The sequence below is a fragment of the Pseudarthrobacter sp. CCNWLW207 genome (assembly GCF_037203945.1).
Taxonomy (GTDB): Bacteria; Actinomycetota; Actinomycetes; order Actinomycetales; family Micrococcaceae; genus Arthrobacter.
Window position 1 is genome coordinate 113,305 of the sequence record NZ_JBBCBS010000008.1, and the last position, 81,983, is coordinate 195,287.

Here is an 81,983-nt window from a genome sequence, read left to right on the forward strand (position 1 = left end):
ACTCGGAAGACCCGGCTGCCGTCCAGGAACAGCTTCGGCGACTTGTCCCGGATGCTGAAGTGGTAGGCGTGGCCGGCCACAACTGGGTGGACGATCCGCTGTCCGGTGAAACCTGGCCCATGCACGCCACCGGATTTCTGTCCCGGCATCTGCACGCCATGCAGGAGGCCCACGGCGCTGTCCTCTTCGCCGGATCAGACATCGCCAACGGGTGGGGCGGATTCATCGACGGCGCCATTGAGAGCGGCATGGAGGCGGCCCTCACCGCCGCCGCAATCCTGCGGGATCGTGAACCCCGGCCCGTGTAGCCCTGGGCGTCACTGCACTCACGCACAACAACTGATCGCTACAGGACAAGGCGCAGGCCGGCTCCGCTGCGATGCTGGATTCATCGGCGCCTGCCCCCTCGCGCAGCGTCCCTTCCCCAGAGCTCATGACCGTTAAGAAGGATCCAATGAGTATTTCGAATTCCGAGTCCCGGACCACTGAAGCCGCTCCGCGCACGGAGCACTCAACCGCCCTCCGCGCCGGCAGCATCGGCGTCATGGGCATCCTGTTCTTTGTCCTCTCCGCCCAGGCGCCCCTCACCGGGATCGTCGGCGCTTCGCCGCTCGCGGCCGCACTCGGCAATGGCGCCGGTGCCCCGGGTGCCTACCTGATTGTCGGCATTGTGATTGTGGTTTTCGCGGTCGGTTTCGTGGCGATGAGCCGCAAAATCCAGGCGAACGGCGCCTTCTACGCCTACGTCACCGCAGCCTTCGGGCGCAAGGTCGGTGCCGGTGCTGCATGGCTGGCGCTGCTGGCGTACAGCACGGTGCAGGCCGCCATGTACGGACTCTACGGCGCCGCCTTCTCCGGCCTGCTGGCGTCTGTGGGTGTCGGTATTCCCTGGTGGCTGCTGGCCCTCGTGACGATGGCCGGTGTCCAGGTGCTTGGTTCCCTGAACATCGAACTTGGCGCCCGGGTCCTGGCCCTCCTGGTGGGGCTGGAAGTGGCAGTCCTGCTGATGTTCGGCTTCACCGTCCTGTTCCGCGGCGGCGGTCCCGAAGGCCTCAGCCTGACAGCCTCCTTCTCGCCCGAGGCCATCGCCTCCGGCGCTCCAGGGGTGGCCATTATGTTCGCAGTGGCATCAATGTTCGGCTTCGAGTCCACGGCCATCTATTCCGCCGAGGCTAAGGACGCCCACAAGACGGTGGCCCGGGCAACGTACCTGTCCGTCGGCGTTATTGCCGTCTTCTTCTCCTTCATCTCCTGGATGCTGGTCAGCTACTACGGTCCGTCGCAGGTGGTCGACGCCGCCGGCGCTGCCCTGGAATCCGGCGACTCCACCGCCTTTGTGCTCACGCCCATGGTGGAGTTGTTCGGCCCCTGGGCAGGAATCACCACGGGCATCCTGCTGGTCACGTCCCTGCTGGCCGGGATCATCGCTTTCCACAATGGCATCAACCGCTACCTTCATTCGCTGGCGCTCCGCGGTTCGCTGCCCGCGATCGTTGCCCGGACCAACCGGCACCGCGCACCCGCCGCGGCCGCGTGGATCCAGACCACCACCGCCGTCGTACTCGTGGCGCCCTTCGCGCTGCTGGCGCTGGACCCGGTCCTGACCCTGTTCTCGTGGTTCAGCGGGCTGGCCGTCGCGGCACTCCTGGTGCTCTACATGCTCTGCTCCATCGCCGTCGTCGGCTTCTTCCGCCGCGAACGGGTCGACGGGCAGCTTTGGCAGACACTCCTGGCGCCGCTGCTGGCGTCCGTGTTGCTGGCGTGGGTCCTGTACCTCGTGCTCAGCAACTTCACGTCGCTGATCGGCGGGAGCGCAGAAACCGCTGTTGCCCTGCTGGTGGCGGTTCCGGTGGTGTTCGCGGCCGGTGTGCTGGTGGAAGCCCGCGTTGAGCGCCGCCGCGGTGCTGCCGCCCTCGGGCACCGGGTCGTTTGAGGCGCCGCCTCACATCAGCAGCAGCCTCCGGCGAGGACGGGGGAGCGCAAAGGCCCGGCGCGGAATCAATCCGCGCCGGGCCTCCGCGTGCTGTTCAGGCACTCTGTTCAGGCGCCGCGGCGCCAGTCGCTGGGGGAAACGCCGAAGGCATCGCGGAAAATGCGGCTGAAATGCGCTGCGTCGAGGAACCCCCAGCGGGCAGCAACAGTGCCCACGGACTTCCCGGCATGCAGCGGATCCCGCAGTTCGCGGCGCGTGCCGTCCAGCCTTTGGCTCCTGATCCAGCTGGCCACAGTGGTCCCCGACTCATGGAAGACATTGTGCAGGTGCCGCGTGGAGATGAAATGTGCCGCGGCAATGCTCGCCGGGGACAGCTGGGGATCCGACAGGTTGGCCTCGATGTATTCGCGTACCGACACGGCCAGGAGCGCCTGCGGCTTCATCCGGTCCGGCGCGATATCCATTTCGGCGTGCAGCATGGTGGACACGAGGTCCAGGGCGTTCGTGGCCAGCCGCGAGCCGCTGGGACCGCTCAGGACCTCAAGGTTCTCCGACAGCTGCCGGATGAACTGCCCCACGATCCCGCTCAGTCCGGTACTGCCGGCCATCCGGACTGCCGCGAGCTGGCCCACGTAATCCGTGGGCAGCGAGAGGGCATCACAAGGGAACATCACCACCATCATCCGCGCCTCGTCCTCGAAGGCGAGGGTGTACGGGCGGTTGGTGTCGTAGATGGCCAGGTCGCCTGGGCGGAGCAGGGCTTCGCGGTTGTCCTGGATCAGCAGTCCCGTGCCCTCCAACTGGAGGTTGAGCTTGAAGTAGCGTTCGCCGGCCTGCGCAATCAGGGCAGGCGTGCGGTGGACCTCGTGGGAGGTTGCCGAGACTTCGACGACGGACATCCGGTCCAGCACACGGGCGCGCATCTGCCCGCGGAACCCGTCAACGTCTGCTGTCCGGGCCGCGAGCGGCACGAAGGACTCTGCCACGAGGTGTTTCCAGTGGTCGAACGTCTCCGCAACGCTGGACGTGAGGTTCTGGCTGGCGGGCTGGACTGCTGCTGGCATGGATGTTCCTGACGACGGATGGCCGCAAACGTGGGTTCCCCGATGGCTGTGTCCTGGAACACAGTCCCATCAGGTTAACGCCGGAGACGGTCTTTTTTCAACAGTGGGCGAAAAAAGATTTCCTTTTATGGGGTGCCGGCGTCCAGTGACTGTCTAGTTGTTCTTGCCTCTTGCAGCGACGGTCCAGCGGTCAATCAGGACGCCGTTGCTGGTCACCGCGACGTCGTCCACCAGATTGATCGCCAGGCAGACGTGGTTGGGGACAATGCGCAGCCGCTCACCGAGGGGCGGGCGGGTCCCGCTTTCGGGCCACTCAACCGTGGCATGGTGCTCCGAAAGGGCGGTGATCCGGGCATCCGGATGGTCGATCAGGCGGCCGAAGCCGGTGGCCCAGGCCGGCCGGTCGCTCCCCAGGATCTTGGTGCCGGCGTCGATGATGAAACGCGCGGGGGCGTCCGGGGCAGTCACATGGTGGCTCACCACGGTGGCTGCGACCGTCAGCGCAATATCCTCCACGGCGCAGCGTCCGAGTTCCAGTTGCTGCGCGTCGCCGAAGACGTAGACGCCGGGGCGCACTTCGGTTGCCGCGGATCCCTCGGTCAGGAGCGCCGTAGGGGTGGAACCTCCACTGCGGCGAGTCGCTTCGAAGCCCGCCGCCGCCAGGGATGCCGCGGCCAAGCGCAGCGCCTCTTGTTCCTGCACGGCTGCCTCCGCCGGCATCCCGGGGGCATAGCTGTGGCCCGGGAACGTGAAAACCCCCGCAACCTGCAGCCCGGCCCGCGATGCGGCTTCTGCAACCGGGGCAGCGGCCTCCGGACTGACGCCGCTGCGATGGTGGCCGCTGTCGATTTCCACCAACACGCTGACGCTCCCGGCCGCTTCGCCGAGGCCGGCTCCCAGCATGGTTGCCCCCGCCGCGGAGTCCACTCCCACGGCGATGGTTGCCGTTGACGCCAGGCGCCGGAGCCGGTCGGCCTTTTGTGGCGAGATCCAGAGGGGGTAGGCGATGAAAATGTCGCCGACCCCTGCCGCGGCGAACACTTCCGCTTCGCCGATGGTTGCCACCGTCAGGCCTGCTGCTCCGGCGTCCAACTGGCGGGCGGCGATCTCGATGATCTTATGCGTCTTGGCGTGGGGGCGGAGGGCGAGGCCCTTCTCCCGGACAGCCGCTGCCATCCGGCCGATGTTCCTCTCGAGGATGTCGATGTCGATCATGATGTCTGGTGTGTCGATCTCAGGGGGAATGGTCATGGCAGAGCTCTCCTGGCTGGGGTCCGGGTTGTGCCGGGCGGGCTGGATTTGGGATGGGCGGATTTTGGCTGGGCTCAGCTATCCGGCCAGCAGGGCCAGATAGCCCTCAAGCTGATCGGCGAGCCCCGGATCGGCGCCGGGGGTGGTGGCCAGAGCTGCCCCGATCTGGGCGCCCAGCAGCATGTTCAGGAGCTGGCTCGCCAGCGTGGCGTCGTCGACGGCGGAGCGGACGTCCCCCGCATCACGCGCCTCCGCGAGGTACTGCCGGATGGCTGCAAGCCACTCCTCCATGGACTGCCGGTGGATCTCGGCTTTCTGCGGATCGTTGATCGCCTTCTGCCAGAACGGGATGACGATCCGCGCTTCATTGACCCGCTCGTCGTCCAGCGGGAGTACCTCCAGGCAGAATGCCCGCAGTGCCGGGAGTCCGGTTCTGCCTTCGGTCACTTCGGCGATGCGCTGGTTGGTCCTGTTGAAGACGTGCCCGAACGCGAACTCCAGGAGGGTGTCCTTCGTAGGGAAATACGGTTTGAGTGCCCCGTTGGCGAAGCCTGCCTCCAGGGCGATCTCCCGCATGGTGGCGCCTTCAATGCCCAGCCGGGCGATGATCCGCCACGTGGCATCCACCAGTTCCAGCCGGCGCTCGTCATGGTCAACAATCTTTGGCACGGCTGCCGCTCCCCGGAAATATTTCGCTCAGACTCTTGTGAGCCATCTTACGGACGCTTATTCTCTACAACTATAGAAAATAAAAATTCCGACCAGCCACGGTCCCGGACAAAGGTCACCCATGACACTTGCAACAGCTGACACAGCTACCCCGTACCGCCTGGCATCGGACGGCGAAATCACCGATGTCCAAGCCATCCTGCGGGCTGCCGGCCACCTAGGTCCGGAGAAGCGTATCGCCTACCTGGGCCTGCTGGATCCCGCCCGGGGGACTACCGCCGTCGCGAACCGCAACGCGGGGACGCACGACGGCGGTGCTGCCGCCGCCAGTACCGCCGCCGTCGGGAGCCCCACCGAGGACCGCAGGTTCCGGATCTTCATCCACGACATCACCGGCGGTGCGCCGACGGATGCGGTGGTCTCCGTGACCCGGCAGGAAGTGGTGTCCGCCGTCGAACTGGACACTGCCGTCACCGGCGAGCTTCCCGTCCTTGAAGAGGAATTCGAAGTGGTGGAGGCGCTATTGGCAACAGACGACCGCTGGTTGAAGGCTCTCTCAGAGCGGGGGCTCGACGTCAGCAAAGTCCGGGTTGCCCCGCTGTCGGCCGGTGTCTTCGAGTACCCGGAGGAGAAGGGCCGCCGCATCCTTCGTGGCCTGGCGTTTGTCCAGGACTTCCCGGAGGACAGTGCCTGGGCGCACCCCGTGGATGGACTCGTGGCGTATGTTGACGTGGTCAACAAGGAGGTCACCCGGGTGCTGGATCTCGGGGCCATGCCGGTGCCGACAGAGCACGGCAACTACACGGATCCCGAACTGACCGGCCCGCTCCGCACTACCCAAAAACCCATCAGCATCACCCAGCCCGAGGGTCCCAGTTTCACAGTCACCGGCGGCAACCATGTGGAATGGGAAAAGTGGAGCCTCGACGTCGGCTTCGACGTCCGCGAAGGCGTAGTGCTGCACAATATCGCGTTCCAGGACGGCGACCGGCTGAGGCCCATCATCAACCGGGCCTCTATTGCCGAGATGGTGGTTCCGTATGGCGATCCGTCGCCGATCCGGTCCTGGCAGAACTACTTCGACACCGGCGAATACCTAGTCGGCCAGTACGCCAACTCCCTGGAGCTCGGCTGCGACTGCCTCGGCGACATCACCTACCTCAGCCCCGTCATTTCCGACTCCTTCGGCAACCCGCGTGAGATCCGCAATGGCATCTGCATGCACGAGGAGGACTGGGGCATCCTGTCCAAGCACAGCGATCTCTGGACCGGGATCAACTACACCCGGCGCAACCGCCGCCTCGTGATCTCGTTCTTCACCACCATCGGCAACTACGATTACGGCTTCTACTGGTACCTGTACCTGGACGGCACCATCGAATTCGAAGCCAAGGCCACCGGGGTCGTCTTCACCAGCGCGTTCCCCGAGGGCGGCTCGGACAACATTTCCCAACTGGCCCCGGGCCTGGGTGCGCCCTTCCATCAGCATCTTTTCAGTGCGCGGCTGGACATGGCCATTGACGGCTTCACCAACCGCGTGGAAGAAGAAGACGTGGTCCGCCAGCCCCTGGGGGAGGGGAACGAGCGGGGCAACGCCTTCTCCCGCAAGCGGACGCTGCTCACCCGCGAATCGGAAGCGGTCCGTGAGGCCGACGCCCGGGCTGGCCGGACCTGGATCATTTCCAACCCCGAATCCCGCAACCGGCTCGGCGAACCCGTGGGCTACAAGCTCCACTCCCAGAACCAGCCCACGCTGCTGGCAGATCCGGATTCGTCCATTTCACGGCGCGCCGCCTTTGCCACCAAGGACCTCTGGGTCACCCGCTACGCCGACGACGAGCGCTACCCCACGGGCGACTTCGTCAACCAGCACCCCGGCGGTGCCGGGCTTCCGGCGTACGTCGCCCAGGACCGCGAGATCGACGGCCAGGACATTGTCGTCTGGCACACCTTCGGGCTCACGCATTTCCCGCGCGTGGAGGACTGGCCGATCATGCCGGTGGACACGGTCGGCTTCAAGCTGCGGCCCGAAGGCTTCTTCGACCGCAGCCCCGTCCTGGACGTTCCCGCCAGCACCGCCGGATCAGGCACGGCCGGCAGCTGCCACAGTGACGCTGGTGCCGGTTCCGGCACCAGCTCTGCCAGCTGCCACGGCTAGGTAAACCCGATGACCTTTACAGGGCGGGCCCGCAGTCGCGGGCCCGTCCTGCATTCACGGTTCTGCGCCGCGGTGGTGGCAGGCTCCAGCGCCGCGCACGTTTGGCTTGCCGTCCAAAACCAGCACGGACCATGGTTGAGCATGCTCATGCTGGCGCTAGCAACTGTCTGCCTGCCGTGCGCCCTGCATATCTGGCGGCACGGTCGGGTGGCTGCGCTGCGCAGGGTCATGGTGTGTGCCGGATCCATGGGTGCTGTCCATGGGCTGCTGCTGGTGGGCAGCGGAACCGCAGGTCACGCGCATGCTGGAGTGCCGCCGTCGAACATTACGGCGTCCAGCATTACGGGCGTCAGCAGCGCCGGCGGACTCTTGCTGGTCATAGCCCTGGAACTTACGACGGCCTTGCTCGCCGCAACCCTGGTCGCCCGCCTCAGGTCCACCCACCCCCCAAGCCCACCCCACCCAACTAAGTAGCAGCAGATGTCGTTTTGAGCGCTCATAACGACATCTGCTGCTACTTAGTTGGGAGGGCGCGGCCGGAGGCGAGGTTGGGGCAGCGCTCCCAAGCGAAACGTACTTTTAACATTCCCGTCCGACGCCTGTAATGCCGGTTTGGCTACTGTGATTCAACAAGGTTTACTAGTAGCTAACACCAACCGGACAGGAATGTTTCGATGACAAGTGTCGCAACCCCTGCTGTATCCGCTTCGCCCCTTACTGACAGAATTTCCCTGGCGGACATCGCCCGCGCGCACGATGTCCGTTTCATCCTTGCCACCTTCGTGGATATGACCGGCAAGCCCTGCGCGAAGCTGGTTCCCGTGGAAGCGGCCGACGAACTGGAAGCCGGGGCCATGGGCTTCGCCGGCTACGCGGCAGGGCTCATCGGCCAGAAACCGCAGGACGCGGACCTCATCGCCGTCCCGGACCTTGACTCCTTCACCCCGGTCCCCTTCATCAAGGAGGGCCTGGCCATCGTTCACTGCGATCCGCACGTCAACGGCCAGCCTTGGCCGTACGCGCCGCGGGTCATCCTGAAGAACACCCTCGCCCGCCTGGCCGAGCAGGGCATGCAGGCAAAAATTGGCGCCGAGGTTGAGTACTTCCTGGTCCACAAGAACGACGACGGGACGCTGAGTACCGCGGACGCGCGCGACGATTCCCCCCGCCCCTGCTACGACGCCCGCGGCGTCACACGGATGTATGACCACCTCACCTCCATCTCCGAGGCGATGAACTCGCTGGGCTGGGGCAACTACGCCAACGACCACGAGGACGCAGCGGGCCAGTTCGAGCAGAACTTCAACTACGCGGATGCACTCACCACCGCGGACCGGGTAGTCAGCCTCCGCTACATCCTCAATATCCTGGCGGAGCAGCGTGGCATGACCGCCACATTCATGCCCAAGCCCTTCACGGACCGGACTGGAACGGGCCTGCACTTCCACCTGTCCCTGTGGTCCGGCGTCGAGGCGCTGTTCCCCGGCAATGACGGTCAAACGGACGACGGCGGCCGCGGCCTTGGGCTGTCAGCGCTCGCTTACTCATTCATCGCCGGCATCCTGGAACATGCGCCTGCACTGCAGGCCTTCCTGGCGCCGACGGTGAATTCGTACAAGCGTTCGGGTGCCACCACCAGTTCATCCGGTGCCACCTGGTCGCCGCGGAAGGCCTCGTTCGGCGGTAACGACCGCACGCACATGATCCGCGTCCCGGACAACAAGCGGATCGAACTGCGCTCGGGCGACGGCTCGGCCAACCCCTACCTCGCCATCGCCACCGCGATCTCGGCGGGCCTGGACGGAGTGGCAAAGGCTGCCGATCCGGGCATGCCGTCCGGTCCCGGAGAGTCCAAGCCCGATGCCCACTTGCTGCCGGCCACGCTGCTCCACGCCGTGGAAGCCCTGCGCCGCGACCCGGTGATCCTCGCCAGCCTCAGCGGCGACGCCGAGATCGGAAAGTACTACGCGGATGCCAAGGAAGAGGAATTCCTCACCTGGCACAACCAGGTCAGCGACTGGGAAATCCGCACATATTTGACTTCCATCTGACCGCGTTCGATCTGAGAAACCCTAGTAAGTAAAGGACACACCATGTGTGGAATTGCCGCGCTGCAGCTGCGCAACCCCTTGCTGCACCCCCGGATGGGCAGCCTCCTGTCCTCCATGATGTGCCAGATCGTGGACCGCGGCCCGGACTCCGCCGGCCTGGCCGTTTACAACACCCCCGGCCTGGTCTCGGAAGGGACCTCAACCCTGAGCCTCCTCGGCAAGGACCAGGGCCTGCCCGTCGCGGAGATCCAGCTTGCCCTGGACGGAATGCTCCCGTCCGACGCGGCCGCCTCCGTCCGCGTCGTGGGCGACACCACCCTCGTGAGCGCCGCCGTCGGGACCGACCTGCTGGTGAAGGCAGTCAGCGAAACCCTCCCGGAGGCAACCATCATCGGCCGCGGCGAGCACGTTGCCGTGATGAAGAGCGTTGGCCACCCCATGGATATCGCCGCCGAGCACGGACTGGAAGCAATGGCCGGAAGCCAAGGACTGTCCCACACCCGGATGGCCACCGAGTCCGCGGTGACGGCCGGAGGATCACACCCCTTCTCCGTGGCTGACGATCTCTGCCTGGTGCACAACGGTTCCTTCTCCAACCACGCCACCATCCGCCGGGGCCTCTTGCGCGAAGGTGTGGTGTTCGACTCCGACAACGACACCGAGGTGGGCGCCCGCTATGTCGCCTCCCGCCTGCAGCAGGGCGACACCCTCGAAGAAGCGCTGGTGAACCTGGGCAAGGTCTTCGACGGTTTCTACACCCTTGTGGTCACCACCGCTGACAGCATGGCCATAGTCCGGGACCCCATCGCCTGCAAGCCCGCCATCATCGCCGAAACGGACGACTACGTAGCTATGGCCTCCGAATACCGTGCCCTGGCAAGCCTGCCCGGCATCGAAAGCGCCCGCATCTTTGAACCGGAACCCGGAAAGGTCTACACATGGACACTCTGACAGCCCCCGAAGCCAGCATCGAAGCAGCCGTCAGCACGAACGGAGTCCTGGACTCTTTCAGTGTCGATCTCACCGGCAGCCCGGTACGGGAACTCAACCAGGCCCTCCACAACGCTGTTGAAGGGCAGTCCTGGACCGTCACCAGCCCCGGTGGCAAGCACAGCCTCGCCGTCGGCATCGATGCGGACGTGACGGTGACCATCGAAGGCCACACCGGCTACTACGCCGCCGGGATGCACCAAAAAGGGGAGGTGACCATCAACGGCAACGCCGGCGTGGGACTCGCCGAGAACATCATGTCCGGCAGGGTCCATGTGAAGGGCGACGCGTCCCAGTCAGCGGCAGCCACCGGCCATGGCGGTTTGGTGGTCATCGACGGGAACGCGGGCGCACGCTGCGGAATCTCGATGAAGGGCGTGGACATCGTGGTGGGCGGCAACATCGGCCACATGTCCGCGTTTATGGCCCAGGCAGGGCGCCTCGTGGTGTGCGGCGACGCCGGCGATGCCTTGGGCGACTCCATCTATGAGGCCCGGATCTACGTCAAGGGCACCGTGGCATCGCTCGGCGCGGACTGCATCGAGAAGCCACTGCGAGAGGAGCACCTGGCCGAACTCGGCGAACTGCTGGCCGCAGCCGGTCGCACCGACAACCCGGCCGACTTCAAGCGCTACGGCTCAGCCCGGAACCTCTACCACTTCCACGTCGACAACTCGACGTCGTACTAGGAGCCCACCATGACCATCACCTCAGTACCGGTCCCCACCCAGAACGTTCCCACCCAGAACCTCGCTGAACTCGGCCTCCGCGAATCAGCCACTTTCGACCGGGCCACCATCGCGGACATCCAGCGGGCCGCGGCCACCGGCGTCTACGACATCCGCGGCTGGGGCGCCAAGCGCAAGGTCCCGCACTTCGATGACTTGCTCTTCCTCGGCGCCTCCATGTCCCGCTACCCGCTGGAGGGCTACCGCGAAAAGTGCGATACCGACGTCGTCCTCGGCGACCGGCACGCGTCCCGGCCGCTGCACTTGCAGACCCCGGTGACCATCGCCGGGATGAGCTTCGGCGCCCTGTCCGCCAACGCCAAAGAGGCGCTGGGCCGCGGCGCTTCGGAGGTGGGCACTTCCACCACCACGGGCGACGGCGGCATGACCCCTGAGGAGCGCGGCCAGTCCAAGCACCTCGTTTACCAGTACCTCCCGTCCCGCTACGGCATGAATCCCGATGACCTCCGCAAGGCTGATGCGATCGAAATCGTGCTGGGCCAGGGCGCCAAGCCTGGCGGCGGCGGCATGCTCCTGGGCCAGAAAATCACCGAACGCGTGGCCGGCATGCGCACCCTTCCGGTGGGCATCGACCAGCGCTCGGCCAGCCGGCACCCGGATTGGACCGGCCCGGACGACCTCGAGATCAAGATCGGCGAGTTGCGTGAAATCACCGACTGGAAGACGCCCATCTACGTCAAGATCGGCGCATCCCGGCCCTACTACGACACCGCCCTGGCCGTGAAGTCCGGCGCCGACGTTGTGGTGGTGGACGGCATGCAGGGCGGGACTGCCGCAACGCAGCAGGTGTTCATCGAAAACGTCGGCATCCCCACCCTCGCCGCCATCCCGCAGGCCGTCCAGGCACTCCAGGAACTCGGCGTCCACCGCAAAGTCCAGTTGATCGTGTCCGGCGGCATCCGGACCGGGGCCGACGTCGCAAAGGCCATGGCCCTGGGTGCGGACGCCGTGGCGATCGGCACCGCGGCGCTGATCGCCCTGGGCGACAACGATCCACGCTATGCCGCCGAGTATGCCGCCATCGGTTCCGCCGCCGGCTTCTACGACGACTTCCAGGACGGCCGCGACCCCGCCGGCATCACCACCCAGGACCCGGAACTCGCCTCCCGGCTGGACCCGGTGGCTGCGGGCAAGCGGCTGGCCAACTATCTGCGCGTCCTCACCATGGAGGCCCAGACCATCGCCCGGGCCTGCGGAAAGTCGCACCTGCACAACCTCGAACCCGAGGACCTCGTGGCGCTGACCATCGAGGCCTCGGCCATGGCCCGCGTCCCGCTGGCCGGCACCAGCTGGATCCCCGGCGCGGGTTAGGGATGCTCCATGCCTGATTCTTCCGACTATGTAGTGGTGGGCGCCGGCCTGGCCGGCGCCGCCACCGCCTGGCAGCTCGCGGCCCGCGGGCACCAGGTCACCATCCTGGAACGCAACGTCCCGGCAAGCCACGACGCCAGTTCGCACGGGTCCGCCCGGATCTTCCGTTACGCCTACCCGGACCCCTTCTATACCCGGGCAGTGCAGGAAGCCAAGGCGCTGTGGGACGGCCTTGCCGTGGACAGCGGCTCGCAACTGATCACGCATTCAGGCGCTGCCGACTTCGGTTCCGAACGCAATCCGCGCCTGCTCGCCGGTGTGCTGGCGCAGGCAGGAATTGAGCACGAGCTGCTGAGTGCGGAGGAAGCCATGGGCCGCTGGTCGCAGATCGCCTTCGACACCGAGGTGCTCTGGCACCCGGCTGCGGGAGTGATCGACGCCGAGACCGCCGTCAACGCCATGGTGGAGCAGGCGGTCAGGCACGGCGCCCGGCTGCTGACGGGATGGCCGCTGCAAGGGCTGGACAGGACCGCTGCCGGCTACCGGCTACGTTCGGCAACGGGAGAAACGTTCGACGCCGGAAACGTGGTGATCAGCGCGGGCGGCTGGCTGCCCGGGCTGCTGGGGGAGTTGTCGCTTCCCCCAGGCTTCCTGGCCGGGCTTCCCCAAATCACTGTGCGGCAGGAGCAGGCATTCCACTTCCGCTACAGTGATCACGACGGCGGACCCGGCTCTGTTGCCGACGTCGGCACTTTCTGGCCCACGTTCATCCACAAGAGGGCGGACATCCAGGTTTATGGCCTTCCCGGCGGCCGGGACGCAGGCTTTGCCGGCCAGAAGGTCGCCGAATACAACGGGGGCAGGCTCCTCCCCAGCGCAGCCGAACAGACCGGTGAAGTGGACCCCGCCAACCGCGGTCGCGTGGTCGACTACGTCCGCCGCTTCCTGCCCGGCCTGGTTCCGGAGTCGTACGCCGAAACCACCTGCCTGTTCACGAATACGCCCAACGAGGACTTCATCGTCGACCGCGTCAACAACATCACCATCCTCTCGCCGTGCTCCGGGCACGGGGCTAAGTTTGCGCCATTAGTCGGCCAATGGGCGGCGGACCTGGCCACCGGCACCGCGAATGTGCCACTGCGCTTCCGGACGGCGACGACGGCGGTCAGCTCCCGCTGACCACGCCCACCCCAGCACTCATCTCGGGAAAGGACCCCCGTGACTGCCCCCATCTCTTCTTTCACCCCCTCAGCGATGGCACTGCCCTCCCAGGCACTGCCGCGGCCAGCCGCTGCAACTTCTGTCCAGGCAGAGCCGTCCGCCGCAACGGTGAGCGGCCTGCTCAGGGATATCGCCGACGTCGGCCGCGACAGGGCCCGCGGAGGCTACTCCCGACCGGTGTTCTCCAACGCCGAGACTGAGCTGCGGAGCTGGTTCATTGCCGAGGCCGGGCGCCGCGGGCTGGACGTCCACACGGACCACAACGGCATCATCTGGGCGTGGTGGGACACCGCCGCCGGCACTCGGCGAAACGCCGTAGTCACCGGAAGCCACCTCGACTCTGTCCCGGGCGGCGGTGAGTACGACGGACCGCTGGGGGTCGCCTCGGCGCTGGTCGCCGTCGACCTTCTCAAGGCGCGCGGACTGCGGCCCCGACGCCCGCTTGCCATTGCCGTGTTCCCCGAAGAGGAAGGATCACGCTTTGGCGTGGCCTGCCTGGGGTCACGGTTGCTGACCGGCGAACTGGATCCGGACAAGGCCCGCCGCCTGAAAGACCCGGACGGGAACACGTATGCCGACGTCGCCGCCGCCAACGGGCAGGACCCGCGGCTCATCGGTGCCGACTACAAGACCCTTCAGCAGCTGGGCGTGTTTGTGGAGCTGCACGTTGAACAGGGGCGGGGCCTGATCGACCTGAACCAGCCTGTGGCGATCGGTTCATCGATCCTTGGCCACGGGCGGTGGAAGCTGACGGTCACCGGTGAGGGCAACCACGCGGGCACCACCCTCATGAAAGACCGGAAGGACCCCATGATTGCCGCCGCGAAAGTCATCGTGGGCATCCGCGACACCGCCCGGAAGTACCGTGACGCGCGGGCCACCGTGGGGCGGGTCCAGCCCGTCCCGGGCGGAACCAACGTCATCGCCTCGCGTGTGGACCTGTGGATCGACGTCAGGCATCCGGACGACTCCATCACCGCCGCCCTCGTGGAAGCCATCGGACTCAACGCCCAGGTGATGGCCGCTGAGGAAGGCTGCACCGCCAGCCTCACCGTGGAGTCACTGAGCCCCACGGCGCATTTCGATACATCGCTGCGGGACCGGCTGAAGGAGCTTCTGCCGGCCGCGCCCGTCCTGGACACTGGAGCAGGGCACGACGCCGGCGTCCTCAGTTCGCAGATTCCCACCGCCATGCTGTTCATCCGCAATCCCACCGGGGTATCGCACTCCCCTGATGAGTTGGTGCAGGACTGGGACGCCGAGGCCGGTGCCGTGGCGCTCGCGGACTCGCTGGCCGGGTTGCTGGGGGAAGCACGCGCCGTCGGATAGTGGTTGTCCTGCCCGCCCTTAGTGCCTGACGCGGTACGTCATCAGCACGCAGCCGCCGTCGAGGGTGCGCGCTTCTGTCAGCTCAAGGGCAATGCGGCGTGCCTGGGGCTTGAAGAACGGGACGCCGGAGCCCAGCAGCACCGGATGGACATTGAGGCTGACCTCGTCGATTGCGCCTGCTTCGAAGAGCGAGCCGGCGAGGTCACCGCCGCCCATCAGGCAGATGCCCTTGCCGGGCTGCTCTTTGAGCCGGTTGACGAAGCCGCCGGCGTCGGAAGAGACGAGCTCCACCCCTTGCGGCGCGTCCGTCAACGTGCGGGAGAAAAGGTACGTGGTCATGGGCGGGGTGCCGCTCAGGTCCGGGGTGGCCTCGTTGCCCTTGGTATCGTCGGCGCTAAAATCCTGGCCGGCCGAGAACTCCCAGGTCTTTCGGCCCATCAGGACGGTATCCACGGTGGACCAGTACTGGGCCATTACCTCTTCGACGTCTGAGCTGAAGTGCAGCCAGTCGATAGCACCGTCGCTGCCGGCGATGAAGCCATCGAGGCTGCACGCCGCACCGTAGGTCACGGTCCGCATCGTTCTTCCCTTCACTTCCATGCCCCCTAAAAACAGTAGGCCCGGAGCAGGACTTTGGCTACGGCGCCGCCACCTATGATGGCTCCTATGACCAATCACGCCCCGGAGGGAACAGACGCCGCACAGACCGCCGGCGGTGCCGCTGCCGGCAGTACGGCCGCCCTCGTAGATCCGGGCGCTCCAGCTGATCCTGGCGCCGTTTCAGGCAAGCTCGAACAGGTCATCGCCACGCAAGTACGGCACTACCGCACCGCCAACGGCCTGTCCGCGGCCGAGCTCGCTGCCCGGACCGGTCTGTCCAAGGCGATGATCTCCAGGATTGAAACGGCAACCACGTCGTGTTCGCTGACTACGCTCCAGCGGCTGGCGGACGGCCTCAAAATTCCCGTTACGGCGCTGTTCCGCGGGGCGGACACCGACCGCGACGCCACCTTCACCAAGAATGGCCAGGGCAGCCTGACTGTTCGCAGCGGCACCCAGCATGGCCATGAGTATCGGGTCCTGGGCGCTCTCAAGGGGCGGACGGACGCGCTCGAACCGACGCTGGTCACCCTCACCGATGCGTCCGACGTGTTTCCGCTGTTCCAGCACCCGGGCACGGAATTCATCTACATGTTGGCCGGAAAGATGGTTTACGGGCACGGCGCCTACGAGTACACGATGGAAGCCGGCGACTCACTCCTGCTGGACGGCGAGGGCCCTCATGGGCCGTTGGAACTGCTTGAGCTGCCCATCAAGTTCCTGGCCGTTTCTGCCAAGTAATCCGCCCGTGTTTCGGCCCGTGATCCCGCACGTATTCCGGCCCATGTTGCCGTCCGATTTCCGGCAGCGAAGTACGGCAGCATTCCTGAATCCACAGCGCGTTCGATCCAAACTGCGTTCATGAGACGTGTGAAACTCACGTGCCCGTGACTGAAACGTTGATTTAACCGGCCGGAAACCCACGGCGAAAGTCCCGCCATACAGTTGGAACCAGACGGCAATAGCTGCCCTCCGATGAACGTGGTACTGACTCCGCGTCCCTCCTTTCGGAGCGGCTCTCACGGGCAATTTCCGTTCTCTCTTCGCATCACGAAAGGGGTTTCCCATGGATTCGGGAAATGTCGCATGGATTCTGGCCAGCTCTGCGCTGGTCTGTATGATGATCCCCGCCCTGGCCCTGTTTTACGGGGGCATGGTGGGGTCTCGTCGCATTCTCAACATGATGATGATGTGCTTTGGCGGCGCGAGCCTGGTGGCAGTGCTCTGGGCGCTCTTCGGGTATTCGATGGCCTTCGGAAATTCGGTAGGCGGCCTGGGGCTCATCGGGGACGTCACGGAATTCCCGGGCATGGGACAGCTGCTCGCCGCCGACGAGGCAGCCTCTATTCCGGTGATCCTCTTTGCCGCGTTCCAGCTGTTCTTCGCGTGTGTCACTACGGCCCTGGTTGCGGGAGCGGCAGCCGGACGTATGAAGTTCGGCGCCTGGATGCTGTTTGCCGGAATCTGGGCAACCATCGTCTACTTCCCCATCGCGCACTGGGTCTTTGCCTTCTCCTCGGCTGACGGCAGCGTCACGGGCGGCTGGATCGCGAGCGGAATCAAGGCGATTGACTTCGCCGGTGGCACCGCGGTGCACATGAACGCCGGCGCGGCAGCCCTGGCTCTGGCGTTGGTCCTGGGCAAGAGCTCCGGCTGGCCCAAGATGGAACACACGAAGCCGCACAGCAGGCCGCTGGTGCTCGTTGGCGCTGGTCTGCTTTGGGTTGGCTGGTTTGGCTTCAACGCAGGCTCGGCGCTCTCCGCCGGCCAGTCCGCTTCGGTGGTTTTCCTCAACACTGCCGTGGCGGCTTCTGCCGGGCTCCTCGCCTGGGCCCTTGTTGAGCGGCTCCGCCACGGCGCGGCCACCAGCATGGGCGCAGCATCCGGCCTGATCTCGGCCCTCGTTGCCATCACGCCGGCCTGTGGTGCTGTCAGCCCGCTTGGCGCACTTGCCATCGGCGCCATCGCGGGCGCTGTCTGCTCCTTGGCCATCGAGCTGAAGTTCCGCCTCGGCTTTGACGATTCGCTCGACGTCGTGGGCGTTCACCTCGTGGGCGGCATCATCGGCACCCTGCTGATCGGCCTGTTCGCCACCGATGCAGCCCCGAACGGGGTGAGCGGACTCTTCTACGGCGGCGGCGTTGAACTGCTGGGCGTCCAGGCGCTGGCCACGGTTACGGTCCTCGTGTACTCGTTCGGCATTACGTGGATCCTGGCTAAGATTCTCGACCGTATCATCGGCCTGCGGATCAAGCCCGAGGACGAAATGCGCGGCATTGACCTCGCTGCCCACTCGGAACTCGCGTACCTCACGGACGAAGACCCCGTGGAACTCGGCTCGCCGCAGCGGGCCTGATAAGCAGGGGACGCGTCCCTAGCACGCGTTATCCCTTAACAGCTGTCCGGGTGGTGCCATCGGCACCGCCCGGAACGCGAGTCCGGCGATGGGCCGAACAGTGGACCGGTGTCAGCAGCTGCTGGCTTATAGTTCCGCAGTTCGGCCCTTAGTCGTTTATTGCCTAGTCGCTTACTGACTTAGTTGTTTACTGCCTCAGGCGTTGATGCAGACCAGGTTGCCGTCGTGGACCTCCAAAACGGCAGCGCGGACGTGGCTGAGGTGGGTCTTGGGGTCCGCTGTCATGCCGTCGATGTCCTCGCCGTTCCAGTGGGGATGCGTGAAGTACACGATCAGCGCGCGCTCCTTGCCTTCAGCTGACGGTTCCAGCGGCACAACGTCCGCGTGCCTGCCCGCTACTGGACCGCCGTCGGCCGTTTCTGGATCGGTCAGGATGAGGCCGTCAAGGTATTCCTGCCGGGTCCAGGAGCCAGCGGCGTCCTCCGAGCGGTAGATCGCCTGCCCGCGCCATTCGTCGACGATCATCCAAAACTGGTCCTCAAGCTTGAAAACTTTGGGTCCTTCGTGGGGTCTCCCGGGAATGGTCAGCCCCTCAAGAACCCACGACGACGGATCGGCAGGCGTGCTGCTAACGGCGCTGTAGGTGTTGGACCCGCGGGCTTCGTCCTTGTACCAGAGCCTGTATCGGCCGTCGCCGCACAGGGCGACCGCCGCGTCGATGACGCGCGGGGAGTCCAAGCCGATAGCACCTAGGTACTCCCAGGTGACCAGGTCGTTGCTGGCGAGCTGAACGATGGCGGCGCTGCCGGTCCAGTCGGTCCGTCGGCCGCCCAAGACTGTCAGGTACATGATCCATTGGTCGCCGATCCGTACGACGTCGGGCGCCCACAGGGTTGCCCGCCGTTCCGTTCCCGCCGGGACGAGTCCATCCACGGTGCCCTGATAGGCCCACGTGAGTCCACCGTCGGACGAGCGGGCCATCCCGATTTCGGTGCCGTGCACCCATTCGACGCCAGTCAGCCCTGTTTGCGTGGCCCGGCGCTGGGTATAGAAGAGTACCCACTCGCCGGTCAGGTGGTCCGGAACCAGAACGGGATCGGTGGGGCCGTCCCAGACAGGATCCCGATAAGGGGTCTTGAAGGCGTCAGGGTTGAGGGCGACGACGTCAGGGGCTTCAGGGTGACTCATTGAGCCACAGGTTGTTGATTCGGGGCGCACGGCAGTCTCCAGGTGGACGGGCGGGTCGGATTTCCGTACAGCATATGCGGGAAAGTGCTTTCCCGCAGCTAGGGGTTCATGGTTTGTCCTCGTAGCGGGATGCACCGTCCCGGCCGCATTCCTCCGGGTCCGAACGCATTCCTCCGGGTCCGAATCCGGGCCCGGTTAGATCGGCAGGGTTAGTTCGGCCCGGTTAGTTTGGGCCTGGTTAGTTCGGCGGGCACCACTGCCGAGCCCCACACGGGCATGGGATCTTTGAGCCTGGCTCTGTCAGGTAACGTCCCTTCAGGGAACAGCCCTTCAGGCAGCGGACATTCGGGGACGGCGCCGAGGCGCGGGACATCTGAGGCAGGGTTGTCTGAGGGCGGGAGTTCGTCAGGCCGCAGGATTTCGCCAGGCCCGATTTCTCCAGACAGGGCAGGGCTGAGTGCTTGATTAGGAAGCTGATTCAGCATCTGGGGTGGCCATTGGGGTGGTTCCCAGTCTTGGTGTTCGCTTTGGTAGTGGCGTCCGGTGGGTGAGGTCCAGCCGGGTGGTTTGTCGATGCTGGCTTCGGTGGGTGTCCAGGCGGTGGTGTGTTTCAGCCGGTGGTGTTTGGGGCAGGGCTGGCCGAGGTTGCTGATGCCGGTGGTGCCGCCGTCGGCCCAGGCCAGGAGGTGGTCTGCTTCGTTGTCCAGGGACTGGTTGTTGCAGCCGGGGAACGGGCATTTGCCGTCGCGCATCCTCAGCCATTGGCGCATCGCGGCGGGGATCCGGTAGCTTTGGCGGCCGATCTCCAGCGGCGCCCCGTTCCGGGGGTCGGTCAACACGCGGTGGAACGAGCCGGCGCCGTCGGCGACCAGGTTGCGGGCCATCGATGCCGGGATCGGCCCGTACCCGTCGAGGGTGGCTGGTTCGTCCGTGAGACCCATCAGGGCGAACACCGGCACCGTCACCAGGACCTGCGCCGCCGGCGACGGGACCCGGCCCGTCATCAAGTCGTTGCCCAGCGAGACGTCGCTACCCGCCACGGATTCGCTGCCCGCCGCGGTCCCGTTGGTTTCGACACGGCCCGCCAGGACGTCGTTGCCCGCCGCGGTCCCGGTGGTTTCGACATGGCCCGCCAGGACGTCGTTGCCCGCCATGGTCCCGTTGGCCGGGACGCTTCCAGCGTCGCCATGGCTGTCGGGGGAACTACCAGCGGTAAGGTCGGGGCCCGCGGGGCAGCCTGCCGAGACGTCGCGGTCCGGGGCGCGGCTGCCTGCGGTGGCATCACGGGCCGGGGTACTGCCTGCCGTGGTGGTGTAGCCGCTGTTGCCGGCCCCGACGTTATTGGTGCTGGGGCTGCCGGCTGCTGTGTCTGTGCTGGCCTCGGCCGGGCTGGCCGTGGTGCTGGCCTCGGTCGGGCTGGCCGTGGTGCCGGTGGAGCCTGCGCTGAGGAGCAGTTTGGCGGCGATGTCGGCGCGGAGCTGGGTCATGGTGCGGGTCTCGGCCGGGCCCTGGAGGGTGCGGGCGGTGGCGGTGATGCCGTTCCAGATCCCGGCCGCCCGGTCCGCGGGCAGATAGGCCGAAAGCCAGGCCATGCCGTCCCGGTCCGGGACGTACTCCAGCCGCCGGTCCAGCACACTCCTGGCATGGCGCTTTTCGATACTCACCGGGTGGTGGCGTTCCCGCCAGGTCCTGGCCTTGTGCCGGAACCGGGACGGGACCAGCTCACCGGCCGGGCACTCCCGGGCACGGTCCGGCACGTCCGGGCCGAGGAAACGGGCCTCCAACGCCGCCGCGCCGGCCGCATCCAGGCCGGTGGTCTCATCGACCATGACCCGCGCGTGCTGCCACGACAGATCCCCGGACTGCAGCGCGGCCAGCGTCAGCGGCAAGGCAGTGGTCAGTTCATGGGCCTGCGCCAACAGCGCCGAGGCCGAGCGTTCACTCACCGTCAGCGCACACGCGACCTCGGACACCACACCCATCTCCTGGGCCGCGTGTTCCCCCGGGCTCCTGACCGGGCCGTCCAGGGCCGCAGCCTTCCCCGCGTACGCGGCGGCCAGGCGCACCCTGAACGCCGCCACCATCGCGTCCACCCGGACCGAACCGCCCAGCCCATCCAAGCAAGCATCCGCCTGCCCCCGCAAAGGATCACCACCCCCGGAACCCATCCCGGAACCCGTTCCGGAATCCATCTGGGAACCCGTCCCGGAACCGCGGCCGCCCAGCCCCCGGCGCACAAAGGCAGCAAACTCCGCAGCAGCAGCCTCAAAGGCCTCAACCGCCTCGTCAACACCCCGGATCCCCATACCCCCATCATCCAGCGACCCGCCAACAAAAACACCACAGCACATCGCCTATGTGGATAACCTCCCGGCCCCTTCCTAAAGGAGACGGGGAGGTTGTCGGACGGGCTCGAACAGGCCCAGTCCCCGAAACTGGATCAGTCCTTGAACAGCCCGGCGAGGTCCTCGGCTGTAATCGAACCGCCGGACAGCGCGTCGCCCTCCATGACGTCCGCGAACAGTTGCGACTTCCGGGCCTTCAACGCCATGACCTTTTCCTCGATCGTGTCCTTGGCAACGAGCCGGTACACCATCACGTTCCGGGCCTGGCCGATCCTGTGCGTGCGGTCCACGGCCTGCGCCTCGGACGCCGGGTTCCACCACGGATCCAGCAGGAAAACGTAGTCAGCCTCGGTCAGGTTGAGTCCAAATCCGCCGGCCTTCAGCGAAATCAGGAACACCGGCGCGGTGCCGTTCTTGAATTCATTCACGACGTCGCCACGGTTGCGGGTGCCGCCGTCGAGATAGCAGAACTCGATCTTCTCCTCCACAAGCCGTTCCCGGACCTTGCCGAGGAAACCAGTGAACTGGCTGAAGATCAGCGCACGGTGGCCCTCGGCGACCAGATCCTCCAGCTGCTCGAACAGCACGTCCAGCTTCGACGATCGAACCCCCGAAAGCGACGGATCCACCAGTGACGCGTCCAGGCTGAGCTGCCGCAGCAAGGTCAGCGACTGGAAGATCGTGAAGCGGTTCTTGTTCACGTCCTCGATCAGCCCCAGGATCTTCTGCCGCTCACGCTGCAGATGCGTTTGGTAGACCTTCTGGTGCCGCGGGTTCAGCACCACCTCCAGGATCTGCTCCTGCTTGGGCGGCAGGTCCTGGATGACCTGGTCCTTGGTGCGCCGCATCATCAGTGGACGGACCCGGCGGCGGAGCTTGTCCAACTGCGCCTTGTCGCCGTTCTTTTCCACCGGCTTCTGGTAGTACTCGGCGAACCGTTTGGGGCTTGAGAACAGACCAGGCGCCACAATGGACGTCAGAGCCCAGAACTCCATGAGGTTGTTCTCAAGCGGAGTACCGGTGATGGCCAGCTTGAATACCGCGGGCAGCTTCCGGGCGCACTGGTAAGCCTTTGACTGGTGGTTCTTCACGAACTGGGCTTCATCGAGCACCAGCCCAGCCCACGTCTTGGAGGCGTAGGAGTCGTAGTCGATCCGGAACAGGGCGTACGAAGTGATAACGATATCCGCGCCGCCCAGTTCAACGGCCGCGTCCTGGCCATTCTTGGCAAAAGTCTCGCTCACGGTCCGAACCGTCAGGCCTGGCGCAAAACGTGCGGCTTCCGCCGCCCAGTTACCCACGACGCTGGTGGGGGCAACCACCAAAAAGGGAGTGCCGCCGTCGGGCGTGGGAGTTCCGGAGGCCGCGATGGTTCCGGCGCCAGCGGAAGCCCCGCCAGAGGGCACCCCATCTCCAGGCAGAGCGCCGTGCTCCTTCGCCGCGCACATCAGCGCAAGGGCCTGCACGGTCTTGCCCAAGCCCATGTCGTCCGCGAGGACACCGCCAAGGCTGTGCTTGTACAGGAAGCTAAGCCAGTTGAAACCCTCCAGCTGGTAGGGGCGCAGTTCGGCATTGAGCGATGAAGGCAGCGGCAGGCCTTCGATCCCGCCCTCAAGCAGACCGCCAACCGCCGAGCGCCAGGCCGCGGCTTGCTGGTCCACTATGCCCAGGTGCGCGAGCTCGTCCCACAGCCCGGCCTGGAACCGGCTGATCTGCAGCGGAGCATCCTTGTTGTCCTGCAGCGAGCGGGCTTCCTCGATCAGGGCACGCAGCTGGTGCAGTTCCGGAAGGTCCAGCGAGAAGTACGCGCCGCTGGGCAGGAGCATCTTGGTCTGGCCCGCCGCCAGCGCGGAAAACACCGCCGCAAACGACACCGGCTGGCCCTCCAGCGAGATCTGGATGCCAAGGTCGAACCAGTCGCGCTGCTCCGTGGCCTTGGTGGAGATGGAAACCACTGGTGCTTCCTCGGCCTCGCGGTAGTCGGCGATGTCCCCGGCGGTGTCCACGGCCACGTCAGGGGCCTGCCGCAGCACGGGGAGGACGTCCTCGGTGAAGGCCAGCGTGTCCAGGCCGCTCAGCTCAACGGATGCGGCGAGGCGCGGGGTTCCCCAGCCGGCGGTGGCCGACTCGCCCAGCGCAGGGACCACGTTCCACGGCTGGCCGATTCCCTCCAGGATGCGGGCCTCGGCGGTGTCGTCGCGGTAGCCGTGGTCGCCTGGGTGCCGCCACAGAGGCTGGGCGGTGACCAGGTTTCCGGTCTTGTAATGCCACTCCCAGTGCAGCCGGACCCGGTGGTCGGCGCCGTAATTTGCCAGCAGCGAGAGGGTGGGGATGGCCAGGGCAGGAAGCTCCACCGATTCGTCTTTCGCGGTGACCCGGGCGGCCTGCTTGAGCTTCGGGTAGAAACCGGTGAGGAAGCGGGTCTCGTCCTTGGCCGGGATATGCAGGGTGCTGCCGGCAGTGACGAACGTCAGCAGTTCCTCGCTGAGCCCGCTTTCCAGCGGAGCCAGGGTGATCACGCTGTCCGCGGGCGCTCCGGGCAGCGTTTCGCCGCCCGTGGTCAGGAAGATGCCGTGCGCAGGGCGGCCGATGGTTCCCACCGACGCCGGATCAACCTCTTCCCCCTCAAGCGTGATGGTGGGCGCAAGTTCCAGCCCGCCGTCGTCGTCAGTTCCCGTCTTGGGCCCGGAAACAGCATCCCCACTCACCGGGGAGCCGTAACGGCTCAGGTTAAGCCCGACGGCGGCGGGAGACTCCGCGAGCCGCACCGGCTCAGTGCCGCGGCTGTGGACCAGGGCGAGGCCGATCTTCTTGGCGTCGGCGAGCAGGCCCCACATGTTTTTGCCCGCGAAGGTATTCAGGCCCAGCCACAGGGCGGAGGAGTTGTGCAGCCGGTTGGCGGCGGCGGTGTGGGCGGCGAGGAACGTCTGCATCCACTCGATGTGCGCCTCGTTGCATTCGCGCCGGAAGTTCAGGTAGCTGAGCGTGTTCCAGGAGACGTCGCCGCGGATCCATTTGCCCTTGGTTCCCATAATCACGGGCCGGGCCTTGAGTTGGCGCACGCTGCGCAGCGGGTCGCGGCGGCCTGTGTAGGAGAAGTGCGGAGCAGGCTCCTCGATCTCGAACTGGAGGGCCAACGGGATGCCGTTGCTTGATTGGGTGATGCCTGGCTGGGAAATGAGCGGGCTCAGGGCCTGCTCCCAGTCGGCCAGGTCGAGGCTGGCGGGTTGGCGGGAGAGGCGGGAAACTTCCGCCGGGGCCAGGAGCTGGACGCGTATGGCAGGGTTGTCCTCGGCGGCGAAGAGCAGCGCGGCCACGTGTTTGCAATCCTTGCGGACGGGGCAACTACAAACGCCAACGGTGCAGCTCCAGCCGCCTGTTTTCCGGACTAGCTTGGCCGTGGTGGAGTAAGGGACGTCGGCGCCACCCCGGACTTTGCCCAGCATCAGTCCGGTGGCGGCGTCGAAAGAAATCCCGGAAACACGGCTGCCCATGGCATACGCCAGCCCGGCCGCGAGGGAACGGTCGTTAATGGCGGGTGTCTGTATTGCCAGTGCCGCACTCTCGTCCGGTTGGGATGGCATGGTGCGCGCTACTTTCAGCTGGCCACGGTGGACCCGTGTCCGATCGATGGTTATCTGATCCATCTTAGTTCGCCGGAACGGGCGCCCAAACTTCGCCTGACGTTCACCTCGGCCTCAACCGGGCGCGCACCCCGCCCACGTAGCGTGAAAAGTGTTCCGAGCACCACCCGCTTACGCAGTGAGGATTACCATGACCGCGAGCCAGCAACCCGTTGTTCTGACCACCGGCAGCATCGAAGCAGCTGATGAGGAGGTGGTGGACGCGAACGTTTTGGTGGTTGACGCCATGCACCGCGAACTCCTCCAGACTGACGAAATTTCTCCCGTGGCCATCCGCAGCTATTACGTGGATTTCTACCTCACCCAGTCCCTTGAGGGTGGCTTCGCGCAGTACGTATTCACTTCCCTGAACCGCGACGAAACGGACACCCTGGTCCGCGAAGGCATGGCCAGCATGGGTGCCACTGCCCACCTGGACCTGTTCAACCGGACCGTTGAGGCGTTCGATGCCCTGTCCGAGGAGGACGTTGAGCGGTACCTCGATGGCGCCCTGGATGACGACGAGGAGCCGACCGAAGGCGTGCTTGCCCTGGAAGAGCTCGACGGCGAGTTCGAGGAGCTCCTGGAAACCGAGAACATCACCGCACTGAACGCTGCCTGGCTCCGCGGCCAGGAGTCATTGCTGGTGCTGGACGAAGACGGGCTCACTGCCTACATCGCGGAGCGCGTTGCGTCCATCCCTAACCTTGCCGAACGCCAGGCCAAGGCCGACGCCGAGGCCTTGGAGGATGCGCCGGACTTCGAAATCATCATCCGCGAGCTGTGCAACATTGTCGGCTACGCGCTGCAGAAGATCACCATGGGGGACCCCAATTACCTGCACCAGGGCGAGAAGACGCTGGCCTGGCACTTCAGCACGGACCACGGCGACTTCATCATGGTCGAAGACGACGACGAAGCCTTCATGATCGACCCCGTGACTCAGGAAATCGTCGCCGCCGTCGAGTTTGAAGAGGCCGACGACGACGAGATGGTCGACGCGTAGGACTCTCGCCCTCGGCGCGGGGCTGGTTGGGTTCGCCCAGTTCGAGGGAACGGACCGAGTTCGCGGGAACGATCCCGCGAACTCGCGCCGTTCCCGCGAGTTCGACGGCGGGTGCGGCGCCAGAGCGAGCCGGGAACCCGCCGTCGGGCTTGCCTAGCGGTTCTGCTCCAGGGCCCCGGCCAGTATCTCCAGGAGTTCCTCATCCACCTGGTCCGCGGACGTGAGGCGGACGCGGTGGTCGAACGCGTCGTCGGCGCGGACCTTGACGGTTTCCAAGCGCCCCCCAGTGGCTGTGTCCAGGCCTGACGCGTCCAGGCCCGCTGCCTCCAGCCGCCGTGTGTCCAGCCGCAGAGTCACATCCACGGCCGTGTTCGTGGTCCGGGTGACCTGGGCGAACTTCCGGCGCGGGCTGTGGAGCGAGACGTAGCCCTTGCGCATCTGGATCTCTACGCCCTCGGTGGCGGAAGCCCAGGCAAGGATGGCGTCCGCGATGGGCCGCAGCTGCGGGTGGTTGGCGTACTGGCCCTCGATCAGTTCGTCGGCGTCGCGGAGCATAAAATCCGGGTATCCAAACAGCTCCCAGGACACGGCGTATTGCGCATAGCCGGTGACGCCGTGCTCATCGCGCATCCAGGCGCGGAGCTGGGCATCGTTCTGTATTCCGGCGCTGCGTGCCTGCCCAGCCCAATAGCCAACGTCCTGGCCAGTCTTCCGAAGCAACAGAGCCTGATTGCTGTCCACCATGGTCTGCCAGGTTTTGGCGGTTTTCCGGGGTTCCTGGGCGTTGGGCATGCTTCGATCGTAGTGCTGGTCAGCGGGGCGCGAGGAAAAACTTTGGGGCAGCCGTAACTTTTTCGTTCCGGCCAGCGATGTAGGGGGTGATGGGTTCCCCACGGAACCGGATCTGAATTGTTCTCTATGTTTTGGAGTATCTCTATGTCGTTGTTCACTGTTCTCGCCACCAGCAAAGTCGCCGCCGGAGTCCTGGCAGCAGGCACCCTGGCCGTCGGCGGAACCGGCGTTGCCGCCGCAACCGGCGCCCTCCCCGCGGAAGCCCAGCAGACCGCCCACGAGCTGCTTGGCGCCCCGGCCCCGAAGCTGGCAGCCGACGCTGTGGAGTCAGCTGCCGCTGGCGCAGACCTCGACGCTTCCGGCGATGCAGCAGTGACCGGCGAAGCAGCCGTGTCCGACGACGAGATCGCCGCTGAAGCCAAGGTCTCCGCCGCGGCAGGCACCGCTGTGGACGCAGCCGGCGCTGCAGCGTTCGGCCTCTGCACCGCCTTCACCAACGGTGGGCTCAACGAAGCCTCCGAAGGCTTCTCCTCGCTGGTGATCGCCGCCGAGGGCGAAGCCAACGTTGACGCCTTCTGCGCCGACGTCATCGCGCAGGGTGCTGCTTCCGCTGACGCCGCCGCGGCAGCAGAGGGTTCCGCCGCCGTCAAGGCTGAGCGTCCCGAGCTTCCCGCCGTGCCTGCGGTTCCGGCTGTTCCCGGTGTCGACGGCGAGCCCGCAGTTCCGGCCGTACCGGCCGTGCCCGCCGTGCCCGGCGACGTTGCGGACGCACCCGCCGTTTCGGCCCGCTAGGACCTGGTCGGCTAGTCTGGACTGCGGGAATCGCGCCCCTTGGGCCGGATTTCCCGCAGTCCATGACGCCGTTCAAACGGCAGTCCGAGAGGCAGTCCACAGAGGCAGCGGAACCGTCCGCTCCGGAAACCGGGATGTAGTGGTCCACCGCCCGGGATGGAGGAGCCACTGGTGCTAGACACTTTGGCCGAAGAAAATATCGAGATATTCGCAGACACAGCCGGCGTTGATCCGGCCGTGATCTTCGGCGCTGTCTACCGCACTTTTTCCGGCGCTGTGCTCGGCTACCTCAAGGCCCGGGGCGTGGATGATCCCGAAGCTGTCACCCAGGACGTCTTCCTGGCGTTCTACCCCAAGATCGGTGAGTTGACCGGCGGGCTGCAGGGCGCCAAATCGCTGGTTTTCTCGATTGCGCACGCCCGGATGGTTGACTACTACCGTCGCGTTGAGCGCAGGCCCGACTTCACCCCGTACGACCCCCTGCAGGACGGCCGCAGCACTGCCTCGGCGGAAGACCACGTGCTGGGCCACGGCGACGGCGCAGCCCACTTGCTGGAAGGACTGGCCGAGGACCACCGCGAAGTCCTGGCATTGCGGGTGGTGGCTGACCTCTCCATCGAACAGGTGGCCGGCATCATGGGCAAGTCCCCAGGTGCCATCAAGCAGCTCCAGCGCAGGGCCCTGCAAAACCTCAAGGACCAGACTCTTAAAAGAAACCAGGCAGATCATGAGTGACACCGCAGGCTCCCGCAACGACGGAACGGTCGACCGGCTGCTCCGGGAAGCAGGGTTCGACGACGACACTGATCTCCGCCCTGCACTGCTTCACCTCCGCGGCCTCGCCGCCGCACAGCCCCAGGCGTCCGCCGCGGTAGCAGCACTGATGGCGCCGCCGGCTGAAAAGGTTGAGCGGGCTGAACAGGCTGCCACCACACTCCTGGCGGCAGTCCCCGACGCGGCGGCACGTCCGGAGCCGCAAGCAGCATCTCCAGCAGCTGTCACCGACGAGCTGGCCGCCCGCCGTCGTGCCAAGCGCAGGATCACCCTCACGACGCTGTCTTTGGCGGCCTCCTTGGCGGCAGGCGGAGCGGTTGCCGTTGCCGCCGACCAGGGCATTCGTGATTCCTTCGGCCAGCTTCACCACGCCGTGACGTCATTCATGGCTACCGCGGGTGGCGGTCCCGCACCCGTTCCGGTTGGGACGCCGGTTCCTGCTCCCGCACAGCAGGGCCCTCCCGCATCGGCGCCCGCCGCGCCGGCAACCAGCGCTGCGTCCGCAACTCCTGCCCCGGAATCAGGGGACGGCAAGGGTCCGGAGCACACACCTGCTCCGACGAATCCGGCGTCAGTTCCGCTGCCGAACCTTCCCGTGCCGGAGAATGTCACGCCGGGTGTTCCTGGTGGACCGCTGAAAGGCGAGGATCAGCCGGCAACCCTGCCGGTGCCGGCCACGCCTCCGGTCCCAGTACCCACCGTTCATCCGTAGCAGCCGGAATTAGGGGTCGAAGCGGCGAAAGCGTCAGTAGCCTGTAGACGCTGTCTTGATCATTTCGCCTGCCGGATTCGCCAGGTACCAGACGTCGCTCACGCCTTGCCCCAGGATGTCGCCCGGATTCTTATCCTGCTCGTAGTAATACAGCGGCAGTCCGTTCAGGGTCACCTGCTTCGCACCGTCCGGCGTCGCGATAGTGCCCAGGGTTCCGCTGACGCCCTCCGCCGACGGCGTTGCCGCGGTGCTGAGGACCGGCGGCCACATCGTGAGGCAGGCTCCCGTGCACGCGCTGGTGCCGGAATCCTTGACGTCCTTGGTGAAGAAGTAAACGCTCATGCCTTTGGCGTCCACAACGATGGTGCCGGCGCTGGACGTTTCGGTCTTGAGGTCGACGGCGGCCGCCGCGGTTGGGCTGCCGGTCGCCCCGGGTGAGGCGGGAGCGGGGCTGGTCGCCGAGGGAGTAGCCGCGGCTGTGGTGCTGGTAGTTCCCGGGCTGCCCCCGCAGCCTGCCAGGGCGGCCACAAGGGCCAATGCGGCAAGACCGGTGCCCAGATGCTGTTTCATGGGAATGCTCCTCGGCTGGGGCCCGGCGTCGGATCACCGGACGCTAACCCGTAAGACGCGCCAAGGTGAAGAATGGTTCAAAAGGCAGATACTCTCCTCGGTTCCGCCGGCAATGTGCCCGCCAGCGATGAACCGTTTGTGGACTGCGGACGTCGTATCAGCCGAAATGTGCAAGCGTGAATCTGCACATGGAGAAACCGTTCCGCGTTTCAGGGCCGGGATCACGGACACTGACTGGCGACGAGTACCAGGGACAGGAGGCGCCGGCATGCCCCTCGATGAGGACGTAGTGGCCGCGATCTACCGCGACCACGGCTCGGCCTTGCGCCGCTTTGTCCTCAGCGCTTCCCGCGATCCGCAGCTGGCCGAGGATGTGGTCCAGGAGACGGTGCTCCGTGTCTGGCAGCAGGCCCCGGAGATTACCGGCAGCCTTCGCAGCTACCTGTTCCGGACAGCCCGCAACATTATGATCGACAACTACCGTAAGGCCCAGCGACGGCCGGCCGAGGCGCTGGAACGTGAACTCACCGATCCCGCCGAAGCAGCGGAGCGGGTGGATGAATTGCTCAACCGCGTCCTGATGGAGGAGGCCCTCCTGCGCCTCAGCGCCGAACACCGCGACGTCCTGGTGGCGCTGCATTACCGCCGGTTCACCGTCAACGAGGCATCGGTGCAGCTGAACATTCCCAGCGGAACCGTGAAATCCCGGGCTTTCTATGCGGTCCGCGCCCTCCGGACAATCCTTGATGAAATGGGGGTGGAACGGTGAATGCCGCCGATCCGCACCAGCTTCTGGGCGCCTACCTCCTCGGCGGCCTCGACCCGGCCGATTCGCAGCGCTTCGAAGCCCACCTCGAGAACTGCGACGACTGCCGGGCGGAACTTGCCGAGCTGGAGAGCCTGCCCGCCTTGCTGGATGCAGTCCCCGTCCCGGACGCAGTGGCGCTCACCGCAGCCCAACGCACTGCCGCGCCAAAGGAACCTGCAGCGTCCCCGCCCCGGGCCATTCTGGACGAACTCGCCTCCCGCCGTCGGACATCACGACGGCGGTGGTCGGCGCTGGTGGGCGCCGTGGCCGCCGCCTGCCTTGCCCTCGGCCTCGCCGCCGGGCCTGTTCTCAACCGTCCGCCGCAGCCAGACGCCAGTTACTCGGTCCAGTCCGGGGACGGCCTGCGTTTGAGCGTGGACCTGACACGGAAAACGTGGGGAACCGAGCTGGCCGTGAGCGGCAGCAGCATGCCGCTGGACGGGACGCTGTCGCTGTGGATCCGGGACCGCGACGGCGGGGAGGACCGGGCGTGCGCGTGGACCGCCACGCCAAGCGGCAGGATTCGGGTCACCGGAGCCACGCCCGTCCAGCTCGGGAGCATCGCCAGTGTGGAACTGCGGGATGCAACCCAGCAACCGGTCGCCGTGATCACGGTGCCCTAACGGCCGTCAGTTAACCGGGCAAAGGCGGCGGCTACGGTTTCCCTGCAGAGGCGCGGAATTCGGCCACGAGCTCCGGGTCCTCGCACGCCCGGGCAAAAGCTTCGATCCGTTTGTTGATCTCCTTGCCAAGGAGCCAGGCGCCGATCCTTTCGGCCACCGGGCGCAGCCATGCCGGGCGGCAGGAGAAGGTGTACTTCCAGACGGCCCGGGTGCCGCCGTCGTCGGGAGTAAAACGCCAGCCGCCGCCGAAGTTTTCAAAAAACCACGGCCCGGAGACCATGGTCATCCCCACATTCCTGGGCGGGGAAAAGGAAACGTACTCGCTGACCATGACCAGGCCCATGCGGGAAACCGTCCGGGTGCGGACTCCTTTTCCGGCCGCGGCCGCGCCGTCGAGCCACCCCTGGGCGGAAATGAAGGGATCCCACTTAAGCCGGAAGTCGCCGGTGGTCTGGGAGAAAGCGAAGGCTGTCTCCGGATCGAGGCGGATGAGGCGTTCGGCGCGTACCTGGGGCATGCTCCCACCCTAGCCCGGCCGGGTAATGGCGTTACTGTGTCATCTTGGCCAGTTTGGCTCGCACCACCATGTAGACGCCGTAGCAGATCAGCCCGGCGCCCACCGCGGCCAGCAAGTATACGCCGAAGGGCTGGTCCCGCAGCGCCTTGAGCCCGCCGTCCAGGCCGGTGGATTCCTCCGGGTGCGCCCGCAGGGTGGCGATGGCTATCAGCAGTCCGGTCAGGACCAGGACAATTCCTTTGGCAACATAGCCTGTCACGCCCAACACGGTGACTGCGGTGCGGGCCGGGGGGTCGGCTGGCATCATGAGGTGCTTTTCGAACGACTTCTTAACGCCGCGGATCCCGTAGATCACGCCGGTGACTGCGATTCCCACGCCCAGCAGGACCAGGACCGCCACACCGCCGGGCGCCTTCATCAGGCCGACGGTCAGGTCGGTCGCGGACTGCTGGTTATCCCCGCCGGAACCGGTTCCCAGGGCAAAGGAAGCGAGCGTCAGGGCAAGTCCCGCAAACACCAAAGCCTGCGCTGCTGCCTTGAGTTTTTTTCCAGCCTTTTCCTTGGTGGGCAGGTGGCCGTAGTCAAAGATCGCGTCGCTGGCTTGCCAGATGGCCAATGCCGCACAGGCCGCGAAGCTCCCCCACAACAGGAAAGGCCCCGCCGGCTGGCTGGCGAGCTCCGCTACGGCGCCGCTGAAATCGGCGCTTCCGCTGCCACCCGTGGCCAGCCGGATGGCGATGAGGCCCACAAGGAAGTGCAGGACTCCGCTGGCTGCAAAACCGGCCCTCGCCAGCAGCTCGAACGTGCGTGAATTGGTGACGTCCTCCGCGGCATCTGCGGCTTGCCTTAGTTCTTTTTTGATGGCCGTTCCTTTGTGCAAGCGCCCAGGGAGCGCGAATGTGCGTGCCCCCACCACAAGGCCAATCGTGCCATGTCAACCCGCTTCCGAACAGCCCGTTGGTTGCCCTGGAAGAGACGCTGCTGAAGCCGACCCGGCGATGGGTAGTGATCCCCATCGCCGCGTGAGGGATGCTGTGGAACGATATGGTCAACCGCAGGCCCTGGGCCGCACACTTCTGTTGGGGAGACACGATGACCATATACGGCGCTGACGTCAGCCAGTTGCGCGAGTTGGCCAAAGCGGTGGAAAGGGCAGCCTCGCTCCTCAGCAGCAGGGCAACATCGCTGCAGGGCCAGATCCAGGCGGCACCGTGGAAAGGCGCCGATGGCGAACATTTCCGCCAGGACTGGACGAGCAACCACCGCCCCAGCCTGGAACGCGTGGTGTCGAGCCTCCGGGAGAACTCCAAAATCCTTCTGAAGCATGCCGAAGAGCAGGAGAATGCCTCTGGCGGCAAGGGCGCTGGCTCCGGCAGCATCTGGGACAGGCTCCGATCCCTGGCCAGCCAGGCCGAGGAATGGCTCAGGGTGCAGGCCGAGAAGGCAGCCGAAGCGGCGGCCCACCGGCAGGAACTCGAGCAGGGCCTGGACAAAATGCTGGACGCAAGCCCCGAAGAGCAGGCGCAGTGGTGGAACAGCCTGTCCGCTGCGGACCGCCAGTACCTGATCGAAGGGGAAGGGGAGGACGGTCCCTTCGCCGAGGACCTGATGAGAATGGACGGCGGCATTCCGGAGTCCGCCCAGGAGCAGGCGAAGCGGCACCTACAGGACATTGCCAGGGCCGATATCCCCGTTTACACAGAATCCGGCAAGGCATCCATCGAAGCCAGGGTTGCCTGGGTCCACGGTGGCGCCGAGGTGGGCACCCAGGTAGTCGAGAACGCTGACGGTTCGGCCACCATGAAGGTGTACGGAAACATGGGCCTGGGCGTCAATGACACCTCAGGGACCGCCGGCGTCACGCTCAGCGGAGAGGTCTCCCGTGAGTACACGTTCGGCAGCGTCGAGGAAGCCATGGCTGCCCGGGAACAGATGTACAAGGACCTCCCGCCGGACAGCGTCGGAGAAATCAAGGACGTTGCCGGCAACCCGCCGGGCTACATCCTGGACACCATCAACGACGCCGCCGAGGACAACGGCTCAACAGGCCAGACGGACAAGGCCAAGGGGACGCTGTCGCTGGAAGCCGAGGGTGAATCGGGCCCAGCGTCCGGTTCAGCGAAGCTGGATCTTGCCTACGAGCGGAACCTGACGGACGGTACTGCCACCGCCAGCGGTGAGGTGTCGGCGCAGGGCAAGCTGGACCTTGAGGGGCGGGTCTTTGAAGCATCCGGCAAGGGTGGCCTGGAGGTGAACATGGATAAGGGCAACAACATTGAGTCGGTCTCTGTCTCCATGGAAGGCACCGTAGCTGAAGGCGTAACGGCCGGAACCGATGTGAAGGCTGCAAAGGTGGAGTCCACCGTGACTGCCGGCACCCAGGGCACGGTGAAGATCAATGTTGACTACTCACCCGAGAACAAAGCTGTAATCGATAGCTACCTGCGGAATGTGGCCACAGGTAACGACGCCGGGGCCGCATCCGACGCCGCCAAACTCTACGAGGCCGGCTCCGCCACCGTACAGGTCAACACTGTCGTGACAGCGACCAACGAGGCCGGCTTCGACGTCAAGCTGGGCGAGGTGGAGGTCAAGACCGAGAACCAGGCCACCACCAACGTGTCCACGTACTATAAGGTCCCGAACGACACGAAGCTCGAAAGGCTCTGACGTGCACATCGAATCCCCGCTCGGCTTCATCGCCGACTTCCCCGAGCACACGCAGGTACTGGAAGACTCATCGGCCGGACCCAACACCGCGCAGTACGGCTTGCTGGGTGAGGTCCTCGTGACAGTCATCAAGGATGACACGTCCGTCCAAGGCGCTGCCCAGGCCAACGGCTGGGCGCACCTGATGTCCGAGTTCTATCTGGAAGAGCGCAAAGGGACCCTGCTCACTGAGGGTGAACTGAACATTCCAGGCAGGTCCTCGTACGCCGTCCTGGTGGGCTACACGGACCAAGAGGGCTCGGCCAAAGTGGCCGCGTCCGTGGGTACCTGGCAAAACGACCGGTTCATTGGGACCTTGGTCATCTGGCCCTACATCAACCCCGAAACCGAACCGCGGGTGGACCTCCTGAAGGAGATCGTCACCTCTATCCGGCCTGCCTGAGGCGCCCCCTCGGGCAGCGGCAGGCGTCCCTCGGGCAGCCGCTCGCGACCTCCGGCCGACGCTCGGCCCAGGGGGGGCAAGCCGCTCGCGCCATGCGCTGCCGGTTACAGCCGGCGGTAGCAGAGGTCGAAGATCAGCCGCCCGGCCTCGTGCGCTTTGGCCTCGAAGCTGGTGCGGATCCTGCCCTCGAAGCGCGGGGCCCAGCCGCCGGTTTCATCGATGCCCTCATTGGGGCCGGTGTGCTCAGTGCTCACCGGGGCGCGGCCCTCGCGGACCGGGGCGCCGCCCACCAAGGACTCGACGCCGGACTGCCACACCTGCGTCAGGGGGCTCTCCGGGCCACGGCGCTGGCCGGTGTGCAGGTTCTCGAAATCGGCCGAACCGGCGAGGACGTCGCGGACGTGGACGGCGTAGTTGGACCAGTCCGTGGCGATCCTCCAGAGACCGCCCGGTTTGAGCGCCCGCGCGGCCAGGTCTGCGAATTCCGGTTGGATGAGGCGGCGCTTGTGGTGCCGGGATTTGTGCCACGGGTCCGGGAAGAAGACCCACAGCTCGGTGACGGAGCCGGCGGGCAGCATGGTGGCCAGCACCTCCGGGGCGTTCGCCTCCACCACGCGCACGTTCTTGAGCCCGCGGCTGTTGATCTTGATGATGGTGTTGGCCAGGCCGGGTGTGTAGACCTCGACGGCCAGGAAGTCGGTGTCCGGGTTCTGCTCGGCGGCGTGGCAGATGGCGTCGCCCAGGCCGGAGCCGATCTCCACGATCAGCGGGGCGGTGCGTCCGAACTCGGCTTCGGCGTCGAAGGTGTAGTCAGGGTGCACCGAGGTGTTGGCGACGTGCCGGGGGACGTCCACTGCCCATCTCTCGGCGTGCTCTTCCCAGGCAGTCTGGCGGCGGCCCTGCAGCCGGGTTCCGCGGCGCACAAAGCTGACCGGCCTGCCGCCGTAGGTGCCGAATGACGCCTGGGTGCCAGGTGTTACCGGCCGCGGGACATGCGGCGGCTGGGGGGTTTCTGGGGTTTCGCTCATCCCTTCCAGAATAGAGGAGATCGGCGTACCGGCGGTCCGGGGGGACCTGCCGAGGGCGCGGGGTACGTTCAGTCAAAGAACCAATGCCGCAGGTGCGGCATGGTGAAAATCAGGCCGAACGTAAAGACCACCGCATTGATGCACAGTGCGGCCACGGCGGACGCCCGGCTGGGTGACGTGGCCGGTGTACGCGTGAGACTAACGATGGCCAACCCTACCGACACGAGGCCGGAAATGGTCGGCACGCTCAGAACGATCAGTGGTGTAAACCGATACACGTACATGGGCGCAGCGAGGTAGTAGGCCCCAACGTTGAACAGCACACCCATCGGGAGGGTACCGACGAGGCTAAGTGGCGCTGCGACAGCGAACATCAAGCTGGCGAAGCCGTGGTTGGCCCCTCGGGCAGCAACGGTGCCGGTTGACGGGGAAGGCTGCGGCAGTGGCGGGGACGGTCCCTCCGGCGGAGCGTTCATGGGTTTCCAATCGCTGCAGGGACTCGTAACGCCTCGAGCCTAGAAAGACCGCGCAGGCCCAACCAGTGCCGCAACTGCCTATGTGGATAACCCCGCCCGAAGCCTCACCCGGGCCAGGCCTGACAGAATGGGTCGCGTGACTCCCGCCAAGCCTAAGGAAGGGCCGGACCTCCTGGTCGACGCCGAGATTGACGACGTTCCCGCGCCGTCCCCTACGGAGCTTCCCGGCGGTCCCAACAGCCGCAAAACGCTCGTGTACCTGGGTCTCTGCCTTGTACTGATCGGCCTGAACCTGCGCACCGTGTTCTCGAGCTTCGCGGCCGTGCTCCCGGAGATCAGGTCCGACGCCGGCCTCCCGGGCTGGGCCATCGTGGTGCTGACCACCGTGCCCGTTACGCTCTTGGGCGTTTTTGCGCCCCTCGCGCCGGTCCTGGCACGCCGCTTTGGGGCCGAACGGGTCCTACTGGGCGCGATGGCCGTGCTCACGGCTGGACTCCTGCTGCGGCCACTGGATGCGGGGGGCCTCATCCCGGGGATAGGCCACCTGCCCGCTTTGCTCGCCGGGACGGCGGCCTGCGGCGCGGCCATAGCACTCTGCAATGTCCTCCTGCCGGGGCTCGTAAAACGCGACTTCCCGCACCGCCTTGGTCTCATGGGCGGGCTGTACACCACCGCCATCTGCGCTTCAGCCGCGCTGGGAGCCGGCTTCACCTATCCGGTTTTCACGGCGACGGGGGAGTGGACCTCGGCGCTGTGGTTCTGGGCAGTACCTGCCGCCGTCGTACTTTTGCTGTTCCTGCCGGTGGCGTTGCGGCAGCGCCGGGTGCGGCATCAGGCACTGGCGGGCGGCGTGAACGTCTGGCGCTCGGCCGTGGCCTGGCAGGTGACGGTCTTTATGGTGCTGCAGGCCATGATGTCCTTCAGTGTCTTCGCCTGGCTGGCACCTATCCTGCGCGAGCGCGGCGTGGACGGCGGGACGGCCGGGCTGATGGTGTCGGTGTCGATCGGGCTACAGATGTTGGGTTCGCTGTTTGCGCCGGCGCTGGCGGCGAGGTTCCGCGACCAGCGGGCCATCAACACAGTGGTGGCGCTGATGACCGGCAGCGGGTTCGCGCTGAGTATCTTCGGTCCACTGGAGCTCATCTGGGCCTGGACGGGGTTGCTGGGGCTGGGGCAGGGGAGCCTCACGGCAGTGGCGCTGACCATGATCATGCTGCGGACCCGGGACGGGCACACCGCCGCGCACCTGTCGGGGATGATGCAGGGCGTTGGTTATGGCCTGGGGTCCACCGGGACCCTCATGGTGGGTCAGTTGCATCAGGCCACGGGATCCTTCACGGCTGCCGGGATCCTTTTCCTGGTGGTTGGGTTGCTTGCTGCGGTGTTCGGCTACCGCGCGGGCCGGAACCGGTTCGTCGGCAGCCCAACTGGGTAGCAGCAGATGTCGTTATGAGGGCTCAAAACGACATCTGCTGCTACTTACTTGGGGTGGCTGGTGCTCAGGTGCCGTCCCAGCGGCGGGGGCCCGTGCCGCCGTCGCCCAGGGTGTCCTCCGGGTTCTGCAGCCGGCACGCCTTCAGGCTGAGGCAGCCGCAGCCGATGCAGCCGTCGAGGTCGCTGCGGAGGTGCTCCAGTGCCTCGATCCGCGCGTCCAGTTCGGCGCGCCAGAGCCGGGACAGTCGGGACCAGTCCCGCTTAGTGGGTGTCCGCCCCTCCGGCAGTGAGTCCAAGGCCGCGCGGATTTCCTTCAACGGGATGCCCACCCGTTGGGACACGCGGATGAACGCCACTCGCCGTAGAGCATCCCGGCGGTAGCGCCGTTGGTTGCCGGATGTGCGCTCGGAGGAGATAAGGCCGTTGCGTTCGTAGAAATGAAGGGCCGACGGCGCCACTCCGCTCCGGTCCGATAACTCGCCGATGCTGAGGGCATGGTGCTTCCCGGCGGCCACCTGTGGCATGCTTTCCCCCTATTGGATCAACAGCGTTCCGCGCCGGTGGTCCAATCCGCTCCGCAACCCGGCCGCCCGCCTTGACCTCAACCTTAGTTGAGGTCCTAGGTTTGCGTCCATGACTTCTGATCAGGCCGTAACCGTGCGCGATTCCACCCTCCCCGCCACCGACCCCGCTGCAGGGATCCTGCAGCGGCCATACCTGTGGGTGACCATCGGCGCGTGCGCCCTGGTTTTCCTGGCCGCCTTCGAATCCCTGGCGGTGACCACCATCATGCCTGTGGTCAGCCGCGACCTGGACGGAGCCAGCCTGTATGCCCTGGCTTTCGCAGGACCACTGGCCACCGGCGTGATCGGCATGGTGGCGGCCGGAAACTGGTCCGACCGGCGGGGCCCCACTGCACCGCTGTACGCCTCCGTGGCGCTCTTTGTCGCTGGCCTGCTGATCGCTGGCACTGCGGCGTCGATGCCTGTGCTTGTGGCCGGCCGGCTGGTCCAGGGGCTCGGCGGCGGAGCGATGACCGTTGCCCTATACGTCGTGGTGGCCCGGGTCTACCCCGCGCTCCTGCACCCGAAAATTTTCGCCGCTTTTGCTGCCGCCTGGGTGATCCCGTCCCTGGTGGGCCCGTTCGCGGCCGGCATCGTGGCGCAGGTCCTGAGCTGGCACTGGGTGTTCTTAGGAGTGGTGGGGCTGGTGGTTCCTGCCCTGGTAATGATCGTTCCGGTGCTCCGTGGCGTGGACCGGCAACCCCAGGAATCGGCAACCCCGCCCTGGGCTGTGGGCCGCCTCGCGTGGGCAGGGCTCGCCGCACTGGCTGTCCTGGCGCTTAACCTGTCCGCCGAGGTCCGGGTGGCCGGGATCCCCGCTGCGCCGGGCGTTTTGGCCGCTGCCGCCATCGTGGTCGCCCTGGTGGCTGTCCGCCCCCTCGTGCCGCGCGGAACCCTGACCGCCCGGCGCGGCCTACCCAGCGTGATCCTCACCCGCGGCCTCGTGTCCTCGGCGTTCTTCGGCGCCGAGGTGTACCTGCCCTACCTGTTGATCGAGCAGTACGAATTCTCGCCCACCTTCGCCGGCCTCACCCTGACCGGAGGCGCACTTGCGTGGGCTGCTGCCTCCGCGATCCAGGGCCGCCTTGGCAACAGGCTGGACCACCGCGCCGCGGTGCGCCTCGGCTCGGTGCTCGTGCTGGCCGCCATTACCCTGGCACTGGTAACCACCGCACTGAACTGGCCAGCCGCCGTCGCGATTGCCGGCTGGATCTTCGCCGGCGGCGGCATGGGGCTGCTGTATCCCCGGCTGAGCGTGATGACGCTGGCCCTGTCCACCAAGGACAACGAGGGCTTCAACAGCTCTGCAATGTCCATCTCCGACTCGCTGGGCGGCGCCCTCGCGCTCGCCTCCACGGCCATCGTCTTCGCGGCATTTACGACGACGGCGGAATCGTTCGCCGGCGTCTTCGCCCTCGCCGCTGTACTCGCCGCAGCCGGGGTCGCCGTGGCGCCGAGGGTCTCGGCGCGGACGGCCCGGTAGGCCTGCCCGATACGCGGCAGCTCAGTAGTCCGGGCGGGGGAGGACGTTGAAGTAGAGATGCGTGACGCCGTCGCCCTCGATCACCCGCGTCCGTTCCAGTTTCACCGGGGCGGCGTTGAGGTGGTCGAAAAAGCGGATTCCGGTTCCCAGCAGCCAGGGTGCCAGGTTGACGCGGATCTCCGCGAGGAGGCCAGCGTCGATCGCCTGCCGGATGATATCCGGGCCGGCGAGGCCCACGTCCTTGTCCCCAGCCAGTTTCTGGGCTTCCGCCGCGGCCTCCTGGAAGCCGCTGGTGACGAAGGTGTACGGCACGCCCTCGCGGGGCCAGCCCTCCGGGACGGAATGGCTGAGCACCACAATGGGACAGTCGATGGGATGGTGCCCGTCCCAGCCGTGGGTGATGTCGAAGATGCGGCGCCCCACCAACAGCGCGCCCGCAGTGGACATGGTCCGGCGGAGATGCCCCGCGCTGGCTTCCGAGACATGCCAGGTCATGTCCGGCCTGGCGGTGGGAACCTCCACGGGGCCGTTCTCGTACCAGTCGAACAGTCCGCCGATGGTGTCATCGGGGAGGGCGATGAACCCGTCCAGCGACATGGTCATTTCGGCGATGAGCCTTGCCATGGTTCATTCCTTCCACTGGGGATGGTCCGGAAAGCGGTGATCAGGACAGCCGGGTAGCCCGGAGCACGGTATCGCCGATGACGGCTTCCCGGCCGTCAGGTCCGGCGACCACCCGCTCCCTTGTGGTGCTGACCTCCACCTGCCATTCCGGCGAGTCCAGGCCAAGTTCCTGGACCAGTTCGGCGGGCGTGTAGAACATCTCATGCGAGTTGTGGTTTCCCCACGGCGGCAGCCGGTCCGGATGGTGGCCAACGATCAGTAGTGTCCCGCCGGGCTTGACGGCGCCAGCGGCGGCCCGCAACGGACCCTGCCACGCCAGCTGGGGTGAGTGCAGGAACTGGGAGGACACAAGATCGTACGTTCCTGCAGGCTGCCAGTCCTCGAGGTCGCACTGTTCCCAGTGGATGCGGCTGGGAATCTCGCCTGGCCCCTTGGCGTGCACGCTTTCGCGTTCCAGCGCGGCTTTTTCGTGGGTGGCGGCCCGTTCGAGCGCGACGGCGGAAACGTCGACGGCGGTGACAGTCCAGCCTTGCTGGGCGAGCCAGATGGCGTCGGCCCCTTCGCCGCAGCCCAGGTCCAGTGCCTTGCCTGGTCGGAGGCCGCCTCCTTCGCGGACGAGTTGTGGATTGGGTTTGCCGCTCCAGAGCTTTGGCTTGCTGCGGTACCTTTCGTCCCAGGCTTCAGCGGCACTTTGGTGCGGTTCGTCGCTGAGCCGGGTGCCGCCGTCGTCCGTTACGTGGTGGTGGTCTTCGCCCTGTTGCGTCATGCCTCAAGCCTGCTCCTGGAGGGCCCCCGCTGGCAACGCCCCGCAGCACCGCCGGGGGCATAAGGCGGGGCTACACGCGGCGGGATGCTAGACTGGTGAAACTTGATGTGCAGTGATGCCCGCTTGCTCCCTAAATCGGAGTCCCGAATTTTGGGAAGCGGGTTTTTTCATGTGAGAGGCACATCCTGCGTCGATGAACGCGTTCCATTTGGTCCCAGCCGCCGCCCTGAACCGGGCAGCAGCACGGTTGATCACCTGACTTTTCTTCGGCGAACCCCTGAGCCAACCGGCGTCGGGGGCCGATATCCGCACGGATACCGCCTGAAAGACCTTTGACTACATGACTACTTTCGCTGCCCTCGGCACGCCCAAAGCACTTGCCGACACCCTCACCGCCCAGGGAATTGTTGAACCGTTCCCCATCCAGGTCAAGACCCTCCCGGACACGCTGGCCGGACGCGACGTCCTGGGCCGCGGCCGTACCGGCTCCGGCAAGACCATCGCTTTCGCCATCCCGCTTGTAGCACGACTCGCTGAGCGGGAAGCCAAGCACTTCCGCAAGCCCGGCCGCCCCATGGGCCTGGTCCTCGCACCGACCCGCGAGCTCGCCACCCAGATCAACGCCACCATCGAGCCGATGGCCAAGGCCATGGGCCTGAACACCACCGTGATCTACGGCGGCATCTCCCAGGCCCGGCAGGAAAAGGCCCTCCGCGCCGGCGTCGACATCGTCATCGCCTGCCCGGGCCGCCTCGAGGACCTGATCCGCCAGCGCATCCTGACCCTCGAAGCCGTTGAGGTCACCGTGCTGGACGAGGCCGACCACATGGCCGACCTCGGCTTCCTGCCCGTCGTGAAGAAGCTCATGGACATGACCCCCAGCCAGGGCCAGCGCCTGCTCTTCTCCGCCACCCTGGACAACGGCGTGGACAAGATCGTCCAGCGCTACCTGTCCAACCCGCTGACCCACTCCGTGGATGATCCCCAGGCTGCGGTGACCACCATGGAGCACCACGTGCTGGTGGTCAACGACCAGACCGTCAAGAAGCAGCTGATCGTCGAGCTCGCTTCAGGCGCCGGCCGCCGCGTGCTCTTTATGCGCACCAAGCACCACGCCCGCAAACTGGCCAAGACCCTGACCGACGCCGGGATCCCCGCCGTCGACCTGCACGGCAACCTTTCGCAGAACGCCCGTGACCGCAACCTGGCGGAGTTCTCCTCCGGTGAGGTCCGCGTGCTGGTGGCCACCGACGTCGCCGCCCGCGGTGTCCACGTGGACGACGTCGAACTGGTGATCCACGTGGATCCGCCCACCGAGCACAAGGCATACCTGCACCGCTCAGGCCGTACGGCCCGTGCGGGTTCGGACGGCACTGTTGTCACGCTGACCCTCCCGGAGCAGCAGAGCGACGTCAAGAAGCTCATGAAGGCAGCCGGCGTCGAGGTCAACTTCGAGCGCGTCACCGCCAACTCCCCGCTGGTCGCCGAACTCGTGGGCGAAATGGCCGACAAGATTGACCCGCGCACCCGGGCAGCACTGCTCGCCAGCAAGGCAAAGCAGCAGGGCGGCGGCACCTCCACCGGTGCCAACGCCGAGCGCAAGCGCGCCCGTCGCACTACCCAGGCGGCCCCCACCGCGGGTGGCCGTGGCGGACGTGGCGGACGTGGACGGGTCTCGGCTGAGGCTCCGCGCACCGACCTGCCCCGTGCAGAGCGCCGCGCAGTGGCCTACGAAGGCCAGGCCGCCGCCCGTAACGCCGCAGACCGCGTCATCGAGCAGAACGAAGACCGCGCCATCGCAGCGGCGGCCGCACGCCGCAACGCCCGTGGCCGCGGTACCGCAGCTTCCACTCACCGCAACGACGTCCCCGCAGCAGGTGGCCGTGCATCGGCTGGCCGCGGTTCCGACGGACGCGCGGACTCACGTGTCACCCGCAGCGATGCCCCCCGCGGCGGTACCGGACGCCCGGCTACCTCCGGCGGACAGCGCGGCGGGCGCCCGGCAACGGGCCAGCGCGCAGCAGCCGGAGCAGGTGCCCGTACTGGTGGCGGACAGCGTTCCGCAGGTGCCGGTGCAGCCGGCGGCGGTAACAAGGCTGTCTGGTCCTCCAACACTGGCGGAACGTCGGGCGGCTCCTACGCCGGCAACGGCGGCGGCGGTCGCTCAAGCGATGGCCGTCCGGCCCGCAGCGGCCCGCGCCGCGCGTCAGCACCGGCGTCGAACGAACGCCGCAGCCGCTAATCCCCAACCGTTCCCTGACCTCGCAAGCTCGGTCAGGGAACCCGGCGGTTGTGGGCCCAGGTTAACCAACATCGAGTGCTCCGTAAACGCCGTTTAGAGGGTTCATAACGGCGTTGGTGGAGCACTCGATGGGTTAAGCGCTACCAGCCGCGGGCGCGCCACTCCTCCAGGTGTGGGCGTTCCGCGCCGAGGGTGGTGGGCTTCCCGTGGCCCGGATGTACCACGGTGTCGTCCGGATAGACGTCAAACAGCCGCTCGCTCACATCGTTGATCAGCTGGCTGAACCGGTCGGGATCCTTCTGGGTGTTGCCCACGCCTCCGGGGAAGAGTGAATCCCCGGAGAAGATGTGCGCCGGGCCATCCGGATCCTGGTAGACGAACGCCACGGATCCGGGGGTGTGCCCGCGCAGGTGCACTGCCGTCACGTCGAAGCCGTCGAAGTTGCCGATGTCGCCGTGGTCCAGCAGGACGTCCACCTTCACCGGGAGCTCCGGGGCGTCGTCAGTTCCGGCCGCGGTCCTGGCTCCGGTCGCTTCCACCAAAGCGGGAAGTGCGCGGACATGGTCCCAGTGCTGGTGCGTGGTTGCTATGAGTTCCAGCTTGGGCGTTGCAGCGGTGTCCGCGGCGGCGTCCTGCAGCAGCCCCTGAATGGCGGGAAGATCGTCCGCCGCATCAATCAGCAGCTGCGCGCCGGACTCCTTCGCGGTAAGCAAATACACGTTATTGTCCATCTCGCTGACCGAAATCCGGCGGATGGTGATGTTCCGTAGGTCGTGAATGAGCGTTTCCATGGGCTTCAGCTTATTCAAGGCCTGGTTATTCACGGCCCTGGGACACCCAGTTGGGGTCCGCCGAGCGGGAGCCGACGACGGCGTCCGCGGCCAGGTCCAGCGCGTCCAGTTGCGCCTGGGTCAGGTCGAGGGACAGGGCGCCGAGGTTTTCATCGATCCGGTGCGTTTTGCGCGTGCCGGGGATGGGGACCACGGCCAGTCCCAGGCGGTTGCCCTGTGCCAGCAGCCAGGCGAGCGCTACTTGGGCGGGAGTCGCGGCAACTTCCGCCGCGACCGACCGAACTGCCTCCACGACTGCCTGGTTGGCGTCTGCGGCGTCCTCGGCGAAGCGCGGGATCCGGCGTCGGAAGTCATTGGCACCGAGGCTGGAAGCGTCCACAGTGCCGGTGAGGAATCCCCGGCCCAGTGGCGAATACGGCACAAAGCCCACACCGAGGCTGGCGGCGGCCGGGACAACGTTGCGTTCCACGTCCCGGCTCCAGATGGACCACTCGCTCTGGACAGCGGCGATGGGGTGCACTGAGTTAGCTTCGGCCAGCTCCTGCGCAGTTACCTCGGACAGGCCAAGATGTTTGATCTTGCCCTGCTGCACCAGCCCCGCCATGGCCTCCACGGTTTCCACAATCGGAACGCGGAGGTCACGGCGGTGCATGTAGTAGAGGTCGATGACGTCCGTGCCCAGGCGTGTAAGGCTCGCGTCCACAGCCTGCCGAACATAAGCGGCGTCGCCCCGGATGTCCGTGTAGCCCTTCGCCGGATTGCCCACCAGTGAGAACTTAGTGGCGAGCTGCACCTCATCCCGGCGGTCCTTGAGCAACTGCGCAATGAGTTCTTCGTTGCTGCCCCCGCCGTAGATGTCCGCGGTGTCAATGAAGCTGACGCCGGCATCCACGGCATGATGCAGGGTCTCGAGGGCTTGGCCCGGGTCAACCTCGCCGTAAACCGGTGTGAGGGCCATTCCGCCGAAACCCAGGGGACTGACCTTGAGGCCGTCGCCGAGGTGGACCGATGGTGCAGTCATGAGCGCGCTCCGTTCATTGTGGATGTGTGTCCCAGCCAAGAACCCTGGCCTCGGCCGGACTATTCCGGGTCCTAGCCCCAGGGGATGATCCGGTCCGCGCGCTGACGGGTGGCTTCGATCAGCACGGCGTTGGCTTCGTCCGGGCCCGTCGCCCACGCTTCAGCCGCCGCACGCACCATGCCGAACTCCACGTGCCGGTCCACCAGCCGGCCAAGCCGCAGCTCCGGCGCCGTATCCATGAACCAGACCTCATCAAGCTGCGCGCGGACTTCCTTCCACTGCGGCGTTTCGGCCAGGAGATAGTTTCCTTCAGTGATGACCAGCGGCACGGAAGCCGGGACGGCGATGGAGGCGGCCACCGGCTCGTCGAGCGTTCGGCGGAACTCCGGGGCGTACACCACATCCTCATCCCGACGCACCAAGCGCTGCAACAGCGACAGGTACCCGCCGCCGTCGAACGTGTCCATGGCGCCCTTGCGCTGCCGCAGCGGTGTGCCGTCGATGATCGCGTTGCCCAGGTGGAAGCCGTCCATCGGCACCACGACGGCCAGATCCGCGCCGAAGTGCCGCTGGAGCCAGGCTGCAAAAGTGGACTTTCCCGAGCCGGGGGCACCGGTGATGCCCAGCAGCGTCCGTTGGCCGCCGTCGAGCCTGTGCCGGAGCGCGGCCACGGCTTGCGTCACTTCGGGGGAATCCATGGGAAAAGCCTAAACCGCCCGCTGGTTCTCGCTGGCGTCAAGTCACAAGCCAGCCCTTTAGTCGATCGTTTTTAGTGATACTTTCGAGACGGCCATAGGGGATGCGCCATTGTTTACGGAGGGATTGTCCAGTGGGGTCGACATCTGGCGCCGGTTCAGGGATTTCCTTCGCGGGAGTCACCAAGGCATATGCGGGTCGGAACGTGGTGGATTCCGTCAGCTTTGCCTGTCCAGCCGGATCCATTACCGGATTCCTCGGCCCAAACGGTGCGGGCAAGTCAACGACGCTGCGGATTGCGGCAGGCCTGACCCGTGCAGATGCCGGAGAAGTCCTGTTCAATGGACACCGGCGCGAAGACCTGGAAAGTCCGGGACGTACCATCGGCTTCGTGTTGGACCCCACCGCGTTGCACCCGGGCCGATCGCTGCAGGAGACCCTCAAGCTGAACGCGATCCTGCTGGATCTGCCGCCCTCCGCCGTCGCGGAGGCGCTCAGCCTTGCCGGCCTCGAAACAGTGCGGAAAAAGCGTGTGGGATCACTATCCCTGGGGATGCGGCAGCGCTTGGTCCTGGCCATGGCTCTCCTCGCCGGGCCGCAGTTTCTGGTCATGGACGAGCCCACCAACGGGCTCGATGCTGACGGCGCACTCTGGGTCCGGAAGTACCTCAAGCACTTCAGCGCCCAGGGCGGCACTGTGCTGCTTTCGAGCCACCTCCTCCGAGACATGCAGGCCGTGTCCGATCACATCGTGATGATCGACCGGGGGAGGATCGTCGCTTCCGGCACCGCCGCGGAGTTCAGCGTCAGTTCCCGAACCAAGGCCATCGCCGTCGAACCGGACCGTCTTGCGGACGTCTGTGAACGACGCGCCTGGGCCTTCCACCTGACGGGGAGGGAATTTCTCATCGACGTATCGCCCGAGGAGATCAGCCGGGCCTGCCTGGAGCACGGCGTGGTGCTGACGCATCTTTCCAACATTACGGAGTCGGCGCTCGAGGAGAAGTTCCTTGCGCTGACCTCCGGCGAATTCAGCAGCCGTAACAACACCATGGAGCAGATCCGATGAGCCAGTCCACTCTCTGGCCAGCGCCTCTCTTCCGAGGCACACGGCAGGTCGGATTTGCCCGCCTGGTTGCCGTCGAAATCCGCAAACTGGTGGACACCCGCAGTTCGCTGGCGATCTTCGCAGTGCTGGCATTCGTTGCTCTGGCCCTGGTGGTGGGATTGGCGGTGATCGGTACAAGGCAAGGCACCCCCGTCACGTTCACCAGCCTTGCCGGGAGCATCGGTCTGTTCACCACGCTGGCGATGCCGCTCATCGGAATCATGGGAATGACTTCCGACGCAGCCCACCGCACCACCGTCGTCTACTACCCCCTGTTGCGGGGACGGGCCAGGCAATTCTGGGCCAAGGTCCTGGCTGCTGCCCTCCTCGCTGTCGCTCTGCAGTTCTTCGTGTTCCTGCTGTCCGCCGTGGTGGCGGCAGCCCTGGGCGGTGGCGGAACGGGAGCATTCGACGGTGCGGGGCAGGAACTGTGGGACGGGCTGGCAGCGTGCCTCCTGAGCACCATGTTCGGTGTTGGCCTGGCCGCAGCGATTCGCCGGACCGCTTTGGCCATCGTCGCAGTCATCCTGGTCAGCCTGGTGGGCAACGGCCTCATCCTCGCCCTCCTCCCGGATGCCAGCGGCTACCTCAGCACGATCACGGCCGTCGGTGCACTGGTAGGCGGGCCGGAAGCACCGACGGCCCTGGAAGTGATTTCGTCGCTGACTCTTTGGTACGTGCTGCCTCTGGGCATCGGCTGGTGGATTACGGAGAAGAGCGAGGCGTAGCGTCGGCGTTTTTGCCGGCGGGCAGCGACTTCAGCCCGGCCGCGCAACCCACGATGCCCGCGATGAACAGCACCTTCAGCACACTGAAGGGCTCGACACCGGTGGCCATCGCCCAGCCGACCGTCAAGGCTGCACCGATCCCCACCCATACGGCGTAGGCCGTGCCCAGCGGAATGCTGCGAATGGCGAGCCCGAGGCCAACCATGCTGAGCGTCGCCGTCACAGCGAAGACAACGGTGGGGAAGGGCCGGGTGAAGCCGTCGGACAGGCCCAGTGCAGTGGCCCAGACGGCTTCGAGGACAGCGGAGGCAAGGAGCATCACCCAGGCCGCGGAGCGCTTAGTCATTACGCCACCACCTTCAGGCCAACCACGCACGCGGCGATGCCGGTGAGCAGCAGCAGTCGTGCCGCCGTCGGACGTTCCGCCCTGGTGGTGATGGCGTAGGCGGAGGTCAGCACCACGCCCACCCCCACCCACACGGCGTAGGCGGTTCCGGTGGGGATGCCTTGCATGGCAATGGCAAGGCCGGCCATGCTGGCGAGGACTGCTGCCAGGAACAGGATGGCGGGGGCGATGCGGCGCCGGCCCGATGCCTGGAAGGTCCGGTGCAGGGCGGCCGCCCAGACGGCTTCCAGCGCCCCGGAAAGAATGAGGATTAACCACGACATGACAGATCCTTTGGCCAGTCTTGTCGCGTGCCGGGTACTGAACCGTCGTCCGGAGGGTCCGTTGCGGAGCCTTAATCCCAGCGTAGCAACGCCCGACGGCGGGTGGCCACGTTGGTGGCCAACCTCACCGCCGGGATCGGGGCTTAAAGGGCTCCGCCGGCCGCTTCCGGGGCAGAGGCGTCGCGGCCGCCGTCGCCGATCGTTTCGCGGGCGATGAAGTTCTCGATGTCGAAGAGGTTGTCTGCGCGCTCGGCGATGTTCAGGAGCGTGGTCATGGCGGCAACTTCCTCCACCTGCTCCTTGAGGAACCAGAGCATGAACTGCTCGCCCAGGGCGTCATCCTCGGAACGTGCGGCGCGGAAGAGCGCCTCGATGTTTCCGGTCACTTCCTTTTCCTGCTGCAGCGCCAGCGCCAAAGGTTCTGTCACTGAGGAGAAGTCGTTGCGTACGGTGGGGACGCCCGGGATGGTGAAGGGGATGTCGCGGTCCAACATGTACTGCACCATCATCATGGCGTGGTTCCGTTCCTCAACAGACTGCCGGTAAAAGTACCGGGCCAGCTGCGGGAGGTCCTGGTTGGCGAACCAGGTGGCCACGGCAATGTACTGCTGCGAGGCGGCAAACTCGTTGCCGATCTGGGTGGACAGAAGCGCATTAAAGGGTGTGGAAGTCATAGCCCGAGTCTAGGAGCGGCACCCCAGCGTGACCAGTGTGGAAAGGCTCAGCTAACGGGCCCTAGTGCCAGGCAAACGCGGAGAGTAGCGTTCCTTACAAGAGAAATGTTCGTCTGACTGGGCTCCGGACACCTGTGTGGTGAGGAGGAGCGCCTCGTGGACATATCACCTTCCCCCAAAGCCACTGGCGGCCGCACGCCTGGATCCCGAACGGAAGCAATGAACACACGGCTCACCGCTGTGGGCCACCAGTAGAGGAGGAAACCATGATTCACAAGGCACTCGCCGCCGCGGCAGCATTGATCTCGGCAGCCGGAATGGCGGTGGTATCGGCCGCGCCCGCGCTGGCGCGACCCCTAACGCACGAACATATTTCGGATTCCGGAAGCGCCATTGCGCAGGAGGAGAATCCCAACTTCTGCGCCGGGGTGGTGGACTTCCCCGTACGGCACGACTGGGAGGTTGAGGCGATGTTCCTCTTTACCCAACGCGGCGACGGCCTGGCCTACGCGGTAAATCCCATCCGGCGGACCGACGTGTGGACGAACACTTTGAATGACCAGAGCTTCACTATCACGCGGGTCGAGCAGGAGAAGGATCACAGCATCATAGACAACGGCGACGGCACGTTGACGATCGTTTTCTCTGCATCCGGGGTCGAGAAGGCCTACGGCCCGGACGGGACGCGTCTTTTCATGGACACGGGAACGTTCAGGGCCGAAGTGCTCATTGACCACGGTGGGACACCGGCCGACCCGTTCGATGATGAGTTTCTTGAGTTCGTGGGCGTGATCACCGACCCCGGGCGTGCTGATACGGAAGGACGGGATTTCTGCGAAGACCTCGTCACCTTCATCGGTTGAGCGGGCCCGGGCTGGTACAGGTGGGGCTGCTGCGGGTCAGCCTTCCACACGGTCGATCAAGACGACGGCCAGGATTCCGCGGCCCAGGATCTCCGGGGAACGGATATCGGAACCGACGACGGCGTCGTACCGGTTGAGTGCCTCGGGTTCCGGGGCAGGGGCTGCTTCGGCAGGGCCTTCCGCTCCGCCGTCGGCCTCGCCCGCAGCGCCCGGGCTGACGGTGGCCGAGCCCTGCAGCAGCACCGCCAATTGGCCCTCGAACACCGGGTGGGCGCGCTTCTTCGAAAGTTCGATGATGGACGTAAAGCCCTTAAAGGAATCGGTCCGGGTGATGACGTTGAGGTTCCGGACGTCGCCCGTGGGCAGGGCGCCGTGGGCAGCGGCTTCGCCGGAGAACCTGAAGGGCCTGTACTTTTCCAGCGGATGCTCGGCCCCGTCCACGGTCAGCAGGAGAAGTTCGCCCTCGACCACCGTGAGTACCCGCTCCATGCCGGGGAACGGGGAGAAGTCGCCGGCTTTAGTGAGTTCGGCGATGCTGACGCGCCAGTCCCACGCCCCGTCCTGTGCGGAGGCGGCCTGCGGGTGGCTGGCAAGCTCCCGCGTCACCCCGCCGCCGTTGCGCCATGGTTCGTTCCTGAGCTCTGCAAAGCGGATGATCTCCATCCGACCAGCCTAGTTTGTCGGCCGGCCCTGCCACGCGTGGCATGCTGGGGAGATGCGCCAAGGGATCACCGACGAGCAGGGTCGGCTGCTGACGTCCTGGCTAGGAAGTTACACCGTGGTCCGGGACTACTCCTGGCCCCTGCAGGACACGAACGTCCTGCACGTTGTCACGCCGCAGGGTGCAGCCCTTATCGTCAAGGCGAGCACCACGAGCCACCACATCCACCGGGAAATCGCGGCCCACGCAGCCGGTTTCGAAGGGCTCGACGGGCGGGTTCCCGCCCTACGGCATGCGTCCGCAAGGGCCGGGATCCTGGTGACCGAATTCCTGCCGGGGACGTTGGTCGAGGGGACACCGGCCGAGGACGAACCGGAAACCTATCGCCAGGCCGGGGCGCTCCTGAGGTGCCTCCAGCGGCCCGCCGGCGCCTCGCCCCACTACGCCAAAGCTCTGGCCAAGAAGACCCGCGCATGGATGGACCGCGCCCAGGGGCTCCTGCCGGAAACCCAGCTCACCATCCTGGCGCACGAGTTGGATGGCCTGGATCCGGGCACGGTGGAACTCGTGGCCACGCATGGCGATTACCAGCCACGGAACTGGCTCCAGGACAACGGGCTGATCAAGGTCATCGACTTTGGCCGCGCGGAACGGCGCCCCTGGGTGCACGACCTCGTGCGGCTCAGCCACCAGCAGTTCGTTCGCAGGCCGGAGCTGGCCGACGCCTTTTATACGGGCCTGGGCAGGACCGTCGGGCCGGCCGAGGCGGACTTATGGCGCCTGGAGAACTTGAACCAGGCCATCGGCACGGTGGTGTGGGCCAACCAGATGGGTGACGCCGCTTTCGAACAGGCCGGGCGGGTCATGGTGGAGCGGCTGCTGTCCCGCGGCTGAAGACCGGCGTCACATCGGCGCAGGGAGCACTTCCCTGCTAATCTCCTCCCGGGGGACGTCACGAAGACAGCCTGAAGGAGCCGGGAATGTTCGTCAAAGTGTGTGGTCTCAGTACGCCCGAATCCGTCCGTGAGGCGGTCGGCGCGGGGGCGGACGCCGTCGGCTTTGTCCTGACGGCCAGCCCGCGGGTGGTCTCGCCGTCGCAGGTTTCCACTCTTTTGGCCGAGGTGCCGGAAGGGGTAATTGCCGTTGGCGTCTTCCGGCATGAACCTTTGGCCGATGCCCTTGCCATCGCCCGTTCAGCCGGACTCCAGTGGGTCCAACTCCACAGTGACCTCACCCCGGAAGATGTGAGAACAGTGCACGACGCCGGCATGAAGCTGATCAGGGCGGTCACCATGGCAGCCACTGCGGAAGCGTTCGCGGACTGGGGCGAGGAACTCCTGCTGATTGATGCCGCCGTGCCCGGGTCCGGAGAGTCCTGGGACTACGCCTCGATGGTCGACGTAACGGCGCTCCAGGACCGCAAGTGGCTGCTGGCCGGCGGACTGGACCCGGATACCGTGGCGCACGCCACCGAGGCCTCGGGCGCGTGGGGCGTGGACGTCTCCTCCGGTGTGGAGGCCTCGCGCGGGGTAAAGGACCTGGATAAGATCCGCGCCTTCGTGAAGGCCGCCAAGGGCTGACCGCACACCCATCGGCCGGGCAGGGACGTTCCGATTCAGGGGCGAATCAGGGCAGACCCCGAGGTTATTGTCGGACCCGTCGGGGCACAATGGACAGATGAAGACACTGCTCAACATCATCTGGCTCGTTTTCGGCGGGTTGTGGCTTGCCCTGGGCTATTTCCTGGCCGGCATCATCTGCTGCCTCCTGATCGTCACCATTCCGTGGGGAATCGCGTCCTTCCGGATTGCCGCCTACACCCTGTGGCCGTTTGGGCGCATGGTGGTGGACAAGCCGGGCGGCTCGGGCGTGTTTTCGTTGCTCGGAAACGTGATCTGGCTGCTGGTCGCGGGCATCTGGATCGCGATCGGCCACGTGGCCACAGCCATCGCCATGGCCATCACCATCATCGGTATTCCCCTGGCCATCGCCAACCTGAAGCTGATTCCGGTGAGCCTGATGCCGCTCGGCAAGCAGATCGTGCCCTCCGACAGGCCGTTCATCACCGCCTACCGCTAAACACGGAAGCAGCCAGGGAAACCCGTCCCGCGAGGCTCCAGACTAATTCGCGGGCCGCTCCACGGTGACGCCGTCCACGGCCTGCCCTTCCATACCCGGGACCAGGCCCTGGGCTTCCAATTCGTCGGACTTGAGTGCCCGGAGCACGCAGAATTCGTTACCGTCCGGGTCAGCCATCACCACCCACGTCACCTCCGGCCCCTGCCCGACATCAACCCGGACGGCGCCCAGGGCCTCCAGCCGCTTCACCTCTTCGGCCTGGTCCTCGGGGCGCAGGTCCAGATGCAGCCTGTTCTTGAGCTCTTTCCGCTCGGGCACCTTCAGGAACAGCAGGTCAGGGCAGACGCCGTCGGCCGGGCTGCCTGCTGGCGGTTCCAGCACGATTTCGTCTTCCGCATCGTAAGTCCTGCGCCAGTCCAGGGCTTTTTCCCAGAAGTCGGCGGGTACTTTGGGATCGGTTGAGTCGATGCTGACGGCTTGGATGCGCAGGTTCATCCGAGCAGTCTTCCACCGGCTGCCGAAGCCGTAAAGGCTCTGGACCCTGATGCGACGCGCCGCCCGGGCCGGTGATTGTGCTCAGGCCAGTTCGCCGCGGAGGTTCCGGTGCGCGGCGTCGAGCCACAGCTCGCGTGCCCGTTGGCTGTGGAAGAGCGGGTCCAGTTCCAGCAGTCGGCGGACGACGGCGGCGCGTCCAGCGGCGAAGTCGGCGTCGCCGATGTGCGCATAGTCTTCCCGCACGGCGGCCACATACCTTGCGTAGGGCTCCGGTTCGCCACCGAGAACTGACAGGTCCGCATCGCAAAGGAGGGCCCCGTCGTCGTCCCCTGCTTCCGGGCAATGATCGGAGGTGAGCCGGACCAGCCGTGCCACTTCCTCGATGTCCGCGGGCGGGAGTCCGGCTTGGGTCAGTCGTTCCTCGGCGAGCCGGGCCGAATCATCTTCGTCCTGGCCGGCGGCTCCGCGGTACACGGCGTCGTGGAACCACGCGGCCAGCTGTACATTGCGCGGCGGAACGTCCGGTTCGGAGAGCAGGTCCAGGGCCTCCAGCACCGCCAGGAGGTGAGTGCGGCCGTGGTACTTGCGATGCTCCTCGCCCCACCGGTCAAGGAGGTCCAGGAAGAGGGCATCGTGGCCTGGCATGATGTTCTCCCAGCGGTTCAGGAGAGGAATCTTCAGGGATTTGTTGCGCTGGCGGGCCGGGACCCGGAGCCCACTGGCGATGAGCTTGCGCACCAGGATGCGCGCTTCCACCGGAAGGGCTCCTGCGGCCACCAGATCATCGAACCGGCGCTCCGGTACGTCGTAGTGGTCACAGTCGAAGGCCCGCTCCGGGATTCCGGCCGCGGCAGCGAAAGTGTGGAGTTCCTCAAGCGAGGTATCCGAGATGAGGTGCGAGAAGTGCGTATCGTGCGCAGGCCAGAGGGGCGGATCGAGATAGATGGCCATGGTGGAAGTCTAGCCCCGGTGCTTCCGTGCGCTCCTTCCCAGTTACCGGAGGGCAGTGCGCCATTACTGGGTCGACACGCCGGCCACAACGGTGTGTCGGAACAAGCAACCGGGCGGGAACGCACACCCGCAGAGCGGGACGGCGGCCGGTCCCCCCAATTGAGCCGGCCGCCGGGTTCAGAGGGGCTAGCGGCCGGACAGCGCGGCTGCGCGGTCTGCTGCCTGTCGCCGAATTTCGGTGACCTTGGTGATCTCCGGCTCCAGCTGTTGCATGCGGGTGGTGAGGTACTTGTCCAGCAGGGCTTCCAGCTGTCCGTGGAAGCTGACCTGTTCGCGGCAGGTTGCGTCAGTCACCGCAATTTTGAACTCGTTCTGGCCCCCGGCTGCCTGACCCGCGGACACGGCCTGGGCGGGGCTTTCGAAGTTGGCGTAGGGCGACTCAACCATGCAGGACTTCCACGAATCGATGGCCTTCTGGAAACCGGAATCGGACATAGCCGCACCCGCGGCGGAATTGAGCGAATTCATGGCGACGCCGGTGGCCAGGACGTAGTTCTCCATGCTGCCGTAGATCTTTCGGGCAGCCTCCCCGCCGCAGCCGCCGCCGTAGGTGCCCATTCCGTTCACCGTCACTAGGGCTTCTTCCGTCTGGGGCCCTGAGAAGGCGATCACAAAGGCCGGATCTGCGAAGAGCGCGGCTTCGGCCGTACCCTCCGCCGGTTCGCCGGGCCCGGCGGGCTGCAGCGAGGCGTAGCCGTTTGCTTTGGCGGTGGCTACATCCAGTCTTTTGAAACCAATGTTGCTGTGAAAGTCCACCGTGTACGTGTTTACGGCGGGCACGAAGTCGTACCCTGCGGCTGCCATGCACTCCCTGACCACGGCCGCCCTGCCCGATTCAGCCGCGGAGTCCGGCGTGGCGTAGGCCTCGGCGCGGGCTGCGATCCCGCTGATGGGCGTTCCCGACGCCGGAATGCTGCCGCCGGGCACGGCAGACGCCGCGAGTGCTGCGGCCGCGCCGGCCGTAAGCATGGCCAATCCAATCATTTTCCTGTTCATGTTTCCCCCAATAAATAGTGATGGTGCGGTGCTGAAAATTGAGTGTGGTTGTCCGGGATCAGTGGCCGCCGAGCAGCCCGTTTTCGTAGGCATAGGCCACGAGCTGAATACGGTTGCGGAGCCTAAGCTTCGCCAGGATGCTTCCCACGTGGGACTTCACCGTGGCTTCGCTCAGTACCAGGCCCGCCGCAATTTCGGCGTTGCCCTGGCCGGTGGCGGCGAGGAGGAACACGTCCTTCTCCCGCCCGGATAGAGCGTCCAGGGCGGAGGTGTTTCCGGCGGACGGCGTGGTGTAGTCGCGGAGCAACTGATTGGTGGCGTGCGGGGCCATGACGGCGTGTCCGGAGTGCACCGTCCTGATCGCTGCGAGCAGGAACTCTGGCGTGGCGTCCTTGGTCAGGAAGCCGGCGGCGCCGGCCTGGATGGCTCGGACCACGGCTTCGTCGTGCTGGATCGTGGTGAGCACAATGACCTTCGGCGGGGTGCCCGGTCCGGAAGAAATGGTGCGGGTGGCCGTGATTCCGTCCATCACCGGCATCCGGATGTCCATGAGCATGACATCGGGTTCGACGGCGGCTGCCAGTTCCACCGCCGCGGCACCGTCCTGCGCCTCGCCCACGAAGTCCAGATCCGGCTGGCTGCGCAGGATCATTCTGAGGCCGGCGCTGAACAGCGGCTGGTCATCCACCAGGGCTACCCGGATCGTCCCGGCGGCTGCGGTGGCGGTGCCCTTTGCTGGGCCCGTTGTGCAGGCTGCTGGTGTGTTCATGGCAGGAGTGCCTCCATTTCAAAGTGCTGTCCGGTGGTGCGCGTCGTGAACGAGCCGCCAACCGCCGTCGTGCGTTCCTTCATGCCGGGGATTCCCCGTCCTGTGCCGGGGCTGGAAGCGGTGCCCGCCGTTGCCAGCTCGGAGCTGACGCGCACCATCAGTCCGTCCGGCCCGGGCCGGACCGAAACCGTGGCGCCTTTGGTCCTGTCGCCGTGCCGGAAAGCGTTGGTCAGGCTTTCCTGGACTAGCCGGTAGGCCGTGAGCCCTTGAAGCGGCGTCACATCCGTCCCGGAACCCGGGGCGTCCACGGTGACTTGCATGCCGCTGGCCGCGAACTGTGTGGCCAGCGATTCGAGCTGATCCAGGGTAGGCGCCGGCGACGTGTCCGCGGGAGCGACGTTCTCCAGCATGCGCCGGGTTTCCACCAGGGCGCTCCGGGCTGCGGAGGCGATGATCAGCGCCGATTCTTCAACCGCGTCCGGCTCGCTGCGATGGATGTAGCGGATGCCCTCGGCCTGCGCCGTGATGACGGTGAGCGAATGGGCCAGGACATCGTGGAGTTCGCGGGCGATCCGGTTACGTTCCTGCTCCACGGCGAGTTCCGTGGCGGCCTGCCGCAGTCCGGCTTCGGCACGGAGTTGCGCCCTTCGGCTGCTGCCGGCGTTGTTGACCGCCAGGCCAGCGGCCCATGCGGCAAGGTTGAACGCGGCGAAGGCTCCGAAGACAAGGAAGACATAGGTGCCGGTCCGGAGGGCACCCCGGCCGTAGAGTTGGGCGCCGAAGACGAAGTTGACCCATGTGCCATCCGCGAACCAATTGACCGTGATCAGTCCGGCCGACGCCACGGCAAACACCGGCAGCAGCGAGCGGTGCCGGCCGCGGAAGCCAAGCGTGGCGAAAAGGATGACCAGCGGCACCGCCAGATAGCTCAGGACTCCGGACACCATGACTACCGGCAGCACTTTGATTGCCTGCAGCAGCAGCGTGCCAGCGGCAAAGGCCAGGGCACCTGCCGGGAAAATCCGGGCCGCGGCCACAGCGGACAGCAGGGCAAAAAGCAGGGCACTGTCCCGGTTGAAGCCGCGCTGCTCCAGTACCAGGAGGGCCAGCAGCACGGCCAGCGCCGTGGCCGGGGCGGCGGCCTCGCGGGCTGGCCTGCGTAAACGCATCAGGAGGGGGAACATGCAACCACCCTAAGCGGGCCGCATGCCCGGAATGGCGTGGCTACGGACAGTTCAGCACCAAGGATGAACAAGTTCAGCCGGAGTGATGAAAATGCGGGCGCGGGCACCCGGGGGGCCTGCCGACGTCGTGCCTTTCCCAACTAGGTAGCAGCAGATGTCGTTTTGACGCCTCATAACGACATCTGCTGCTACCTAGTTGGGGGGCGGGCGGGGGGACGGGCTGGGAGGCTCGGCAAGGAGCCCAGTCAGGAGCCCGCCGGCAGGATGTTCTGGTTCCCACGGAAGATGTTCTGCGGGTCGAAATCCCGCTTGACCCTGGCCAGCCGGGCGTAGTTTCCGTTACCGAACGCAGCCCGGATGCGGTCCTGCCCTTCATTGCCGATGAAGTTCAGCCACACCCCGCCGGTGGCGTAAGGGGCGATCTTGCCCCGGAACTCCCTGACCCAGGCCTTGGCTCGTTGGCCTCCCTCGGGCGTGGGGGAGATGCCGTACGGATGGCTCACCCAGGCAGCGTTCCGGTTGATCAGCGGGGTGGCCGCCGCAGCGTTCCCGCCCACAGCGCCGCCCCAGCGCGCGATGAGCTGCTGGGACGTGGCATCCGGTAGGGTCCGGGCCGATTCCACAAAGAGGTCCAGCGCTTCGTCGGGCAGTTCGTCGTGGTAGTCGGCGCTCCAGTAGTTGTAGTGGTCCGGCGGATCATCGAGGGAAGATTGGAAGTCGGCGTAATGGGTGTCGCCCACGAGGTCGACGGCGGGACCGAGTTCGCGGAATGGCCTGGCATGCTCGGAGCCTTCCTCGGGGTCGCCGGCATAGACGTAAGCGATCAGGGTGGCCATCTTTCCCACCATCTCGTCGGGCACAAATGGTTCGGCCGGTGCCGTCACGTATAAGAGCGCCAGGCCCACGCCGTCTGGGGCTGCAAGGGCGAGGTCCCTGAACGCCCGGGTGATGTCCGTTGCGGCCTCGGCCGGCCACAGCCACATCCCGGCGTGCACCACCGGACCGAGCCGGTGGGCCTGGAACGTGAAGGATGTCGCCACTCCGAAGTTCCCGCCGCCACCATGGAGTGCCCAAAAGAGTTCGGGATTCTCCCTGGCGCTCGCGGTGACGCGCTCGCCGTCGGCCGTCACCAGGTTTACGGAGACGAGGCTGTCACACGCGAAACCGTAGGACCGTTCCAGCCACCCGGATCCGCCGCCCAAAGTAAAGCCGGCGACGCCGGTTGTGGAGGCGCGTCCGCCAGTCACGGCCAGTGCGTGCTCCTGGGTGGCGTGGTCGAACTCGCCCCAGGTCAGGCCGGCCCCCGCGGTGACAATGCCGGACTCGGGGTCGACGTCGATCGACTTCATGGGCCGGACATCGATCACCAGGCCGCCGTCGTTCATGGACATTCCTGCCACTGAGTGGCCCCCGGCGCGGACGGCGATGGCGAGCGAATTGTCCCTTCCGTACCGGAGGGCTTCGGCCACGTCCGCGTCAGTGGAGCATTGGGCTATCAGCGCCGGACGCCGGTCAATCATGGCGTTGAAGACCTTGCGGGCCGGATCATAATCGGGGCTGTCAGGCTTGATCCACTTCATCACAACGCTCCTCAGCGAGTGCGGCTCTTCCCCTCCCCATAGCGTAGGACTCTGGCGGCGGGTGTTCCATAGAGGGGCCATTAGCACGCGCGGCCGGCCGAAACCGGGGGCTTTTGCCATATTTGAGTAAGCGACACCAAAGGCCACAGAATCCCGCAGATGCGGACTAGAATAGCCAAATGCCCACGATTCGCGTTTCTGAAGCTGCCCGTTTCCTCGGCGTCAGCGATGACACCGTCCGCCGCTGGACGGAGAACGGCACCCTGTCGCCGGTGAAGGACGACGCCGGCCGGTTGGCTGTGGACGGCCTGCAGCTTGCGCAGCACGCCCGGAAGCTCGCGCAGCTCCCCGAGGACCCCCACCGGACCGGAAGCTCGGCCCGCAACAGGTTCGTCGGCCTGGTCACCGGCATCACCATGGACAAGGTCATGGCGCAGGTGGAGTTGCAGTGTGGCCCGTTCAGGGTGGTGTCACTGATGAGCAGCGAAGCCGTCCGCGACCTGGGGCTGGAACTTGGGTCCGTGGCCACCGCCGTGGTCAAGGCAACCACCGTCATCATCGAAACCCCGCACGGAAAGAGCCTCGTATGAGCGACTTCCGCGGTAGGCGGCGCCTCGTGGCGGTCATGGTTGCCGCCGGCCTGGCCGGAGCCCTCAGCGCGTGCGGTCCGGCTGCCCCAGCCGGCAACGCCCCAGCCGGCAACGCCCCAGCTGGCACCGCCGCGGCCGGCGACCCGGCCGGCAACCCGGCCGGCACCGGGCAACTGTCCGGGACTGTGACCGTTTTCGCAGCCGCATCGCTGAAGGGCACATTCACCCAGCTGGCACACGAGTTCGAGGCGAAGAACCCCGGCACCAAGGTCACGCTGAGCTTCGCCGGGTCCTCTGACCTGGCCACGCAGATCACCCAGGGCGCCCCGGCCGATGTGTTTGCCTCCGCCGACACCAAAAACATGGCCAAACTGGCCGATGCCGGACTACTCGACGGGACCGCGACGAACTTCGCCACCAACGTCCTGGAGATTGCTGTCCCTCCGTCCAATCCGGCGTCGATCGCTTCCTTCGACGACCTGGCCAAGCCCGGACTCAAGGTGGTTGTCTGCGCCAGCCAGGTCCCTTGCGGGGCGGCTGCGGACGCGGTGGAACGGGCCGCCGGCGTCACGCTGTCCCCGGTCAGCGAGGAATCCTCCGTGACGGATGTCCTCGGCAAGGTCACATCCGGAGAAGCCGACGCCGGCCTCGTCTACGTCACCGACGTCAAGAGCGCCGGCGGGAAGGCAAAGGGGATCCCGTTCGACGAAGCCAGCGAAGCCGTGAATACCTACCCCATCGCCACAGTTCGCTCGAGCCGGAACAAGGACCTGGCTGGCGCCTTCATCGCCCTGGTGGCCGGCGCCGAGGGCAGGAACACCCTCAGCGCGGCCGGTTTCGGCACACCGTAGCCATGGCACAGGCCAGGAGCAGCGGGTACGGCGGCGTCCCGCGCTGGATCTACGTTATTGCCGCGGCCGGCGGACTCTTCGTCCTGCTGCCGCTCGCCGCAATGGTGGCCAAGGTCAACTGGCCGCAGTTCATCCCCCTGGTCACCTCGGAATCGTCGTTGACCGCCCTCGGCCTGAGCCTGCGAACGTCCGCAGCCAGTACGGCCCTGTGCCTCGTGCTGGGTGTGCCGCTGGCGCTGGTTTTGGCCCGCGGGCGCTTCCCGGGGCAGGGCCTGCTCCGCTCCTTCGTCCTGCTCCCGCTGGTCCTCCCGCCAGTGGTGGGCGGCATCGCCCTCCTGTACACCTTCGGACGGCAGGGCCTCCTGGGCAGGACACTGGAAGTCGCCGGAGTCCAGATCGCATTCTCGACAACGGCGGTGGTCCTCGCCCAGACCTTTGTGGCCCTTCCGTTCCTCGTGGTCAGCCTCGAGGGTGCCCTGCGCACAGCCGGGAACCGCTACGAAGCAGTGGCCGCAACGCTGGGTGCCCGGCCCACCACCGTGCTGCGCCGCGTCACCATTCCGCTCGTGTTGCCGGGCCTCGCCTCCGGGGCGGTCCTGTCCTTTGCCCGCAGCCTCGGCGAGTTCGGCGCTACCCTCACGTTCGCCGGAAGCCTGCAGGGGGTGACCCGGACCCTGCCGCTGGAAATCTACCTGCAGCGCGAGACGGACGCCGATGCCGCCGTCGCCCTTTCCTTGGTGCTGGTGGCGGTTGCGGCGGCCGTGGTGGCACTTGCCTACCGCAGGCCGCGTTCCGGCGACAGTACCTCGGCAGGCAGGGAAAGCCCGACGGCGGCCCACGCCAGCGGCGGTGGTGTTACGTGACGTTTTCGGTCCAGGCAGCCGTGGCCGCCCGCGGCTTCGACGTGTCCCTCAGCTTGCTGCCGGGCGAAACCGTGGCCATCATGGGCCCGAACGGTGCGGGCAAATCCACCCTCCTGAACATCGTCGCCGGCCTGCTGCATCCGGACTCCGGCGAAGGCGAACTGGATGGAAAAACCCTGTTCAGCCTGGAAAGCGGGCGCGGCCAATGGACCGCCCCGCATCGCCGGGGCACCGCCCTGCTGGCCCAGGAACCGCTGCTTTTCCCGCACCTGAGCGTCCTGGAGAATGTGGCTTTCGGGCCGCGCAGCGCCGGTGTTCCCAGGCGCGACGCCAGGAAGTCCGCCCTGCGGTGGCTGGCCGAAGTCGAGGCTATCGAACTGCAGTCGCGCCGCCCAGCGCAGCTGTCCGGCGGCCAGGCCCAACGCGTTGCCGTGGCCCGGGCGCTCGCCACGGATCCCGGGCTCCTGCTCCTGGACGAACCCATGGCCGCGCTGGACATCCATGCCGCCCCCCTGCTTCGGCGCTTACTGAAGCGCGTATTGGCGGGGCGCCGCGCCATCATCATCACCCACGACGTCCTGGACGCCCTGATGCTGGCGGACCGGGTCATGATCCTCGAGAACGGCCGGATTGCTGAGCAAGGTCCCACCCGCGAGATCCTGCAGTCGCCCAGGAGCCGTTTCGCTGCCGGACTGGCCGGCCTGAACCTCGTATCCGGCACCCTGGCCGGTCATGGGCTACTGGCTGGCGACCTGGACATCTATGGCCAGCACGACGAACTGCCCGGGCAACTGCCTGCAGGCCAACCCGGGGTGGCGGTCTTTCCGCCGTCGGCCGTTTCCGTTTTCCTCACCGCCGCGCACGGGAGCCCGCGGAACTCCTTTGCCGTCACGGTGACCGACCTTGAGCCGTATGGCGATCGGATCAGGGTCCGGGCCGGTGACGGTGGGCGGTTAAGCGCCGACGTCACACCGGAAGCCGCGGCGGACCTGGGCCTCGTCCCCGGCCTGCAGGTGTATTTCGTGGTCAAAGCCGCAGCGGTCACCATTTACCCGGCCTGAGATCATCCCCTGGGCTGAACCCGGGGACTACGGACTTGGCTATGCTGGTCAGCGCCGGTTCAGCCTTGCCGGCCGCAAATGGGGGAGTGCAGTTGAAGATACGAAGCAGGAAAATTACGACGGCGGGTGCCGGGCTTTTGCTCGCAGCGGGACTGGCAGGGTGCAGCCTCTTTCCCTCACCCCCGCCGCCCGTTCCGGTGCCGGCCACCCCAATCTCACTGCTTCCGGCTAACTGCCCGTTCCTGGGGCGGGAGGACGTCCTGCCGGTCCGGATTCCCCAAGGCACGCCCAAGGAAGCTATCGGAGGCGTGCTGAATACCTATGGGGCGTGGCTGAACGCGGGGTCAGAAGTATTGTCCACCTGGCAGGCGGGTGGCACGGTCCCGCGCGAATGCGTGGACAGCCTCGCCGCAGCAAACACCGAGGCGTACGCAACCACTCTATTCACTACGCACACCGACGTGGCGTGGCAGCAGTATTTCAGCACCGTCGGACGGATGAACGCCCAAACCCTGCAGGGAGCATTGGCGCTGGAACCCGGCGCAGCACGGCGCGGCACCTTCGAGTTGTTGAAGGAGATCGATTCAAGCTCTACGGACAACGGCACCTTCCTGAAGTTCGACGCCGTCTTCAGACCCCCCGCGCCCGCCTCTGCCGGCGGTAACTGGGAGGACTGGGATAAGCCCACCCGGTGGTATGTGGAACTCGTCCCGGCGGGGGAGTTCCTGGTCATCAATTACGTGGAGCAGACCCCCGCCGCCGGCTACCAATAACTCCCCTGCAAGCCATTGACTAGTTTTGTCATTTTGCGTGACAGGGATCACTGCAGCGAGTAATATCTCTTGTGGATCCGCCGCACACCATGGCCGGTCCATCCACTGAGCTGAGCCGATCGGCGCATGCAGACCCTCGGGCGGGTGGCTCCTTGGGGGAGTCACCCGCCCGGGATGTTTAAGCCGGGTCCGCTACATGCCGGGCAGGTCAAGGAATTCGTAGACCTGGATGCTGGCCCCAGGCATCATGAGGTGTGGATGGCCGTCCAGGAGGGCCTGTGCGCCGTCCAGGTCTTCGGCCTGGATGATGCCATATCCGCCAATATGGCCTGTGCCATTGGGTGCCGAAGTTCCGGTGGCGGTGATCTCCCGGCCTTCCCCCAGAGGACTTCCCATGTCCACGATGCCGCTGCCGGCGCGGTCCGCCCATTCCGTCCAGGCCTTCATGCCTTCTTGGGCCGCTTCCGGTGTGCTCTGCGCCATCTGGGCCTGGGCCGACTGGGGTGCGAGGTAAAGAACAGCAAACTTCTTCATGGTAAATCCTCCGCTCCGGTGTGCCGGAGGACCGTGGCCCCCGGTCACAACCTCGATCCTAGGGTCGGTCGCCACTGCGGGGATACAGTGCAGGGGTAACCATTTGTGGAACCCTGGGCGTCGGTTGCTGGTGGTTCGCTGTGGGCAAAAAACCGTGTCAGAGCGGCATTCCTGAAAGTTGAGCGTAGTAGACTCAACTTAGCTAAATGCAAGATCCCGGAAGGAGCTCTCTTTGGACGTCAAATTCACCACCAAGAGCCAGGAGGCTCTTTCGGCGGCAGCCATGAACGCCTCAACTGCAGGAAATCCGCAGGTGGAACCCGCCCACCTGCTCAAGGCGCTGATGGATCAGCGGGAGGGCGTCGCCGTCGCCCTTCTGCGTGCCACCGGCGCCGACCCGGACGCCGTCAGCGTCCAGGCGAGCAGTGCCATCAAAGCGCTGCCGGCAACGTCAGGCGGGTCCACCCAGCAGGCGCAGCTGTCCCGCCCCGCCCTGCAGGCCATCCAGAACGCCAAGAACGAGGCCGACAGGCTCGGGGACACGTTCGTCTCCACCGAAGTCCTGTTGCTCGGGCTCTCAGCCGGAAGTGACGCCGTCGGGCGGTTAATGCGCGACGCCGGGGCCTCCCATGAGGCGCTGCTCGCCGCCCTGCCGGGTGTCCGCGGAGACCGAAAAGTGACCAGCCCGGACCCGGAGAACACCTTCCAGTCCTTGGAGAAGTACGGCACGGACCTTACTGCGATGGCGCGGTCCGGCAAGCTGGACCCGGTAATCGGCCGCGACACCGAGATCCGGCGTATCATCCAGGTCCTGAGCCGCCGTACCAAGAACAACCCCGTCATCATCGGCGAGCCCGGCGTGGGCAAGACCGCCGTCGTTGAAGGCCTGGCGCAGCGGATCGTGGCCGGTGACGTCCCTGAAAGCCTGCGCGGCAAAACCCTGATCGCCCTGGACCTCGCGTCCATGGTTGCGGGGGCCAAGTACCGCGGTGAATTCGAAGAGCGGCTCAAGGCTGTCCTTGAGGAGATCAAAAACTCCGAGGGGCAAATTGTCACGTTCATCGACGAGATCCACACAGTCGTGGGCGCCGGAGCAACGGGCGAGTCCTCGATGGATGCGGGCAACATGCTCAAGCCAATGCTGGCCCGGGGCGAACTCCGGCTGATCGGCGCCACCACGTTGGACGAATACCGCGAGAACATCGAGAAGGACCCCGCGCTGGAGCGCCGGTTCCAGCAGGTGTACGTGGGCGAACCCAGCGTAGAGGACACCATTGGCATCCTCCGCGGCCTGAAGGAACGTTACGAGGCGCACCACAAGGTCACCATCGCGGACTCCGCCTTGGTCGCCGCCGCCACCTTGTCCAACCGCTACATCTCGGGCCGCCAACTGCCGGACAAGGCCATCGACCTGGTGGATGAAGCCGCCTCGCGGTTGCGAATGGAGATCGACTCCGCGCCGGAGGAGATTGACCAGCTGAGGCGTGCCGTGGACCGGCTCACCATGGAGGAACTGGCCCTCGAGAACGAGAAGGACGCCGCCTCGGTGGAGCGCCTGGCCGCGATCCGGGCCGACAAAGCGGACAAGACTGAAGCGCTGGATGCGCTCAACGCCCGGTGGGAGGCCGAGAAGGCAGGCCTCAACCGGGTGGGGGACCTGAAGGCCAAGCTGGACGAGCTCCGCTCCACTGCGGACAAGGCACAGCGCGAAGGTGACCTGGAGACGGCATCGCGCGTGCTCTACGGCGAGATTCCGGCGCTGGAGCGCGAACTGAACGCCGCCGCAGCGGCTGAGGCCGAGGTGACGGACAAGCCGGCCCAGATGGTGGCCGAGCAGGTCACGGCGGACGACATCGCCGAAGTGATTTCCGCCTGGACCGGCATTCCCGCCGGCCGCATGCTGCAGGGTGAGAGCCAGAAGCTGCTGCACATGGAGGAGGAACTCGGACGGCGGCTGATCGGCCAGTCCAAGGCTGTGGCCGCTGTTTCGGACGCCGTGCGACGTGCCCGGGCAGGGATCAGCGACCCCAATCGGCCCACTGGCTCGTTCCTTTTCCTGGGCCCTACGGGCGTGGGAAAGACCGAGCTAGCCAAGGCATTGGCTGACTTCCTGTTCGACGACGAACGGGCCATGGTGCGGATCGACATGTCCGAATACGGCGAGAAGCACTCGGTGGCCCGTCTGGTGGGCGCGCCTCCGGGCTACGTCGGTTACGAGGAGGGCGGCCAGCTGACCGAGGCCGTCCGCCGCCGGCCGTACTCCGTAATCCTGCTGGACGAGGTGGAGAAGGCTCACCCGGAAGTGTTTGACATCCTGCTGCAGGTACTCGACGATGGCCGCCTCACCGACGGTCAGGGCCGCACCGTTGATTTCCGCAATGCCATCCTGGTGCTGACCTCGAACCTGGGCAGCCAGTTCCTGGTGGACCAGTCCCTGGACGCGCAGGCGAAGCGGAATGCCGTGATGGCCACCGTCAACGCGTCCTTCAAGCCGGAGTTCCTGAACCGACTGGACGAAGTGGTGCTGTTCGACGCCCTGTCCGTGGAGGAACTGGCCCGGATCGTGGAACTGCAGGTTGCCGAACTGGGCGGGCGGCTGCATGAGCGCCGGCTCACCCTTGAGGTGAGCGAGGGCGCCCGAGCATGGCTGGCCATGTCCGGCTTTGATCCCGCCTATGGCGCCAGGCCGCTGCGTCGGCTGGTGCAGCGGGAGATCGGCGACCGCCTGGCCAAGGCCATCCTGTCCGGCGACATCGCCGATGGCGACACCGTGCTGGTGGACACTGCGGCCGACGTCGATGAACTCACCATTGAGGGGCTGGAGGCTCTGTCCGGGTCCGACGGCGGCGCTCCCGCCGGCACAGGCCTGGTGGTCCGGCGGAAGGCGTAGGCCCGGCCGCGCTCCCCTTACCCAACTAAGTAGCAGCAGATGTCGTTTTGAGCCCTCAAAACGACATCTGCTGCTACTTAGTTGGGATTTAACAGGGGAACGCCCCGCAGTCAGGGGAGCACGCTGGCAGTGATGACGTTCCCGCCGGGCGATGTGACGTAGCAGTCCACCCGGCGGTCGCCGGATTCCCAGCTGGTGGTGCTGGGATAGGCCCGCTGGAAATTCAGCGTGAAGTCATTGGCTGCTGGAGCAAGCTTGGCGGCCTGGCATGCCTCCAGCGCCTTGGCCTTGAGGGTTTCGGCGCCCGGATAGGAGTCACCGGACGGATAGCGGTAGATGGCCACGAGCTGTGCCGAGTGGCCGGTGTCGCAAGCCACCACGCTCGACTTCAGTGCCTCGGGATCGAAATCCTTGAAGCAGTCACCGAGCTGGAAGTCCGCCGGTGGCACGCCGTCCCGAGGCAGCGGGAGTGGGCTCGCTGGCGCTGTAGGCGAAATTTCCATGACTCCTGCAGCGTTTGAGCCCGAATCTCCGCTGTTCCGTGCGTTCTCGCTGAGCCACAGCGCCAACCAGATCAGGGATCCCACCACACCGACGAGGACCAGGACAAAAACGGTCTTCAGGACGATCGGCCCGATCCGCCGCGGCTGGCGGGAAGGGGGCGCCGGCGGCATGTCCGGGAGTGGAATGTTGGGCGGCACCGGGGGAGGCACTTGTGGCAGGCCGGCAGTGGGCGGCACTACGGGTTTGGGCGGGCGCGCCGTTCGGCTGGCAGCGAAATCCTCGCCTTCGCCCGCAGGTCCTGTGGCGCCGTCCTTTTGGTTCACTGAAGTGCACCCTCCTGCGTTGCCTTGGTTGATAACCCCGGTCTGTGGCCGGTGTTCAGCAGTTGATGAAGCGACTCTATCGAACAAAAAACCCGGGAACCCTGTTGTTCGGCGCGATCGGCGTCCCCGACATGCCGTCCGGGGGCGGCTGCTGGCAAGCATGGGCTGCCGAAAGCATGTAATCTAGGTGTACGACAAATTGACCAAACATTCCGGGGCCTCACCGATAGCCAAGGTGACCACCTCCGGTCCAAGTACAAAAGGGGGTCACGCCATGGGGCGCGGCCGTCAAAAGGCAAAAGCTACCAAGCAGGCTCGGGATATTAAGTACTACTCCCCGAACACTGACTATTCGGCACTTCAGCGTGAGCTGACGGGTCCGGGCAGTCGTGCCACGAGCCATTTCGCGAATGAACCGGTTGAACCGGATTATTCGGCTTATGTGGATAAGTACGCGGACGATTTGGAAGAAGACGACGACGACGTAGACAGCCGTCGGATCGGCTAGTTGTCACAGGCCGGCGTAGCCGCAAGGCGCCCGGATCCCGCGACGCCGCAGTACGATCGGATGCCGCATCCTATCCGTCAGTACAGCGCTTCTTGAGCAGCACCCAGGATCCGGACGGACCCCGTGGTGTCTCGTGATTTACAGAGTTAACCTCAGCCATTCTGTGCTGACCTCATTTATTGGGCCCGTTGCCTGAACCGGATGCCGGTGCAGGCAACGGGCTTTTTGGTGTTGACTGGTGGTGTCGACCCAGGGGGACCTACCCCACCGCTGTCACCGCGAAAGGACCTCCATGTCCGAAAACTCCAGTTCACCTACGTACCGGCATGGTGAGCCCTGCTGGGCGGATATCCAGACCCGCGATGTTGCCGCGGCCAAAGACTTCTATGCCGCGGTTTTCGGCTGGCGTTTCGAGGATCTGCCCACGCCCGATGGCCGGAGCTATGCCAAAGCCTTCCTGGGCGAGGATCTTGTGGCCACGATCGCCCCGCAGAACCCGCATCAGGAGTCCCTGGGCACCAGCGCGCAGTGGAACATCTACCTGGCGGCAGACGACGCCAAGGCAATAGCGGAAGAAACGACACACCTGGGTGGCGCAGTCCAGTTTGGTCCTGAGCAGGTGGCTGACACCGGGGTGATGGTCTTCGTTGATCCGCCTGGTGGCGGCACCACGGGCGTCTGGCAGCCAGGGACGCATACTGGCGCCGAACGCTACAACGAACCCGGTGCGCTCTCGTGGGCGGAACTGCTCACGCCCGAGCCGCAGGCCGCCGTCGGATTTTTCCAGCAGCTCTTCGGCCACGAGGTCACCGAGTATCCCCAGGACGACGGCGGCACGTACACCACGCTCATGGTGGGCGGTGCGGAGGTGGCCGGGATAGCCGCGGCTGAGGATGAGGCCGGCTGGCAGATCTACTTCGGTGCCACCGACGTCGCCGAAACGGTACGAAAGGCAGTGGCGGCCGGGGCCGACGTACTGATCGAACCCGACGTCTCAGACCCCGACGCCCCCGGGGCCACGGCCACCCTCAAGGATCCGCAGGGCGGCGTTTTTAGCCTGCTGGAGGTTTAACGCACCGAGTGCTCCACACCGGCCCGAGCATGGAGGCTAGGGACCGGTGGGAGCACTCGATGAGGGGCTTAGGCGTAGGCGTTGACCAGGCGGACAGCGCCGCCGTCCACGCCCTTGGCGCCCTGGACGTAGTCCGGGCCGGACTTGAGGATGGAGTCCGAGTCGGCCGTGACGGTGCCCATGATCCAGGACGGCAGGCCGCGGTCGTTAAGGCGGGCCACGGCGGCGTCGGCAGCCTCGGCGGACACGATGGCCACCATGCCCACACCGAGGTTCAGGGTGCGCTCCAGGTCAGCCAGCGGAACGTTGCCCAGCTCGGAAACCAGCTTGAAGATGGCGGGCAGTTCCCAGGTGGCGCGGTCCACGGTGGCTACGAGCCCCTGCGGAAGCACGCGGGCCAGGTTGGCGGCGAGGCCTCCGCCGGTGACGTGGCTGAAACCGTGTACGGCATGTGCGCTGTTCACGGGGAACGCGCGGGCGAGGTCCAGGCAGTCGGCGGCGTAGACGCGGGTGGGCTCCAGCAGTTCCTCACCCAGGGTGCGGCCAAGTTCTGAGACTTGGCGGTCCAGTGCCCAACCGGCGTGGTTGATGACGCGGCGGACCAGCGAGTAGCCGTTGGAGTGCAGGCCGGAGGAGGCCATGCCGATCACCACGTCGCCGGCGCGGACGCGGTCCGGGCCCAGCAGTTCAGAGGCTTCGACAACACCGGTGGCTGCACCGGCGACATCGTATTCGTGTTCGCCCAGCAGGCCGGGGTGCTCGGCGGTCTCGCCGCCCACCAGGGCGGTGCCGGCCACGGAGCAAGCTGCGGCGATGCCGCGGACGATGTCGGCGATGCGTTCGGGAACAACCTTGCCGCAGGCGATGTAGTCGGTCATGTAGAGCGGCTCTGCACCGACCACCACGATGTCGTCCACCACCATGCCCACCAAGTCAAAGCCGATGGTGTCGTGGATGTCCATGGCCTGCGCGATGGCAACCTTGGTACCTACGCCGTCGGTGGACGTGGCCAGCAGTGGGCGCTTGTAGGTCAGCAGCCTGGAGACGTCGTACAGCCCGGCGAAGCCGCCGACACCGCCGATCACGGAGGAGTTGTGGGTGGCCTTCACGGCACCCTTCATCAGCTCGACGGCGCGGTCGCCGGCTTCGACGTCAACACCGGCGGAGGCATAGGTGATGCCCGCGGCGCTGTCTGAAGCGTTGGCGGCGGCGGGGGTTGCGGAAGTCATACGGACTCTTTCTTGTCAGCGCCGATGGTGGTGGCGTGTACGTCTGGCACAAGGTCGGCTTCGGTCAGCAGGTTTTCGAACTCGGCGTCCGGCCCAGGGTCGCAGCCCGTGGCGCCGGCTTTCCCGGCCGGATCCTCGGCGTCGTCGACGGAGGAAACAGTCAGGGCGGCAGTGGCGCCCGGGAGGGCAGAGGGCGACGGCGTGAGGCCGCCGAGGTCGGTACGCTCCAGCAGGTTCTTGCCCAGCTTGTCCGAGCCCGGGAGCTCGATGGGGTACTTGCCCGTGAAGCAGGCCGTGCACAGGCGTCCGCGTGGCTGGCGGGTGGCGTTGATCATGCCGTCTTCGGAGATGTACGCGAGGGAGTCGGCCCCGATAGCCTGGGTGATTTCCTCGATCGTGGCGCCGTTGGCGATCAGCTCCGCCCGTGAGGCGAAGTCGATGCCGTAGAAGCAGGGCCATTTCACGGGCGGGGAGGAGATCTTGATGTGGACGCTCGCGGCGCCCGCTTCCCGGAGCATCCGCACGATGGCCCGCTGGGTGTTGCCGCGCACGATGGAGTCGTCCACCACCACAACGCGCTTGCCGCGGATGACGGATTCCAGGGCGTTGAGCTTGAGCCGGATTCCGAGCTGGCGCAGTGTCTGCGAGGGCTGGATGAACGTGCGTCCCACGTAGGAGTTCTTGACGAAGCCGTGCGCGAACGGGATGCCGGATTCTTCGGCATAGCCCACGGCCGCGGGTGTTCCCGATTCCGGCACGGGGATGACGATGTCCGCTTCCTGGGTGTTCTCGCGAGCCAGCTGACGGCCCATTTCAACGCGGGACTCGTAGACGGAGCGGCCGGCGATTGCGGCGTCCGGACGGGCGAGGTAGACGTATTCGAAAACGCAGCCGGCCGGCGTGGCCTCGGCGAAGCGCTGTGAGCGGACGCCGTCCTCATCGATGGCGATGAACTCGCCGGGCTCGATCTCGCGGATGAAGCTTGCACCCACGGTGGCGAGGGCGGACTGCTCGGAGGCGACAACCCAGCCGCGTTCCAGGCGGCCCAGGACCAGGGGACGGATGCCGTAGGTGTCGCGTGCGGCGTAAAGGGTGCCTTCGTCCATGAACACGAAGCAGAAGCCGCCCTTGATCTTGGGCAGGAGCTCGATGGCGGTCTGTTCGAGGGTCTTGCCCTCTTCGCCTTCCAGCAGCGCCGTAACCAGCGCGGTATCGGAGGTGTTGCCCTGCTTCATTTCGCCGCTGAGCTGGCCGCCGTTGCGTTCCAGGATCATGGTGTTGAGTTCGGCGGTGTTGGTCAGGTTGCCGTTGTGCGCCAGCGCCACGGTGCCGGTGCTGGTAGCCCCGAGGGTGGGCTGGGCGTTGGCCCAGTGGCTGGCTCCGGTGGTGGAGTAGCGACAGTGTCCCACTGCCAGGTGCCCGGTCAGGGTGTTCAGCGTGGTTTCGTCGAAGACCTGGGAAACGAGCCCCATGTCCTTATAGACGTTGATCCGCTTGCCGTCGCTGGTAGCAATACCAGCCGACTCCTGACCGCGGTGCTGCAGTGCATACAGCCCGTAATAGGTGAGTTTTGCTACTTCTTCACCTGGTGCCCAGACCCCGAAGACGCCACAAGCGTCCTGAGGGCCTTTTTCGCCAGGGAGAAGATCATGAGAAAGTTTTCCATCGCCGCGTGCCACTGGTCGATTATCTCACGACATGGGGTAAGACTTTTCCGCGGCGGCGTTTGTGACTGGCGGCGCGGTTGTGCTTGTGCTTGTGCTGCACTGGCGACTACGGCGCTGCGCCGTCGTCGGGTTCCGAGTCGGGGACGGCTTCTACGATGGCGCGCTGCTGGCGTTTGACGCTCCGCCGGTCCAGCAGAAGGGCCGTGACAGCGCCTAGGATCGCCCCGCCGGCGCCGAACATGACCAGGAAGAACCCAAAAACAGACCCACGGTCAAAGCTCTCGTCGCCGGGGAGCCCGTAGGCGATCACGGCAGCCACCACGACGCCGACGAGGCCACCGAGGATGAGGAAGGGCACATATTTAGGTGCCCGGCGGACGGTGATTTCGCGCCGTTCAGCGGGGGTTTCTTCAAAAGCCATGCCATCAAGCCTACTGCGGGCCGGAAGGGGGGAGTTCACGACCGGAATGCGTGACTTTTGGCCCGCACCGGCGCGCCGGCCTCCGCCGTTCCAGCGCGCCGGGTTCCCAGCCCTGCCAAAAGTGACGCAATTGCGTCGGAGGCTCCCGGCCAGCGGAGGTCAGCTGCCGCGGTAGGTGGAATACGCGAACGGGCTCAGCAGCAGCGGCACGTGGTAGTGCTCCGCGCCGGTCACCTCGAAGACGAGGTCCACTTCGGGGAAGAACGTGGCCGTGCCGAGGGCGGCATAGTACTCACCGGTGCCGAAGTTGAGCCGGTAGCGCCCGGGTGCCAGTTGCTCAGGACCGAGGTCTTTGGCGCGGCCGTCCGCATCCGTTGCGGAGGCGGCGAGCTGGTGCCAAGTGCCGCCGTCGTGCTGTGAAAGGACGACGGCGACCCCCGCCGCCGGACGTCCGGCACCGGTGTCCAGGACATGGGTGGTGACATGGGAAACGCTCATTCGCTGATCACTCCTTCAAGGCGCAGCAGCGCGATTTCGCGCAGTTGCTGGGCGACTATGGCATCTTCCTCGGCCGGCGAATTGCTGAGCCGGGTGTTAAGTGCGGCCAGGATTTCGGGGGCAGTCCGTCCGGCGGCGCGGATCAGGAAGACCCTGCCGAACTTTTCCTCATAGGCGCGGTTTCCGGCAGCCAGCGCCGCGGCGGTCCCGTTGTCCGAAGGGTCCACGCCGGACTGCTCCGAGCGGGACATGGATGCCTCGGCTGTGCTGGCCGTTGGCCGTTCGCCGATGCGGGGGTGGTGTGCCATTGCGGCTTCAACCTCGGCAGCGGTGAAGGGTGCAGCGGCGTGGGCGGCAAAGTCCAGGAGTGTTGCCCTGGAGCTGAAAGGGCGTGCCGCGGTGATGGCCTCAATCCAGCGCTGGACGTCGATGCAGGGTTTCAGGGCGTCGGCGGCCACAGCCGTGTCCGCGCTGTTGAATTCGGCAAGCTTCATGCTGGCTGGTTCCTCATTGCAAATGCTGGCATCCATGGTGACGGCTATGCGGAGGACCGGCTTTCCGGCGGCTTTCAAAACGAAGCTTCCGCATCATGGAACTGTTATTTCAGCATACGTAATATTGAAGTCGACGGTGTGCGTGGTGTCAAGAGAGGCTTGGCCTGCAGGAATACGGGCTCACGCCGCCGGAGCCCTTGGAGAGCTAAATGAATCCGAACCGGGACGTCTTCAGTCCTGGGATGTCCTGGTGAGAACCCACGTATTGGTGCCGTCCTGCCGTTCGAACGTCACAGTGGTGACCAGCGCCTGGATGAGGGCCAGCCCGCGCCCGGATTCGGAGTCGTCGTCGGGCGTTCCCGGCTCCATCGGGCCGAAAGGCGGCTTCGCATAAAAGGCACTGACCCTGGCGCGGAGGAGCGCGGGCTGGACACTGATGTCCACACCCAGTTCCACGGGCTTTTCCGCGTTGGCCGGCTCAGCGTGCTGGACGATATTGGACGCCGATTCGATGACGGCAGTGGTAAACGTCATCTGGTCCACGGCCTGGACCAAAGGGGCGTCCTCCCAGAGGCCGTCCAGCTCGTTGTGGACGGACTCGATGGCCTCGGCATCAGCCAACCCACGGAAGCTCCGGTGGGCCAAGACCTCAGTCATTGCTGAACGCCTCTTCGGCGGAAGCGTAGGAGGTCAGGACGCGGTCCATGCTGGTCAGTTCCAGCACCATCTTCACCTGCGGCTGCACGGCTGCGATCCGAAGGTCGCCGCCCGCCTGCCGGGCCGCCTTGAGGCAGCCGATCAGGGCGCCGAGGCCGGAGGAGTCCATAAATGCCGTATTCTCCAGGTTCACCACGATCCGGGAGGAACCGCCGGCGATCACATCGGTGACGAATTCCCGGAGCTTGGGGGCGGACACCATATTCAGCCGTCCGTCTGCCTTGACCTCCGCGTACGAATCCTTGACCTCGTAACTAAACTCCATTGGGTTTCCTCTCTCCAGCCTCTAGGTCAACAGCGGGTTGGTACCCCTGATACAAAACGGCGCGAACCAGGACGCTCATGACCGCCAGGTCAAAAATAACCCAGGCCACGTTCACCAACGTGCCAAGCGGCTCGGCCAATCCGCTGGCGAGCCGGATAATTCCCACGACGGCGGCAACCGCCAGGAGCGCGGACACAATGATTTGCGGTCGGATCAGGCTCCAGCCGGGCCCTCCGGCCTGCCGCGCCTTGGGGGTGACGGCGAATCCCAGGGGGCGGCCGAACCAGACGTTCCGGGCCGCCGTCGAACACGCCTTGATCCAGGTGGGGAACAGCGCGAGGCTGTACTGCTGTCCACGCCAGGTGGGGATTCCGCGGCCGGCCACAGCGAACAGCAACTGGTTGGCGATCATGAAGGGAATGAACCGGACGAAAAAGTCCCAGCTCAGGCTGGTGACCGGCAGGATGCCCAGCAGCAGGTAGATGATGGGGGCGGCGAAGTAGATGACCGCAGCATATCCGCTGAGGTAGGTCCACATGGTGGCAAAATACATCAGCCGCTGGCCGATCTTCAGACCCTTCTGGACGAGGGGGTTTTCACGGAGCAGGACCTGGATGGTCCCCTGTGCCCACCTGAGGCGCTGGGTGAGCATGGTCTTCAGGTCCTCGGGCGCCAGGCCGTAGGCCAGGATTTCGTGGTGGTAGACGCTCTCCCAGCCCATGGCGTGCATGCGCATGGCTGTGGCCATATCCTCGGTCACGGAGATGGTGGCCAGGGGCATGACCGGTTGCGCTTCGTCGTTCCGTTCCACGTTCAGGGCGTCCAGGACGGCCTGAACGGATTCCAGTGCGCCCAAGGGAGACCAGTCCCGGGCCGACATGCGCTGGACGGCGTCATCGGCCACTACCGGAACCCCGGCGTCGCCCACGTGTGCCAGCTCCATGGCGGCAATCTCTTCGAGGTCAGCCTGGAGGGCGGAGACGTCCGCCTGGACCAGTGTCTGCACGGCCGCGTCGACGCGGCGGCGCACGCGGTACGTGATCTCACTCAGCGGTTCACCCGCTTCCAGCTGCTCCTGCGCTTGCCGGGTGGCGGCCGCGACCTCGTCCAGCACGTCGGCCACCAGGGGAGTGCCGACGTCGGCCGATTTCCGGGCCTTGCTGATGGCGGAGCGCGATGCCGCGAGCGCGCGCCGGATACTCTTCTCGGTTTCCTTGACGTAGCCCACCAGGCCCAGCTGCATCAGCGCCTCGCGGCGCAGGATGGCGTTGGAGCCGCAGAAGAAGGCTGCGTTCCAGCCGTCCTTCCCCTGCTGGATGGGACCGTAGAACAGCGGGGCCTGGCTGCCCAAGGGATCATCCGCGGGAACATTGCTGAAGTACTGCGGGGTCTGGACGAGGGCCACCCGGCGGTTATTGAAGTAGCCGAGGGTTTTCTCCAGGATGTCCGGCTCGGGGATCTGGTCGGCGTCCAGGATGAGCAGGAATTCGCCGTGCGTGACCATCAGGGCGTTGTTCAGGTTGCCAGCCTTGGCGTGGCGCGGAACATTGGCTGTCCAGTCCTCGCTGCGCGTCACGTAGCCCAGGCCATGCTCTTCGGCGAGGGCCTTGAGCCCGGGCCGGGCGCCGTCGTCAAGGATCCATGTGCTGTGCGGGTGCCGGATCCGCTGGGCCGCCAGGGCGGTAGTCATGACCATGTCCAGGTCTTCGTTGTACGTGGTGATGAAGACGTCAACTGTGGCATCGCTGGGCGGCACCGGGGCCCCTTTGCGGATCTTCAGTTTCCACACGGTCATGCCGAACAGCATCACGTCGATCAGGCTGAACGTCTCCGCCGCCACCAGCGGGACTGCGATCCACCAGGCGTCCCAGTTCAGCGACGCCACCCAGCGCCAGGCCACATAGTTCAGGCCGAAGATGACGGTCAGGACCACCATCAGGCGGGTCCAGAAGCGGCTCACGCCGCGGAGTCTTCCAGCAGGCGCCTCACCACCACCACCGTGACGTCGTCCTCGGCGGACTCCGCGGGGGCGAGGGCGAGGATGGCGTCGCTGGCGGACTGGGCGGAGTCCTGCCCATGCGCCGCGGCCAGCACCGCCCCGGTGAAGGCCTCCACGGAGTCAAAAACGTCCAGGACCCCGTCGCTCACCACCACCAGTGAGTCTCCGGGAGCCAGGTCCAGGGAGAACTGCGGCCAGGCGCTCCCGGCCCATGCACCCACGGGCGGACCTCCGGAGGGAAGCCGGTGGACACCACCGCCTGCCGTGACGTGCAGCGCGAGCCCATGACCGGCGTCGACATAGCTGACATTGCCCGACGCCGCGTCAAGGCGTGCGTGGAACAGGGTGACGAACGAGTTGGACGAATCAAGGTCCGTGGCGATGGCCTGGCTGGCCGATGCGAAGGCTCCGTCCAGGTCCTGTCGGTGGCCCATGGACCGCATCACCGCGCGGACCGTGGCGGCGATGAGCGCTGCGCCCATGCCCTTGCCCATGGCATCGGCGAAGGTCAGGTGGAGCCCGTCCGGGGTTCGGTACCAGTCGTAGAAGTCGCCCCCCACGCTGCGGGACGGGCGGAAGACGCCAGCGAGGTCGTAGCCCTGCACCACGACGTCCTCCTTGGGCAGGAGGCTCTGCTGGACCTCGGTGGCGCGCTCAAGCTCGCTGCGGGCGGCTGTGTCCGCGCTGGGGGACAGGCGGCGCCGGAACAGCGCGTTGATCCGGGACTGGAGTTCCCGGGGACTGAAGGGCTTGCTGATGTAGTCATCTGCGCCGTTGTCCAGCCCCGTGAGTTTGTCCAGTTCGTCGGCCCGGGCGGTGAGCATCACGATGAAGGCGTCAGAGAATTCGCGCAGGAGCTTGCAGACCTCAAGGCCGTCCAGATCTGGGAGGTTCAAGTCCAGGGTGACCAGGTCCGGTTTGACGTTCCTGACCAGTTCCACGCCCGGCAGGCCGGACTCGGCTTCAGAGACCTCGAAGCCCTGCTTAGTCAGGATCCGAACCAGCAGCCCACGGATGTCCGGATCGTCCTCTATTACAACGGCGCGGCGAATATCGGGCGTGGAAGGCATAGCTCTACTTCTACCGTATTAAGGCGAGTCAGGCATTGTCACGTGCCTCACTCCCAAGTTAATCCGTGCAAGTTTCCGTCAGACCCGTCGCACGACGTCCTGCTCGGCTGATCTTGAGCAAATCTTGGCATTGGCTTAGGCAGACGTTGAGGAATGCCCGGGACACTCAAAACAGGCAGTAGCTTCCGCCGGACGCTTCCCGGATCCGGCCCGGAAGTTGGACGGCTTGCGGAAAGCGGGGAAGCCACATGGGAAATATCAGCATCGGGGACGAACCAGTGGACCGTCCGTCACGGACCCGGGGACTCCTGAGCGCGGGGATGGACAAGAGCCGGGCATTGTTGCGCCTGTACTTCCACTCGCTCAAGGTCCGGGCCGCGGCCAACGCGCTTGCAGAGGCTTTGGCTGACTCCAAGGAGTCCTCCAGTTGGCCCGGAGATCGCCTGCCGGTGGGCGCCGAACTCTCCGAGAGGGTCGAAAAGCTCACCCACCGCCTCAGCTTGGAAACCAAGGCACACGGCCGCCTGGCAGCGCTCTTCCACGCCGCCGGCAGCGGCGCATTGCGGCCCGCATAGCTGCACCCGGGGCAACGCTTTTCCCGGCTCAACGGCAGCCGTTCCATCCTGGCTCTTTCCGTGCCACACTTGAGGTCAATCGAGTGGCTGGGGCTAACCAGGGTCAGGAGATTGCCGTGAGCTGGATGACAGGCTGGGCGTACCTCATCGGATTCCTCATCACCACGGACGCGCTTCTCCTGGCGCTGTGGCTCATGGATAGGGACTGGCCCAAGCACTGGCGTAAGAAGCACTGACCAGTACAGTTGAGTCGGGTCAGCGCAGGTCCAGGCGCATCACCACGCGCGGGAATCCGTTGAGCACTGACTCCGTATCGGCCACCTTGGTAAACCCGGCCCGTTCAAACAGCTTGCGGGTGCCCACATAGGCCATAGTCAGGTCCACTTTGCTGCCGCGGTTGTCCACTGGATACCCCTCGATGGCGGGTGCCCCGTAGCTGCGGGCAAAGTCAACGGCCCCCTTCAGGAGGTGGTGTGAGATGCCCCCACCCCGGTGCCCGGGCCGGACTCGGATGCACCACACGGACCACACTTCAAGGTCGTCTACGTGCGGGATCCGGCGGTTTCGGGCGAAGCTGGTATCCGAGCGTGGGTGGACAGCCGCCCAGCCTACGACGTCGTCGCCGTCGTAGGCCAACACTCCGGGCGGCGGATCCTGCCGCACCAGTTTCTTCACGAGGTCGCCGCGTTCGGTGCCGTGAAGCTCAAGGTTCTGCTTCGACGGAATGCGGTAGCTCAGGCACCAGCACACGTTGGCGTCCGGCCGCTTGGGGCCAACCACCGCTTTGACGTCCTCGAACTTCGTTGCCGGGCGCACCACGATCGCCATGGCGCCATTTTCCTCGATCCCGCGGGCAATTGGAATGTTTGCCCCTGGCAGCACCTGCGCATCTGGGAGGACTGTTTACGGCGCTGTTGGCGGACGCCGGCCGTCTTGGTTGCCTGGGCCGCCTTTCAGCCGCAGCCCGGCCTCCTCCACGAGTTCAGTCAACCAAGGGCGATGACCCTGGTGGAAAACCATTCCTTCAGGAAGTCCTTGGACGGATGGTTCGGAATTGATGATGTCGATGGTGATGCGGCCGCCGCCTATGGGGGCGTTGGTGATGTGCAAGTCGCCGTAGGAATCCGGGAGTGCAGGGTCCAGCCAGAATCCGCCACGCGAAACATGGGTGTCGTACCGCATCAGGCTCGTCACGAGCTGGATGGGTGTTGTCGCTGCCCACGCTTGAGGCGAGCACGCCGTGGGATAAGGTACGGGTTCAGCGAACTGCTCGCGGCTGAAGCCGCAGAACAGTTCCGGCAACCGCCCGCCTGAATATTCGGCCGCCTCCAGCAGGGCAGTGGAAATCCGCTGGGCCTCTGCCACGAAGCCGTACCGCATGAGTCCGGCCACAATGACCGCGTTGTCATGAGGCCAGACTGAGCCATTGTGGTAGCTCGCAGGATTGTAGGCACCCATATCGCTGGCCAGAGTGCGCACGCCCCAGCCGCTGAACATTTCCGGGGACAGCAACCGTTCGGCCACAAGCGGCGCTTTGTCCTCGTCTATGAGGCCGACCCAGAGGCAATGCCCCATATTGGACGCACACGCATCGACAGGTCTCTTCTTGCCGTCCAGGGCGATAGCGTAGTAACCGCGTTCTGGCAGCCAGAACTGTTCGTTGAACCGCTTCTTCAGCCGGGCGGCGTCATCGGCCAGGCGGGTTGCCAAAGCCTCGTCGCCGGCGTCGAATGCTATCCAGGAACGCGCCATGTAGGCGTCGTAGACATAAGCCTGCACCTCGCACAGCGCAATCGGTGGCTCCGCCATTCGGCCGTCTGCGAAGTTGATTCCGTCCCAGGAGTCCTTCCAGCCCTGGTTGAGGAGGCCTTGGGGGTTGAGCCGCTCATATTCAACGAATCCGTCGCCATCCTTGTCGCCATAGTTGCGGATCCAGTCCAGTGCCCGGTCCGCATGGGGCAGCAGCGCGGCGATGGTGTCCCGGGCGAAACCCCAGCGGCTCACGGTTCCAAGTATCGTCACAAACAGCGGGGTGGCATCGACGCTGCCGTAGTAGATGTGCTTTCCGCCGAGTGAAAGGCCGCTGGAGACATCCAGCCTGACCTCGTGCAGGATCTTTCCCGGTTCCTCCTCGCTGATCGGATCCACCACTTTTCCCTGGCGGTCGGCCAGGGTTTGCAAGGTGCCCAGGGCAAGTGAGGGGTCCACTGGCATGGACATCTCCGATGCCCACAGGGAATCCCGGCCAAACAGGGTCATGAACCAGGGAGCGCCGGCGGCCACCACAACCCGCTCAGGATGGTTCGGATCCTCGATCCGGAGCGCGCCCAAATCGTCATAGCTCCGGCGCAGGGTCCGTTCTATGGACTGGTTGCCCATGTGCAGTTTTGGAATTTTCGCCACCCATTCCTGCCTGCGGCGGTCGCGCGGGGATAACCCGTCACCGTCAGGGTGAATGAACGACGGCGGCGCTGGGTTGGCTGGGTCAGCGCCGGTAGGAACGGCGGTAAGGACAGTGCTCCACTGGCCGTGCGGCTCGATGGTCAGGCTGTATGTCAACGCGTCCATCGTGACATCAGCACCGGGGGCCTGGACGCGGAGGCCCTTTCGGATGTCCTGCCAGGTAGCACTGATGCTCAGCGAGTCACCGTCAACTTCCCGGATTTCCTCCCAACGCCGCTGGATGCGGGCTTCCTTGACCTCGAAAAGATCCGCGAAGTCCGCTTCGGCGCGTACGGCCAGAACACATTGGACAGGTTCGATTCCATGATTGCGGACAGTGATGTGTTCCTGGATGCCTGCACCCACCTCCCGGAGGCGCTCCACGATCACCGGACTGTCCGCATACCCGTCCCGGCGGGTTGCCCGGCCCGCGAACAGGGCCCTGTACGGCTCCTTCGTCTCGGCAGCCAGGGGTTCGAGCGACAGGCCATCGAGAGTGATGCTCCAGCGGGACACAATGCGCGTGTCCTGGAAGAAGACGCCGTGTGGAAATTCGGGGTGGATGTCCCCGTTGGGCGAGGAGATGCAGAAGGATGTGCCTTCCACCAAGGTGATCGTCCCTGCCCCTACGGGTCCCGCTGCAGTGTCAGCGTTCCAACCAGCCATGCCGGCCCCTTTGTTGTATCACCGCCGGCTTGCGGGACGATCAAGCCAACCGCTGCCGGGCGCCGCTTTGTCGTAACGACGCTACTCCAGCCTGCGCGAGGATTCCAGAGCAGGGGAGTACTTAGGCAGCACCCGCTGACGGGACCATCAGGTCGTAGTCATCCTCGATATGGAACATCCGACGGTGACCGATCTTGTCTATGACCCAGATGGTCCTGCCATCCTCGGTTCGATCGTCTACGAAACCCCGGTGGCACTCGACGCCGTTCCGGTTGAGATTAACGACGTCTCCGCGCTGGAGGGCTGTCCACGTAGCTGCACGACGGCTTTGTCGCATAACTTTCTGCCTTTCGAATTCATGTGGTGCGAGGTTGCTGGTGGGTGTAGTCGGGGTAGGCCTGCTGCCGGCCCTGGCAGCACTTCCGAGGGTAATCGCCCTCCAGTCTATCGTCGATTGTTGACAATTGCTAGGAGTTGAGTGATTCAGGATGTTCATTCCCCCGCTGAACCCGACCAAAAAGGAAGGCCAGATCCAATGGATCTGGCCTTCCTTTTTGCGAGTTGTCCCGCATCGGTTCTTATGCGGTGATCTCCGTCTTGTCCCGATTGGCGGTGAGATCCTCGACAGCCTTTTGCATGTGGCGTTCGATGGCTTTGTGGAGTTCTTCCCGGTCGCCGGCCTCCAGAAGGTCCAGGAGGTTCTGGTGCTCCTGCACCAAGGCATCAATTCGGGGGTACGCAACGGCCAGATTGAGGATACACATCCTCGATTCCGCAGCCAGGGTGTTGTAGATCCGGATCAAACGCGTGTTGCCCGCCCCGGCCACGAAAGTAGTGTGGAACTGCATATCCAGCCTGGCAATTGCTTGCCAGTCCGACACGGCAACCTGCTTCGCCATGTCTCTAATGATGGCCTTCAATGCCTGGCAGGTGTCCTTAACCTGTTCCTGCCCTGCATCCAGCAGTGCGTCTGCTGCAGTTGATTCCACAGCCTTGCGGACCGTGTAGATCTCCCTGACGTCGTCGTCTGAAAGTTCCAGGACGAACACCCCGCGGTTGCGATGGCTGACCAGGATGCCCTCTTGGGACAACCGCTGCAACGCCTCACGGACAGGGCCCCTTGACGTGCGTAGCTGCCCTGCCAAGACCGATTCATTGATCTGCTCGCCAGGGCGGAAGATCCCCTGGACAATCTGTTCCCGCAGCTGATCCGCGATCAGCTGCGCCGTGGGTCTTCCCTCCAGTACAAACAATCCTTCCGGTGCCGCCATTGCTCTTCCCTCACTTCACTCTTTGCCGATTGCTTTTCTTAGACAGTATTGGATTTCGTTACCCTTGACGCCCACATCGGGGACGAGGCCATGTGGGAGTCACCTTTCCTGGGATGGCCGCGTTGAACGCTCTTGTACCGTTGGGGGCGCGCGAAGTTGAGGCTGTCGAAGGTGCGCTTGCCGAGGGCTTCGTTGGCGGCGATTTCGCCGTAGCC

82 protein-coding genes and 1 riboswitch (1 of these 83 running past the window's edge) are annotated in these 81,983 nt (G+C 65.8%); of the genes, 38 read left to right on the plus strand and 44 right to left on the minus strand.

Features of this window, described 5'->3' with window-relative positions; all coding sequences use genetic code 11:
* Together V9L17_RS15220 and V9L17_RS15225 are read left to right on the plus strand one after the other, a co-directional pair.
* On the plus strand, positions 1-308 hold the 3' portion of the coding sequence (locus V9L17_RS15220; RefSeq protein WP_337352050.1) for a flavin monoamine oxidase family protein. The gene continues 1,009 nt to the left of window position 1, outside the view; 308 of the gene's 1,317 nt are visible here — the last part of the coding sequence; its start codon lies beyond the left edge, outside the window; it ends in the stop codon at positions 306-308.
* A gap of 146 nt (positions 309-454) precedes the next feature.
* Positions 455-1,933, plus strand: coding sequence for an APC family permease (locus V9L17_RS15225; RefSeq protein WP_337352051.1), 1,479 nt, complete (start codon positions 455-457; stop codon positions 1,931-1,933).
* 107 nt (positions 1,934-2,040) lie between these two features.
* Here V9L17_RS15225 and V9L17_RS15230 read toward each other — a convergent pair whose 3' ends face one another.
* From V9L17_RS15230 to V9L17_RS15240, 3 genes are all read right to left on the minus strand, one after another.
* Positions 2,041-2,997, minus strand: a complete 957-nt coding sequence (locus V9L17_RS15230; RefSeq protein ID WP_337352052.1) for a helix-turn-helix domain-containing protein — start codon at positions 2,995-2,997, stop codon at positions 2,041-2,043.
* Between the two features lie 153 nt (positions 2,998-3,150).
* Complete coding sequence (locus tag V9L17_RS15235; RefSeq protein ID WP_337352053.1) at positions 3,151-4,248, minus strand: D-TA family PLP-dependent enzyme; 1,098 nt, start codon at positions 4,246-4,248, stop codon at positions 3,151-3,153.
* Between the two features lie 78 nt (positions 4,249-4,326).
* Complete coding sequence (locus tag V9L17_RS15240) at positions 4,327-4,917, minus strand: TetR/AcrR family transcriptional regulator (protein WP_337352054.1); 591 nt, start codon at positions 4,915-4,917, stop codon at positions 4,327-4,329.
* A gap of 121 nt (positions 4,918-5,038) precedes the next feature.
* On the opposite strand from V9L17_RS15240, the gene V9L17_RS15245 reads away from it, so the two are divergent.
* The 8 genes from V9L17_RS15245 to V9L17_RS15280 all read left to right on the plus strand — a co-directional run bounded on the left by V9L17_RS15245 (position 5,039) and on the right by V9L17_RS15280 (position 14,726).
* Positions 5,039-7,075 (plus strand): primary-amine oxidase, encoded by a 2,037-nt coding sequence (locus V9L17_RS15245; RefSeq protein WP_337352055.1) that lies wholly within the window; start codon positions 5,039-5,041, stop codon positions 7,073-7,075.
* A 9-nt stretch (positions 7,076-7,084) separates the two neighbouring features.
* Positions 7,085-7,549: a hypothetical protein gene (locus V9L17_RS15250; RefSeq protein ID WP_337347390.1), complete on the plus strand. Its 465-nt coding sequence runs from the start codon at positions 7,085-7,087 to the stop codon at positions 7,547-7,549.
* Positions 7,550-7,749: 200 nt separating this feature from the next.
* Positions 7,750-9,126: a type III glutamate--ammonia ligase gene (gene glnT, locus V9L17_RS15255; RefSeq protein WP_337352056.1), complete on the plus strand. Its 1,377-nt coding sequence runs from the start codon at positions 7,750-7,752 to the stop codon at positions 9,124-9,126.
* A gap of 42 nt (positions 9,127-9,168) precedes the next feature.
* Positions 9,169-10,077, plus strand: a complete 909-nt coding sequence (locus tag V9L17_RS15260) for a glutamine amidotransferase (protein WP_337347388.1) — start codon at positions 9,169-9,171, stop codon at positions 10,075-10,077.
* Positions 10,065-10,805 (plus strand): protein glxC, encoded by a 741-nt coding sequence (locus tag V9L17_RS15265; protein ID WP_337352057.1) that lies wholly within the window; start codon positions 10,065-10,067, stop codon positions 10,803-10,805. Before V9L17_RS15260 ends, V9L17_RS15265 begins: the two co-directional genes overlap by 13 nt.
* Before the next feature lie 9 nt (positions 10,806-10,814).
* Positions 10,815-12,176, plus strand: a complete 1,362-nt coding sequence (locus tag V9L17_RS15270; protein WP_337352058.1) for an FMN-binding glutamate synthase family protein — start codon at positions 10,815-10,817, stop codon at positions 12,174-12,176.
* A 9-nt stretch (positions 12,177-12,185) separates the two neighbouring features.
* Positions 12,186-13,355 carry an FAD-dependent oxidoreductase gene (locus V9L17_RS15275; protein WP_337352059.1) on the plus strand — a complete coding sequence of 390 codons (1,170 nt, stop codon included), beginning with the start codon at positions 12,186-12,188 and terminating at the stop codon, positions 13,353-13,355.
* 75 nt (positions 13,356-13,430) lie between these two features.
* Positions 13,431-14,726, plus strand: a complete 1,296-nt coding sequence (locus V9L17_RS15280) for an allantoate amidohydrolase (protein WP_337352108.1) — start codon at positions 13,431-13,433, stop codon at positions 14,724-14,726.
* An 18-nt stretch (positions 14,727-14,744) separates the two neighbouring features.
* On the opposite strand, the gene V9L17_RS15285 is transcribed toward V9L17_RS15280, so the two are convergent.
* Complete coding sequence (locus tag V9L17_RS15285; RefSeq protein WP_337352060.1) at positions 14,745-15,305, minus strand: dihydrofolate reductase family protein; 561 nt, start codon at positions 15,303-15,305, stop codon at positions 14,745-14,747.
* Positions 15,306-15,392: 87 nt separating this feature from the next.
* Between V9L17_RS15285 and V9L17_RS15290 the strand changes: the two genes are divergently transcribed.
* Entirely contained in the window at positions 15,393-16,067 is a 675-nt protein-coding gene (locus V9L17_RS15290; RefSeq protein ID WP_337352061.1) for a helix-turn-helix domain-containing protein, read from the plus strand.
* Between the two features lie 325 nt (positions 16,068-16,392).
* Positions 16,393-17,682 (plus strand): ammonium transporter, encoded by a 1,290-nt coding sequence (locus V9L17_RS15295; RefSeq protein ID WP_337347382.1) that lies wholly within the window; start codon positions 16,393-16,395, stop codon positions 17,680-17,682.
* Between the two features lie 195 nt (positions 17,683-17,877).
* Here V9L17_RS15295 and V9L17_RS15300 read toward each other — a convergent pair whose 3' ends face one another.
* From V9L17_RS15300 to V9L17_RS15310, 3 genes are all read right to left on the minus strand, one after another.
* On the minus strand, positions 17,878-18,870 hold the full coding sequence (locus V9L17_RS15300; protein ID WP_337352062.1) for a glycoside hydrolase: 993 nt from the start codon (positions 18,868-18,870) through the stop codon (positions 17,878-17,880).
* Between the two features lie 209 nt (positions 18,871-19,079).
* A complete protein-coding gene (locus V9L17_RS15305; protein WP_337352063.1) occupies positions 19,080-21,176 on the minus strand; it encodes a DUF222 domain-containing protein in 2,097 nt (698 codons plus the stop codon).
* A 134-nt stretch (positions 21,177-21,310) separates the two neighbouring features.
* On the minus strand, positions 21,311-24,799 hold the full coding sequence (locus tag V9L17_RS15310) for a DEAD/DEAH box helicase (RefSeq protein WP_337352064.1): 3,489 nt from the start codon (positions 24,797-24,799) through the stop codon (positions 21,311-21,313).
* A 190-nt stretch (positions 24,800-24,989) separates the two neighbouring features.
* Here V9L17_RS15310 and V9L17_RS15315 point away from each other — a divergent pair, with 190 nt between their 5' ends.
* Positions 24,990-25,844 (plus strand): DMP19 family protein, encoded by an 855-nt coding sequence (locus V9L17_RS15315; RefSeq protein ID WP_337347379.1) that lies wholly within the window; start codon positions 24,990-24,992, stop codon positions 25,842-25,844.
* A gap of 153 nt (positions 25,845-25,997) precedes the next feature.
* Here V9L17_RS15315 and V9L17_RS15320 read toward each other — a convergent pair whose 3' ends face one another.
* The gene (locus V9L17_RS15320; RefSeq protein WP_337352065.1) at positions 25,998-26,636 is read right to left on the minus strand and encodes a DUF5655 domain-containing protein; all 639 of its coding nucleotides are present in this window, start codon (positions 26,634-26,636) and stop codon (positions 25,998-26,000) included.
* Positions 26,637-26,780: 144 nt separating this feature from the next.
* On the opposite strand from V9L17_RS15320, the gene V9L17_RS15325 reads away from it, so the two are divergent.
* The 3 genes from V9L17_RS15325 to V9L17_RS15335 all read left to right on the plus strand — a co-directional run bounded on the left by V9L17_RS15325 (position 26,781) and on the right by V9L17_RS15335 (position 28,914).
* Positions 26,781-27,428, plus strand: coding sequence for a protein tyrosine phosphatase (locus V9L17_RS15325; protein WP_337352066.1), 648 nt, complete (start codon positions 26,781-26,783; stop codon positions 27,426-27,428).
* Between the two features lie 156 nt (positions 27,429-27,584).
* Positions 27,585-28,163, plus strand: a complete 579-nt coding sequence (locus tag V9L17_RS15330) for an RNA polymerase sigma factor (protein WP_337347376.1) — start codon at positions 27,585-27,587, stop codon at positions 28,161-28,163.
* Positions 28,156-28,914: a hypothetical protein gene (locus V9L17_RS15335; RefSeq protein ID WP_337352067.1), complete on the plus strand. Its 759-nt coding sequence runs from the start codon at positions 28,156-28,158 to the stop codon at positions 28,912-28,914. The genes V9L17_RS15330 and V9L17_RS15335 overlap by 8 nt, the downstream gene beginning before the upstream one ends.
* Before the next feature lie 33 nt (positions 28,915-28,947).
* Here V9L17_RS15335 and V9L17_RS15340 read toward each other — a convergent pair whose 3' ends face one another.
* The gene (locus tag V9L17_RS15340) at positions 28,948-29,484 is read right to left on the minus strand and encodes a COG4315 family predicted lipoprotein (protein ID WP_337352068.1); all 537 of its coding nucleotides are present in this window, start codon (positions 29,482-29,484) and stop codon (positions 28,948-28,950) included.
* A 268-nt stretch (positions 29,485-29,752) separates the two neighbouring features.
* Between V9L17_RS15340 and V9L17_RS15345 the strand changes: the two genes are divergently transcribed.
* Together V9L17_RS15345 and V9L17_RS15350 are read left to right on the plus strand one after the other, a co-directional pair.
* Positions 29,753-30,253: a sigma-70 family RNA polymerase sigma factor gene (locus V9L17_RS15345; RefSeq protein ID WP_337347373.1), complete on the plus strand. Its 501-nt coding sequence runs from the start codon at positions 29,753-29,755 to the stop codon at positions 30,251-30,253.
* Positions 30,250-30,915, plus strand: coding sequence for an anti-sigma factor family protein (locus V9L17_RS15350; protein WP_337352069.1), 666 nt, complete (start codon positions 30,250-30,252; stop codon positions 30,913-30,915). Before V9L17_RS15345 ends, V9L17_RS15350 begins: the two co-directional genes overlap by 4 nt.
* A 31-nt stretch (positions 30,916-30,946) precedes the next feature.
* On the opposite strand, the gene V9L17_RS15355 is transcribed toward V9L17_RS15350, so the two are convergent.
* Positions 30,947-31,432 carry an SRPBCC family protein gene (locus tag V9L17_RS15355; RefSeq protein WP_337352070.1) on the minus strand — a complete coding sequence of 162 codons (486 nt, stop codon included), beginning with the start codon at positions 31,430-31,432 and terminating at the stop codon, positions 30,947-30,949.
* Positions 31,433-31,463: 31 nt separating this feature from the next.
* Positions 31,464-32,312 carry a DUF1206 domain-containing protein gene (locus V9L17_RS15360; protein ID WP_337352071.1) on the minus strand — a complete coding sequence of 283 codons (849 nt, stop codon included), beginning with the start codon at positions 32,310-32,312 and terminating at the stop codon, positions 31,464-31,466.
* A gap of 212 nt (positions 32,313-32,524) precedes the next feature.
* Here V9L17_RS15360 and V9L17_RS15365 point away from each other — a divergent pair, with 212 nt between their 5' ends.
* Both V9L17_RS15365 and V9L17_RS15370 read left to right on the plus strand, forming a co-directional pair.
* Positions 32,525-34,102: a hypothetical protein gene (locus tag V9L17_RS15365; RefSeq protein ID WP_337352072.1), complete on the plus strand. Its 1,578-nt coding sequence runs from the start codon at positions 32,525-32,527 to the stop codon at positions 34,100-34,102.
* Position 34,103: 1 nt separating this feature from the next.
* Positions 34,104-34,544, plus strand: a complete 441-nt coding sequence (locus V9L17_RS15370; protein ID WP_337352073.1) for a hypothetical protein — start codon at positions 34,104-34,106, stop codon at positions 34,542-34,544.
* Positions 34,545-34,648: 104 nt separating this feature from the next.
* Here V9L17_RS15370 and trmB read toward each other — a convergent pair whose 3' ends face one another.
* Both trmB and V9L17_RS15380 read right to left on the minus strand, forming a co-directional pair.
* Positions 34,649-35,572, minus strand: coding sequence for a tRNA (guanosine(46)-N7)-methyltransferase TrmB (trmB, locus tag V9L17_RS15375; RefSeq protein ID WP_337347367.1), 924 nt, complete (start codon positions 35,570-35,572; stop codon positions 34,649-34,651).
* A 68-nt stretch (positions 35,573-35,640) separates the two neighbouring features.
* On the minus strand, positions 35,641-36,048 hold the full coding sequence (locus tag V9L17_RS15380) for a hypothetical protein (protein ID WP_337352074.1): 408 nt from the start codon (positions 36,046-36,048) through the stop codon (positions 35,641-35,643).
* Between the two features lie 127 nt (positions 36,049-36,175).
* Between V9L17_RS15380 and V9L17_RS15385 the strand changes: the two genes are divergently transcribed.
* Positions 36,176-37,483 carry a CynX/NimT family MFS transporter gene (locus tag V9L17_RS15385; RefSeq protein WP_337352075.1) on the plus strand — a complete coding sequence of 436 codons (1,308 nt, stop codon included), beginning with the start codon at positions 36,176-36,178 and terminating at the stop codon, positions 37,481-37,483.
* A 64-nt stretch (positions 37,484-37,547) separates the two neighbouring features.
* Here the strand turns inward: V9L17_RS15385 and soxR are convergent, their stop codons facing one another.
* Positions 37,548-38,006, minus strand: a complete 459-nt coding sequence (gene soxR, locus V9L17_RS15390; RefSeq protein WP_337352076.1) for a redox-sensitive transcriptional activator SoxR — start codon at positions 38,004-38,006, stop codon at positions 37,548-37,550.
* A gap of 109 nt (positions 38,007-38,115) precedes the next feature.
* On the opposite strand from soxR, the gene V9L17_RS15395 reads away from it, so the two are divergent.
* On the plus strand, positions 38,116-39,528 hold the full coding sequence (locus V9L17_RS15395) for an MFS transporter (protein ID WP_337352077.1): 1,413 nt from the start codon (positions 38,116-38,118) through the stop codon (positions 39,526-39,528).
* A gap of 21 nt (positions 39,529-39,549) precedes the next feature.
* Here the strand turns inward: V9L17_RS15395 and V9L17_RS15400 are convergent, their stop codons facing one another.
* On the minus strand, positions 39,550-40,152 hold the full coding sequence (locus V9L17_RS15400) for a dihydrofolate reductase family protein (protein ID WP_337347362.1): 603 nt from the start codon (positions 40,150-40,152) through the stop codon (positions 39,550-39,552).
* 40 nt (positions 40,153-40,192) lie between these two features.
* Positions 40,193-40,918, minus strand: coding sequence for a class I SAM-dependent methyltransferase (locus tag V9L17_RS15405; RefSeq protein WP_337352078.1), 726 nt, complete (start codon positions 40,916-40,918; stop codon positions 40,193-40,195).
* Between the two features lie 340 nt (positions 40,919-41,258).
* Between V9L17_RS15405 and V9L17_RS15410 the strand changes: the two genes are divergently transcribed.
* Complete coding sequence (locus V9L17_RS15410) at positions 41,259-43,160, plus strand: DEAD/DEAH box helicase (RefSeq protein ID WP_337347360.1); 1,902 nt, start codon at positions 41,259-41,261, stop codon at positions 43,158-43,160.
* 140 nt (positions 43,161-43,300) lie between these two features.
* Here the strand turns inward: V9L17_RS15410 and V9L17_RS15415 are convergent, their stop codons facing one another.
* The 3 genes from V9L17_RS15415 to V9L17_RS15425 form a co-directional block, all read right to left on the minus strand.
* Complete coding sequence (locus V9L17_RS15415) at positions 43,301-43,951, minus strand: MBL fold metallo-hydrolase (RefSeq protein WP_337352079.1); 651 nt, start codon at positions 43,949-43,951, stop codon at positions 43,301-43,303.
* 25 nt (positions 43,952-43,976) lie between these two features.
* Complete coding sequence (locus V9L17_RS15420; protein ID WP_337352080.1) at positions 43,977-44,972, minus strand: aldo/keto reductase; 996 nt, start codon at positions 44,970-44,972, stop codon at positions 43,977-43,979.
* Positions 44,973-45,043: 71 nt separating this feature from the next.
* Positions 45,044-45,670, minus strand: a complete 627-nt coding sequence (locus V9L17_RS15425) for a nucleoside/nucleotide kinase family protein (protein ID WP_337352081.1) — start codon at positions 45,668-45,670, stop codon at positions 45,044-45,046.
* Between the two features lie 131 nt (positions 45,671-45,801).
* Here V9L17_RS15425 and V9L17_RS15430 point away from each other — a divergent pair, with 131 nt between their 5' ends.
* Positions 45,802-46,737: an ABC transporter ATP-binding protein gene (locus V9L17_RS15430; RefSeq protein ID WP_337352082.1), complete on the plus strand. Its 936-nt coding sequence runs from the start codon at positions 45,802-45,804 to the stop codon at positions 46,735-46,737.
* A complete protein-coding gene (locus tag V9L17_RS15435; protein WP_337352083.1) occupies positions 46,734-47,504 on the plus strand; it encodes a hypothetical protein in 771 nt (256 codons plus the stop codon). The genes V9L17_RS15430 and V9L17_RS15435 overlap by 4 nt, the downstream gene beginning before the upstream one ends.
* Here the strand turns inward: V9L17_RS15435 and V9L17_RS15440 are convergent.
* The 3 genes from V9L17_RS15440 to V9L17_RS15450 form a co-directional block, all read right to left on the minus strand.
* Positions 47,482-47,850 carry a DMT family transporter gene (locus V9L17_RS15440; RefSeq protein WP_337347354.1) on the minus strand — a complete coding sequence of 123 codons (369 nt, stop codon included), beginning with the start codon at positions 47,848-47,850 and terminating at the stop codon, positions 47,482-47,484. The genes V9L17_RS15435 and V9L17_RS15440 overlap by 23 nt on opposite strands.
* Complete coding sequence (locus tag V9L17_RS15445; protein ID WP_337352084.1) at positions 47,850-48,173, minus strand: DMT family transporter; 324 nt, start codon at positions 48,171-48,173, stop codon at positions 47,850-47,852. Before V9L17_RS15445 ends, V9L17_RS15440 begins: the two co-directional genes overlap by 1 nt.
* Before the next feature lie 9 nt (positions 48,174-48,182).
* A riboswitch (guanidine-III (ykkC-III) riboswitch) is annotated at positions 48,183-48,248 on the minus strand.
* A 68-nt stretch (positions 48,249-48,316) separates the two neighbouring features.
* Positions 48,317-48,847, minus strand: coding sequence for a ferritin (locus V9L17_RS15450; RefSeq protein ID WP_337347352.1), 531 nt, complete (start codon positions 48,845-48,847; stop codon positions 48,317-48,319).
* Positions 48,848-49,113: 266 nt separating this feature from the next.
* Between V9L17_RS15450 and V9L17_RS15455 the strand changes: the two genes are divergently transcribed.
* Complete coding sequence (locus V9L17_RS15455) at positions 49,114-49,710, plus strand: hypothetical protein (protein WP_337352085.1); 597 nt, start codon at positions 49,114-49,116, stop codon at positions 49,708-49,710.
* 36 nt (positions 49,711-49,746) lie between these two features.
* Here V9L17_RS15455 and V9L17_RS15460 read toward each other — a convergent pair whose 3' ends face one another.
* Complete coding sequence (locus V9L17_RS15460) at positions 49,747-50,373, minus strand: HutD/Ves family protein (protein ID WP_337352086.1); 627 nt, start codon at positions 50,371-50,373, stop codon at positions 49,747-49,749.
* A gap of 52 nt (positions 50,374-50,425) precedes the next feature.
* Between V9L17_RS15460 and V9L17_RS15465 the strand changes: the two genes are divergently transcribed.
* From V9L17_RS15465 to V9L17_RS15475, 3 genes are all read left to right on the plus strand, one after another.
* Positions 50,426-51,265: an aminoglycoside phosphotransferase family protein gene (locus tag V9L17_RS15465; protein ID WP_337352087.1), complete on the plus strand. Its 840-nt coding sequence runs from the start codon at positions 50,426-50,428 to the stop codon at positions 51,263-51,265.
* Positions 51,266-51,351: 86 nt separating this feature from the next.
* The gene (locus V9L17_RS15470; RefSeq protein ID WP_337347348.1) at positions 51,352-51,951 is read left to right on the plus strand and encodes a phosphoribosylanthranilate isomerase; all 600 of its coding nucleotides are present in this window, start codon (positions 51,352-51,354) and stop codon (positions 51,949-51,951) included.
* A 97-nt stretch (positions 51,952-52,048) separates the two neighbouring features.
* Positions 52,049-52,450 (plus strand): YccF domain-containing protein, encoded by a 402-nt coding sequence (locus V9L17_RS15475; protein WP_337352088.1) that lies wholly within the window; start codon positions 52,049-52,051, stop codon positions 52,448-52,450.
* Positions 52,451-52,492: 42 nt separating this feature from the next.
* On the opposite strand, the gene V9L17_RS15480 is transcribed toward V9L17_RS15475, so the two are convergent.
* From V9L17_RS15480 to V9L17_RS15505, 6 genes are all read right to left on the minus strand, one after another.
* Positions 52,493-52,945, minus strand: a complete 453-nt coding sequence (locus V9L17_RS15480) for a VOC family protein (RefSeq protein WP_337352089.1) — start codon at positions 52,943-52,945, stop codon at positions 52,493-52,495.
* 81 nt (positions 52,946-53,026) lie between these two features.
* On the minus strand, positions 53,027-53,896 hold the full coding sequence (locus V9L17_RS15485) for a DUF4031 domain-containing protein (RefSeq protein ID WP_337352090.1): 870 nt from the start codon (positions 53,894-53,896) through the stop codon (positions 53,027-53,029).
* Positions 53,897-54,082: 186 nt separating this feature from the next.
* Positions 54,083-54,952: a hypothetical protein gene (locus V9L17_RS15490; protein WP_337352091.1), complete on the minus strand. Its 870-nt coding sequence runs from the start codon at positions 54,950-54,952 to the stop codon at positions 54,083-54,085.
* A 58-nt stretch (positions 54,953-55,010) separates the two neighbouring features.
* Complete coding sequence (locus tag V9L17_RS15495) at positions 55,011-55,721, minus strand: response regulator transcription factor (RefSeq protein WP_337347343.1); 711 nt, start codon at positions 55,719-55,721, stop codon at positions 55,011-55,013.
* A complete protein-coding gene (locus V9L17_RS15500) occupies positions 55,718-56,905 on the minus strand; it encodes a sensor histidine kinase (protein WP_337352092.1) in 1,188 nt (395 codons plus the stop codon). The genes V9L17_RS15495 and V9L17_RS15500 overlap by 4 nt, the downstream gene beginning before the upstream one ends.
* Before the next feature lie 245 nt (positions 56,906-57,150).
* A complete protein-coding gene (locus V9L17_RS15505; protein ID WP_337352093.1) occupies positions 57,151-58,485 on the minus strand; it encodes an FAD-binding oxidoreductase in 1,335 nt (444 codons plus the stop codon).
* Positions 58,486-58,664: 179 nt separating this feature from the next.
* Between V9L17_RS15505 and V9L17_RS15510 the strand changes: the two genes are divergently transcribed.
* From V9L17_RS15510 to V9L17_RS15530, 5 genes are all read left to right on the plus strand, one after another.
* Complete coding sequence (locus V9L17_RS15510) at positions 58,665-59,075, plus strand: TOBE domain-containing protein (protein ID WP_337352094.1); 411 nt, start codon at positions 58,665-58,667, stop codon at positions 59,073-59,075.
* Complete coding sequence (modA, locus tag V9L17_RS15515) at positions 59,072-59,926, plus strand: molybdate ABC transporter substrate-binding protein (protein WP_337352095.1); 855 nt, start codon at positions 59,072-59,074, stop codon at positions 59,924-59,926. The genes V9L17_RS15510 and modA overlap by 4 nt, the downstream gene beginning before the upstream one ends.
* Positions 59,927-59,928: 2 nt before the next feature.
* Entirely contained in the window at positions 59,929-60,789 is an 861-nt protein-coding gene (locus V9L17_RS15520; protein WP_337352096.1) for an ABC transporter permease, read from the plus strand.
* Positions 60,786-61,850: a sulfate/molybdate ABC transporter ATP-binding protein gene (locus V9L17_RS15525; protein ID WP_337352097.1), complete on the plus strand. Its 1,065-nt coding sequence runs from the start codon at positions 60,786-60,788 to the stop codon at positions 61,848-61,850. Before V9L17_RS15520 ends, V9L17_RS15525 begins: the two co-directional genes overlap by 4 nt.
* A 197-nt stretch (positions 61,851-62,047) precedes the next feature.
* Positions 62,048-62,623 (plus strand): hypothetical protein, encoded by a 576-nt coding sequence (locus V9L17_RS15530; protein WP_337352098.1) that lies wholly within the window; start codon positions 62,048-62,050, stop codon positions 62,621-62,623.
* A gap of 192 nt (positions 62,624-62,815) precedes the next feature.
* Here V9L17_RS15530 and V9L17_RS15535 read toward each other — a convergent pair whose 3' ends face one another.
* Positions 62,816-63,157 (minus strand): YciI family protein, encoded by a 342-nt coding sequence (locus tag V9L17_RS15535; RefSeq protein ID WP_337347335.1) that lies wholly within the window; start codon positions 63,155-63,157, stop codon positions 62,816-62,818.
* A gap of 232 nt (positions 63,158-63,389) precedes the next feature.
* Between V9L17_RS15535 and clpB the strand changes: the two genes are divergently transcribed.
* Entirely contained in the window at positions 63,390-66,047 is a 2,658-nt protein-coding gene (clpB, locus tag V9L17_RS15540; RefSeq protein WP_337352099.1) for an ATP-dependent chaperone ClpB, read from the plus strand.
* 110 nt (positions 66,048-66,157) lie between these two features.
* Here the strand turns inward: clpB and V9L17_RS15545 are convergent, their stop codons facing one another.
* Positions 66,158-66,874 carry a septum formation family protein gene (locus V9L17_RS15545; protein ID WP_337352100.1) on the minus strand — a complete coding sequence of 239 codons (717 nt, stop codon included), beginning with the start codon at positions 66,872-66,874 and terminating at the stop codon, positions 66,158-66,160.
* A 274-nt stretch (positions 66,875-67,148) separates the two neighbouring features.
* Between V9L17_RS15545 and V9L17_RS15550 the strand changes: the two genes are divergently transcribed.
* Together V9L17_RS15550 and V9L17_RS15555 are read left to right on the plus strand one after the other, a co-directional pair.
* Positions 67,149-67,382 carry a DUF3073 domain-containing protein gene (locus V9L17_RS15550; protein WP_310165386.1) on the plus strand — a complete coding sequence of 78 codons (234 nt, stop codon included), beginning with the start codon at positions 67,149-67,151 and terminating at the stop codon, positions 67,380-67,382.
* A gap of 292 nt (positions 67,383-67,674) precedes the next feature.
* Complete coding sequence (locus tag V9L17_RS15555) at positions 67,675-68,454, plus strand: VOC family protein (RefSeq protein WP_337352101.1); 780 nt, start codon at positions 67,675-67,677, stop codon at positions 68,452-68,454.
* A 68-nt stretch (positions 68,455-68,522) separates the two neighbouring features.
* On the opposite strand, the gene purM is transcribed toward V9L17_RS15555, so the two are convergent.
* The 9 genes from purM to V9L17_RS15600 all read right to left on the minus strand — a co-directional run bounded on the left by purM (position 68,523) and on the right by V9L17_RS15600 (position 76,814).
* On the minus strand, positions 68,523-69,683 hold the full coding sequence (purM, locus tag V9L17_RS15560; protein ID WP_337347331.1) for a phosphoribosylformylglycinamidine cyclo-ligase: 1,161 nt from the start codon (positions 69,681-69,683) through the stop codon (positions 68,523-68,525).
* Positions 69,680-71,362 (minus strand): amidophosphoribosyltransferase, encoded by a 1,683-nt coding sequence (gene purF, locus V9L17_RS15565; RefSeq protein ID WP_337347330.1) that lies wholly within the window; start codon positions 71,360-71,362, stop codon positions 69,680-69,682. The genes purM and purF overlap by 4 nt, the downstream gene beginning before the upstream one ends.
* 94 nt (positions 71,363-71,456) lie before the next feature.
* Positions 71,457-71,771, minus strand: coding sequence for a hypothetical protein (locus V9L17_RS15570; protein ID WP_337347329.1), 315 nt, complete (start codon positions 71,769-71,771; stop codon positions 71,457-71,459).
* Positions 71,772-71,930: 159 nt separating this feature from the next.
* The gene (uraH, locus tag V9L17_RS15575; RefSeq protein ID WP_337347328.1) at positions 71,931-72,269 is read right to left on the minus strand and encodes a hydroxyisourate hydrolase; all 339 of its coding nucleotides are present in this window, start codon (positions 72,267-72,269) and stop codon (positions 71,931-71,933) included.
* On the minus strand, positions 72,266-72,763 hold the full coding sequence (gene uraD / locus V9L17_RS15580; RefSeq protein ID WP_337347327.1) for a 2-oxo-4-hydroxy-4-carboxy-5-ureidoimidazoline decarboxylase: 498 nt from the start codon (positions 72,761-72,763) through the stop codon (positions 72,266-72,268). The genes uraH and uraD overlap by 4 nt, the downstream gene beginning before the upstream one ends.
* Before the next feature lie 231 nt (positions 72,764-72,994).
* Positions 72,995-73,420: an ATP-binding protein gene (locus V9L17_RS15585; protein ID WP_337347326.1), complete on the minus strand. Its 426-nt coding sequence runs from the start codon at positions 73,418-73,420 to the stop codon at positions 72,995-72,997.
* Positions 73,413-73,745: an STAS domain-containing protein gene (locus V9L17_RS15590; RefSeq protein ID WP_111909217.1), complete on the minus strand. Its 333-nt coding sequence runs from the start codon at positions 73,743-73,745 to the stop codon at positions 73,413-73,415. The genes V9L17_RS15585 and V9L17_RS15590 overlap by 8 nt, the downstream gene beginning before the upstream one ends.
* Positions 73,735-75,705 (minus strand): glycosyltransferase family 2 protein, encoded by a 1,971-nt coding sequence (locus V9L17_RS15595; protein WP_337352102.1) that lies wholly within the window; start codon positions 75,703-75,705, stop codon positions 73,735-73,737. The genes V9L17_RS15590 and V9L17_RS15595 overlap by 11 nt, the downstream gene beginning before the upstream one ends.
* Positions 75,702-76,814 carry a PP2C family protein-serine/threonine phosphatase gene (locus V9L17_RS15600; protein ID WP_337352103.1) on the minus strand — a complete coding sequence of 371 codons (1,113 nt, stop codon included), beginning with the start codon at positions 76,812-76,814 and terminating at the stop codon, positions 75,702-75,704. Before V9L17_RS15600 ends, V9L17_RS15595 begins: the two co-directional genes overlap by 4 nt.
* Positions 76,815-77,062: 248 nt before the next feature.
* Here V9L17_RS15600 and V9L17_RS15605 point away from each other — a divergent pair, with 248 nt between their 5' ends.
* Complete coding sequence (locus tag V9L17_RS15605; RefSeq protein ID WP_337347323.1) at positions 77,063-77,389, plus strand: hypothetical protein; 327 nt, start codon at positions 77,063-77,065, stop codon at positions 77,387-77,389.
* A gap of 255 nt (positions 77,390-77,644) precedes the next feature.
* On the opposite strand, the gene V9L17_RS15610 is transcribed toward V9L17_RS15605, so the two are convergent.
* The 4 genes from V9L17_RS15610 to V9L17_RS15625 form a co-directional block, all read right to left on the minus strand.
* The gene (locus V9L17_RS15610; RefSeq protein ID WP_337352104.1) at positions 77,645-78,217 is read right to left on the minus strand and encodes a GNAT family N-acetyltransferase; all 573 of its coding nucleotides are present in this window, start codon (positions 78,215-78,217) and stop codon (positions 77,645-77,647) included.
* Positions 78,218-78,292: 75 nt separating this feature from the next.
* Positions 78,293-80,497: an amylo-alpha-1,6-glucosidase gene (locus V9L17_RS15615; RefSeq protein WP_337352105.1), complete on the minus strand. Its 2,205-nt coding sequence runs from the start codon at positions 80,495-80,497 to the stop codon at positions 78,293-78,295.
* 121 nt (positions 80,498-80,618) lie between these two features.
* Complete coding sequence (locus V9L17_RS15620; protein ID WP_337347320.1) at positions 80,619-80,834, minus strand: hypothetical protein; 216 nt, start codon at positions 80,832-80,834, stop codon at positions 80,619-80,621.
* Between the two features lie 241 nt (positions 80,835-81,075).
* Entirely contained in the window at positions 81,076-81,768 is a 693-nt protein-coding gene (locus V9L17_RS15625) for a GntR family transcriptional regulator (RefSeq protein WP_337347319.1), read from the minus strand.
* Positions 81,769-81,983 lie beyond the last annotated feature (215 nt).

Excerpts from the sequence above, each read along its gene's own strand:
- V9L17_RS15405 (WP_337352078.1), bottom strand. The coding sequence starts at position 40,918 with ATGACGCAACAGGGCGAAGACCACCACCACGTAACGGACGACGGCGGC.
- V9L17_RS15535 (WP_337347335.1), bottom strand. The coding sequence starts at position 63,157 with ATGAAGAAGTTTGCTGTTCTTTACCTCGCACCCCAGTCGGCCCAGGCC.
- V9L17_RS15450 (WP_337347352.1), bottom strand. The coding sequence starts at position 48,847 with ATGACTTCCACACCCTTTAATGCGCTTCTGTCCACCCAGATCGGCAAC.
- V9L17_RS15230 (WP_337352052.1), bottom strand. The coding sequence starts at position 2,997 with ATGCCAGCAGCAGTCCAGCCCGCCAGCCAGAACCTCACGTCCAGCGTT.
- V9L17_RS15475 (WP_337352088.1), top strand. The coding sequence starts at position 52,049 with ATGAAGACACTGCTCAACATCATCTGGCTCGTTTTCGGCGGGTTGTGG.
- V9L17_RS15270 (WP_337352058.1), top strand. The coding sequence starts at position 10,815 with ATGACCATCACCTCAGTACCGGTCCCCACCCAGAACGTTCCCACCCAG.
- V9L17_RS15280 (WP_337352108.1), top strand. The coding sequence starts at position 13,431 with ATGGCACTGCCCTCCCAGGCACTGCCGCGGCCAGCCGCTGCAACTTCT.
- V9L17_RS15260 (WP_337347388.1), top strand. The coding sequence starts at position 9,169 with ATGTGTGGAATTGCCGCGCTGCAGCTGCGCAACCCCTTGCTGCACCCC.
- V9L17_RS15520 (WP_337352096.1), top strand. The coding sequence starts at position 59,929 with ATGGCACAGGCCAGGAGCAGCGGGTACGGCGGCGTCCCGCGCTGGATC.
- V9L17_RS15570 (WP_337347329.1), bottom strand. The coding sequence starts at position 71,771 with ATGGCTTTTGAAGAAACCCCCGCTGAACGGCGCGAAATCACCGTCCGC.
- V9L17_RS15550 (WP_310165386.1), top strand. The coding sequence starts at position 67,149 with ATGGGGCGCGGCCGTCAAAAGGCAAAAGCTACCAAGCAGGCTCGGGAT.
- V9L17_RS15320 (WP_337352065.1), bottom strand. The coding sequence starts at position 26,636 with ATGCCCAACGCCCAGGAACCCCGGAAAACCGCCAAAACCTGGCAGACC.
- V9L17_RS15340 (WP_337352068.1), bottom strand. The coding sequence starts at position 29,484 with ATGAAACAGCATCTGGGCACCGGTCTTGCCGCATTGGCCCTTGTGGCC.
- V9L17_RS15305 (WP_337352063.1), bottom strand. The coding sequence starts at position 21,176 with ATGGGGATCCGGGGTGTTGACGAGGCGGTTGAGGCCTTTGAGGCTGCT.
- V9L17_RS15275 (WP_337352059.1), top strand. The coding sequence starts at position 12,186 with ATGCCTGATTCTTCCGACTATGTAGTGGTGGGCGCCGGCCTGGCCGGC.
- V9L17_RS15480 (WP_337352089.1), bottom strand. The coding sequence starts at position 52,945 with ATGAACCTGCGCATCCAAGCCGTCAGCATCGACTCAACCGATCCCAAA.
- purM (WP_337347331.1), bottom strand. The coding sequence starts at position 69,683 with ATGACTTCCGCAACCCCCGCCGCCGCCAACGCTTCAGACAGCGCCGCG.
- V9L17_RS15625 (WP_337347319.1), bottom strand. The coding sequence starts at position 81,768 with ATGGCGGCACCGGAAGGATTGTTTGTACTGGAGGGAAGACCCACGGCG.
- V9L17_RS15245 (WP_337352055.1), top strand. The coding sequence starts at position 5,039 with ATGACACTTGCAACAGCTGACACAGCTACCCCGTACCGCCTGGCATCG.
- V9L17_RS15495 (WP_337347343.1), bottom strand. The coding sequence starts at position 55,721 with ATGAACACACCAGCAGCCTGCACAACGGGCCCAGCAAAGGGCACCGCC.
- V9L17_RS15355 (WP_337352070.1), bottom strand. The coding sequence starts at position 31,432 with ATGCCCCAGGTACGCGCCGAACGCCTCATCCGCCTCGATCCGGAGACA.
- soxR (WP_337352076.1), bottom strand. The coding sequence starts at position 38,006 with ATGCCACAGGTGGCCGCCGGGAAGCACCATGCCCTCAGCATCGGCGAG.
- V9L17_RS15310 (WP_337352064.1), bottom strand. The coding sequence starts at position 24,799 with ATGCCATCCCAACCGGACGAGAGTGCGGCACTGGCAATACAGACACCC.
- V9L17_RS15295 (WP_337347382.1), top strand. The coding sequence starts at position 16,393 with ATGGATTCGGGAAATGTCGCATGGATTCTGGCCAGCTCTGCGCTGGTC.
- V9L17_RS15465 (WP_337352087.1), top strand. The coding sequence starts at position 50,426 with ATGCGCCAAGGGATCACCGACGAGCAGGGTCGGCTGCTGACGTCCTGG.
- V9L17_RS15435 (WP_337352083.1), top strand. The coding sequence starts at position 46,734 with ATGAGCCAGTCCACTCTCTGGCCAGCGCCTCTCTTCCGAGGCACACGG.
- V9L17_RS15445 (WP_337352084.1), bottom strand. The coding sequence starts at position 48,173 with ATGTCGTGGTTAATCCTCATTCTTTCCGGGGCGCTGGAAGCCGTCTGG.
- V9L17_RS15620 (WP_337347320.1), bottom strand. The coding sequence starts at position 80,834 with ATGCGACAAAGCCGTCGTGCAGCTACGTGGACAGCCCTCCAGCGCGGA.
- V9L17_RS15335 (WP_337352067.1), top strand. The coding sequence starts at position 28,156 with ATGAGTGACACCGCAGGCTCCCGCAACGACGGAACGGTCGACCGGCTG.
- V9L17_RS15395 (WP_337352077.1), top strand. The coding sequence starts at position 38,116 with ATGACTTCTGATCAGGCCGTAACCGTGCGCGATTCCACCCTCCCCGCC.
- V9L17_RS15585 (WP_337347326.1), bottom strand. The coding sequence starts at position 73,420 with ATGACTGAGGTCTTGGCCCACCGGAGCTTCCGTGGGTTGGCTGATGCC.
- V9L17_RS15250 (WP_337347390.1), top strand. The coding sequence starts at position 7,085 with ATGACCTTTACAGGGCGGGCCCGCAGTCGCGGGCCCGTCCTGCATTCA.
- V9L17_RS15345 (WP_337347373.1), top strand. The coding sequence starts at position 29,753 with ATGCCCCTCGATGAGGACGTAGTGGCCGCGATCTACCGCGACCACGGC.
- V9L17_RS15490 (WP_337352091.1), bottom strand. The coding sequence starts at position 54,952 with ATGAACAGGAAAATGATTGGATTGGCCATGCTTACGGCCGGCGCGGCC.
- modA (WP_337352095.1), top strand. The coding sequence starts at position 59,072 with ATGAGCGACTTCCGCGGTAGGCGGCGCCTCGTGGCGGTCATGGTTGCC.
- V9L17_RS15330 (WP_337347376.1), top strand. The coding sequence starts at position 27,585 with ATGGAGGAGCCACTGGTGCTAGACACTTTGGCCGAAGAAAATATCGAG.
- V9L17_RS15410 (WP_337347360.1), top strand. The coding sequence starts at position 41,259 with ATGACTACTTTCGCTGCCCTCGGCACGCCCAAAGCACTTGCCGACACC.
- V9L17_RS15415 (WP_337352079.1), bottom strand. The coding sequence starts at position 43,951 with ATGGAAACGCTCATTCACGACCTACGGAACATCACCATCCGCCGGATT.
- V9L17_RS15470 (WP_337347348.1), top strand. The coding sequence starts at position 51,352 with ATGTTCGTCAAAGTGTGTGGTCTCAGTACGCCCGAATCCGTCCGTGAG.
- uraH (WP_337347328.1), bottom strand. The coding sequence starts at position 72,269 with ATGAGCGTTTCCCATGTCACCACCCATGTCCTGGACACCGGTGCCGGA.
- trmB (WP_337347367.1), bottom strand. The coding sequence starts at position 35,572 with ATGAGCGAAACCCCAGAAACCCCCCAGCCGCCGCATGTCCCGCGGCCG.
- V9L17_RS15290 (WP_337352061.1), top strand. The coding sequence starts at position 15,393 with ATGACCAATCACGCCCCGGAGGGAACAGACGCCGCACAGACCGCCGGC.
- V9L17_RS15440 (WP_337347354.1), bottom strand. The coding sequence starts at position 47,850 with ATGACTAAGCGCTCCGCGGCCTGGGTGATGCTCCTTGCCTCCGCTGTC.
- V9L17_RS15610 (WP_337352104.1), bottom strand. The coding sequence starts at position 78,217 with ATGGCGATCGTGGTGCGCCCGGCAACGAAGTTCGAGGACGTCAAAGCG.
- V9L17_RS15385 (WP_337352075.1), top strand. The coding sequence starts at position 36,176 with ATGGGTCGCGTGACTCCCGCCAAGCCTAAGGAAGGGCCGGACCTCCTG.
- V9L17_RS15400 (WP_337347362.1), bottom strand. The coding sequence starts at position 40,152 with ATGGCAAGGCTCATCGCCGAAATGACCATGTCGCTGGACGGGTTCATC.
- V9L17_RS15325 (WP_337352066.1), top strand. The coding sequence starts at position 26,781 with ATGTCGTTGTTCACTGTTCTCGCCACCAGCAAAGTCGCCGCCGGAGTC.
- uraD (WP_337347327.1), bottom strand. The coding sequence starts at position 72,763 with ATGAAGCTTGCCGAATTCAACAGCGCGGACACGGCTGTGGCCGCCGAC.
- V9L17_RS15505 (WP_337352093.1), bottom strand. The coding sequence starts at position 58,485 with ATGAAGTGGATCAAGCCTGACAGCCCCGATTATGATCCGGCCCGCAAG.
- glnT (WP_337352056.1), top strand. The coding sequence starts at position 7,750 with ATGACAAGTGTCGCAACCCCTGCTGTATCCGCTTCGCCCCTTACTGAC.
- V9L17_RS15605 (WP_337347323.1), top strand. The coding sequence starts at position 77,063 with ATGGGAAATATCAGCATCGGGGACGAACCAGTGGACCGTCCGTCACGG.
- V9L17_RS15600 (WP_337352103.1), bottom strand. The coding sequence starts at position 76,814 with ATGCCTTCCACGCCCGATATTCGCCGCGCCGTTGTAATAGAGGACGAT.
- V9L17_RS15225 (WP_337352051.1), top strand. The coding sequence starts at position 455 with ATGAGTATTTCGAATTCCGAGTCCCGGACCACTGAAGCCGCTCCGCGC.
- V9L17_RS15555 (WP_337352101.1), top strand. The coding sequence starts at position 67,675 with ATGTCCGAAAACTCCAGTTCACCTACGTACCGGCATGGTGAGCCCTGC.
- V9L17_RS15235 (WP_337352053.1), bottom strand. The coding sequence starts at position 4,248 with ATGACCATTCCCCCTGAGATCGACACACCAGACATCATGATCGACATC.
- V9L17_RS15590 (WP_111909217.1), bottom strand. The coding sequence starts at position 73,745 with ATGGAGTTTAGTTACGAGGTCAAGGATTCGTACGCGGAGGTCAAGGCA.
- V9L17_RS15455 (WP_337352085.1), top strand. The coding sequence starts at position 49,114 with ATGATTCACAAGGCACTCGCCGCCGCGGCAGCATTGATCTCGGCAGCC.
- V9L17_RS15485 (WP_337352090.1), bottom strand. The coding sequence starts at position 53,896 with ATGGCCATCTATCTCGATCCGCCCCTCTGGCCTGCGCACGATACGCAC.
- V9L17_RS15265 (WP_337352057.1), top strand. The coding sequence starts at position 10,065 with ATGGACACTCTGACAGCCCCCGAAGCCAGCATCGAAGCAGCCGTCAGC.
- V9L17_RS15315 (WP_337347379.1), top strand. The coding sequence starts at position 24,990 with ATGACCGCGAGCCAGCAACCCGTTGTTCTGACCACCGGCAGCATCGAA.
- V9L17_RS15420 (WP_337352080.1), bottom strand. The coding sequence starts at position 44,972 with ATGACTGCACCATCGGTCCACCTCGGCGACGGCCTCAAGGTCAGTCCC.
- V9L17_RS15510 (WP_337352094.1), top strand. The coding sequence starts at position 58,665 with ATGCCCACGATTCGCGTTTCTGAAGCTGCCCGTTTCCTCGGCGTCAGC.
- V9L17_RS15365 (WP_337352072.1), top strand. The coding sequence starts at position 32,525 with ATGACCATATACGGCGCTGACGTCAGCCAGTTGCGCGAGTTGGCCAAA.
- V9L17_RS15380 (WP_337352074.1), bottom strand. The coding sequence starts at position 36,048 with ATGAACGCTCCGCCGGAGGGACCGTCCCCGCCACTGCCGCAGCCTTCC.
- V9L17_RS15300 (WP_337352062.1), bottom strand. The coding sequence starts at position 18,870 with ATGAGTCACCCTGAAGCCCCTGACGTCGTCGCCCTCAACCCTGACGCC.
- V9L17_RS15425 (WP_337352081.1), bottom strand. The coding sequence starts at position 45,670 with ATGGATTCCCCCGAAGTGACGCAAGCCGTGGCCGCGCTCCGGCACAGG.
- V9L17_RS15460 (WP_337352086.1), bottom strand. The coding sequence starts at position 50,373 with ATGGAGATCATCCGCTTTGCAGAGCTCAGGAACGAACCATGGCGCAAC.
- V9L17_RS15285 (WP_337352060.1), bottom strand. The coding sequence starts at position 15,305 with ATGCGGACCGTGACCTACGGTGCGGCGTGCAGCCTCGATGGCTTCATC.
- V9L17_RS15500 (WP_337352092.1), bottom strand. The coding sequence starts at position 56,905 with ATGTTCCCCCTCCTGATGCGTTTACGCAGGCCAGCCCGCGAGGCCGCC.
- V9L17_RS15615 (WP_337352105.1), bottom strand. The coding sequence starts at position 80,497 with ATGGCTGGTTGGAACGCTGACACTGCAGCGGGACCCGTAGGGGCAGGG.